Consider the following 114,234-nt stretch of genomic DNA (forward strand, 5'->3'; position numbering starts at 1 on the left):
CCAGGCCCGTCCCGACATGCGTCCCGGGGTTGGTGCCGGAACCAGGAGCCGGCGTCCCCGTGCCGGCCCCGTCGTCATCGTCGTCGTCGTCACAGCCGCAATCGTCGTCATCATCGTCGTCATCGCCATCGTCGATAACGGGCATCTCCCCGGTGAAGGTGATCGAGTGGCTGCCATTCGACAGGGTCGTCGTGCCGTCGCCATTATCGGTCGCTTCGTAGTCTGCCAGCGTCGCGCCGTCCGGCAGCTCGATCACGTCCTGGGCCCGCAGCGAGCCAATGATCGTGTCGTTACCGCCGTTCGACCTGAAGACGATGCGGTGCGCCGAGTTCAGCGCCGAGATGTCGACCGTATCGTTGCCGCTCGTGCCGTCGATCGTGATGGTGTTCAGGTTGAGGCTGGTCTGGGTAAAATCGCCGAAGACTTCGATCGTATCGCCGCCTATGGTGGTGCCTGGAGGCGGTGTGGACGCCCCGCTGATCACGATCTCCTCGATCTCGGTCAGTTCTGCGATGATCGTCGCCGCCCCTGCCCCGACGCTTCGGGTGATCACGATCTCGGCTGTTCCGGTATAGCCGATTCCGCCTGCACCGGCCGCGGCGGCGCGGGTATAGACGCGGAATGTCTCGGCGCCAGCCGCCCCGGAGATCGAGAAGGTATCGCCCGCGGAGCCTTCGGTCCCGCCATTGACGACATCGCGACCATCGCCCGCCGCCCAGGCGATGGTATCGTCGCCCGCCCCGGCATGGATGGCGTCGTTTCCGGCGCCACCGATGATCGTGTCATTGCCGGCAAAGCCGAACAGGAGCTGAGCGCCCGTCCCGCCGAGGAGGGCTCCGTCGGCACCGTTCGTGCCCGCAACGACCTGGGTGTAGGTCGTCCCGCCGAACGAGAAACGCTCGACACCGGTGATCGTGTCGGTGCCCTCGGCCGCGCCCGTCACCACGATCCGGCCGGCCCCATCCAGCGCGATGTCGTAGTCGGTGATCGGACCAGTATAGACCGCGACATCGGCCGTGCCGTCGCCGCCGTCGAGCGTGTCGTTGCCCGCGCCGCCAGTCAGGGTGTCGTTACCCAATCCACCATTGAGGATGTCGTTGCCGGCTCCGCCAGAGAGCACGTCATTGGCCGCGCCACCGTCGATCGTGTCATTGCCGTCACCGCCATCGACGATATCGGCACCAGCCCCGGCATTGATGATGTCGTTGCCGGCCAGCCCGTTGATCGTGTCATTGCCGCCGCGGCCATTGAGCAGGTTGGCTTCGGCGGTACCGTCGATGATCTCCACCGCCGCGCCATTGGTGTTGCTGCCGACCTTTGCCGTTACATTGGACACGGCGAACTCGGAGAAGCCGCGTTGATCGACATAGCTCACGATGCTCCGGATCAGCTGGCCCGTCAGGGCAGCCGTGACGGTCAGGCTGGCGGATATCGCGCCAAAGATCGTGTTCCAGGTGACGCCGCCATCTGTCGAGGACTGCCATCCGTAGCTGAAGGTGCCGAGGCCGTCGGCGTCGCTGAGGCCCGAGGTGTCCGCGGTCAGTACGTTCCCGGCGCCCGTGGTCGTCAGGGCCCCGGTCGGCAGGCGATTGAGGCTGACGGTCTGGTCCGCGAACTCCAGCGCCTCGATGTTGAAGAGCCGGTCGGTTCCGTCCGACTGACGTGCCCGTCCCGTGGTCGGGTCGATCACTGCCGCGGATTGCGTGACATGCGTGACGGTGACGCTGCCATCCTCATTGCGGCTGATCAGGTAATTGGCCGCGACGTCCCAGTAGGCCGCCGTATCGACGTCGTTCGCCTGGTTCCCGTCGAGAATCTCGCGAACGATGTTGAGCTGGTTTGGGATGATCTCACGGGAGAGCATCAATTCGGGCAGAGTCCGTCCGTTCCAATGCGCAACCGACGGGTCCGCATTGGTGATCGTGTCGGACAGCGTATCCACCGTCGCGAGTTCATTGCCCTCGTCATCCCGGATGCTGATCCGCACGTTCAGCCAGGCGTCGCCGTCGATGATATCATTGCCGGCCTTGCCTTCGATCAGGTCACTGCCGCCGCCACCCAGCAGGATGTCGGAGGCATCGGAGGTGTCCATGATGATGGTTTCGGTCTTGCCGGCAACGGTCACGGTCGTCGGGGTGAGATGTGCGACCAGCCGCTCCAGCCCGCTGATCAGGGCAAGGTTCTTCGCGAGCAGCGCGCTCGAGTAGGAGTCGAGCGGAGCGCCGGGGTCGACCTGCGTCGCATTGCCGTTTTCGTCGAAGGCCCCCATCACCACTTCGCGGCCGGTGAGCGTGTCGTTGTATTTCCAGCCCGACAGGCCCTCCACCAGATCGAACCGGTCGCGCAGGATATTGTCCTGCTGGTTCTGGAAGATCGTCATGCCCATGTCGGAAACGGCGGCTTCCTCGTGCCCCTTGTGGGTCGCCCAGTCGAACCCAGCCATGCCGTTGTTGCGCTCGACGCCCTCGCCCTGGATCATGATGTCGTCGCCTGACTCGGCGTCGTAATCATTGTCGTTGCTGCGGCCGTTGAGCACGTCATGGCCGATGATGGTCGAATTGAAGAACAGTTCGGAATTCTCGCCGGCAAGGGTGTCGAAGCTGTCCCCGCCCTCGATCCAGTCGTCGCCCTCGTTGCCGGCCAGGAAACTGCCTCCTGTCCCGCCGCGGATGAAGTCGTTGCCTTCGCCACCCGAGACGGTCTTGCCCTCGGTGCCGCCATAGATGAAGTCGCTGCCGTCGCCGCCGAAGATCAGGTCGAGGCCGTTGCCGGGCGTGATGACGTCATGACCTTCGTCGCCATGGATGACATCGGCTGCACCGATATCCGTGCCGCTGTCGGTGAGGATGTCGTTGCCGGCTCCGCCGTGCAGATGGTCGACGCCATAGCCGCCCTCGAGACGGTCATCGCCCGCCCCGCCCCAGAGCGTGTCGTCACCCTCGCCACCAATCAGGATGTCGTTCCCGGTCGTGCCGCCGAGGACGACGTGATCGACGCCCGTGTAGCGCAGATAATTGCTGTCGGCCCCGGTTGTCGCGGGGTTGTCGCGGATGACCATCGGACTGATGGCCTGCAGCACCAGGTTGGTATGGGTCGGGTCCGCCTTGCCGTTGAGGCCCAGCCCCGTGATCTGCTTGGTCGGGTCCATCTCGAGGATGTAAGTGGCCGTCTGGAAGGCTGCGCCGTTGATATGCGGCGCTCCGTTGTCACCCGCGTCGGTGTTGCGCATCAGGAGCTGCGCAAAGGAATCCGCCTCCAGTTCGTTCAGAAGGTTCAGGCCCTGGGTACGGCTGAGATAGTAGAACCTGTCGCCGGCCTGCAATTGCTCCATCTGGTATTCGAAGACATAGGTGAAGCTTGATCCCAGCATGGCGCCGAAGGCCATCTTCTTCTCGGCGAGCCCGCCGATCCAGAAATCGACCGCGTCGAGTCCGGTGATCGTGGCGCCATTGGCGGCATTCGCCCAGGCGCCTGTTCCGTTCAGGAACGCGATGCGATCGGTCGGCGCGTTGGCTCCGCCCATGACCAGCAGGGTCGCGGCATCGCGCTTCTGTTCGAGCGTCAGATTGCCGAGCAAGGAGGAATGCGTGCCGTAAGCTGCGATGAAGTTGATCAGCGAGGCCGGGTTCTTCATCGACAGCGCGAAGTCGTACCAGCTCTCGTAAGGCTTCACGCGGCTGTCCTGCGTGTCCTCATAGAACTGGCGGCGGGCCTCGTTGAGCGAGGGAATGCCGGTATCGCGAGCCCGCGCGATGTTGAGCGCCCCAAGATCGAGGGGCAAGCCGACGAGATTGTTGCGCAGCGCATCGGTGATGTGCTCGTCGATCTCGTTGCCGACCTGGCGAGTCATGCCGGTCAGGATCGCTGCGGCGGCAGCCTCGGCTGTCGTGCCGGCTGCATTGAAGGCAATCGGATTCAGGAAGGCATCGAACAGCGCGATATCCGACTCGACGGGATTGCCGTTCGCGTCGAGCTTGACCATGTCGATCGTGTCGGTGAGCATCGAATGCCCGAAGCGATAGACGACATGGGCGAATTCGGCGACGATCCCGGCATCGATCACCGTGGTGTTGGAGAACACGAACGGATCGACGTCCGGCGTAACGGCACGCGCGAACTCCTCGAAGACGAGGTGCTGATAGACCATCTCGGTCGAGAACCGGCCGGCCTGGAAGAGACGCTCGCCATCCCAGACCAGTGCGTCGAGCTCAGCCTGCGATGTCGGCATCGCCGTGACATCGGTCAGTAGCCACTCATTCAGGAAGGCAACGCTTGCCCCCTCGCCTGTCAGCAGCTGCGTCTTGATCTGCTCGATGCGCTGATTGTGCTCGTGGTGGAAGGTGTGGTGGACCGAGGTCAGGCCGATATTCTCGTTCCCGCGACCGTCGCCGACGATGTAGTGGGCATTGAGCAGTTCGTCGTCATAGGTTGTCGCAATCCCGAACTGGTTGAGCGCGATCTGGTTTCCAGCAATGTTGTCATCGTCGGCAACGACGAGGACGGGTGCGGTTGTCGGGTTTCGGTCATGATCGACCAGGCCACCCGGCACCGCAGTGTGGGCGATATCATTCAGGAAGGCGCGGCCGGCGGACATGGCGCCCGATGCCGCGGCCAGTGCGCCCGGATCGCCCTCTACCGGCCCCCCGCTCGTGACCAGTTGCGGAAAGCCGTCGGCTCCGCGAATGAACTCGCCATAGAGGTCGGTCAGGATCGCCGGAACGCGCAGGACGTCGGCATCGGTCAGCAGGATGCCGAGTTTGAGCGCCGCCTGCTCCTTGACCTCTGCCCAGGTCGGAGGACCGCCATTCGCCCCCTCCAGCATCTTCCCGGTAGCAACCGGCTTGCCATCCAGCAGATCGTATTCCCGCAGAAAGACCTGGTGGGACGGATTCGAGGTATAGACCTGGTTCAGGTCGATCCACGGCGTCGTCTCGTTGTTGTGTTCACGCACGTCATCCGCAGTGCCCAGCACACCGTCGGCGCCAGGCTGGTTTTGCGCGCGCGTCAGCACCATGAAGTTGGTCGGGCTGCCGGCGACGTAAAGCGGATCGTCGGGCTGGAGCGGGATATAGACCGTGCCGCTGCCGCCCTTGCTGACCAGATCAAGCCCGTGATCGAAGAACTGGCCGAACAGCGTGAAGAACCCGTTGAACGGAGCGGTGTCACCCAGATCGGGCGCGACATTCGGGATTAGGACCGTGTCGCCTTCCATCGTGACACCAAGCGCGTCCGTCATGGTGGTGTAAGCGGCCTGCTTCTGCTGCACCTCGGCCTGTAGGGTCGCGGCTGCGACGCCGATGGCAGCCGCCGCAGCGGTGGCATTGCCTACAGCCGTGGCAAGGCTTGTCTGTGCGGCTGCGAGTGCGGCCAGAGCCGGCCCGGTGTCACCTCCCTCAGCGACAGCCAGATCGAAAGCTGCCTGGGCCTGGGCGACCTGGCCTTGCGCCGGTCCGATAGCGCGTTGCGCAAGCGCAAGATTGGCGTTCGCTTGCGCGAGGCCGCGGTCGGCCGCTTCCCATTGCTCATAGGCCAGCACGGCAGCCTCGTAGACAGCCTCGTGCGCCTGCAGGAAGAGATAGGGATCCTCGTGCCCAAGATTGGTCAATGCGGAAATGATCGTTGCCGGGTTGCCGATCGTCTGATCGGAAATCAGGTTCGAGATCACGCGCGGCTGGGAATCATAGACGTTCCCAGAGGTCTGCAGGTAGCTCGTCGGCGAGCCGTTGGGCGCGTTCCCGGCCGTGCGAAAGACCGGATCGAGCAGGCGCGGCATCGTCTGGTCGGACGACCCGACCCATTCCCTGCCGGGAATGATGTTGTTGTAGCTGCCGTCGACCGTGCGCAGGCCGTAGGGCACCAGCGGATTATCGACCAGCTCCGTCAAGGGCGTCCCGGCCGTGTGGGCCTCGGCGATCTTGATCTGCTTCAGGATGAACTCAAGGTCGTGCGTATTGAGCTTCATGATACCCTCGCTCCGCCCATGGTGCTGCGTTGAGACCCAAGAACTGTGTCTGGTGCACCGAGCGTTTGTCGCGGAGCCGCACAAAGGACTCTCATAGCCCTTGCGTACGACATGCTCGACGATCCGCCCGATTACGTTTCGTTAAACAAGAGGATCGCCGGGCCGCGTGCTGATTTGAAGAAGACAAGGTCTGCCAATGTTCGGGGACCTACGTGCGTGGCGTCGCGACGACCTTTGAACCGACGCTGGCACGTCTGGGGGCGAGCTTCCCTACTATACCTTCGACCAGTTTCGGCGCGGGACTGGTGACCCTAGCCGTTTAGCTGGGTTCGGTTGCAATACTGATGGCCCGCGCGACCATATGCTGATTTCACAGTCATCAGTTTGCGTTAATCTGTGCGCGGGAAGTCGACGGGCGATATGCTGAAGCAGGTTCAGGAATTCGAGAGCGGTGACGCGATCACGGAGGTGCCGTTGCGGCATTCGCCCGCCGTGAAAGCTGCGCCACGACGCGCGACCCTGTCAGTGCAGTTTCTGATTGCCGGCGGCCTCGTCATGCAGGTCGCCATGATCGTGGCCGGCTATCTGATTACCGAGCTGGTTTCGCGGGAGGCGATCAGGAGCAAGGCGATCTCGACCGCCCTGTTCATGCAGAATCTGGTCGGCCCAACTGTTCAGGAGCTTGCCACATCCCAGACCTTGTCGGCCGGGGCTATCGCGCGGCTTGACCAGTTGTTCGCCGACGAGGCCGTGAAGCGCCGCTTTCCCTATTTCGAAGTCTGGACGCCGGGTGGGGTCGTGGCGTACTCCAACACCCCCCAGATCATCGGCCATCAATTCGAGCCCCCGAGCGGCTTGTTGCGGGCCCTTACGGGCGAGATCACCGCCGACCATGCCGACCCACGCGCTGGCGAGCATGTGATCCGGGGCATCAGGACCCGCAATCTCGAAATCTACAGCCCGATCCGGCAGGAGGGTTCTTCCCGTATCATCGCCGTGGCCGAAATCAACGAGCGGGCCGAGCCCTTCCGGGGGGAACTTGCAGCGCTCAGACGGAGCAGCTGGCTGGTCGTGGCTGCGGTTACGGCAGCGATCATGCTCGCCCTGTTCGGCATCGTCCATCGCGGCAGCCGGACCATCGAGACGCAAAGGAAGGCTCTGGAAAGGCGTGTCGAGGAAACCGAACAGCTGCTGCTCGAGAACCGCCAGCTGTCCGACCGCGTACAGCGCGCCTCGGCTCGTGTAGCGGAGTTGAACGAGCAGTTCATCCGCGGGATCGGCGCCGATCTCCATGACGGCCCGGCCCAGTTGATCAGCTTCTCGATCCTGAAGATCGAGGACGTGCGCAACGCCGGAGGCAAGGCCACGCGCGACCGCTCCTTGCTGACCATGCAGTCGGCGCTCGACGAGGCGATGCGCGAGATCAGGAGCATCTCCAAGGGGCTTGTCCTTCCGGAGATCGCCGACCTGCCCCTCCATACCGTCATCGAGCGCGCCGTCCGGGCGCATGAGGCGCGCACGCGAACCCGCGTGGCGCTCGCCACTGTCGAGCTGCCGCAGCCCGTGTCGCATGCCGTCAGGATCTGCGCCTTCCGTTTCGTCCAGGAGGGGCTCAACAATGCCTATCGCCATGGCGGGGCAACGGGACAGGACGTGCGGAGCTGGATGGACGGATCCCTCCTGAACCTCTCGGTGACCGACAGCGGAGGCGACACCCCTTCTGTGGAGAAGGCCCTCCCCGGAGAGGGCATTGGGCTCTACGGCCTGCAGGAGCGGGTCGAGAGCCTCGGCGGAACATTGACGAATCGCCGCCTCCGTGAAGGCGGCAACCTGCTCAAGATGACCTTGGACCTCAGCGGAGGGCTGCTCGTTGCGTGAACGAAAATCCATCATCGTCGTGGATGATCACGCGATCTTCCGCGCAGGTCTGGTTCAGATCTTTTCGGCAAGCGGTGACCTGGAGGTGGTCGGCGAAGGGGCGTCAGCGGATGAGGCCGTCGCCCTTGTCGGAAAGCTCGCCCCGCAGATCGCCCTGCTCGATGTGTCGATGCCTGGCGGAGGAATTGCCGCGGCGCGACGGATTCACCAGGCGTGGCCGCAGGTGAAAGTGGTCATGCTGACGGTATCGGAGGAAGAAGACGTCGTGCTGCAGGCCCTGGACGCCGGCGCGTCGGGCTATGCCTTGAAGGGCGTCCCCGCCGTGGATCTGATCGCGATCGTCAGGGCGATTACAGGAGGCGAATCCTATGTACCTCCCAACATGGCCGTGCGCCTGCTGAGCGCGATGCGAGGGCAGCAGGAGGTCGATCCCGTGCTCGCCAGGATCGGTGCCCTTTCAGCGAAGGAAAACCGCACGCTGCGCCTGCTCGGGCGTGGCTTCAGCAACCGCGAGATTGCCGAAGCGACCGGGGTGCAAATCCAGACCACGAAGTTTCACGTCTCCAATATTCTCGCAAAGCTCGGCCTCAAGAGCCGGGTCGAAGCCGCGCTGATCGCGCAAAAACACCTTCAGGATTAGCGCCATCGGCGACCTCATCTTCGCGGATCAGCTCGAGCCGCTCTCTCCCGCGAAGATGAGGTCGCCGGCCGGGCCGTCGATGAGCTGCGGCAGCAATGCCTTCCATGCGTCGATGAGTTCGCGGTAGTAGCCCGGGTCAGGACGCAGCACCGTCTGGACGCCCATGCCGCGCACCAGACAAAGCGTCAGGTTGAGGATGATGCGCGCTTGCTGCGGCGGCCGCCTCTGCGGGGCGCAGAACTCCGACCATATGCCGTCGAGCGCTTCGTGGAAGCGCTTCACCACCGGAACCATCCGTTCACGCAGCTCCGGATCGTTGCGGGCCTCGGTGATCATCTCCAGCGAGAGATAGAAGAACCGACCCGAGAAAAGCTGCCACAGGAACTCGACGAAGCCCTCAAGCGAGATCTTGCCGCCCTGAACCTCGTTGGCCACGGCCTTGATCTGCCGCGTGCCGTCCTCCAGCAGTTCCTCCATGGCGGCGAGCACGATGTCGGCCCGCGCCGCAAAGTGATGCAGCAGAGCACCGCGCGAGACATTGGCCCGGGCAGCAATCTCCTGCGTGGTGGCGGCGTGATAGCCCACCTCGAAGATCTCATCGAGTGCCGACTGGATCAGCCGCTCGCGCGTCATGATGCTGCGCATCTGCTGTTGCCGCGCCGCCTTGTTCACCTTCCCCTCCATCCGGCTCCGACCGACAGCTCTCGCGGTCCTGTAGGTCTCGCTGCTTCGGGAGTCACAAAAACAATCTTGCTTGTTTTTTTAACGCAATCAAGGATGGCGTTGACAGCATGTCAGCAAGCAGGGAGAGCCGCGATGAGCGACGATTACCAAAACCGCAGTTATGGTGAGATCCCGGTCGGGTTCGGCAGGAAGCCGGGCATTGTCGTGGTCGATTTCCAGAAGGGCTTTACCGATCCACAGTATCCCCTGGGCGGTGCGCCGCTGGTCATGCGCGCCCTCGAGAACACCGCGACGCTGCTCGATGTCGCGCGCCGCTACAATGTGCCGGTCGCCAACTGCAACACCGCCTATATGAACGAGCGGGAAATGCCCTACTGGAAGATTACGGCCGTGCGCGAGACCTTCCTGCACGATCATCCGAGCGTGGCCCATGATCCGCGCATCTATGATGCGTCCTATGATCTGACCGTGTGCAAGAAAGGACCGTCGATCTTCTTCAATACGGGCGTCAGCGATTATTTCACCAAGGAACGCGTCGATACCGTGATCGTCACCGGCTGCAACACCAGCGGCTGCATCCGCGCGACCTCGATCGATTCCTTCAGCTACCGCTACCGCACCATCGTGCCCGAAGACTGCGTCGGGGATATCGAGGAGCAGCCGCACAAGGACAATCTGCGCGATCTCGGCCGCCGCTATGTCGACGTGTCGGATCTGAAGACCGTGCTGGCCCACCTGGACGAATGGCACCGCCAGAACGCCGCCTGACGCCGAACCAGAGGCAGGCGCGCTGCTCCTGCTTCAGCCGTCGACCGTCAGGCTCATGCCGTCGTAGGCGACATCGATGCCCGGCGGCAACCGCTTGGACAGGCTCTCATAGTCCAGGTCGATATGGAGGTTGGTCAGCACAGCGCGTCTGGGGGCGAGTTCGGCGATTGCCTCCAGCGCCTGCGACAGGCTGAAATGACTCGGGTGCGGCGTCTCGCGCAAGCAGTCGAGGATCAGCACGTCCAGGCCTGCGAGCGCGGTCTTGGCCTCGGCCGGCATCATGCTGACATCCGGCACATAGCCGAGATCGGCGAAGCGGAAACCGAGAGCCTCGTAACCCGGCCCGTGCTCCAGGACGATTGGGTGCGCACAAATACCGCCCCCCATCCCCTCGATCGTCAGCGGTTCGCCTGCCTGCATGGAATGCATCTCGAGGATCGGCGGGTAGAGGCTGCCCGGCGGCGTCTCAAAAATGTAGCCGAAGCGGGTCTGCAAGGTCGTAGCCGTCACAGGGTCGGCATAGACAGGAATCCGCTTGCGCATGTGCAGCACCAGCGCCCGCATGTCGTCGATTCCATGGGTATGGTCGGCGTGATCGTGAGTGAAGAGCACCGCGTCGAGATGCTTGACGTCGGCATCGATCAACTGCTCGCGCAGATCCGGCGTGGTATCGACGATCAGGCTGGTCGTTCCGTTGCCCCCGTTGCGCTCGACCAGGATCGAGCAGCGCCGCCGCCGGTTCTTCGGGTTCTTCGGATCGCAGGCGCCCCAGCCCGACCCCGGCCGTGGCACGCCTCCGGAAGAACCGCAGCCGAGGATCGTGATCGTCAGGGCCATCGTTGGGCGTGCTGCTCAGGCGACTTGCGCCACAGGCGCAGCGTGATCCATCTTCCAGTAGCAGCGCCGCGCATTCTCCGTCGTGACGCGCGAGATCTCGTCGAAGGAGACCCCCTTCACGTCGGCGAGAGTCTTTGCTGTTTCGACGACATAAGACGGTTCGTTGCGCTTTCCTCTGAACGGGACCGGGGCGAGATAGGGCGCATCGGTCTCGACCAGAAGCCGATCGATCGGGACATCGCGCGCAATCCGGCGCAGGTCCTCGGAGGTCTTGAAGGTCAAGATTCCGGAAAAAGACACGTAGAGCCCAAGCTCGACGCCGACCCGTGCCAGTTCCGGGCCTGCCGTGAAGCAGTGCAGGATGGCAGGGAAAGCGCCCTTCTCCGTCTCTTCGCGCAGGATCGCGATCATGTCCTCGTCAGCCTGACGAGCGTGGATGACCAGCGGCAGCCTTGTCATGCGCGCTGCGGCGATATGGGTGCGCAGCCCCTGAGCCTGCGCATCGCGCGGGCTCTTGTCATAGTGATAGTCGAGCCCGGCCTCGCCAATCGCGACACAGCGCGGGTGCTCCGCCAGCTGGGCAAGCTGGTCGGCCGTGACGTCCAGTTCTTCATGCGCACCGTGCGGATGCGTGCCCACCGTGCACCAGACCGAGGCGAAGCGCTCGGCGATGCCGGCATAGGTCGCAAAGCGCGAAACCCGCGTCGAGATCGTCACCATCCGCGAGACCCCGGCCGCCTCGGCCCGCGCGACATAGGCCGCGAGATCCTCGGCGAAATCCGGAAAGTCGAGATGGCAATGGGTATCGATCAACATCAGGCCACCTGCCCTGCATCGGGCTCGATATAGCGCGGGAAGATCGCGCTCGGCGCAGGCAGAACGGTGCCGCTTGCCAGACGCCCGGCTTCGCCCAGGCTCGCGAAGCTGCGGGCGTCCGCACCGACCGCAAGCAGGTCGAGCAGCTTGCCGGCTGCGCTCGGGATCACCGGTTGCGTCAAAATCCCGACCTGGCGCAGCACTTCCGCCGTGACATAGAGCACGGTGTCGCGCCTGGCTGGATCGGATTTGCTCAGCCGCCAGGGTTCGTTGGCCGCGAAATAGCGGTTTGCCTCCGCCACCAGCGCCCAGATTTCCGCCAGCACGACGTGCAGGGCAAAATCCTGCATCGCTGCCCGCGCCTTGGCGAGCGCACCATCGGCGAGCGCCAGCATGGCCACATCACCCTCGTTCAATGCGCCCTGCACCGGCACCTTGGCTTCGCAGTTCTTTGCGATCATCGAGAGCGAACGCTGCGCCAGATTGCCGAGATCATTGGCGAGATCGGCGTTGATGCGCCCGATGATGGCCTCGTGGCTGTAGTTGCCGTCCTGGCCGAAAGAAACCTCGCGCAGGAAGAAATAGCGCAGCTGGTCGACGCCGTAGGTCTCGGCGAGGCCGAAGGGATCGACGACATTGCCGAGCGACTTCGACATCTTCTCGCCCTTGGAGAGCAGGAAGCCATGGCCGAAGACGCGCTTCGGCAGTGGCAGCCCGGCCGACATCAGGAAAGCCGGCCAGTAAACCGTATGAAAGCGCACGATGTCCTTGCCGATGATGTGCACATCGGCGGGCCAATAGTGCCAGCGCGGATTGTTCTCGTCGGGGAAGCCGCAGCCGGTGACGTAATTGTTGAGCGCGTCGACCCAGACATACATCACGTGCTTCGGATCACCGGGGACCGGCAGGCCCCAGTCGAAGGTGGTGCGGCTGATCGAAAGATCCTCGAGCCCGCCCTTCACAAAGCTGACGATCTCGTTCTTGCGCGTCGCCGGCGAGATGAAATCCGGTACGTCCTCGTAGAGCTTCAGCAGCCGGTCCTGAAAGGATTTCAGGCGGAAGAAATAGCTTTCTTCCTCGACCCATTCGACCGGAGTGCCCTGCCCGCCCAGCCGCGTGCCATCCGGCAGGAGGGTGGTTTCCTCCTCGCCGTAGAAGGCCTCGTCGCGCACGGAGTACCAGCCGGAATATTTGGCGAGGTAGATGTCGCCGGCCTGCTCCATGCGCCGCCAGAGCTCATGGGTCGAAGGCAGATGATCCGGGTCGGTCGTGCGGATGAACCGGTCAAAGGAACAGCCGAGCGTCTGTTCCATCTCCTGGAAGCGCTGGGCCACCTGATCGACATAGGATTTCGCGTCGAGCCCGTTCTGCCCGGCGGTGCGCTGCACCTTCTGGCCGTGCTCATCGGTGCCGGTCATGGCGAAGACGTCATAGCCGTCCAGCCGCTTGAAGCGCGCGATCGCGTCCGAGGCCACCATCTCATAAGCGTGCCCGATATGGGGCGGGCCATTCGTGTAGTGAATGGCGGTGGTCAGATAGAATTTCGGGGCCTGGGCCATCGTTCAGTCCGGACGGTTCGCTTTCAAGCTGCGCGCGACCGGCGAACAGCCTCCGACAGATCATGAAACATAGAGATCACGAGCGGCCGGCGGTCGAGATTGTAGGTTTCCACCTCGCGGGCCGCGCGACCCAGCTTTTCCCATACCTCCGCCAGCGGTGCAAGGCGGGCCGCGCCGGCATGGGCATGCGCGTGGAGATGTGCGGCGAGCCAGCTCTGGATGGTGTCGATCATGATGGCGAAATCACTCTCGCCGGCGCGGCCTGCGACATCCTCCGCCAGCGCCAGCAGCGCGGTGAGATCGACGCCCGGCAAGGCATCGAGACGCGCCCTGACGGCCTCGACCAGCGCCAGCGTCTCCGGAGAGACATAGGTCAGGGCACGCCGCACGGAACCGTCCGCGAGTGATGCGGCGCGCATCAACGCGGAGGCGTCGAACGGCGACCCCATGCGTTCGAGCGCCAGCCGGCCGGCTTCGGCGACCGCGCCTTCATCCAGCGCATCGAATGTCAGCAGCCGACAGCGCGAGCGAATGGTCGGCAGAGCCCGCCCGGGCGCATGGGCGACGATCAGGAACAGGGCGCGTGGCGGCGGCTCCTCGAGCAGTTTCAACAGCGCATTGGCGCTGGAGCGATCCATGTCCTCGGCACTGTCGACGATGCAGACACGCCAGCCGCCTTCGGCCGCGCTTGCCCCGAATCGGTCGATGACGCGGCGCACGGAATCGACCGGGATATTGCTGGTCACGCCCTTGCCGTCCGGCTTCACCGTCCGCCGCAGCAGATGCAGGTCGGGATGCGACTGAGCCATCACGCGTCGCGTCGCCGGATCCTCTTCCGGCATCGCCAGGCTCTCTACCGAGCCGGCGCGCACCAGAGGATCACCCGACGCCAGCAGGAAGCGCGCTGCACGATAGGCAAAGCTCGCCTTGCCGATTCCCTCGGGGCCGCCGAGAAGCCAGGCATGATGCAGGCGTTCCGAGCGCAGCGCATCCAGGAAGCTCCGCTCCTGCCGCACATGCCCGACAAGCGCCAACGTCTCGCGCGGATGCGGCGCATTGGGAAGGCGGTCCGGTTCGTTGCTGCTCTCGCGCATCAGGCGTCCTGGTTCAGCTGCAGGCGTTCACGCACAACCGCCCAGGCGGCCTGAGCCAGTTCCTCGGGAGAAAGCGTCGCGTCAAGCACCGAGCAGCGCTCCGGCTCGGCTTCGGCAATGGCGAGATAGGCGGCGCGCAACTTGCGATGAAAGGTGAGCGCCTCGCCCTCGAAGCGGTCCTTGCCTTCGCCGGGCGCTCGCCGCCGGGAGGCGCGAGCGAGGCCGACCCTGGGGTCAAGATCGAGGATCAGCGTCAGATCCGGCGTCAGCCCGTCGATGGTGACGCGTTCCAACTCCGCCAGCAGATTGGGATCGATGCGCCCAAGCGTGCCTTGGTAGACCCGCGTCGAATCGATGAAGCGGTCGCAAATCACCCAGTCGCCATGTGCAAGCGCCGGCCGGATGCGCCGGTCGATATGGTCGATCCGGGCGGCCGAGAACATCAGCGCTTCGACAAAGGGGCCATGATGTTTCACCCGGCCGGACAGAATGGCTTCCCGAATGGCTTCTGCCTTGGGCGAACCACCGGGTTCGCGCGTCAGCTCCGAACGAATGCCCGCCGCCTCGAGCCGGGCGGCGAGCGCGCGCGCCAGGGTCGACTTGCCAGCCCCTTCGCCGCCTTCGAGTGTGATGAAACGTCCTGTTGTCATGCCACGCGCCGCCGCTCAGGTCCTGCCGAGCGCCTTGCGCACCCAGCCGGTGGCGGCCTCCATCAGCGCATCGAGCGCGCGGCTGTGCAGGCTGCCGGCTCCGACCGTCTCGGCCGCGTAGAGCGGAATGTCCAGCGTCTTCACATCGCCGCGGGTGACAAGGAGCCGCCCGACCTCGGCGCCCTCCTGGACAGGGACGATCAGCGGCCCACGATAGGTGATGCGCGCGCTCAACCGGTCACTGCTGCCGCGCGGCAGCAGCAGGCTGACCGGTCCCTTGGCCTTGAGCCCGACCCGACCCTTCGCTCCGCCATAGACGCTAGCCTCGCCGACGATCTCGCCATCGGCGAAGAGCTGTCGGGGCTCAAAGGAGCGGAAGCCCCATTCGAGCAGCTTGCGGGCTTCCTGGGCACGGTCGCGGGCGGTCTTCAGCCCGTTCACCACCACGATCAGCCGTTGCCCCCTCTGCACCGCCGAACCGACAAGGCCATAACCCGATTCATCGATATTGCCGGTCTTCAGGCCGTCTGCACCGATATCCATGGCCAGCAGCGGATTACGGTTCTGCTGTCTGATCTTGTTCCAGACAAACTCTCGCTGCCCGAAGAGCTTGTAGAGTTCCGGATAGGTCTTGATGATGTGGTCCGACAGGCGCGCCAACTCGCGGGCGGTGACCTTCTGCTCGGGGTCGCCCATGCCGGTCGCGTTGCGGAAGACCGACTTGGTCAGGCCGAGCGCACGCACCCGCTCGGTCATCAACCGCGCGAAATTCGCCTCATCCCCGGCGATGGCCTCGGCGAGCGCAATCGAGGCATCATTGCCGGACTGGACGATGACGCCCTGCAGGATGTCGGAGAGCTTGATGCGGCTGTTGACCAACGCGAACATGGTCGAGCCGCCCGAAATGCCGCCGCCCTTGCGCCAGGCGTTCTCGGAAATGCCAATTTCGCTATCGAGCGTGAGCCGGCCCTGAGCGATTTCCTGGAACGCCACGAGGGCCGTCGCGATCTTGGCGAGACTGGCCGGGACCATGAGTTCGTCGGCGGCTTTTTCGTAGAGGACCGCGCCGGTGGCCGAATCGAGCAGCAACGCATGCGGCGCGAGAGACTGGAAGCTCTGGGCCAGCAAAGGCGTCGCGGTTGCCAGAACAAAAAAGGCCGTCAGCACAGCGCGCGCGGTGGCCGCAAATCTCGTAGCGATCGGAGCGCGATGGCGGGGCGGGTTCATGCCCCGATCTGAAGCAGAGGCGGGCTCAGCCGGTCAAGCCCGATACATGTCAATTGCGCGATAACGGCCGCAATGCCTGCGGAACCAGATCCCGTGCCAACGGGGTCTTGCGCGCGAAACGCTCGGCCGCATCGCGCTCGGGAGCGGCGAACAGGCTGGCGGTGCGCAGTGCTGGCGGCCGTGGCGGCAGGACGGCCGGGCGGAGCAGAACTGGGGTCGCAGCATTGGCGATGGTGTCGAGGTCAAATGGCCGGTTCGGCGGCAGCGGCGCGCCCCGGACCGGGACGCCGGCACTCGACGAGGTCGAAACCAGCGTTGCGGCGACAGGCGTGCCGGGCGCGATGGTGCGGACGGGCTGCGGCACATAGGCCTGCACGACCGGCTGCGGAGCCACCGGAGCCGCGGCAACAGGCTGGCGAGCCTGCTCGTCGCGCGGATCCTGGAGATCTGCGCTCGCCGTCCGGTTGGCGGCAACCGGGGCGTTGCTCGCGACCATCGTCGGCGCGCTGGTGCCGGGAATCGAGGCCGGCATGCCATCGGTTCGCAGGGTTGCGAGCAGAAGCTGGTCGTCGGAGCCGCCAAGCGAGGCCTGGCCGAGATATTCGAGCTTGATGCGAGCGGTGCCGAGGTGGCGGAAGGCCAGCGCGTCGGCCGTCTTCTGCGACACGTCCATGACGCGGCTGCCATGGTAAGGACCGCGATCATTGACGCGCACGATGATCGAGCGGTTGTTCAGGAGATTGGTCACGCGGGCATAAGCCGGCAGCGGCATCGTGGGATGCGCGGCGCTGATGCCGTCGCGGTCATAAATCTCGCCATTGGCAGTGCGCCGGCCATGGAAGGCCTCGCCATACCAGGACGCGGTGCCGACGGCGGTGTAGCCGACCGGCTTCTCATAAGGCGTATAGCGCTTGCCTGCGACGGAATAGGACTTGCCGACGAGCTCGCGGCCGCCACCCTTCGGCACAGGCTGGCCCTCTGCGATAACCCGGGGGCTGGCGGGGCCGTATTTCGAGGACGGGAACGCGCCGATCTCCTTCGACTTGCGGCGCGCAACCTGATCGTTGGCGCAATTGGCAAGGAGAAGGCCGGCAAGCGCTACACAGCCAAGTCGCGCAGCACGAAGAGCAAGGGAAGAGGAAGCTCTGTCCGAGTCGGTTACCACATGGGCCAATGCCGGAGCCGGAGAGCTTGCGCCTCGCATCATGGTAATCGTCCGTCGCTGCGCCGAAAGCCATCGCCCGGCCAAGCCGCATCCTGCGGCGAAGCCGAAGTTTTCGGTCAATCCTGTAAAGGGATCGTTAAGCGGGCGAATCGCCGAGCGCGAATGCCCCGATCCGGCATCTAGAGTGCCTTTGGGCGGGCCAAAGGTGTCCGAAATGCGGCAATTGTCAACCCGCGACCATTCCACCGCCATTTTTCAGACAGGCGTTGCCACAATGCAACGCCATTACTCGGCTGATTTCGGTAGCGGTTTTCTGCTGGGAATGGGCCTTCCGGTGGCCGCCAACCGTCAAGACGGTCTTGAAGCAGGCCTCCGCCAAATCCGGCGCGCGGCCCACAGTCCAGAGCAGCGCCCTGCCCACCTGCCCGGCCTCATTCCGACTCACATGCACGTGGCGGGACAATCCAGGCATGGCAAAGTGGAAGCCGCCTCGGCTCTGCGTCATCGCACTTGCAAAAACGCCTCGCACCCGGCAATGACAGGCCAGCCGGAAGGGTGGCCGAGTGGTTTAAGGCAGCGGTCTTGAAAACCGCCGTGGGTGCAAGCCCACCGTGGGTTCGAATCCCACCCCTTCCGCCAGAAATTCCACCGATCAAATTTCGCTGAATTATCAATATGATAAGAAGGCGGAAAATTGAAGTGGACCCAGAAAGCCCCCAAGGATGGACCCAGATTTGGACCCATCTAGCGCTCAGGAGTTCGACTCAGTGCGTCGCCAGACCAGCGCCGTCGCGCATATCGCCGCTGCCATGCTGGCTTTCGCGCTCCCCGCAGCGGCGCAATCTGTGCCCGTCGAGAAGCTGCAAGCGCTCTACCTGAGTCGGCTGGATGCGTGGGTCGTCTCCCGAGACGTCAAAACGGTTCAGGCGGAGGTCGTCGAGAACTGTGGCAAGATGATGTATCTGCGAGACCCTTCTCTTGGCAGCGCGACGACCAGCGACCTTAAAGAGGCGCTCGACATGCGTATCGACGTCTGCACGAAGATCACCGTCCATCGCGTAGAGCCCCAGCCTGAGTTCTCTAACCCGGCGATCAACAAGATCGTGTGCGGAGACATGCCTAAGAGCGAGCCGGTGATCGGCGTTCTGTGCGCCAAGGCGGGCGTGAAGGGCTGAGCAAGAAAAACTGGGGAGGCCCCGGCGCTAAGCGGGACGGACTATCTGTGCGCCGCCAGTTCCGCCGTAAGGTGATGTGATGACAGAGAAGCCAAAGCTGCTCCGGGATGGCCCGGCTACCGAGTTTAAGGTCATCCCCAACACGGCGCACGATCTAGAGGAGATGAAGCGCATCGACGCAGCGATGGCGCCCGTCTATGAACTGTTGAGGCACTTCCAGCGGGAGCGCGACCACCAGCCCTTCACTTCCCAAGCGCCTTGCCCCATTTGCGGTGGAACGGTCACCTACCAATACCGGGCACCGCTGGTGGGCGGCATGAAGTGCGACACCCCCGGCTGCATCCGTATCGCCTTGTGACGCCTCGGCCCCGAGAAAAAACAGGGGGAGGCTCCAGTTGAAGTCTCCCCCTGAGGGTCCGCTAGAACGCCCTCTCAGGCGCCTCGCGACGTGGTCGCCTGTCGTACTCGGGAAGGTCCCGCCCGGAGGTGATCCGAACGGGACCTTTTGGGAAAGCGTCAGTTGCCCCGGACGATGTCGCGATAGCGGCCACCAGGGGGGACGGCTTCCGGCGCATCGGCCTCCGTCGTTACGCCGTTCTTGATTGTGTCCACGGCACCCCAGAACGTGCCCTTGACGAAGTCAGCGACGGGATCACCTTTCGCTTCGTTAGCCTTGCGGCGCTCGACGATGCCGGGCTCTGGGAGCGGAGTGACCTGAATGACAGGTAGCTGTCGGGTGTCTCTGCCGGGGTCTGCCGGACCATTGAGACGCTTCTGCACCTCCTCCTGCTTCTCTGCGATGACCCTGCGCTTGGCATCTTCACGGGCCGTCTTGATCTTCATCAAGGTGTCGATGGTCACGATACGGTCGTTGGCGTCGTCGAGGATGCCGCCAGTATGGGTGTTGCGAAGTACCCACGCGCCGGTTCCCTCTACAGCGGGTTCGAGGGTGATGTCGCCCGCGTCGAGAAACTCACGCTTACCGTGCTTCCTGACGTATTCGTCGATGTGGGTCTTGGCCAAATCGGCAAAGTCAGGCGGCAGGGCGCGATCAGAGACGTCGATGTAATGGCCGTTGATTTGCTGATGAGTCCGCTTGTACTCGTCTGTGGCCCGTTTGATTGCGTCCTTAGACGACAGGCCAGCCCCCGCGAAGACGAACGACCGCTTGTGGATAGCCTGCAGGATGTGGCCCTTGTTGGTGGCCCCCCTGAACTCGCGGTCAACGGACTCAAGCAGCTCCTGACGAGTCCCCTCGCCCAGCAGCTCGCGGAACTTCACGGGGTCCTTGCTCATCGTAGTGAACTGGAGAGCGGCCTTGGACGGGTCCATGCCGACTTCTTGCACCATGACGCGCATGGTCTCCCACCGCTCACGCTCGTCCTTCGACAGGTGCGAGTTCAGCAGCGCGGGAGCCCTCGTGTAGAGTTCCGTGTAGCGGTTGTATCCCTCAACGAACGCGGCAGGCAGCTTGTCGCCCGAGGTGGTCACCGCCGAGACGGTCTTGATCCCGGCAGACATCGTCGACTTCCACTCGGGGTGGACCATGCCGTTCTGACGGACAGCGGGCAGTTCGCGGGCAAAGCGCTGCTCAGGGGTCTCCCGGTTCCGCGCCGCCACCTTGTCGCTGACCTCCAGCCACTGTTCGGTAGCCTTCTCCTTGTTCTTCTCGGCGCTGATCTCCTCGATCTCGCCGTTCTCCTTAGCCTGGATGGTGGGGCCGAGGCGGTGGAGATTGCCGTCGTTGACGGCTGCGAGGCGGGCATCCCGGTTGCGGATGTCGCCGCGGTCAGCTGCCTCGCGGTTGGACTGGTCACGGAACAGCTTCTGCTGCTCGTTCAGGCGCTTCTCGATCTCGGCGTTGCTTCTGGCTTTGAGTGCGAGGGCACGTTCGTCCGACATCAGGCCGGGGCGCTCTTTGACCAGTCGATCCACCTCGGCGGCGTCAAGAGTCCCATCACGGGAGGCTCTATCAAGCCGGTCCATGGTCTCGTAACCACCTTCGCGGTTCTTCTCGCGGCGCTTGCTGTCGGCCAGTTCAAGGAGCTTGGTGGCCTTCAGGCCGTGCTCGCGGTTGCCGAGAAGGCTGATGCCGTTGGCCCCCTTCGATTTGACAAGGGCAGTGACGAAGTCAACGTCCCCCTGCTCGGCGTAGCGCATGGCGATGTTGAGGACTTCACCCTCCTGCCACGAGGCATCGCGACCAGCCAGCAGCTTGTTGCCGGTGATCTCTCCCCGCACCAGCGAAACGATATCGTCGGCGTTCTTTCCCTCTGCCTTGCCGTTGGCGATGGTGCGCTCGATAAGGGCAAGCGCGCCCTGTGAAACCTGCTCGTCAGCCTTCTGAACGTTGTGCTTGAGCTGGCCGTTGCGGATGCCGTCCATGCCCGGCCGGACCAGCCTGAGGTACTCGTTGACGAAGCGACTGCCGGTGCCCCCGTGTTCCTTCATGCGGCCTTCAACACGCGACCGCAGGAACTCTTCGACGTCCACGCCGTCCTTCGGCCCGGTCGCCCATTCCTCTTGCCAGCGGGTGACGTCGTCCTGGGCCATCTTGGCGGCGAACAGTTCCTGCCCCTTCTCCTCGCGGAGTGAGGTGGCCAGTTCGCCGGTCGGATTGTCGCGCAGCTCCTTGCGGGCATCTTCAGCGCTGTGCGTCGCCAGCCACGCGTTCGAGGCGGCATGCTTGTCCTTCTGCTCGCCCTTCATGACCTCCCCGAAGCCCAGCAGGGCCGAGTTCAGGGGAGCCAGAGCGGCCATGAGGCGCTCGGCGTCGTTGTCCTTGGGGAGTGCGCCGGGGCGGGTATAGGTCTCGATAGGGGACGCGGCGGGCCGCAGCTTGGGCATCCGAGGGACGCCGTCAGACTGCAAGCCTACGCGGCCGGTGTTGCGCTCAAGGTCGGGCTTCTCCTGAAGACCGCCACGGAGGCCGGGTACAAGTGCCATGTTGAATTCCTGTGTTTAGACGGTTCGCCTCTGCGAAGGCGGCCTGTGGTGTTGAGGACAATGGAAAGCCCCGCCCGGAGGTGGTCCGAACGGGGCAACTCCGAGTGATTGATGGGGCGGGTTAGCTGCTGAACTTCTTGTAGGTGGACACCGAGTTGAGGCCGGCTGCCGCGATGCGGAGCCCGGCATCGGCGAAGCTGGGCTTCTGGCCGGTGGGCACCGCGTTGACCCGGTCCTTGTACTGGTAGCCCAGCCCCTTCTTCTCCTGCTGGAGTTGGGTGATGGTCCAGTCGGTGTTCTGGTCGACGCGGTCGTTGTGGCGCGCCTGTCGCCCCGAGAAGTCCCTTAGGAGCTGGTCGACGGACAGCCCGGAGATGCCAGCCTCGCCTGCCGCCACGCGGGCCGTAGCGCGGGCCTTGTTGGCGTCGAGGGCCACATCGAACTTCTCGGCCGAAGCCGCCTCCTGCTCCTGCGTTTGCCGGACGGAGATGTCGTTGTTCTTGTCCTCGAAGGCCTTGCGGGCATTGTCCTTGTTGATGTTGTAGGCGAGCGTCTGGTTCTTCGCTGCCATGTTCTGCTGCTGGTAGCCGATGACGGCCGAGGTCGCCGACACAGCGAAGCTCGCAGCCGTCAGAATTGTGGCCAATTCACACATGCTGAAGCCTTGCGAATTCGAGAAAGGGCCTGCGCTCCTTGCCCCACTGGGCATGCCGACGCAGGAAGCTGTAGCCGAGCCAGCGGAGCCACCCGATATGGACCGCGTTGCGCTCGTCTACACAGTTCATGAGGACCGGGAAGTCCCGATGGAACTCGGTGGTCATGGTCTTCGACAGGCGCAGGAAGGACATTCGGTTGTCCTTCACGGCGTCCGTACCGAGGAGCCACACGCTGCCCACAAGGGGCTCTGGCATCGGCGCAACGCCAAACATACATACCGGTTTGCCCTCCTGATTATCCGCAACAAGCGGACGGAGCGAGGCATTGAAGCCGAGTGTGAGCGCTTGGGCAGGGGTCATCTCAGAAGCCGAGACGATTTCCTCAACATCGGCCAAGCGCATGCGCGCAGCAATGTAGGCGATGTCTTCCGGCTTGGCCGGTCGGATTGAGAGCGTGTTCACGCCCTTTTGGCGAGGAGTTGGTTGCATTCTGACTGGGGCTTTCGAGGCGTTCGCTCGGCTTGCGAGCGAGGGATTGAGGACAATGGAAAGCCCCGCCCGGAGGTGATCCGAACGGGGCATTAGGATGGGGATTAGGTGGACGGCTGTAAGTTCGCGAATGCGTGCTTCAGGCTCTGGCGTGCCCGATGGACCGTGCCGATGGGCTTGCCCTTAACGACAGCGAGGTTGTGCCGGGTGAGGTTCAGAGGATCGCCGTCGAGGAAGGCCGTGCGCTCACGGCGTCCACATCTCTTGATGAGTAAGGCCACCGCGACGTGGCGATTGGTGAAAGGGCATAGGAGCTTGACGTTGCCGCCCGTCGCCCCCACTGCCCACTCATCGGCGGACGGGTAGCCGAGGGTCAAAAGGGCGTCGTAATCGTCAGCGTCTAGCCGCACGCGTGCAGCATCTTCGGTTTGCATGAGGTGGCTCTTCTGAAACGGAAAAGGCCCCCGAGAGGTGATCTCCCGAGGGCCTCGCTGAGGTTGAGTGGGGCCTGACCCGACTTTGGCTGTGGGGGCGTCAGCCGCGCGAGAGCTTCACCAGCCCCTGCCTCACGGCTGCCGCGTAGGACATCGTGCCGATGCCCGGCAGGTCGAGCACGACTTGACCATCGACCTTGCGGACCGTGACGCCCGTGTCGGACGTGGCCTCCATGATGTCAGCGGGCGTCGAACTCTCCCGGCTGGCGAGGTACTTGCTGACCAGCTTGGCGTAGGCCTTCGGGTTCCGATCCATGACGTGCTGGCTCATGGCATCCCTGAACTCTCCCCGATGGTGCTGTTCAGCCCACTCAACGAAGGCGTCAGGGTCAGTCACGCCACTGGTGCGGAAGGCCTTGGCAGCCTGCGCTGCGAAAGCGTCCTGTACCTTGGCGAGGTCTGTCTGGAGCATCTGCGGGCTGACGCCGGCAGCGTCTGCCATGGCGCGCAGGGTGTCGTTCGAGACCGCACCCTTGGCGATGACGTCCGTCATGGCGCGGATTTGAGCGCCTTCGGGCGTACCGTGCACGATGGTCTCGAAGAGGTTCTCCGCGCGGTGGTCGTCGAAGGCCGTCTCGTTGCCGGTATAGTCCGGCTGAACCTGCGCCTTCGGCGTCTCTGCGGTGCCCTTTCCTCCTCCAGCCTCCTTCGCGGCAAGTCCGGTGTCCCTGAAGTCGCCCTCCTTCCCGGCAAGGTAGCCGAGACGAAGAGCCACCTTCACAGTTGTGGGTGACCCGTTGATGGTCACGAGGTCGTTCATTCCCAGTTCGGCTGAGGAGCGCTGGAAGCCCGACTGCGTACGTCCCGTGGCGAGCACGTCCACGTTGGTCGGGTCCAAGTGGCCGTCGATGGATGGGCCATGGCTAACCGGGGGTGCGGTGATAGCCGACACATCCGGTCCAACGGCAATCTTCGGGGAGAAGCTGAAGGGGTTGCGGCTGGGAGCGGGCTCGCGGGTGGCATTGGCAGCGGCGCGGACGGCAGCTTCCCGCTGCTCGAAAACGGCAACGCCGTCGATGAGGTCTGACATGGTGGTGTCCTTGGAGAAAGGGGAAATGAGGAGCTGCCGCGATCAGCGGGCGAGATAGTCGTAAGTGGCGCTACGCGAGGCTGCCTCGGCGGCTTTGGTGTAGACCAGCTCGGCCACCGCCTTCTCGAAGGCAGCCTCGGCCTGAGCCTCAAGAGCCCGGACGTGGGAGGAGAGCTTGGGCCGTGCGGGGTCGTTCTGGCCGCACTTGGAAAGGGCTTCGTTGGCCACTGCCACGGCTCGCGTAGCCTCGGCGTAGGCGGCGTTGGCGGTAGCGAGGTCGGCGGGCGTCAGGGAAGCGCGGATGTGTTCGACGGACATGGCTGGTTCTTTCGTTTCGGGAAATGAGAAAGCCCCGCCCGGAGGTGATCCGAACGGGGCTGTGATGGGGATTGCTGGAGTCTGGAGACCGGTACAGCCGAGGCTGGCGGGGTTCAGCTAGTGGTAGTGCTGCCAAAGGAGGGGCGCTTCCTGTACCGCTCCAGGAGGATGTAGAACTGCCCCCGCGAGCCCACCCACAACTCGACACAACCAGGGCCGCGCGAGGCATCGATTGGGCGTCCGTTGCGGGGCTTTGTGATGCCGTTCAACTCGATGTCAACGGTGCCAAGGAAGGGGATGTCGAGGGCGTAGGTACGCATAGCGGGGGCCTGCTTCAGTCGAGCGATCAGCGGGGAGTTGCTGAACGGCGTGGTGGATACGCGGCAGCGGAGTCCTCGCCAATGCGGCCAAACGACTCCTTGCCTCGGTGAGAAATCACGACTAAGCTTCTGAAATACCTACCCTTTATCGCGTCAATCACACTTGTGGGTAGGTTCTCGGCTTGGCTCGCTGATCGACCCAGAAGCTGGAGCGACCACGGATCGGGGGAAGATTGGCCGGCTTGTCTGGGACATCGCGAACGGCTTCAGTGTCCACCGCGCTCCGTTGGGCAGCTCGGTATCTGCGCATTCGCTCCCGCCTTGTTTTAGGCAAGGGGAGGATACCGTCTCGGAATACCTCCGGGTACTGGCGGGGCGTGAAGGGTTCGCTTTCGACTCCCGTGTCGGCGTTGCGGACCACGAGAGCGGCGTTTGGGGACAATCCCCCCAGCCTCAGCACCGATAGCGACGTGGTGAGGGCCTGCCGGCCGGTGAATAGGGTCGTGCCATTCAGAGAAACGGAATAATCGCCCTGGCCTGCTGACCGGACGACGAGGACAACGGGTGGCGTCATAGGCCCTCCTGCGATGAGCGGGGATAGGGGACGAGCAACGGGGCAAGGCCCAGTTCAGGTCATTTTTCGGCGTGTAAATGTCTTGGGTAATATACTCGGGTCAATCAGCGTCATGCGTCAGCACGACCATTCGGGATAGCTTCTCGGTGACTGATAGTTCTTCAAGGGGCTCTTGCATCTTCCGCTTCCGGTAAGCCGTCTCTGAGGCCCGTTGATTGGCGTACCGCGTCACCAGAGCGGGCGAGACCTCCAAGGCCTTCGCCACCACATTGAGCTTGATGTCTGGGAAGTGATCTAAGACCCAACGGACTTCACCAGATGTCCCCAGGGGTTCGCGCCGGCCTGCCTCAAATGCAGACAGGGCTTCCCTGACGGTGGCGACCAAGTCGGAACTAGCTGCTTCGGCCTCGTAGTCCGTGACGGTCTCCGACCAGACCGAGGAAATTATCCCCTGCCCCTTCGGGCTGATGACGTCGAAGGCATGACCTGAGCGGGTGAAGTCGTGTCGGAGGCCGATGCCTTGGTCGACCAACTGCCGAGAAAGGCGGTAGCTTCTGCCCTCCCGCCCCAGCACGCCCATGTGGTGGAGGATTGCCCTGACCTTCCGGGGGCCCATGCCGTAGCGCTGGCCCAGCTCGGTCACCGTAATCCAGTCCCCCGGGCTCTGGGTCGTCAGATGACCTGTTCCCCGGTCGAGCACCTCTTGATGATATTCCATTCAGCAGGGCTCCAGAAATGATGAAGCCCGCACGAGGCGGGCACTAAGGGCGAGTGACGTTGTCGGAGAAGTGGTTAGCGGCAGCGCTTTGCTTTCGAGGTCTTCCGGCCTCCGGGTCCGTAGCTCCGTCCACGCCCCAGCATGGCGAAAGCATCGGAACGTGCGCCTCGCTCCTCGTCGTTGATGGCCGCAAGGCGGGCCTCTAGCCTGTCCTGCACCGCGCCCAGCTCGGCCGCCGCAGCATCGTCCACCGGGGCAAGCCGCCCGGCCACGACCATGTCGAATATCTCGGCAATGGACACCGCGAGGCTGTTGGCCCGCTTCGTCCCGGCCTTGGCGATGATGAATGCAGCCTGCGGTCTCGTGAGATGGTACTCGGTGACGGCGCGTTGGGCGCCCTTACCGACAACGATCATCACGCCATGTTGGCGCAATGATCCCATCGCCTCCAGCAGTGGCTGATGTCTCTTGATCAGCTTGCGGATGTCGGTGAGACGCTCGTAGCCGAGCGCACTGGCGAGCTTAAGGTCAGGAATAGTGGGCTCGCTCATCGCGAGCGGCAAGGGCAGTAAGGTTGCCGGTGAGGTGCTCATGGGCGGCTCCTATGAGGCCGCGTTGGGCGGATGAGGTTTTCCCGGCGAAGGTTCAGGCTGTCGCCGTCTTGGTATCGAACGGCACCGCTCTCGATGCCGAGGACGACCCGAGCAATCATGACGTTCAGGTTCGTTGCCGGGTCTTTGGCTCGGACGTAGTGATGACCGTTGCCGCTGGAGTTGAGGAACCACGAGGCGTTGCCTATGGCGGTCAAGACGCGCTCGTAGTCGGAGAGATAAAGGACGGCATGGGTCTGCGCCTTGGCGAACTGAACGCGCACCAAGGGGAGCCCACGGATGTCCTCCGCGAGTTCGATTAGGTTCATGTCTGGGGCCGATTGAGGGGGCCGGGTGGTCCGGCTGATTTCGAGGGGCGCCAAGTACAAGAGCGCCAAAAGAAAGATACCCGGTCACAACCGGGCGCTTCCTTTCCTAGTGTGGGTGGTAATTGCTTGGAGAGCCTCAGAGCCGCGCCAGCAGCCCCTTCACCGTCTCCTGCCCCCGAGCCGTGAGCGTCAGGATGTTGACTCTGCGGTCCTCGAAGTCCTCGCGAGATGTGATGAGGCCCAGCCCTCCACGGTCCGACAGGCGGTCCACGATGCGTGCCGCTGTGGACTGCGTCAGGGGCACGTACTTGGGCAGCTCCCGCTGGTAGATGCTCGGCTTGCTAGCGACTCGCAGGAGGACGAGGGCCGCGTTTATCTGCATGGCCTCATCGACCTCCGTCAGTGCCTCAAGGAACTGGATAGCTCGGTGCAGCGCGGGCGTGGGCAAGGTCGGCGTCCTGTAGGCAAAGGCGGGATCACCCAGTTGTGGGAAAAACCCAGCCTCGCCGTCCAATGACAAAAATGACTCGATCAGGTCTGACCGAGTCACGGCGTTGATGAATGCCGTTGTTGTCAATGCGTCGTCCGCAGTCCGAGAAGTGCGGAGAAGCTGGCGCGCGCCGCCTTGTTGAGCCGACCTTGCTCAAAGGCACTGGCCATCTCCTCGAACAAGTCCAGCTCAAGCCGCTGCCGCTCGACGCGCGAGCGAAGATCGTTGGCGAAGCTGCGGCCACCAGGAACGGCCTCGATGCGATCAATCATGTTCTCCGCGTCGTCCTGCTCCTCGCGGCCGGCTTCGATCATGGCGCGCATCTCGGCGACCGTGAGGCGGCCCGCTGCCGCAATTTCCGCCTGACGGATGTCGAGGTTGTCGTATGTCGTGTTCGTCATGGCTTGGCCCTTGTGTGGCAAGCGGGAGCGCCTGCCTTTGCTAGTGTGGGTGATTACCTGGCGTCACTTTGCGCGCAAGCACTTGATCCAAAAGGAAAAGGCCCGCCTTTCGGGCGAGCCCCGCAGAGAGCAAACTGTCGGCCAGTCACGCTGCCGAGGCAGCCCCGTCCGTGGCCTTCAGGATGCGATGCACTGACCCCTTCCCAATGCCCAGCCGCTTGGCGATGTCGCCCATGCTGGCACCCGTCGCGGCCAGCTCGCGCACCTCGTCGGACTTCGCCCTAGCTGTCGGTGCTCGGCCCTTGTAACGCCCCTCGGCTTTGGCCTTGGCGATGCCCTCGCGCTGCCGCTCCAGCATCATGTCCCGCTCGAACTCGGCCACGCTGCCCAGGACGTTCAGCATCAGCTTCCCGTTCGGTGTTGTCGTATCGATGCCCGCACCGACGATGCGCAGTTCTACGCCCTTCGCCTTGAGCTGCTCCACGATTGCCGAGAGGTGCAGCACCGAACGCGCTAGCCGGTCGATCTTCGTCACTGTGAAGACGTCCCCGCTCCGCATGAATTCCAGCACCTCGTCGAGTCTGGGGCGCGGCCCGACTGCGCTGGTTTGCTCGGTGACGATCTTCTCACATCCCAACGCCTTGAGGTCACGGACCTGAGCAGCCAAGCCGGCTTCCTGTTCGAGGGTCGAAGCGCGGGCGTAACCGATGAGCATGGCCGAGGGCTCCGTTCCAAAAGGTCTTAAACGGATGAGTCCTATCGTTCCGAAAGTCAATACCCTATTTCTATGGAACGACCTGGGAGCGGATTGGAACGTTCAGTATGGGCTTGACCTGTGGAACGGGATGGGGCTGGTCGCCTGTGGATAGCCGGCCGTCATCCGATTGCCTGAACGCGAGACGCGGTAGTGTAGCGGCCGACCTTGTCCGCCCCTGTTGAGAGGCTACCACGTTGGACCCGTTCTGGATTTATTTCGCCAGTTTCATCGCGCTGCTGGCATGCCTACCTGTTGCGGATTGGTGCAGAGGCCGGCGCTACGGCCGCGCCGTCTTGCCGGTTCTCGTGGTCGGGCTGCTGGCAGCCGTGGTGCTCTTCACCAAGGGCGTCTCGATGGCTTCCGACTGGACGGTGTTTTCTGTCGATACGAGCGGTCTTCACAACCCGAAAGCCCGGTTGGTCGGTAGCCTGCTTCCATACTGGCCGTACGTTGTCATGGCCTACAGCGGCTTCCTCGGGTTCTGCATCATGGTAGTGCTGAAGCGAGGGCTGAAGAGCCGCCGAAGCGTCACGCGCTGACTGGCGAAAAGCGGTCCCCAACGCTTCACGGAAGCGGGCGGCACGGGGGGAAGTCGCGCCGGCTCATTTATCGATAGGCGCTCAGATTTTTTCACCGGAACCAAGCGCTTTCTGCGGCCCTCCTCGGGCACGATCAATCGCTAGCACGATTTGGGCGGATAACTTCTTGGGGAGCGTTGCCGAAGCAATCGAACTGTGGCGTCTTGCTCGAAAATCGGAGCTAGCGCATGGATGGGCAGTGGATCGGTCGGTTCAACGGATCATCTTCCGGTGTATTTGTCGCTGACCTAGACGACCACAAGACCCACGTCGAAGGGCATGCCTTCCTATTTCAGGACGACCCGAGTATCCCCAATACCGTTGCCTTCGTCAGGACCGACAGCAAGGCTCCAAAGCAGTCGTTGACTGTTCAACCGACGGCCGTGGACCCGGACGGTTTACCAATTCCGCCAGAGATCCTAGCTCAACGCTACCCGGACGCAGTGTTTCCAGCGACTGCTTTGGTGCGGCTAGAGCTTGGGAACCGTGAACTGCGCGTACAATGGACGACGCCAGTCGAAACTTTCGGCGAAGCAACCTGCAAAGCCAGCTTGGCTGATCGGCCATCTGCGCTGAAGGCGGAGCCCAACATCACGACTTGGGTGAAATTTCGCCAGTATGTCGTGAAGCTGCCCGCCTATAAGTATGTCTTCCGAGGCCAGCCATCTCGTTGGCGACTACGCACGGCGTTTCATCGAACGCACCGTAAGGACTTGGTTCGCTTTACCCACCGCGACATAAGTGAATTACATCGCGTTCTATCTGCGCGAACCAGGCATTACTTCCATCTTGGAGACTCAGTGCAGAATGGGGCCTTTTGGCACCTCGCCCAGCATCACGGATATCCTACGCCACTCCTCGATTGGTCAGCATCCCCATTCGTTGCTGCCTATTTCGCATTTAGACCCGACGCATATCGGCCGCTGAACCAAGAATATGTCCGCATTTTTATGTTTGACGCTGAAGCATGGACGAATAGCTGCTCCCAGTACCGTCGAACTTCGGGCATCCGGCCTCACTTCTCTCTGCTTGACGCGGTAACCGTAGGCAATGAGCGGGCACTGCCCCAGCAAGCCAAGTCGTTCCTGACGAACGTCGATGATATCGAGGGCTACCTGAAGGACGTCGAAGAGGCGCACAACGTGCAATATCTGAGAGCTTTTGACCTCCCCTACAAAGAGCGGCTCGATGTCCTGAACGAACTCACGTTGATGGGCGTCACGCCGGGATCGCTGTTCCCCGGTCTCGACGGAGCATGCCAAGAGCTGAGGGCTCGATATTTCGGCTACAGCGGCTGACTCGGACGTGTTCTGGGCCGGGCCGGTGCTCGCTAGCCATAGGCCGGCAGCCTCACGGCCACCACACACGCCCGCTTGGCCTCCCCGGAAGCATCGCCCGCGTACCGGCTCATGGTCAGCCCCAGCGGCAGCTTAATGCCCTCTAGGCTCGCATTCTCGACAGCGTGTCCTACCACTTCTGCAATCGTCCAGACGCTGTAGCCCTTGGCCCCCTTGTCCAGCTCATCGGCGGCTTTGCGCACGAACCAGCGCCGGAAGGAGTGGAAGTCGATGTTGCTCTGCCTCTGGCCCGGCAACGGCCTCTCGTCCACCTTCAAGCGGCGGCGTTCGCGGGTGAAGACCTGAGAGACGGGAGCGCCCCTGCCCCGCTTCGAGTCGGCATCCTGTTCCGGCAGCTCATGGAACAGATAGTCGCCGGGCTTCTTGCCCTTGATGCGGGTCGTGACGATGTCCGCAAGGTCAGGGTGAATGGGCACCGTGCGGCGGAAGCCGGCAGCGGTCTTCGAGTGGGAGATGGTGAAGCCCTCCTTCCCGACGTCTGAAACCCTCAAGCCGGCTATTTCATCGACCCGCATGCCCGTCAGTGCGGCGATCTTGCAGAACTCCGGCAGCACAGTCGCAACCGAGCCCTTGAGGACCACAGGGCCGCGCCCTACGCCAGCCAGCAGAGTCTTCACCTCGTCGTCAGTGAAGGGGCGCTTATCGGCACTCTGTGGCCCTTCAAGAAGATCGGCTTCCGAGCGGACGGCGCGCTTCTCGATGCTCTGGCCGGTCCACGGGTTTTCTACCTGCCCCCAGCGCTTGACGAGATAGGTCCAATAAGACGCGAGGCACGAAATGGCGCGGTTCGCGCTCTTGCGGTGCATGTTCGTGACGATCATCCTGTCGTGGATGAATTCACCGGCTATCCGCTTCGTCACCGCCTCAACCGTCACGCTGTAGCTCTTCGCCTCCAACCAGTCGGCCAGCCACCCAACGTGGCGGCTGATGTCGTCGGAGTAGCCCTTGGCGAAGCGCTTCTCCCGGTAGAACGGTTGCAAGGCGAGCTTCAGAGGCGTCTGCTGGCCAGCCGCTACCGCAACGAAGGACTGGGCCACGGCCTGCCCCGCTGCCTGCCTGACGGCATCCACACGGGCGTCCAGCGCGTAGATGGCGTCCCCGTTGTCATCATTGGCCACGGCCTCGCGCCAGCTCATGGCCTCTTCGGTGAAGTCCTGAAGGATGACGGGCAGCTTCCCCTTCGGGTTCTTGATGCGGCCCCGAAGGCGCTTGATGACGTCGACCTTCTCCCGCTCGGCCTCCAGGGGGTCCGCGGTGGTCAGCACCTCGCGGAGCTTCGCGGCCCCTACCGCACCCCTTCGGCTGGGCGGCACGGTTACAGATACGCGGATGCTGCTGCCGTGCCATTCGAGGTTCTTGCCGAGCTTCTTGAGGCGTGGTTTGCGGGCCATGGGTTGACGTTTCCCGGAGCAATGTGGACCCACAAATGAGTCAAAAAAGCCCCCAACGCAAGTCCTTCTAGATCAGCGACTTAGGACTTATCAACGGCTTAGCCTCCGGGTGGAATATCGTCCCACCCCTTCCGCCAGATGTTTTGCAGTAAGCGCACGATGTTTCTCTTGTCTCAGAAACCATCTCGGCACGTACCCTCATCTCCGTCCAACGCACCGAGGTTCGTCGTGAGACGTGGTCTTGTCGGGCTCTACCGTCGCTGCGCGCCCGTGAAGCGCGAAGTTGCGCTGCGTAGTCGTCTGCACCCAGGACCGATCTCGCGATCGACGGGGCTGCACTGAAGCTCCGCTCTCTCGTCCAGGGAACGCTCGGAAAAAGAGCAAAAGATCGGCCCGCGCAATTGGTCTATGGACAGGCCCGGTTTGCCACCATCGCCGGCGATAGACCTTGCAGCCTGTCGATCCTCCCCCGGCCATTTCGTCATACTGAGTCTGGCCCGTCCGAGACGGGGCGCTCCGAACCCTCCAGCGACCGCCGCCACGCGAAGCGCAGGATCACGCCCAGCGATGCCGCGAGAGGTATCGCCAACAGCACGCCGATGAAGCCGAACAGCCATCCAAAGGCGAACAGCGCAAACATCATCCAGACCGGGTTGAGGTTGACGCGACGGCCAATGAGATGCGGCGACAGCACATAGTCGGCGAGCATTTCTCCCACGATGAAGATGCTCCCCACAACAGCGACCGGCACCCAATTCGGCCAGAACTGGGCCATCGCAACGCAGGCCGCCACGAAGAACCCGGTGGCAGCGCCGAAATAGGGAACAAAACTGATGAGGCCGGCAGTGATCCCTATCAGAATGGCGTGGTTGAGCCCGGTCATCTTCAGGGCCGTCGCATAAAGCACGACCAGAACGAGACAAATGACGATCTGGCCGCGCACGAAGCCGGCGATCGTATCGTGGATTTCACGCCCAAGCGCCCGAGCATCGTCGCGATACGCCGGGACAAACCAGCCATCGACCGTCGCCAGCATGCGTTGCCAGTCAATGGCGAGATAGATGGCAATGATCGGCGTCACCACGAGCAGCGAGAGAAGGGAGACCAGGGCTAGCCCGCTCGACCATAACGAGCGAAGGAAGCCATCGAGCCAGTTGCTGCCCATCGTCTTGGCGAGATCGGCGGAGGATTGCTCGATATGGAGTTCGCCACCCATGACAGTGTGCAGCCAGGGGCGGCTCGCATCGGTCACGAGCGACTGGAGCCGTGTAAAGTAGCGGGGAAACTCCTCAACGAAAAACCTGAGTTCGCCAATGATCGCCGGCAGCATCACCAGGAGAAAGGCAATGAGACCGGCAACCAGCGGCAGGAAGACGGCCAGGGCTGCAAGGGAACGATTCATCCCGAACCGCTCCAATCTGTCGACCACCGGAACGATGAGATAGGCGAGCAAGGCACCCACCACAAACGGCAGCAGGATCTCGCGCAACAGCACCAGCACGACCAAGGCGACCACAGAGATCGCAATCCAGAACCTGGCTGGCTGCGCGATCCTCATCGACGTTCTGCGCACATGCGATCTCGAGCTCAATTGCAGGCTTCACTGCCCCCGGAGCATCGATCATCGAGCCCTGCGGAAGGCAGCAAGAATACAGGTTCAGTCCTTTATCAAACTGGCGAAGGCGATCTCACCATCGGTCATGTAATGGTTGACCTTTCCGGTCTGCAAACGCGAACCGGATGGGTGCAAGACGACGTCACCGATCACCTGCTTGGCCCTCAACTCGGCGACTATGTAGTTGCGCTCCGCATTCGTGTCGGAATCGGTCGCATGGGTCACCTGGAACGTCAGTCGGGTCAGTGACAGCCCGGTATCTCGGGTCCCCGCGCCGACCCATAATACAGGCTGGTCGGTCGCTGGTTTATCCGTATTCAGCCAAAAACTCGCTGCGGTCATATCGTCCCCGGAATGAGCGAGGCTCAGCGCCCAGAAGCGGATGTGATGGCGCTTGCGCGGGCTGTTGTCGATGGGCTCCTGGAAGCCGATGTCCTGCCTTCGTCCAAAGAGATAGAGGGTGCTGAAAGGAGCGGTGGGATAGGTCGAGTTGAGCAGAAAGGCTCGTATCATTCGCCAGGAGCTGGCGATCCCCAGGCGATCAGCCGTCGACCAGCCCGCTGCTGCAAATGCATCGCGGAGCTGTTGAAGAGTACCGATGAGGACGAGGTTTACAGGATCGCCGGGCAAACCATCTCCGGTGATCGTGTATCGGGGGATCAATCTGCGGTGAAGAACCTTCAGGCTCATTCGAACCACGTTTGGCAGAATGACATAAGCAGCCAAACCGTAGGTCAGACTCGCCGCCAGGATCCAAGGCAGTCTGTGGTCCGCCGTATCGAAGACGACGAAGACGATCAGCCACACGCTGACGACGCCCAGGCAGAGAACGAGGAAACGTTGAAAAAGGCGCGCAAGCAAGCTCAACGTTCTTTGTCCCGTCTGATGCTGAGTGAAGTCGTCGTCGCAGGTTGTCGCGAGGATTTTGACATCCGAACGCACCCACACGGGTGGCAGTGCTGTTGGCGGCCCTCAGATCGCGGGTCCAGTTGGAAGGCTATACTAGTGTATGCTTGGCATTGGCGCTACGGTCGCAGGCCGGCGTACCAAAATGGACAAGCTGCAGAAGCGGCTCAATGCCCGCCAGAGGTCGAGAGAACGTTCACGACCAGGACACCGGCCACGATCAGGCCCATTCCGATCACCGCCCAAAGATCGAGCTTCTGGCCGAACACAAGCCACCCCACCGCCGAGATCAGGACGATGCCTGCGCCCGACCAGACGGCATAGGCGATCCCGACAGGCATGCTCTTCAAGGTGAGCGACAGGAAGTAGAACGCGACGCCATATCCAACCGCAACGACGGCCGTGGGCCCGAATTTCGAAAAACCCTGCGACGCTTTGAGGGCCGAGGTGGCAATGACCTCAGCGACGATGGCAACAGCTAGAGTGAGATAGGCGTTCATGCTCCGCCTAAACATCCTTGTGTGACACTCTCAAGGCTCTTGATCGAAGGGAGGTCCGCAGCAGGCTCACGCCATGGCGCTGGCGCCAGCCTTTCTGCCTAGCGCACCTTCAAGCCCAGTTCCGCGAGCAGCTGGCCGGCCTGCTGGCGAGAGATCGTGGCGCCGCGAAAGAGGGTGGCGTCAACCAGCCTCAATCCGCCCAGATCAGCGCCGCGAAGATCGGCCCCCTCGAAGCGAGAGCCATTCAGTGCCGCGTCCGTCAGACTGCAATCCTCGAAGACCGCATCCCTGAAATCGCATTTCCTCAGGTCCGATTGGCTGAAATCGATCTTCCTGAGCGTGGTCTTGCGGAAGCTGAACGAAGGCAGCTTCGCGCTGACGAGAAGGACCTCTTCAAACCGGCAATTCAATGCTCTGGCTTCGGACAAATCGACGCCAGTCAACTTGCAGCCAGCAAAGGAAGCCGAGACCAGCGTCGTCCGGCGCAGGATGGCGTTGTTGAAATCGCCGGATTGAACGCAGCCATCCGATAGATCGGCCCCCATGAAATCAGCGAAGGCCGCTCGACAGCCGAGCCATTGCACCCGCTCGAGCCTCGTACCTCTGAGCTTGGCGCGCTTGAGGCTGCACCGCTCAAAACTCCACCCCGACAGATCGAGCCCTGAAAGATCCGCCTCATCCAGATCGCACGCGATCACATGGTGAGGCCTGCGCAATTCCGAGAGAGCTGCCAGATCGGCTCGCTGCAGGGTCCGATCGGCGACGGTCTGAAGGGGATCATCGGGCATGCGCTCCCCTAGCAACTGACTGGCAGATGATCAATTAACGACCTTCGCGCAGTGGCACTCTGCCGATCTCGGAAGGCCGCCAACCAGGGGCCCCGGTTGGCACCGACGAGCGCCCAGCTACATGATCCTGCGACGTCGATTGTTTACCCAGGGCAGTAGACGACGGCGACCGCGAACCGGGCGGCCTCTGTAGTCGGATCATTGTGAACCTCGTACCAACGGCCATCCTGTTCCTGTTCGCAGCAACCTTCGGCGCCGTCTGGCTGTTCGAGCGCCGAAGCTGGTACCTGCTCCATTTCGCACAGGGGTTCTTGGCCTTCGGCATCGGGATGCTCGTTCAGACAACGCGCATACCGGCCGATTTCGGCCTTAACACGATGCTGTACGGCGTCCTCTATGTCTTCGGCACGCTGGTTTTCGTGACGGGCGTCATGGCGCGCTCCGCTCGGCGGCCGCCGCGCTGGTTCCACGTCATCTGGTTCGCAGGGATCATCGGGGCGCTCGGCTATTTCTTCTATGTCGACCGAAACCTGGTTGCGCGCGTCCACGTCGTGAGCTTCGGCCTCGGTGGCATCATCGCCTCCGCCTCCTGGATCATGAGATCGCTTGCGCGAGGAGGCGCCACAGACCGGGTGATATTCTGGCTGGTCCTGGTGTTGGCCTGCATTTTTTCCTGCGCACATTGTTGTCTGCCGAGTTGGCTGCGGCAACATCCGCGTCTGCGTTCATGCAGTCGGGGTCCTGGATCTGGGTGCAGTTCAGCGCCTCGGTGTTCGGGGTCGGGTTGGGCCTTGGGCTGCTCCTGGCCGCAGGTGTGGACGTGACTGCCCGGCTGCCAACGAGCGCGATAGCGATCCGCTCACGGGCGCCTTGAACCGGCGCGGCCTGCGAAGCCGGTTTCAATCCCTGAGCGCGGCGCGTCATCCCTTGGCAATCAGCGTCGTCGCTTGCGATATCGATCATTTCAAGAGCATCAAAGACGCCTATGGCCACGCGGCAGGCGATGCCGTGCTGGTCACGATCGCCGCCACCATCCGGAGCGCAGTTCGCGTCAATGATGCCGCCGGTCGCATCGGTGGCGAGGAGTTCGTCATCCTGCTCAAGGATACGACGGCAGAGCAATCCTTCCATTTCGCGGAGCGCCTGCGCGGCGATATCGCGAGGATCTCGTTTCCCAAGCTGGCGCCCGATCGGAAGGTGACCTGCAGTTTCGAGATTACCGAGCTTCGCCGCGGCGAGACGCTCGCACACGCGATCGGCCGCGCCGATCAGGCCCTCTATGCCGCGAAGAATGCAGGACGGAACCGCACGCGCGTGGCCGCGACCCTGGCGCCGCCCGATGATCTAACCTTCTGCGTTTGCATCGGCTGTCCCGAAAACCGCAATCCACTTTTCGGGCCGATGCTTTAGCTGTCATTGCTGGCGTTGAGTTCGTCCAGCTCAAGCCCGTCCTTGTCGTTAGGATCCGGCAACAGCCCCTGCCCGGTCGCCCAGCGGGCCACAATCTCGGCGACGGCCTCTTCCCGCGATCGACGTGACTGGATTTCGCGCAAATATCGATCGAGCGCGGTCAGTTCGGCGGCACTCAGATGGATGGTCAAGGGCGTCCTCGGCTCGACTGCAGGCATGGCATACTCCCGTCCGCTCTCGCAACGGAATGCTCGCCTGGCGGCGGCAATCCGACAATCGAAGCATGACAGGATCACGGGGCGCGGCAAGGCTTCGCAGCCCGGCAGGCTCAGGTGAAAGGCACGTTGCCCTGTTCCAGGCGCCCATGCACTACACGCATGGCGATGTCCCGTGGCGAAAGAGAGGAATTTTCCGAACAAAATCCGGTTTCCGACGTTTTCCCCTCAAGCCGCACTCGCGGTTTCTGGATGGAGGAAGCGATGTTCAAGCACTCAATCGCGCTGACGGCGGTCGGAGCTGTCATGCTTGCGACGACCGCGATGGCGCAGACCAGTGCGCCCCCGTCGAACGCCCCCTCGACAGCTCCTTCGGCGCCGGCACCCGCTGTGGAGCGCGCCAAGCCGCCTGAGAACAATCTCGCGGGCCAGGGCAAGTGGCGTGCGTCCAAGGTGATGGGTGTCGATATCTACGGCCCCGACAAGAAGAAGGTTGGTGATGTGACGGAAGTTCTGTTCGACAAGACAGGCAAGGTCGAGATGGTGACCGTCGGCGTCGGCGGCTTCCTCGGTATCGGTTCGAAGGATGTTGCGATTCCCTTCGAACAGGTGACGTGGAGCGACGAACCGATGGTGGCTCCGGCTCCGCCTCCTGCTCCCGCCCCGTCCGGCGGTAGCGGCAGCATGGGCGGCACGGCCTCGGCTCCGCCAGCAGCAGCGCCTGCCCCGCGTGGTCCGATGATGTACCCGGACCACGGCGTCATCAACATGACGAAGGAGCAACTGACGGAAGCTCCGGCCGTGACCTATGCCAGCCGCTGACTGACATCCCGGCCCGCCCGACCGGCGGGCCGGTCATCTCTGGTGTTCCGCGTCGGCTAGATCGCGCTGCGTTTGGACGAAATCGTCCAAACGCAGAAAACGTGATCGACTCTCATAGTTTAGTGCATGCTCTATGCGAAAAACCGTTGCCAGCATGCTCTAGCCGAAGCTACCCGCCTTGTTGAGCAGGCAATTCGGACAGAGCGGGCAGGATCGCTTCGGGCAGGTCATCGGCGATCAAGCCGCGTCCGAGCCGTTCCGCCGCCTTGCCATGGAGCCAAACGGCGGCGCAGGCGGCTTGGAAGGCTGGCATGCCCTGAGCCAGCAGGCCTGCTATCAGACCCGCCAAGACATCGCCGGAACCAGCCGTCGCCAAGGCCGGGCTGCCGGTCATGTTGATCGCGGCTCTTCCATCTGGCTCGGCGATGATGCTGTCCGGCCCCTTCAGGACGACGACCGCACCGGTTGCCGCCGAAGCGCGGCGCGCTCGTTCGAGCTTGGATGGAGCGGTCATCACGTCCGCAGACGAGGCAAAAAGGCGCTCGAATTCCCCTTCGTGCGGCGTGAGTACGCAAGCTGCCCCACGCCGCTTGGTCCAGGTCCCGATCGAGACAGACGTGGTTTCTGCCGCCAGCAAGGTAAGCGCGTCCGCATCGAACACCGCCGGAACGTTCGAGCGTAGCGCGGCCAGGACGGCTTCGCGAGCGGTTGCGTCAAGACCGAGTGCTGGCCCGGCGAGGACCGCGCCGAGCCGCTTCTCGGCCAGTAGGTTTTCGATATCGGCTGCCGAGCCGACCCCGCGCTGGATCAGCGCATCCGGGCCGCGGGCGGCATGAGCGGCAAGCGCTTCGGGCCGGCACGCAATCGTCACCAGGCCGGCGCCGATGCGCAGCGCCGCCCGCGCTCCGAGCCTGGGCGCGCCGACACCCGCAAGCCCGCCAGCCAGGACGAGCACCGCGCCACGCTTGTACTTATGGGTATCGACCGCATGGTTCGGCCACTCGGAGCGCCATAGCGGGGGAGCGTTGCAAAAGGTTCGCGCCTCCAGGGCGCCGTCGCCAAACGCCGCCTCCGCTGTGATGCCGATATCGGCGAGCGTCACCACGCCGCATAATCCGCGTCCGGGATGGAGCAGATGCCCGGGCTTGAGGCGAAAGAAGGTGACCGTCTCATCGGCTTCTATGACCGGACCATCAGCGCGTCCCGTCTCTCCCGAAAGGCCGCTGGGGACATCGACGGCGATCACCGAGGCTTCCGAGGCGTTGACGCGATGCGCCAGGGCAGCGACCTCGCCGATCAGGGGCCGATCGAGGCCTGCACCGAAAAGGGCGTCGACCACGACCGCTGCCCGCTCCGGAGCGGTGGAGGAAATCGGCATGACCTCCCCGGTCCAGGCCCGCGCCATCGCGCGGGCATCGCCCTTCATGGCGGCGCGATCGACGGACAAAGCCAGTGTCACCGCGAAACCGCGCTCGCGGAGGAGACGGGCTGCGACAAATCCGTCGCCGCCATTATTGCCAGGGCCACAGAGCACCAGAATGGCCTGTCCAGGCCGGGCCCGCCGGCTGACGGCATCGGCGACCGCCCTGCCCGCCCGCTCCATCAGGACCAGCCCCGTCGTTCCGGCAGCAATCGCAGCCTTGTCGGCGCGTGCCATCTCGTCGGGCGTCAACAGCGCAAGGGAGATCTCGTCGGGGGTGCTCATCCCATGATCATCGGGAAGCAAGGCGCTCATCGCAAGATGAGGGTGCAGATCTCGTTTGGCTATCGATTGATCAACTGCATAAATTATGGGCGGAATATCGCCTCATCATGAGGCGATACCTGCCATGCTACCTCATGGCGAGGCACACGCGCCGATGCTATGAGCACATTCGGCGAGTGTTCGTCTGCCACGACGGAACGCTGAGCCGGCCACCGAGACATCGGGAAAGGCCGATTTTCAGCGCATCGACGATTGGACCGGCAGGCAGTATCGAGGAACGGACGAATATCCGTTTCCAACCACGCGCAAGGGAGGCCGGTCGGCGCATGAAGAAGATCGAAGCGATCATCAAGCCCTTCAAGCTGGATGAGGTGAAGGAGGCGCTGCAGGAAGTCGGACTGCAGGGCATCACTGTGCTCGAAGCCAAGGGATTCGGCCGCCAGAAGGGCCATACCGAGCTCTATCGCGGCGCCGAATACGTCGTCGACTTCCTGCCGAAGGTGAAGATCGAGATCGTGCTGGCGGACGAGATGGTCGAGAGCGCGATCGAAGCCATCAAGAAGGCCGCCCAGACCGGCCGGATCGGCGATGGCAAGATTTTTGTATCGACGGTGGAGGGGGCGATCCGCATCCGTACCGGAGAGACCGGCGCGGACGCGATCTGAGGGCTTCATTCCCGAACCCGTGAAATCGGCGTCCGCCGGGCGAATACCCGCGGATCGATGAATGTTGAGAAACTGCTTTCAAGAGGAATGCTGAGATGAAGAGCGCCAAGGACGTCCTCAAGGCGATCAAGGACAACGACGTCAAGTATGTCGACTTCCGCTTTACCGACCCGCGCGGCAAGTGGCAGCACGTCACCTTCGACATCACCATGATCGACGAGGACATCTTCGCCGAAGGCACGATGTTCGACGGTTCGTCGATTGCCGGCTGGAAGGCGATCAACGAGTCCGACATGCTTCTGATGCCTGATCCGACGACGGCGGTGATGGATCCGTTCTTCTCGGCCGCGACGATGGTGATCACCTGCGACGTCCTCGAGCCCGCGACCGGCGAGCCCTATAACCGCGACCCACGCGGCATCGCCAAGAAGGCCGAGGCCTATCTCAAGTCGACCGGTATCGGCGACACGGTCTATGTCGGCCCGGAAGCTGAATTCTTTGTCTTCGACGACGTCAAGATCTCGGCTGAGCCCTACAATACCGGCTTCAAGCTCGATAACGTCGAGCTGCCGATCAACGGCATGACCGACTACGAAGGCGGCAATCTCGGCCACCGCATCGCCACCAAGGGCGGTTACTTCCCCGTCCCGCCGCAGGATTCGGCGCAGGACATGCGCGGCGAGATGCTGGCAGCCATGGCGGCGATGGGCGCCAAGGTCGAGAAGCACCACCACGAGGTCGCCTCGGCCCAGCACGAGCTCGGCCTGAAGTTCGACACGCTGACCCACATGGCCGACACCATGCAGGTCTACAAGTACGCGATCCACAACGTGGCGCAGAGCTACGGCAAGACCGCGACCTTCATGCCGAAGCCGATCTATGGCGACAACGGCTCGGGCATGCACGTCCACCAGTCGATCTGGAAGGCCGGCAAGCCGATCATGGCCGGCAACAAATATGCCGACCTGTCGCAGGAGTGCCTCTGGTACATCGGCGGCATCATCAAGCACGCCAAGGCGCTGAACGCCTTCACCAACCCGTCGACGAACTCCTACAAGCGTCTCGTTCCGGGCTATGAGGCTCCGGTGCTGCTGGCCTATTCGGCCCGTAACCGCTCGGCCTCCTGCCGTATTCCGTGGACGACCTCGCCGAAGGCCAAGCGCGTCGAGGTTCGCTTCCCCGATCCGATGGCGAACCCCTATCTCGCCTTTGCCGCGCTGCTGATGGCCGGCCTCGACGGCATCGTGAACAAGATCGATCCCGGCCCGGCGATGGACAAGGATCTCTACGACCTGCCGCCGCGCGAGCTGAAGAAGATCCCGACCGTCTGCGGTTCGCTGCGCGAGGCGCTGGAGGCGCTGAAGAAGGACAACGCCTTCCTCAAGGCCGGCGGCGTCTTCAACGACGACTTCATCGAGAGCTATATCGAGCTCAAGATGCAGGATGTGGCGCGCTTCGAAATGACGCCGCACCCGGTCGAGTTCGCGATGTACTATTCCTACTGAGAGCTCTGCGCCGGAATCTTCCCGGCGCAGCTGCCTTCCTCCCGACCGCGACGGTTCGTGGTCCACCTGAAACGCCGGGGCGGTGACGCCCCGGCTTTTTTGCTGGTCTCCTTCTGCGAGCAATACATCGTGTGAGCCGGGAGGCCGCCGCTCAGGAGCAACGCACCGTCGGTCACGGCTGGAAAGGCGATTGGAGGACCGTGTCCGCGGGACGCTGAAGTGCGGGTGCGTCTATTCGCGGCGGAGAATGTCCAGCCAGGAATTCGAACGAGTGGCCAGGACGTTGTAGCCGCGCCTGCGGTTCACCTTCATCGCGGCCATCGCCGCCAGCGGATCGGCCGCCTCGCGGAAGCGGTGTCCATCGTAGACGAATATGGGGATGCCGAGCGTCTGCGAAACGAACCGCGTATTGGCGTGCCCATCATCCGAGCCTTGCTCTTCATAGATCAGCAATGTGTCACGTCGCAGCATTTCGCTTGCTCCGCGTAACGCCGCCTCCTCGACGCCTTCGACATCGAGCTTCAGGACGAAACGTTTGCTCCCGTCGAACCAAGGCCTTCGCAACATCAATCCATCGAGCGAGACGCAAGCAACCGTCTCTGCATCTGGCGCCGCCTTGGCCGTGTCGACGATGGCCAGACCTTCATGTGTCGGACCGCCCAAAGTCACAAAACCACCATCAGTCTCGGCGACGGCCGCATGTACGGCCTCGAACCGTTTCTGATTGATTGCCGCATTGGCCGTCAATTCGATGAAGTTGCGGCCCGACGCTTCGATGGCGATGGCTCGATGTCTGCCTAGTGCCGCGCCCGATACCAGAACCGACCAATAGCCAAAGTTCGCACCGCAATCGACGAAGGCGTAGTCCTCTGCGCGTATCATGCGGAAGAGTGCAATCATCTCAGGCTCATACACGACACTAGGTGCCAGCAAACGGCTCCAGTAGGCATCGCCGAACGGAAACCTGAATCGGCTGTCGGGGTCGATCTCCAGAACGATATGGCGCTCGGGCGCGGCACGGCGGAGTAGCGAAGCTATCCGGCCGTAACCCTTGAAATGTGTCGGTTCAAGGAGTTGCGACGAAATCCGCAAGCCAGAGAGTGCCAGGCGTTCGATTGCCGAAATCCCGTCCGGAGCAGGTCGCCCCGCGTGCAACACGATATCCGACATGGGTCACCCTTGAATATGTCGGGGATGCCGCTGCGACATCCGAACCGCTCCGTCAAACCATAGTCGCCGGCAATCTTACGATGTCGTGAAGCAAGAGCCGCAACGGCGGGCGGAACAAACCGGCATGCTCACGCAAGGTTAGTAAAGCCATGTCATAGCCCTGCGATCCGTCAATCTCGCACAGCCCAGCAGCACGCATGCCTCTCTCCGGTTCATCACTCAAGCCCTCCGTCGTGATCTTCGGCTCGGCCCGCCCTGTCACCTGCGCCGTCATGGATTACGCGCAGCGGCTCGGCGAAGCGATCAACGCGCAGCGACCCGCCTTCGTCGCCTTGCAGATGATCGAACCCGACCAGCCGCGACGCTTCATCGACGCTATCGTCGACGTGCTGCGCGCCGGACAGATCGCGCATTTTCAGATGCCGACCGAGGGGTGGGGCAACAGCGTGCTGCCAGGCTCGGCCCTGATGGCGGCCCGACTTGCCACGCGCAAGGGACGCATCGCCGTGACCTTGCATGAATGGGCCTCGATCAACCGACTTCGCTACCTCTCGATGATCCCCGACATCCTCGCGACCGACAGCTTCATCTTCGTGTCCCAACAGCAGCGCGAGAGCTTCCTCGGCACGCCACTCGTCGGAGACCGCAAAAAGCAGGCGGCGCCGGTCATCCCGATCGGCCCGAACATCATGCCGGCGCGGATCGATCCGGAGCGGGTGGTCGAGGAGCGAGCGAAGACACGCGGCAACGGCACGACGCGGGCCGATATCGTGATCGGCTATTTCGGAGTGCTCTATGCGAGCAAGCGTCCGGACATGCTGCTGCGCGTCGTCAAGACACTGCATGAGCGCGGCACCAGAGCGCGGCTCCTGGTCTGTGGCGATTTCCTCTGGGACAAGCCCAGGGATCGCGAGGCCTTCCTTGCACTTGCGCGCGAGCTCGGCATCATCGACTGGCTCGACTTTCGCGGTCGCATCGACGACGAGGGCGAACTGATGGCGACGCTTTCAGCGGCCGATGTCTTCCTGCTGCCCTTCACCGACGGCATCAGCACACGTCGCGGCAGCTTCCAGGCCGTCAGCCAGCTCGCGATCCCCCTGGTCTCGACCGAAGCCGAGCGCCGGGACGAGTTTGACCTGTCACCGTCGCTGAAGGCCAAGATCGACAGCCCCGCAACCGTGCTTTGCCCGGTCGATGCAGCACCTGATAAATTCGCCGACGCCATCGTCACCGCCCATCTTCACAAGGCGGACGCGATCGCGGTCGATCTTTCCGCATCATGGGATGAGGCGGCGCAGGCCCATCTCGCCTTCTACGACCAGATGATCGCCAGTAGCCGGCGCTGATAGCAGACAGAGACCAGACTCAGCCCGCGTTTACGCCCCGCCGGGCGCCTTACGTCTCAGCGCAGGGCGAGAGCAACCAAGCCGATCACAGCGATGGAAGCAGCAAGCCACCACAGTTTGCGGGACTGGCCGATATCGGTGGCGCGCGACCGGGCCAGGAAGGCCATGTCCTCGTAACCAAAGGCTTCACCGGCAAGGCGCGCGGTGCGCTCGAGCCCGGCCATCTTCACCCCTGGAACCGACGAACGCGCGACCACGACAGCCTCCCATTTTCCCAATATTCCGGCAGCTGGCAGCCATTCGCAAGCTGACGAATCTCGACCCGGTCACTCTCGTTCGTGCCGGGTTAATGCGACATGAACCATGCGCTTCGCCAACGCATGGCATGCTCGCGTGACACAGCTGCGACACTCTCGCGATTGAGGCTTCCGGTGCACAGCAAGAGGCAGTGCGATGATTCTCCTGCTTGTTCGGAGCGATGTTCGATATATGTCTGGGGACCAATCGCTGCAGCTGGCTGGAGTGCCGGCCCTGGCGATGTCCCGAATGCGCTATCCTAAGAGCGCTGCGAATCAGGTGATCGGCGGAAGAAATGGCGGAGAATGGCGATCTTTTCGGTGAGGGCAGCGGCGGGCAGCCGCAGCGGGCGCCCGAGCCATCGCCGGTCAAGCGTGACACGGCGGCCCCGAGCAAGCCTCCGCAGCAATCGGCCTCGCCTTCCGTACCGCGCAACGGAACCTTGTCCGAGGCCGGATATACGGCGTCCGCAATCGAAGTCCTCGAGGGGCTCGAGCCGGTGCGCCGGCGGCCAGGCATGTATATCGGCGGCACCGATGAGCGCGCGCTGCATCATCTCTTCGCCGAGGTGATCGACAACGCGATGGACGAGGCCGTCGCCGGCCACGCCACCTTCATCGACGTCGAATTATTCGAGGACGGCTCGCTCGCGGTCACCGATAATGGCCGCGGTATCCCCGTCGATCCGCATCCGAAATTCCCCGACAAGTCGGCGCTCGAAGTCATCATGACAACGCTGCATGCCGGCGGAAAATTCGACTCCAAGGCCTATGAGACCTCCGGCGGCCTGCACGGTGTCGGCGTTTCCGTCGTCAATGCCCTGTCGGACCGGCTCGAGGTCGAGGTCGCGCGCGGCCAGATGCTCTATCGCCAGGTCTTTTCGCGCGGGGCGCCGCAGGGGCCGTTGGAAACTGTCGGGCGCGTCGCCAACCGGCGTGGCACGAAGGTGCGTTTCCATCCCGACGCGCAGATTTTCGGCGAGGGCGCCCATTTTTCCCCTGCCCGCCTGTTCCGGATGGCACGCTCGAAGGCCTATCTCTTCGGTGGCGTGGAGATCCGCTGGCGCTGTGCGCCCGCGCTGCTGAAGCCAGAGGGCGATGTCGCGGCGGAGGCTGTCTTCCGCTTTCCCGGAGGCTTGCGCGACTATCTCGGCCGCGAGATCGAGGGCAAGGATCTGGTCGCCGAGCCGATCTTCTCCGGTAAGATCACAAAGGATGGCGGCCACGGCTCGCTGGAATGGGCCGTGGCGTGGCTGGCAACCGGCGAGGACGGCTTCAGCTCGTCCTACTGCAACACCATTCCGACGCCCGAAGGCGGCACGCATGAGCAGGGCTTGCGCGTCGCTCTGCTGCGCGGCCTGCGTGACCATGCCGAGCGTATCGGACAGTCGAAGCGCATGGCGCAGGTGACCTCCGACGACGTCATGGCGACCTGTGCCGCGATGCTGTCGGTCTTCATTCGCGAGCCCGAGTTCCAGGGCCAGACCAAGGACAAGCTCGCGACGCTGGAGGCCGCGCGCATCGTCGAGAACGCGGTGCGCGATGCCTTCGACCACTGGCTCGCCGCCGCGCCGCAGCAGGCACTGAAGCTGCTCGACTGGTCGGTCGACCGGGCCGAGGAGCGCCAGCGCCGCCGGCTGGAGAAGGAGGTTTCGCGCAAGACCGCGACGCGCAAGCTCCGGCTGCCGGGAAAGCTCGCCGATTGCAGCAGCGCCGGCGCTGCAGGTTCCGAACTTTTCATCGTCGAGGGCGATTCCGCCGGCGGGTCAGCCAAGCAGGCGCGCAACCGCGCGACGCAGGCGATCCTGCCGCTGCGCGGCAAGATCCTCAACGTCGCCAACGCGACCCGCGAGAAGCTGAACCAGAACCAGCAGCTTGCCGACTTGATCCTGGCGCTCGGCTGCGGCATCGGCAGCCAGTTCCGCGAGGATGACCTGCGCTACGAGAAGGTCATCGTCATGACGGACGCCGACGTCGACGGCGCCCATATCGCCTCGCTGCTGGTCACCTTCTTCTGGCGCCAGACGCCGCGCCTGATCGAGAAGGGCCATCTCTATCTCGCCGTGCCGCCGCTCTATCGGCTCCAGCATGGCGGCAAGAGCGTCTATGCCCGCAACGACGCGCATAAGGACGAGCTGATCGCGACCGTGTTCAAGGGCAAGAAGCCGGAGATCAGCCGATTCAAGGGCCTGGGCGAGATGATGCCGGCCCAGCTCAAGGAGACCACGATGGACCCGGCCAAGCGCATCCTGCTCAAGGTCATGGTCGACCATGAGGCGCGGGACGAGACCACCGATACCGTTGAGCGGCTGATGGGCAACAAACCGGAAGCCCGCTTCACCTTCATCCAGGAACGCGCGGCCTTTGCCGGCGAACTGATCGACCTGTGAGGCGGGGGCGCGGCATTCGGGCACGCGCTACCCTCGCATTTTTGTCGGTGAGGCCGTCAAAGTCGGCGGGCTGTCAGCCGGGGGCGCCATCGGCATCTTGCCGGCATGTCGAACCGCAGTCGCCCGCACCCAAACACACCGCATGATGACGCCGATGCCAGGACAGCCCCCCATGCTCAGCCATGGCCGATGATCGCATGGGGCAGCCTGCTTCCCCTTCACCTCGACGCCACGAACTGGTTTCACCCAACTGGGACGACATCGCGATCTTCCACTCCATCGCCCTCGGTGGGACGCTGGCCGTGGCAGCGGTCGCGCTCGGGCTGAGCGAGGCGACCGTGGCCCGTCGCCTCAAGAGTCTCGAGGCGCAACTCGGCCTGCCACTGTTCAGGCGCATGGCAAACCGGCTGGTTCTCACCGAGATTGGCGCAACTCTAGCCGGCGATGCCGGTGAGGTCGCCAATGCGGTCGAGCGTTTCACCAACCGGACGCGTGCGGCGCGCTCCGCCGATGACGCGCCTGTCCGTGTGACTGCCACGACCTCGATCAGCCTGTTCCTGACCATGCATGCGACGACGATCTCAGCTCAGGCGGGCGGCGTGGAGATTGGTATCATCAGCACGCGAGACCGGCTCGACCTGGCCCGCGGGGATGCCGATATCGCGATCCGGATGCGCCGCCCGCCGCAGGAGAACGGCTATTTCAGCCAGAAGATCGGGCGGCTGGTGCAGGCGCTGTATGTGCGCCGCGATGTCGACCCTCTGACGGCGCCCATCATTTCGGTCAGCCGCGACGTCTCCTCCCGGATCGAGGAGCACATTCTGAACTGGGCCAATGGGCGCCCGATCGCGGCCCGCGTCGGAGATTCAGCCGCGCGCTATGAGAGCATCCGCTCGGCGGGGGCCGTTTCAATGGCGCCTTGCTTCATGGGCGATTTCGACGAGGCATTGATCCGCCTCGCCCCGCCGCCGGACGAGACTGCCGACGAGATCTTCCTCGTTTCACACGAGGTCTCGCGACAGCGGCCCGCGGTGATCGCCGTGCTGCGGGCTCTTCAGGCGCTCTTTCGTGCAAACCGGAGGCGATTGAATGGCATTCCGACGACCCCGGCAAGCATTCGCTAACCAAGCTTTTACTGGCTGGCGCGCAAGATGCATCACGGGGCCGCATTGCGCCCCGACGATGCGGAGCGCCCCATGCGGGTCATCAAACTCTTCTTGAAGAACGAGCGCGGCAGCATGGTCGCGGATGTTGCCAAGGCCGGTGCGGCGATCGCCTTCCTTTCGGTCATCGCCGTCAATTTCGTGTCCACTCAGACGGCGCAGCATCTCGACACAGAACGCCTGGGCCAGGTCGCGTCCGCGGCCTCCAAGGGCCAGATGATCGACCCGCTCGTGACCGGTTCGATCCGCAAGAGCGCAAACGAAACCAGGCTCGACCCCTGCACTGCTCCGCGCTGATCGTCAGGCGAGCCAGCTCAGCAGCGCCTTTGTGACCGCTTGCGGTGCCTCCAAAGTCGAAAGGTGGCCGCAGGCCGGAATCGTCAGCAGCTGCGCATTGCCGCCGATCCCGTCGGCGATCTCCCGGGCTTCCGCAACGGGCGTGATCTGATCTTCCGCTCCCACCAAAACCAGGGTCGGCACAGAGATGGCGGCAAGGCCCGGCCGGGAGTCCGGCCGCCCCATGATCGCTCGTTGCTGGCGAATAAACCCTTCTGCGCCAATATTTTCTGCCATTTTCCGCACGTCGAGCCGCAGTGCGTCATCAGTCAAGCGTTCCGGCGCCACCAGCTTTTGCCAGAGCAACGTCGTGACATTGTCGAAAGCCCCTTTCTCGGCGAGGGCTATCATTTGTTCACGCGGCGCGTTGGTTTCCGGCGTCGCCGGCTTCGCGCTGGTGTCGAGGAGGGCCAGCCGCGTCACGCGCTCCGGCGCCTGGCGCAGGATTTCAAAGGCGACATAGCCACCCATCGATAAACCGCAGAGTGCAAACCGCTCCGGAGCCGCCTCCAGCAGCCGGGCCGTGATGGCAGCCAGGCCATCGTCGCGGGCATGATCGGCGACGAGGACCGGCCGCCCTGGGGCGAGTGCCGGCCATTGCGGTCCATAGAGCGCCGCGGTGCAGCTCAACCCCGGAATCATCACAAGCGGCTCGTTCATGGCGATCATACCTTCCGTTCTTGCCTAGTTTGTTGACTTTCCCGCGTTATTTCTGCATTGGACAGGGGTCCGAAGGCGCGCAGGAAAGAGAAGTCGCGCCACCGTCGCGGTTGATAGGTCGTCCCGCCACGTGTCACCGACCCTGAAGAAGCGCAACTCTCGATGTCTTTTGCCGAACTCGGCCTCAGCGATAAAGTTCTGACGGCGGTTACATCCGCAGGCTATTCTACGCCTACCCCTATCCAGGCTCAGGCCATTCCCCATGTGCTCGCGCGCCGCGATGTCCTCGGCATTGCACAGACGGGCACAGGCAAGACCGCCGCCTTCACCCTGCCGATGCTCACCATTCTGGAGAATGGCCGGGCCAGGGCGCGGATGCCGCGCACTCTGATCCTGGAGCCGACCCGCGAGCTCGCAGCTCAGGTCGAGGAGAATTTCTCGCGCTACGGCGTCAACCAGAAGCTCTCGGTTGCGCTGTTGATCGGCGGCGTTTCCTTCGGCGATCAGGACGCCAAGATCACCCGCGGTGTTGACGTGCTGATCGCCACGCCCGGGCGCCTGCTCGATCATGTCGAGCGCGGCAAGTTGCTGCTGACCGGCGTCGAATTGCTTGTCATCGATGAGGCGGACCGAATGCTCGACATGGGCTTCATTCCCGACATCGAGCGGGTCTGCAAGCTTGTGCCTTTCACGAGGCAGACGCTGTTCTTCACGGCGACGATGCCGCCGGAGATCACACGGATCAGCGAGCAGTTCCTGCATAACCCGGTGCGCATCGAGGCTTCGCGCCCCGCGACGGCGGCCACGACCATCACCCAGCGTCTGATCGCCTCGCATTCGCAGGACTATGAGAAGCGCGACACACTGCGCAAGCTGATCCGCGACGCCAAGGACCTGCAGAACGCGATTGTCTTCTGCAACCGCAAGCGCGATGTAGCGACACTCCATAAGTCACTGCAGAAACATGGCTTTCCGGCCGTCGCGCTGCATGGCGACATGGACCAATATGCACGCATGGCGGCACTGGAATCCTTCCGCACCGGCGAGAATCCAATCCTGGTGGCGAGCGACGTCGCTGCGCGAGGGCTGGATATCCCGGCCGTCAGCCACGTCTTCAATTTCGACGTTCCGACCCATGCCGAGGACTATATCCACCGCATCGGCCGCACCGGCCGGGCCGGCCGGCTCGGCGCGGCCTTCACGATCGTGACCCGCCACGACGACAAGCTTGTCGCCGCCGTTGAGAAGCTCACCGGCCTGGCGATCGCCTGGGAAGGCCCCGGCCTCAATGACCTGCCTCCCGGCGAACCGCGCGACGAGCGTCGCAGCCGCCGTGACGACAAGCGTTCGCCGCGTGGTGGTCGCGGGCGTCCCGTGCGGTCACCGCGCGAGGAAGCCGCGCCGTCGGAACAGCCAGCGGTCGTGGAAGCTGCCGATCGCGTTCCTCACGACGCCCGCCGCCGTGGCGAGGACCGGCCGACCAAGACCCGCATTCGCCATGACAGCGAGCAGCCTGTGCCAGTGCATTCGCGCCCGCATGACCGGCGCCGGGACGAGGATGATCGCGAGCCCAAGGTCAAGGGGCTGGGCGATCACGTTCCGGCCTTCCTGCTGCGGCCGGTCAAGGTCGGCTGACACGGCTGCATCAACGGTATCTTAACACCGTTCCTCCAATCTTACGGAGTGGCTAGGGCTTCCCGCAGCCATCCTGCGGGGCGCGATTGCCGCCGTCATGACGGACAGAATGTCCCGCTTCGATTCATGATCGAGCCCGAGATGGCCGGTGTGGCCAGCGGGATCGGCTCCGGTCGGGCGATGACGATGAGCGAACAGACGCAGTCCTCCCAGTACACGTCCGACCTCCCCGACCGTGTCGTTACGGCCATGCGTCAACATGGCTCTCCCGGCTATCCCCGCGCTTTCGAGGTCTGGTACGCACATCTGAGCGGCGAGATGCCCGCGCTCAGCATGGCGATGAGCGCCATCATCACCGGTAGCGAGGGCCAGGTCGGCGCCGCCGATATCGATAGCCTCTATGATCGTTTCATCAGCACCGAACGGCTCGCGCGCCAGGCCGAACGCACCAGCCTGCAGGTGCTCGGCGAAATCGACAGCCTGATGTCACTGGTCGATCGCGCGCTGGATTCGAGCGAACGCTATCACGGCCGCCTCAGCGCGATGTCCGACGAAGTCCCGCCGATGACCGACCGGCAGCGCTTGCGCGAATGGGTCGAAGCGCTGGTCATGTCGACCCGCGAAGAGGTGGTCCGCAAGACCCAGCTCGAGTCGCAATTGAAGGACAGCTCCAACGAGATCCGCCATCTTCGCGAGGCGCTGGAAACGACGCGGGCCGAAGCGTTGACCGATCCGCTGACCGGACTCGCCAATCGGCGGCACTTCGAGGAGATGCTGCAGAAATCGATCGACCAGGCGACCCTGCAGCGCGACCCCTTTGCGCTGGTCATGGCCGATATCGACTTCTTCAAGACCTTCAACGACGCACACGGCCATCTGACCGGCGATCAGGTGCTGCGTCTTGTCGCCCGCACCATGAAGGACAAGTTCAAGGAGAAGGCGGTAATCTCGCGCTTCGGCGGCGAGGAGTTTGCGATCATCCTGCCGGAGGCCGATATCGTCGCGGGCAAGTTTGGCGCCGAGACGGTGCGCCAGGCGCTCCTCACCCGCGAGTTGATCAAGCGCTCGACCAACGAGAATCTCGGTCGCATCACCATTTCGCTGGGGGTTTCGGTCTATCGTCGCGGCGACACGGCCGGTTCACTGGTCGACCGAGCCGACCAGGCCTTGATGCAGGCCAAGCGTGACGGCCGCAACCGCACCATCACAGAAGAGGCGCTGGACACGACAAGCCGCGTCGCCTGACCGGCTGCTTCCCCGGGAATCAGGAGCCGGTGAGCGCGGTCTCGGCGCGCGGCTTGATCTCGACCGATTCGCCACAGCCACAGGCCGAAACCTGGTTCGGGTTGTTGAAGACGAAGGTCGAGGAGAACCGGTCGCTCCGGAAATCCAGCTCCGTACCGAGCAGGAAGAGCACAGCCTTGGCATCGACGACCACGGTCGCATCCTTCTCGGTGACGACCTCGTCGCCCTTGTGCGCCTCGCGCGCGACCTCGAAGGTGTACTCCATCCCGGCGCAGCCGCCCTTCTTGACGCCGACACGAAGGCCGAGCGCCGGCGCGTCGGGATTGTCGAGCGCCGATTGCGCCATGATCTCGCGGATACGCGTCGCAGCGGCGTCGGTCAGCGACACCACCTTCAGGCCCGGAATCGAAAACATCCTCGTCCCTCCTCGATCGGGTTCAAGGCCCGATGAAACAGGATTGCAAATCCAACATAAGGATCGGTAAGCGCAACGTCGAGGTGTTGCGGCGCAACGGCGCCATTTCATTGCGTGCATTGCATGACTGGCCGGGGCATGCACTGTGGCGCTCTCACCAGAAGCGGCTCGAACACACATGACCTATCGCCTGCATCGCCCGGAATCGCTCCATGCCCTCGTCCGCGAGATGGTCACAAGGGCCGGCTGGACGGAGGCGCAGGCGCAGGAGACGGCCCACCATCTCGTGCTCGCCAATCTGAGCGGCCATGACAGCCATGGCGTCGGCATGATCCCGCTCTATTTCACCTCGCTAGCTGACGGGAACCTGAAGCCGGATGCGGCGCCCGTCACGAAACTCGACGGCGCTCCCTTTCTGATCATCGACGGCCAAGTCGCACTCGGGCAGCCCACCGCGCGTGAAGCGGTCGAGCGGGCAGCCAAGATGGCGCAGGATGGTGGCGTTGCCATCGTCAATCTGCTGGATGCGCACCATATCGGCCGCATCGGCCATTATGCCGAGATCGCTGCGGAAGCGGGCCTGATCTCCTTCTTCTGGGTGAATGTCGCTGGTCGCCCGCCGATCGTCGCGCCCTATGCCGCAAAAGAAGCGCGTTTCGGCACCAATCCGCACGCCATCGGCATTCCCGTGCCTGATGGCGAGCCGATCATCCTGGATTTCGCCACCAGCCGCATGGCGCATGGCAAAGCTCGCGTCGCGCTGAACAAGGGCGTTCAGGTGCCGCCAGGCTACATCCTCGATGGCGAAGGCAAGCCAACGACCGATCCTGCCCATGTCTTTCAGCACGCCATTCCGGACCTGCCGCTCGGCGCGCTGCTGCCCTTTGGCGACCACAAGGGCGCCGGCCTCTCGCTGATCGCCGAACTGCTCTCGGCCGGACTGATGGGCGCTGCCCGTATCGACGAAAAGCCCCAGAAGAGCTGGATCATCAATTCGCTGTTCGGTGTTCTGATCGACCCGTCGCGGCTGGAGCCCGATGCGGCGCTGCGCAGGAGCCGGACCGAGAGCTATCTCGCTTTTGTTCGCGCAGCCAAGCCGCAGGACCCGGCCGATCCCGTGCTGGCGCCCGGCGACAAGGAGCGTGCAATCCGTGCCGAGCGCGGCCGCGCGGGCATTCCCCTTGATGATGAGACCTGGTCGCAGATCAAGGCCGCGGCGGCCCGTTATGGGATCGACGCAGAGCAGTTCTGAGCTCTCTTACTCGCAATGGGAGCGCGAAGGCGCCAATGATACTGGATGACTACAACGCGTTCTGCGCCACGCTGCCGGCGACGAGCCATGTCGTGCAGTGGGGCGGCGCCCATGTCTGGAAGGTCGGCGGCAAGGTCTTTGCCATTGCCGGTTGGAGCGGCGGCAAGCCACTGGCGGTCACGTTCAAATGTTCGGAGATGGCCTACGCCATCCTCCAGGAACAGCCCGGTCTGCGGCCTGCCCCCTATCTCGCCTCACGCGGGATGACCTGGATCCAGCGGCAATCCGATGAGAGCATGCCAGACGACGCGCTCCGGGACTATCTCCGCGAAAGCCACCGTCTGATTGCACTCAAACTGACAAAGGCGCTGCGCCGGCAATTGGGGCTGGCTGGCTAAAGCATCGGCCCGAAAAGTGGAATGCGGTTTTCGGGCCGATGCAAACATAGAAGGTTAGATCATCGGGCCGGATACGATATCCGGTCCGATGATCTAAAGCTGCGCCTCGCCGCGCAACACCGGCACGCATCCACCCCCGACGGTGGCGCGGATGCCATCCCCGGTGCGCCGCGCCGTCAATTGCAACAGACTTCGGCGCCCCATCTCGACGCCTTGCGTGAGTTCGAAGCGCGCGCTCTCGCCACCTTCGAGCGATAGCAGCAGCGCTGCCAGAGTGGCACTTGCCGAACCCGTTGCCGGGTCCTCCCATGTGCCGGCCAATGGCGCAAACATGCGGGCGCGGATGCTCTCCCCATCACGCACGTAGAGGAAGAGCGACAGTCGCTTCTCCAGCTCCGGATGCGCCGCCTCAAGCGCCCGGAACGCTGCAAGATCGGGAACGGCTCGCGACAGAGCCTCGGCTTTCACTTCCGCCAGCACGAAGCGCACGCCGACCGAGGCCTGCAGCGGCTGGTGCGCCGCGACCACAACATCCGAAGGGGCCAGACCGGCACAGGCGGCAATGCCGGCAACGGGCAGGGAAATGTCTGTGGAGAGTGGCTGCGGCGCTGCGATGGTAGCGCCCGTCACAGCGCCATTGGCGTCGCGCTCAACCTTCACCTCGACGAGGCCCGCGATCTCCTCGAAGAGCAGCACGCCATCCCGGTCGCGGCCATGCCGCGCCAGCACGCAGGCCGTGCCCACGTTGGGATGGCCCGCAAAGGGCATTTCAGCGGTGCGGTGAAAGATGCGGACACGTGCCGTGTGAGCCGGATCGTCGGGCGGAAGCACAAAGGTCGTCTCGCTGAGATTCATCTCTGCGGCCAGGGACTGCATCTGCGCGTCCGACATGCCGCGCGCATCGGTGAAGACGGCCAGGGGGTTTCCACCAAAGCGACGGTCGGTGAAGACATCGACGGTTTCGAAGGGATAGGACGGCATGGCGGCTCCGATCGGCGCTGAAACCCGGTAGTTGAGACGGATTCCTCTTGCCATGAATTAGGAACTTGGCAAAGTGACAAAATGAATGCGGCAGACTTGTTCCGCGCGCTCGCCAATGAGCGCCGCCTCCAGATCCTGGATTGGCTGAAGGATCCGCGCGCGCATTTTCCGCCACAGGTCGACGGAGATCTGGTCGAGGATGGGGTTTGCGGGGTCTTCATCGCCGAGAAGCTCGGCATCAGTCAGCCGACATTGAGCGAACACATGAAGATCCTGGTGCAGGCTGGGCTGGTGACGCCGAAGCGGATCAGGCAATGGACATTCTACCGACGCAATGAGGAGCGCATCCGTGCTGCCAAAGCAGCCATGCTCGCCGAGCTATAGATCATCGCTCCTTCGTGACAGGGTCGTAGCTTAGGCTCCAGCCATCGCCCTGCAGCCAGGTCCGCACAGAGGATTTCTCGTCGCCACGCCTCAGGCTGCTCACGAACTCAGCATCTCCGCCGCCGAACGCCGTCCAAAGGGCCGCCTGCTCGGCCGGCGTTCCGGCCAGGGCACCTTCAGCGCAAACGAAGGATACCATTCCCAGCCAGGAGACACTGAAGCCCTCGCCCTGCGGTTCAACCAGATAGCCCGCACCGCGAAAGGACTGTCGCCCTCTCCTCCCCCTTGCATCGACCGGCCCGGGCACGCCAAGCGGGAAGATCAGCCGGCCGCCGGGCGTGAGGCGATCGAGCCATGCCTCGGCCGGGCGCGCGGCGGCGAAATTGACGTAGATGCAATCAACCGGCTCGTACGGCCATTCGGCCCCGTCGCCCTTGACGACCGTGACCGAGGGCTGGTCCGCCAGATTGTCGGCGGCACGCTCGGCCAAGGTCGGATCGTACTCGACTGCGAGCACCTGTCCTGTAGGGCCGACAAGCTGTGCCAGGATTGCCGTATAATATCCGGTTCCAGCGCCGATATGGAGGACACGCTCGCCCGGGCGCGGCCCGAGCGCGTTCAGCCAATGGGCATGCAGGCTTGGGCTGCCGTTGTTGACGCCGCGCTCCGGCGCCAATGCAATCAAGACATCCTGATAGACGACGGTCGGATCGCTGGATGTCAGGACCGCATAGCCGCCGCCGCGCGACATGTGCCATGGCGGCGGGCCGATGAAGCGCTCGCGAGCGACTGCCGCAAAGGCGTTCTCAAGAGCAGGATTGTCGGCGATGCCGACGCTGGCGAGCATCTGCCGGGCATAGGCGCGCCGTACGATGGCAAGCTCTCGGTCATTCGCCCTGCGCTGTCCCGGCACGGAAGCCCGCCTGCCCTGTCACCACATGTCGAGCGCGACTCGGGCCTCGTCGGACATCCGGGACTGGTCCCAGGGCGGATCGAAGGTCATGTTCACCGTCACCAAGGCAACGCCGGGCACAGCGCTCACCGCGTTCTCGACCCAGCCGGGCATCTCGCCGGCAACCGGGCAACCTGGCGCGGTCAGCGTCATGTCGATCGCGACCTGGCGGTCATCGGCGATATCGACCCGGTAGATCAGGCCGAGCTCATAGATGTCGGCCGGAATTTCCGGATCGTAGACCGTCTTCAGCGCCGCAACGATATCGTCGGTGAGACGATCGATCTCCTCCGGCGGCAGGCCCGAGCTCGCTCCCATGCTGGGGGCGTTCGGCTTCAGCTCTTCGGTGGCGCTCTCACTCATCACAACAATCCCGTTCAGGCGAAAAGGCTCTCGGCCTTCCGCAACGACTCGACCAGATGGTCGACCTCCTCCAGCGTATTGTAGAGGCCGAAGGAAGCCCGGCAGGTCGACGTCACTCCATATCGGGCCAGAAGCGGCATCGCGCAATGGGTACCCGCCCTGACTGCGACACCCGCGCGGTCAATCACGGTCGCGACGTCATGCGCATGCGCGCCCTTCATCTCGAAGGAAACGATGGCCCCCTTGTTCGCAGCCCTGCCAAATATCCGGATCGAGTTCATCTCGCCAAGCCGCTGCATGGCGTAGCTGGTGAGCTTGGCCTCGTGGGCGGCGATGTTCTCGCGCCCCAGCGCCATCATGTAGTCGAGCGCGGCGCCAAGCCCCACGGCCTCGACGATCGCCGGCGTACCCGCCTCGAACCGATGCGGAGGGTCGTTATATGTGATCGCGTCCTCGCTGACGGTGACGATCATCTCGCCGCCACCCTCATAGGGGGGCAGCTTTTCCAGCCATTCACGCTTGCCCCAGAGGACGCCGGAGCCGGTCGGTCCATAGGTCTTGTGGCCGGTAAAGCAGTAGAAATCACAGCCGAGGGTCTGCACGTCGACCGGCAGGTGCACCGCACTCTGACTGCCGTCCACCACCAGTGGAATCCGATAGGCCTGGCAAATGGCAGCAACCTCAGCGATCGGAACGATCGTGCCGATCGCATTCGACATATGGGTCAGTGCCACGATCTTGGTGCGTGGCGAGATCAGCTTCTCGAATTCCTCGATGAGGAAATTACCGTCATCGTCGATCGGCGCCCATTTGATCACCGCGCCATGCCGCTCGCGCCAATAATGCCAGGGGACGATGTTGGAATGGTGCTCGAGGATCGAGAGAATGATCTCGTCGCCTTCCTGGATGCCGAGATGGCGGCCAAGAGACGAGGCGACGAGATTCAGCGCGCCGGTCGAGGACCGCGTGAAGATGATCTCTTCGAGATGGGCGGCATTGATGAAGCGGCGCGCGCTCTCGCGCGCCGCTTCATAGGCCTCCGTCGAAGCGTTGGCGAGGTAGTGCAGGCCGCGATGGACATTGGCATAGTCCTCGCGCATCAGCCGGCTCATCGCATCGATGACGACATTTGGCTTCTGCGCCGAGGCCGCATTGTCGAGATACACCAGCGGCTTGCCATAGACCTCCCGACTCAGGATCGGGAAATCCCGGCGGATGGCAGCAACGTCATAAGGCTTCACCGGCGCATTCATGGTCAGGCCTTTCCGGGATTGCTTGGCCTGTCGGCGACGAGCGCGCCGGCATGGCCCCAGTCCTCGCGCTCGATCTCCTGAATCACGATATGGGTGTTCTCCGGGTTCTTGCCGAGCACGCGGACAAGGGTCTGCGTGAACTCCTTAACGATCTCGGCCTTCTGCTCGCGGGTTGCGCCCTTGGTGATCTGGAGATTGACGTAAGGCATCAGGCCGCGTTCTCCGCCGTGTGCTTGCGGTTCGCGAGCCAGCCTTCGACTTCGCCCATGATCAGGTCGCGCAGCGCCTCGTCGGCAACGAACTCGACCGCCTCGCCGGCAAATGCCTGAAGGACCAGCGCCTCGGCCTGAGGTCGCGGCAGGCCGCGTGCCATCAGATAGAAGAGCTGCTCACCGTCGATCTGCGCCACGGTGGCGCCATGGCCGCAGACCACGTCGTCGGCGAAGATCTCGAGCTCGGGCTTGTTGAACATGGTCGCACCGTCATTCAGGAGCAGTGCGTTGCTCTTCATGCTGCCGTCAGTCTTCTGCGCATGCTGGCGCACGATGACCTTGCCCTGGAAGACGCCGGTGCCTTCGCCGCCGATGATCGACTTGAACAGCTCGCGGCTGGTGCCATGAGGGACCTCATGGTCGACCACAAGCGTGACGTCGGAATGCTCCTGGCCGCCGAGCAGGTTGACGCCGCGCAATCCGACTTCGGTATGCTCACCGGCATAGCGCACGAAATGTTGCTGGCGGACCGTCCCCGCATTGCAGATCAGCGCGAAGGAGTCGAACCTGGCATGGGCACCAACGGTCGCGAGCAGGCTCAGAACCTGCACGGTCTCGGCCGGCTGGCGCGTCACCAGCCGGATGTGCTGGATCTCGCTCTCGTCGCCGGCCTCGAAGACGATCGCCGTGTTGATCTGCGCAGCCTTCGGCCCGGTGCTCTCGCTGATCTCGACGATAGAGCCCTTGACGCCCTTGCCGGCAAGTACGACCGAGCGGCCGAAGATCGCCTGCTCCTCTTCGCCGGAGGCGAGCGAGATGATGGCGATCGGCGCGGCGAGTTCGGTGCCTTCCGCGATCTCGACCAGGACACCGTCACGCATCAGTGCAGTGTTGAGCATCAGGCCGGTATCGTCTTCGGCGACGCCGGGGCCGGAGAGGATCCGCGTCAAATCCTCGCGCGGCGAAACCAGCGCATCAGCCAAAGCATAAACCGTGACACCCTCGGGCAATGCATCCAGGCCCGAAAGTTCGGGATTGAAGGCGCCGTCGATCAGGACGAGCTTGAGGCCGCCCAGTTTGAGGGTGGAAAGGCGGTCACGCACAGCCTGATTCGCCGCTTTGCCGCCGGCGAGAGGCTTCGCCTCGCGCAGTATCATGCGCAGATCCGTATAGCGCCAGGCTTCGAGCCGGCGATGCGGCAGGCCCTTGGTCTCAAAGCCGGCAAAGGCATCTTCGCGCAGCTTGCGAACCGGCCCGGCTCCCGGCAGCTCAGCCTTCACATTGGCGAACTGCTGGGCGAGAACCTGCTCGGCCGCGGTCTTCAGCGGGGTGACGATGGCCATCAGGCGGCCTCCCCATAGGACGCATATCCGCTCTTCTCGAGTTCCAGGGCCAGTTCCTTGCCGCCGGTGCGGACGATGCGGCCCTTGGCCATGACATGCACGGTGTCCGGCACGATATGATCGAGCAGGCGCTGGTAGTGGGTGATCACCAGGAAACCGCGGTTCTTGTCGCGCAGGGCGTTGACGCCCTCGGCGACAATGCGCAGCGCATCGATGTCGAGGCCGGAATCGGTCTCGTCAAGGATGCACATGGACGGCGTGAGCAGCGCCATCTGCAGGATTTCCATGCGCTTCTTCTCTCCGCCGGAGAAGCCGACATTGAGCGGGCGGCGCAGCATTTCGCGATTGATACTAAGGCCATCCGCCGCGGCGTTGACGCGCTTGATGAAGTCGGGAGTGAGCAGCTCGTCCTCACCGCGAGCCTTGCGCTGCGCGTTCATCGCCGCCTTCAGGAAGGTCATGGTGGCAACGCCGGGGATCTCCAGCGGATACTGGAAGGCCAGGAAGATGCCGGCGGCGGCGCGGGCATCGGCCTCCATCTCCAGCACGTTCTCGCCATTCAGCAGGATCTCGCCGTCGAGGACTTCATAGTCCTCCTTGCCGGCGATGACATAAGACAGGGTCGACTTGCCGGAGCCGTTCGGCCCCATGATGGCAGCGACTTCGCCGTCATTCACGGTGAGGTTCAGGCCGTTCAGGATCTGGGTGTCCTCGTCGGCGATCTTGACGGTCAGGTTGCGAATTTCGAGCATTGGTCAGAGTTCCGGTTTCTGCCGCGTCGCGCTCGGTCTTGTGCCAAGCATCCGCAGCTGGTGTCTGTTCAAGAAGGGCGTGGCTGGTCTGGCATGCCAGACCATGATGTCGCCTAGCCGACGGAGCCTTCGAGCGAGATGGTGATGAGCTTCTGCGCCTCGACGGCGAACTCCATCGGGAGCTGCTGCAGCACCTCCTTGACGAAGCCGTTGACGATCAGCGCCACCGCCTCTTCCTCGGAAAGGCCGCGCTGCTGGCAATAGAAGAGTTGGTCCTCTCCGATCTTCGACGTCGTCGCCTCGTGCTCGAAGATCGCGGTGGCCGTCTTGGCCTCGATATAGGGGATCGTGTGCGCGCCGCACTGGTCGCCGATCAGCAGCGAATCGCAGTTGGTGAAGTTGCGCGCGCCCGTCGCCTTGCGATGCGCCGAGACCATGCCGCGATAGGTCGAGTCCGACTTTCCGGCTGCGATGCCCTTGGCGATGATCTTCGAGGTGGTGTTGCGGCCGAGATGGATCATCTTGGTGCCGCTATCGACCTGCTGCATGCCGTTCGACACGGCGATCGAGTAGAACTCGCCACGCGAGCCGTCACCGCGCAGGATGCAGGACGGGTATTTCCAGGTGATGGCGGACCCGGTCTCGACCTGCGTCCACGAGATCTTCGAGTTCTTGCCGCGGCAATCGCCGCGCTTGGTAACGAAGTTGTAGATGCCGCCCTTGCCCTCGGCATCGCCGGGGAACCAGTTCTGCACGGTCGAGTACTTGATCTCGGCATTATCGAGCGCGATCAGCTCGACCACCGCCGCATGGAGCTGGTTCTCGTCGCGCTTCGGCGCCGTGCAGCCTTCGAGATAGCTCACATAGGAGCCCTCCTCGGCGATGATCAGCGTGCGCTCGAACTGGCCGGTGTTCTGCTCGTTGATGCGGAAATAGGTCGACAGCTCCATCGGGCAGCGCACGCCCTTGGGGATGTAGACGAAAGAGCCATCGGTGAAGACCGCGCTGTTCAACGTGGCGAAGTAGTTGTCGGTCACCGGCACGACGGTGGCGAGGTACTTCCTTACGAGCTCGGGATGCTCCTGGATCGCCTCGGAGATCGAGCAGAAGATCACACCGGCCTCGGCCAGCTCCTTCTTGAAGGTGGTGACAACCGAAACGGAATCGAAGACAGCATCGACCGCGACGCGGTTCTCCGGCGCGACGCCGGCGAGAATTTCCTGCTCGCGCAGCGGAATGCCGAGCTTCTTGTAGGTCTCCAGGATCGCCGGATCGACCTCATCGAGCGACTTCGGCTGCGCGCCCATCTTCGGCGCGGCGTAGTAGTAGATGTCCTGATAATTGATCGGCGGGTAGTTGACGCGCGACCAGGTCGGCTCCGTCATCGTCTTCCAGCGCCGGAAGGCATCGAGCCGCCATTCCAGCATCCATGCCGGCTCGTTCTTGCGCGCCGAGATGTAGCGGACCGTGTCTTCGGTCAGCCCCTTGGCGGGCTTCTCGACTTCGAGCTCGGTGACGAAGCCGTATTTGTATTCGGTCACGTCAATCAACTTGACCTGATCAATGGTCTCCTGGACCGCTGCCATATTCAGTCTCCAGTCGCGGGTTCAAGGCCCGCCGGTTCTTTCAAGATAGTCGCCGGAACAGTCAGGCCGCCGCCTGCCTCTCCCGACCGGTTTTCGCGGCAAGCGCCTTCGCGTATGCCGCAAGGAAATCAGCAATGTCGGCCTCGGAAGTGGTCCATCCCAGGCTCGCCCGCAAGGCCCCCGCACTCATGACAGGGTCGACGCCCATGGCATCCAGGACATGCGAGCGCTTGACCTTGCCCGAGGAGCAGGCCGAGCCGGACGAGAGCGCTATGCCAGCGAGATCCAGCATGATCAACGCCGTTTCCGCCTTGATCCCCGGCGTCGCGAAGGCGCTGGTATTCGGCAGACGCGGAGCAGCGCGACCGAATAGGACCGTCTCCGGTGCGAGAGCGAGGATTCCAGCTTCCAGCGTGCTGCGGAGGTTCGAAAGCCTGGCCGCCTCGGTCGCGAGTGCCTTGCCGGCGATCTCGGCAGCAACGCCGAAGCCGACGATGCCGGGAACGTTTTCGGTACCCGCGCGCCAGCCACGCTCCTGCCCGCCTCCGCGAACCGGCTTGTCGGCGAGTTCGTAGGTCCCGCTGCGGAGGACGATCGCGCCAACCCCCTTCGGACCACCGATCTTGTGTGCAGACAGCGCCAGAACATCCGCGCCCAGTGCGTTGATATCGACGGGAATCTTGCCGGCAGCCTGAACCGCGTCGCAGTGCAGCAGCGCGCCGTAGCGCCTGGCAATGACCGCTGCTTCGGCAATCGACTGGATGACGCCGGTTTCGTTATTCGCAAGATGCAGCGACACCAGCGCCCGCGCGCCGGGCTGCTCGCTGGCCAATCTCTGCAGTCGCGTCTCGAGCCAGGCCAGATCGGCGAGGCCGGCCGCGTCAACCGGAATGGTTTCCGCCGCGCCTCCTGCGAAGCGATGACCGTCGCGGACGCAGGCATGCTCGGTCGCGCCATAGAGAAGAAGCGAGCCCGGCATACGCACGCAATCGCGCCCGCCACTGCATTCCATCAGCGCCGGCGAAAGCACCGTCGCATTGGCCTCCGTGCCGCCGCTGGTGAAAACGACATTGGCCGGTCTGGCGGCGCAAAGCTGCGCGACCTGCTCCCGTGCCTTCTCGACAGCCGCCCGCGCCAGCCTGCCCTCAGTGTGGACGGAGGATGGATTGCCCGGCATGCGCAGCGCGGCCAACATCGCCTCCGCCACCTCCGGACGAACCGGCGTTGTGGCGTTGTGGTCGAGATAGCTGCGGGCTGACCCGGTCACGTTTGCGAAGCTCCGATCCAGCATCGGCCACGCCGGCACGAAATGCTTGAAATTGCACCCCTGCGCCGTGCTATAGCCGCCCATCCAACCGGCCGTGTTCCGGGACCGCAGGTTCGCCAAAACGGCAAACCGCTCGTTTGTTCCGGTCTTGTTCACGGCTGTTAGAACTATTCTAAGCGCTTGATGTAGGGCGCGAGCGGTAGGTCCGTCAAGGGCAGCAGGACATTTTGGACGGCAGTTTGCCGCCGATTTGCCGGTTGCGCGCGGCTCTGCCCCAACAAAAGGCGAGTGTGATATGCCCGAGGTGATTTTCAACGGACCGGCCGGACGGATCGAAGGTCGCTACCAGCCCGCCAAGAAGAAGGGCGCTCCGCTCGCCATCATCCTGCACCCGCACCCCCAGTTCGGCGGCACGATGAACAACCAGATCGTCTACAACCTGTTCTACACTTTCGTGAACCGGGGCTTTTCGGCGCTGCGCTTCAACTTCCGCGGCGTCGGCCGCAGCCAGGGCCATTTCGACCATGGCGCCGGTGAACTGTCGGACGCTGCTGCTGCACTGGACTGGATGCAGGCGCTGAACCCCGAGGCCAAGAGCTGCTGGATCACCGGCGTCTCCTTCGGTGCCTGGATCGGCATGCAGCTTCTGATGCGCCGCCCGGAGATCGAGGGCTTCATGTCGATCGCCGCGATGGCGAACCGCTATGATTTCTCCTTCCTGGCCCCCTGCCCGTCCTCCGGACTGTTCGTGCACGGTTCTGAAGACCGGGTGGCGCCCGTCAAGGAAGTCATGGCCGTGATCGAGAAGGTGAAGACCCAGAAGGGCATCCAGATCGAACACGCCGTCGTCGAGGGCGCCAACCACTTCTTCGATGGTCGCGTCGACCAGCTGATGGAGGCGGTCAGCGCCTATCTCGACCGCAAGGTCGGCCCCGAAATCAGCAAGGCCGAACAGGAACAGGTCTGAATTCAGCCCTCATCCTGAAGTGCCACGAAGCGGCTTCCCGAAGGACGACCCAGTACGCGCTGGAGACATCCTTCGGGGCGCGATCCGCGGTTGCTCCCCAAGGATGAGGTCGCATCATGCAAACGAGCTTTCGCCATGACGACTTTCAAATCCGATCTTCTGCGCGTTCTCTCCGAGCGCGGCTATGTTCATCAGATCTCCGATCCGGAAGGGCTTGATGCGGCTGCGCTGAAGGGGCCGATCAGCGCCTATATCGGCTTCGACGCCACCGCGACGTCTCTGCATGCGGGCTCGCTGATCCAGATCATGATGCTGCACTGGATGCAGGAGACCGGTCACAAGCCAATCGCCCTGATGGGCGGCGGCACTTCGATGGTGGGTGATCCGTCCTTCAAGGACGAGGCGCGCAAGCTGCTGACGGTCGAAGACATCGAGCGCAACCTGACGGGTATCCGCAAGGTTTTTGCCCGCTATCTCGACTTCGATGGCGCGGCGAGCATGATGAACAATGCCGACTGGCTGCTCGGGCTCAACTATCTCGAGTTCCTGCGCGATGTCGGCCGGCACTTCTCGGTCAACCGCATGCTATCCTTCGACAGCGTGAAGATGCGGCTCGACCGCGAGCAGTCGCTGTCCTTCCTCGAATTCAACTACATGATCCTGCAGGCCTATGACTTCGTGGAGCTGAACAAGCGCACGGGCTGCGTGCTGCAGATGGGCGGCTCCGACCAATGGGGCAATATCGTCAACGGCATCGACCTCGGCCACCGCATGGCGAATGTGCAGCTCTACGCGCTGACTTCGCCACTGCTGACGACGGCCTCGGGCGGCAAGATGGGCAAGACCGCCAATGGCGCTGTCTGGCTCAATGCCGATCTGATGAGCCCCTATGAGTTCTGGCAGTTCTGGCGCAATACCGAGGACGCCGATGTCGAGCGCTTCCTGAAGCTCTACACCAAGCTCCCGATGGACGAGATCGCTCGTCTGGCCGCCCTCGGAGGTTCCGAGATCAACGACGCCAAGAAGGTGCTCGCGACCGAAGCCACCGCATTGCTGCACGGCCGCGAAGCTGCGGAGGCGGCTGCCGAGACGGCGCGCCGGACCTTTGAGGAGGGTACGCTCGCAGAGGACCTGCCAAGCGTCGGAATTTCGCAGGCCGCTCTCGACGCAGGCCTCGGCGTCCTGACCGCCTTCGTCACAGCCGGCCTCGTGCCCTCGACCGGCGAAGCCCGCCGGCAGGTCAAGTCCGGCGGCCTTCGCGTCAATGACGAGGTCGTCACCGATGAGCGCGCAGCGCTCGGTGCGGGCCATCTCTCGCCAGAGGGCGTGATCAAGCTCTCCTTCGGCCGCAAGAAGCACGTCCTGTTGCGGCCGGAATAGGCGCCCTCAAGCCTCAGCGCTGGGCCTGGCTCGGTGCTGGGACCGGTGGTCTGGCGGGGCGCTCCAGAGGGGCGCCCCCGAGCGGATCAATGAAACGACGCAGGATGCCGGGCGCAATCGCCGAAAGCGGATTGATCGACATGGTCGGCGCGCTGGCAGATCCCATTATCCGGAAATTCAGGGCGAACAGGCCGCCATACTGGCCTCCACCAAGGATCATCCCGACAACCGGGACCTGTGCGAAGGCATTGTTGAAGGCATAGCTCGGCACGAAGGTGCCGCCGATATCGACCTTGTCGCGGCCGTAATCGACATTCCCCTGAAGGGTGAACCCAATCTGCTGGCCCCAGATCACCATGTCCGAGACATCCAGGCGGCTGGCAGAACGGGTGAACTCTGCCCGCAGCTTGGTGAAGGCGACCTCGCTGGCATCGATGCGGCCGCCCGCCCCACCAACGCGATCACCGGACAGGGCCGTCACCGCCTGCTCTCCGAGGACCCGCCGCAACGCCGGCTCGTCGCGCACGACGAAATTGCGGAAGAGCAGCTCTCCGCTTTGGCGCGTGTCGCCCGGGCCCAGCGTCAGCACCAGATCGCCGCCGTGAGCCCGGCGGTAGAAGTCAAAGAAGCGCAGCACCGAGCCGCCATTCTCCGACTGCAGGACAAGTGTGCCGGCGCCTTCGCCTTGGCGGGTCTGCCTTGCGGACACGCTCGACCGGCCGATGCGACCGTCGAAGCTCAGCGAGCGCAGGTCGCCATTGCGCTTCGAGAACTTCAGCACGCCGTTGCCGATCGCCTCGTTGTTGAAGCCGGTCAGGATCGGCACATCGAGATCGACATCGACGTCGTTGCTGCGCGCTGCGCTCTTGTCGCCTCGCGCCGTCGGAGCCGCCCCAACCTGCAGGTCACGAACGAAGGGCCGCACATCGGCAACCTGCCCACGGATGACCAGCTTCGTCACGGCGCCGTCGCGCTTGGCCTCGAGCTTGAGGTTGTCACCGGGGGAGATCCGGAACTGGGAGAGAGAGGCTCCTTCAAATCCGCTCTGCTTGTTGAGCTCGATCTTGCCACGAATCAGGACCGGCGACGCATCGAGCGTGAAGTCGTCGAGATCGGGCCCCTCGGTATCGGCGATGTAATTGAAGGTGGCCCGCCCTGCCCGCCCGGCAGGCTTGGTGAAGCCAGGAATTATCCCGTCGATCGCAACCTTGGTCAGATCGAGTTCGACGCGCGGTGCGGCATCCGCGCCCTTGCCGAGCTGCTTCGACACCTTGACCTGCACGGGACCGTTGACGCCGAGTTCCGGCCCGAAGCCGCGCTTCTGGCGGGCGGCGTTGTCCAGCGCGAAGGCGAGGGTCGCTTCGCCCTGTCCTTTCGCGTTCTGACGAATCTCGATCTGCGCACGCTCGCCGCCGACGCGGCCTTCGCCCCGGATCGAAAGGCCGCTTCTGTCGAAACCAACCGCGAAATTGGCGCCTTCGAGCTTCTCGGTGCCGAGCAATGTATCGGAGGCAATGTTGGAGAGCGTGCCGGAGCTCTGGACCACGACGTCGGAAGGCTGGATTTCGTCGGCCATCGGCAAGGAGATGACGGTCTTCAGGTCACTACTGCCACGGATCAACGCCGGATCGCCCGCTCCGGGATTGAATTCCTTGAGCGCCGGAAAGGTGAAGAGTGCGGCAACCGCATCAGCCGGCCCGATGGAGCGGAAGCCGATCTTGGCTTGAGGACGCGGTGCCCAGGTATCGCGTATGGCAAAGCTGCCTTCGCTCAACGCGAGCTTGCGGCCATCACCCAGGTCGGCGGTTGCCTTTGGGATGCTGAGCTGGACCGTGCGGCCGGTCGCGGTTCCATTGACCGCACCATCGATCAGCGGCGGCAGTCCAGGCCCCGGCAGGTAGCGCACATTCGTCGCGTCCACCGTTACGAGCAGCGCCTTGTCGGGCATGCCCGCACCTTGCAGCATTCTGGCGTGGTCTTCTGCCGGCAGGTCGACCTTCACATCCACCGAAGCAAGGCGGCCCGCGGCCACTTCACGGGTCAGCGAAGCGTGCAGCTGGGGCGAAGTCCACCCCGGCCAGACAGCAAGGGCGGCCCGCGCATCCGAATCCGTCGCCCTGACCCAGAACTGCTGAGTGGGAGAATCGCCTCGCTTCTGCACAAGCCCGGTCATGTCGACCGCAATCAGAGGACCGCGTAGTGAGAAATTCTCGATACGGACCTCCCCGGCTGAGCTGTCGAGGACGATACCGCTCTGAATGCTATCGATGGCGACTGCCGGATCCGAGCCGATTCCCGATATCTGCCCCTTTGCGTCCAGCCCGACGCGCCAGACGCCGTTCTCTCCACGCAAGCTGCCGGAACCGCGCAGCAATGTCGGGCCGGCCTTGAACTCCGCGGAGGTCACACGGAAATCAGCAAGCCCCGTTCCGCTCTCCAGCTCGACATGCGCGGCATCGACCGAGATCGGCGCGACCGGGCTGTCGCGAAAGGTGATCGTGCCGGGAAGGATGTCGAAGCGCGCCGACATCTTGCTTTGACCGCCCGGTCGGTGAGCCAGGGAGATCTTGCCCTTCATCGGCAGCCCGTCGATGGCGACGCTCGACGTGCCCACGGCGAGAGCAACGGCCTCGGCGGGCTCGAAGCGAACGACATCGATCTCCGCCCGCTGCGTTCCATCCGGATCGGCCGACAGGTCGACAGCGAGCTCCTTCCAGCGCGAGCCGGTCCGGCCCTTCATGGTGAGACGGCTGACGCCGTTGCCGACACGCGACAGCTTGATGTCGACATCCTCGAGGCTGGTCTTCTGTCGGCCATCGGGATCGACCAGTGCCAGCCTCGCTCCGCGCATGCCTGCCGTTTCGAGCGCCCCGAGAAGACCGTCTCCGGCAGCAACCGTCGCGACCGCCTCCATGATGTTGGTGAAGACCTTCCAATGGCTGGCATCTGGAATCGCGGGCGGCTGCACCACGGGTTCGGGGGGCGCCGCATCCGCATTCACGATCAATGTGCCATCATGATTCACGCCGAGGCGCATATTGACGCCACGCAGGTCGACCGACACCAGCCGGATTTCTCCACGCAGCAGTGCCAGTGGCACATAGCCGAGCACGGCTTCCGGCGCACGGAAGGCTGCACCGCTGCGATGGCGGAACGAAACCTGCCTAACCCTGAGTTGGGAATGTCCGTCGATCCGACTGAGCTCGGCGCTGCCGGCCTCGACCTGCCAGTCGGGGCCGAGCCGCTCTGCAATAGCCGCCGAGATTCGGCCCTCGAGGCCCGAGAGCGGAATCATCCCGGTGACCAGCAGCGCTCCGGCCGCACCCGCCAACGTCACCAGTGCGACGGCCACAGCCACCACGATCGTGACAAGCCCAGCCTTCGCGCGCCGTGCGACAGCAGCGACCTCATCGCAGGTCGTGCTTTCGGCCGCCGCAACCTGCGGCGGCTCCTGACCGACCTTGTCGTTACTCTCGTTCACCAAGGACTTTCGCGTTCTGAAAAGGGCCGAAATGCGACTTCGGTCCGGCTTCACCAGATTCTATGAGTCTTCGCCGGCCTGAATGACCGTAGGCGGGTTACACGGATGTTGCGGCCAGACTAACCGATTCGGCTTCTGCTCCACCCAGGCTGGCTGGCGCATGAACGGGCGGCATACCCTGCCCATCGATTCTTTGCGCTCCTTGCAGCGCGATCGCGACAAAAGGAAGGCAATTCATGGGCTTGCAAGTGGGCGATCTCGCGCCAGCATTCACATTGCCCAGGGACGGCGGCGGCACGGTTTCGCTCGCGGACCTCAAGGGGCGCAAGGTCGTGCTCTACGCCTATCCGAAGGACGATACCGAGAGCTGCACAAAGGAAGCGATTGCCTTCAACGCCTTGCATGCCGAGTTTGCTGCGGCTGGGGCCGATATCATCGGAATCTCTCCCGATCCGATCAAGCGTCACGATCGCTTCAAGCAGAAATATGCCCTCGCCTTCCCCCTTGTCGCAGATGAAGCTCGCGGAGTGCTCGAGAACTACGGCATCTGGGTCGAGAAGAGCATGTATGGCCGCAAGTATATGGGGGTGGAGCGAACCACCTATCTGATCGGCCAAGACGGGCGCATCGCCCGGATCTGGCCGAAGGTGAAGGTCACGGGCCATGCCGAGGAGGTCCTGGCGGCCGTCCGGGCGATGTGACAGCCGCGGCAGAATGCTGAGCCGGCGCCAGCGATTTGCAAAGGATTAACCCTAACAAGGTCTACTCGCATCATCGGCAGCGTTACATCCGGTTTTGCGTATGACTCATCCCACCTCGCCTGGTCCGGCCCTTCCCGTCACGGGGCTGGCCTCGCACAAGAGCTACACGATCCGCCGTTCGACGGCCTTCGCGGGCCTCTCGCTTCTGGCCCTTACGACTGCCTGGGGTGGTGTGACCGGCTGGTACATCCTCAGCAAGGACGACATCGCGGCGCGGTTGATCGCCCGCGAGACCGCCCGGCAATATGCCTATGAAGACAGGATCGCGGCGTTGCGCGCCGATATCGACCGGCTCGCCAGCCGCGCCCTGCTCGATCAGGATGGCGTCGAGGCGCGTGTCGACGAACTGGCCACCCGTCAGGCCGAACTGGAGAGCAAGCAGGCCCTGGTGGCCGCCGTCACCGAAACGCTGCAGGCCGGCGGCATTGCATCTCCTGCGAAGGTTCCGCTGCGTTCGCGCCTGATCAAGGCGGAGGAGCCGATCCGTGCCTCCAGCGTCTCAAGCTTCGCGCCGATCACCTCGAGCAAGCCGATGCCGGCTCCCGACGTTCCCGGGCTCCGCAGCTCGGAAGAGCGCAAGAGCGTTCCCTGGCAATCGGGGGAGGCGGAGGAAGCTCCGCAACCGCCCGCGCAACGCGTCGCTGAATCGCTGACCAGGCTCGACCAATCGCTGTCCGAGACAGCCACTGCTCAGCTCGCCGCGCTGCGCCATATGGACCAATCGCTCGCCGAATCTCAAAAAACGCTGCGCGGTGCGCTGGCGGAAACCGGACTCGACACCGACAAGCTTGCCGCTTCGACGACGGTCGCCAAGGGCGTCGGCGGCCCCTTCGTCCCCTTCAAGGTGGATGCATCCGCCGGTCCCTTCGAGGCCACATTGAGCGCTCTGCAACCGCGCATATCGGCAGTGAATCGGCTGCGCGGTCTTGTTGAGCAGTTGCCCCTTCGCAAGCCGATGCAGGGCGAGGTCGACATGACATCGAACTATGGCTATCGCGTCGACCCTTTCACCCGCGGCCCGGCGATGCATACCGGTATCGACTTCCGCGCGGAAACTGGCACGCCGATCCGCGCCACTGCGCCCGGCAAGGTTGTCTCGGCTGAATATACCGGCGGCTACGGAAACATGGTCGAGATCGAACATGCTGGCGGCATCACCACGCGCTATGCTCACATGTCTGCAATCAGCGTTTCGGCCGGACAATTGGTGACGAGCGGTACCGTGGTCGGCAAGGTCGGCACCACCGGGCGCTCGACCGGTCCGCATCTGCATTACGAAACCCGGATCGACGGCGAGCCAATCGACCCGACGCGCTTTGTCCGCGCCGGCAGCAAGCTCGCGAACCAGCTCTAGGATCTGTGGACACTTATCTGATCCATAGGATCGTCGCGGCGATTGTGACGACGGCGAGGTAGTGTCTGGCCGTCTTTTCGAAGCGCGTCGCGACGCGACGAAACTGCTTGAGTTTCGAGAAGCAGCACTCGATCAGGTGGCGCTGTGCGTAGAGGTGCTTGTCGAGGGGATATTTGCGGGCTCTCGAAGGGTTGTTTGGGATGACGGCCAAGGCGCCCTTTTCTGCGATCTCTCGACGCAGGGGATCGGCATCATAGGCGGCGTCGGCCATGACGACTTTGGCGGGCAAGCCGTCGATCAGGGCGTGAGCCTGCGGGCAATCTCCGCGTTGGCCGGCGGTCAGGGTGAAGCGCACCGGGCAGCCAAGACCTCTGACGGCCATATGGATTTTGGTGCTCAGGCCACCGCGAGAGCGGCCAAGGGCCTGATCTTCAGACCCCCTTTTTTAGCGCCCGAAGCGTGCTGGTGAGCGCGGATGATCGTGGAATCGACGATCAGATACTCGAAGTCCGGATCGTCCGACATCGCCGCGAAGATGCGCCACCAGACACCCTTGTGGCTCCAGCGGCTGAAGCGACGGAAAACGCTGTTCCAGTCGCCGAAAACCTCTGGCAGATCGCGCCAAGGCGAGCCAGTTCGCACGATCCACAAGACCGCTTCCACGAACATCCGGTTGTTGCGACCAGACGAACCGCGCGTCCTCTCATCACCGATGATGTGGGGCGAGATCCGCTCCCATTGATCGTCCCGAAGAATCAGGCGGTCCAGAACGCCCATGGCTGCCTCCAAAAGACAGCCTTGAATCACGCATCAGCGCCCGTGGGAATCCCAAGAGTCCACGGCTCCTAGAAGGTCATCGTCGCCGCGTTGATGACCCCCGCCGCAAGCGAGGCGGCACCGAGGAACAGCGCGGCGGCCAGCTCCCCGGCAGCGATTCGCGCCGACAGGTTGGGCAGCACGAGCCTGACCAGGAAATAAACCAGCAACTGCACCACGAGGGCGACGATGCCCCAGACCACGAGGTCGATGATCGTCGTTGCGTGGACCACGGCGCTCGACAGCGGCAGGGCGAAACCCGTGAGGCTGAGCCCCAGCGAGAGTGCAGCAGCTACGTTGTTGCGGCGGATCAGGCCGAATTCATTATGCGAGGTCGCAAGGGTATAGATCAGCAGATAGATGGCAACGAGCCCAAGCGACGCCGAAAAGAAAAGCGCAAAATCCGGCAATCGCGCCAAAGCCTGGCCGAGCATCGTCATCCCCCGAGTGATTCTTTGAGCGATCCTGCGCTTCAGTTCGCCTCGAACGCAACCGTGCAGCCCATGGCGTTGCTAGCCGGTACGACGATGCGACTACCGATCTGCCGCCACTCCACCCCAGCCGCGTCCAGATCACCACGCAGCGCATCGAGATCCTTCACCGCGACCGCGAATCCGATGAAATGCGGATCATTTCTCCCCTCCTCGACCCCAAAGAGCTGGTAGGCGGCATGCGGCGTCAGAATATCGACGCGACCGCGCGGAAGGGTTGCGCTGATGCCGAGCGAATTGGATTTCAGACTGCGCTCGCCAGTGAAGGCCGATAGGAAAACGTGGTGGTCGGTCGGATTCTCCGCAACCATGACGGCGGCGGCCAGCGCCTGCACGCCGTTCGGATGCTGCTGGAAGGTCGGGTTCCAGAAATTCTGCGGCTCGTGCTGCTGGCAGACGAAGAAGCCGCAAGCTGGTGCCAACGCGTTGCGGGCAAAGGCCAGCGAGAAGGCAACGCGGACCTCGTTCCCATCGGGACTGCGCGCCTGTCGCTCAAAGAAAAACGGCTCGTAATCGCCGATTCCGGCTGCTTCGAAGGCCTGCGCATCGGCCTTCGCATCGCGGCTTTCGAGAACCAGCATCGACAGGCCTTCTGCCCGAGCGAGCTGATCGCGCACAAAGCCTCCGAAGGAGAAGCGACGATGGGCATGGGGTGGAATTGCCTCGGAGTCGCCGATCGTGATCAGTTCGAGGAAGGCCCCCGGAAACTGCACGATGCGGTTCTCCGTGCCCCAGGGATGTCGATTGCGGGCGCCCACCCTGAAGCCCATCTTCGCATAGAGTTCGCCGGCAGCATCGAGGTCACGCACGCCGATGACGAGGTGGTCGAGGCCACGTGGCTGATTGGGCTGGGACATGTCGTGAATCGCCGTTGCTCAGGCCGCGCGTTGCGGTCTCAGGCGCCGGCTGTAGCAAGCTTTGCGGGAGCGGTCACGGCTCGATGTAATGCGGCACGAAGCGCGACGTGTTCTTGGTGATCGGCGTCACATCCTCGCGGATACATAGTCCGCAGGGTTGCGAGGCAACGAGCCAGGAACCCAGCACGGCATGGTAACCGGCAAAAGAGGCGAGCGGCGCAGCGTCCTGAAGGATGAAGCCCTCCGCCCCATAGGGGCCGTCATCGCTGTCCAGCACCGTTCCCCGTTCGATCAGCGCGATGTTGGCACCCTCGCGCGAGTACAGCGGCTTGCGGACATAGCGTGGACTGAGCTCCGCGCAACGCGGGTCGCCCTCGAAGAAGGCAGGCAGCAGATTCGGGTGGCGGGGCTCCATCTGCCAGAGGCAGGCAAGCAGGCCCTTGTTGGAGAGAAGCGCTTTCCAGGGCGGCTCGATGAACTGGCAGCGTGAGCCAGCCAGAGCCTGCGCGTAGCTCTCTCGGAAGAGCCACTCCCACGGATAGAGCTTGAACAGCGTCTCGATCGGCAGGTTGGCTCCGTCGCAGAACCGTCCGTCGGCAAGCAGTCCGATCTCCTCGATGAAGGTGAAACGCGCGTCGAGACCGGCCTGGACCGCGCAATCCTTGAGATAGTCGACGGTGCCCTTGTCCTCGTTGCTGTTCTGGACGCAAGTCAGATGCAGCTGATAGGGCGACGGCTCGCGCAGGGCCGCAAAGGCCCCGATCAATCGTTCGTGCAGCGAATTGAACTGATCGCTACCGGGCGGGAGGGCACCCCGTGCCATGGCCTGCTCGAGCCAGTCCCATTGCACGACGCTCGATTCGAACAGCGCAGTCGGCGTATCGGCGTTATATTCCAGCAGCTTGGCCGGCCCGCTGCCGTCATAGGCCAGATCGAGCCGACCATAGAGGTTGCGGTCGCCGCGCTGCCAGCTGTCGCGGATCAGAGGCCAGTGCATGGGCGGGATGGCGAGCCGGGTCAGGATTTCTTCTTCGGCGATCGCGCGTTCGACAAAGGCAAAACAAAGCTGTTCGATCTCGCCTGTCGGCGCTTCGATATCGCGCTCGATCTCCTCCAGCGTGAAGACGTAGGCGGCGCTCTCGTCCCAGTAGGCCTCGCCGTCGAGGGTGTGGAAGGCGAAGCCCAGACGCTCGACCTGCGCCTGCCAATCCCGACGTGGTGCCAGTGCAACCCGCCGCATCTCAGGACGAAGAGGAGGAACTGTAGGACCGGGAGGTCGAGCCGAAGCCGCCGCGAGAGGCGGCGCTCGGCATGCTCGCGACGCCGCTCGACGATACGTTGCGCGCGACGAGTGCCTGTCCCGAGGCTGTCGAATAGGCGCGCGAACTTCCGCCTCTGCCGCCTCCTCCGGACGACGAAGACCGGGCCTGCTGACATTCCTCAGCCAGACTGCCGGGCGGGCAGGCCTGACGCGTCGGCGGCAGGAGCGGCTGGGCTGAACCGCCGCCCTGCGCGAAGCTGCGCGCGAGCATGATTCCGGCAAGCGCCGGAATAACGACCTGCGCGCCATTCCAGACCGCGCTCTGACAGGAACCGGAGCCGTACTCGGCTTCGCATGCGCCGGCGCTCGTGAACTTCTTCGCGTCGCGGAGTTGATTTGCGGAGGCTTCGTTGAAACGCTGCTCACATTGGCTGCCGGAGATTTGCCCGGCTGCGCGACAATCGGCGAGCGAGTTGTAGACGAGCGTATCCTCCACTTCGTCCTCCGAGCGCGGCCACGCGATCGCGACCAGCACCACACCCACCGCGGCCAATCCGATCTGCGAGGAGCGCTTCATGACCCCCTCCCCTCAAACCGTCATGCTGGCGGCTGCCAGCGTGCCGCTGATCACCGCGATCACCGCCAGCATTGCGGCAGACGGGAGGCGATCTTCCTGGATCTTCTTCGAGAGATCAGGGATCAGGGCGCGGGCAAGCCCGTAGGCCGCGAACTGGATCAGCATCGCGGCAAGCGCCCAGAGCACGCAGTCGGGAATGCTGTTCGCCTGGGCGATTGCCCTTTCGAGCGGGATCGAGAAACCAGCGAGATTGCCGCCTAGCGCTATCGCGGCGGAGAGATTCCCTGCCCGGATCAGTGCGATTTCGTCATGCGCGGTCAACCGCATGTAGATGAGAGCGAAACCCGTGATCAGCGCTGATCCGACCACAAAATATAGCAAAAACGCCGGTAAACCGGCCATCGAGACCGCCATATCGCTCCCCCCGACTCGTGAAGCGACTATAGTCCGCCGGCGGCGCTGCACCAGCGGCTTGTCGGAAGTATCGCGGCACGTGATCAGGCGGGCAGCTCGCACCGCCCGGCTTGGATCAAACCAGGCGGCTCTGCACCACCGCCGCCTCGACGAAGCTGGCGAAAAGCGGGTGAGGCTCGAATGGCCGCGACTTCAGTTCGGGATGATACTGCACGCCGATGAACCAGGGATGGTCGGGATACTCGACCGTCTCGGGTAGAAGGCCGTCCGGCGAAACACCACAGAACTTCAGGCCATTCGCCTCAAGCCGCTCACGATAGCCCATATTGACTTCGTAGCGGTGGCGGTGGCGCTCGGAAATCTCGGTCGAGCCGTAGATTTCGGCTATCTTTGAGCCGGGGGTGAGCTTCGAGGCGTAGGCGCCGAGCCGCATCGTGCCGCCCAGATCGCCACCGGCCGCACGCATCTCGAGATCGTTGCCGCGCATCCATTCGGTCATCAGGCCGACGACAGGCTCGTCGGTGGGGCCGAACTCGGTCGAATTGGCCTTCTTGATATGAGCGAGCGAACGGGCGGCCTCGATTACCGCCATCTGCATGCCGAAGCAGATGCCGAAATAGGGAACCTTGCGCTGCCGGGCGAAGGTCGCAGCCTTGATCTTGCCCTCGGCGCCGCGATGTCCGAAGCCGCCGGGAACCAGGATGCCATGGACATGCTCCAGGAAGGGAGCCGGATCTTCCTTCTCGAAGACCTCCGATTCGATCCAGTCGAGATTGACCTTGACCCGGTTGGCGATGCCGCCATGCATCAGGGCCTCGATGAGGGACTTATAGGCGTCCTTCATGCCGGTGTACTTGCCGACGATGGCGATCGTGACTTCGCCCTCGGGATTCTTCACGCGCTCGGAAATGCGCCGCCAATTGCTCAGATCGGGCGCTTCGCCGGCGTCCAGGCCGAACGCCGCCAGGACCTCGGTGTCGAGCCCTTCGGCGTGATAGGACAGCGGCACGTCATAGATCGAAGCAACGTCCCGGGCCTCAATCACCGCGGTTTCCCGGACATTGCAGAACAGAGCGAGCTTGCGGCGTTCCTCGCGCGGGATTTCGCGGTCGGTGCGGCAGAGCAGGATATCGGCCTGGATGCCGATCGACCGCAGCTCGGCAACCGAATGCTGGGTCGGCTTCGTCTTTAGCTCCCCGGCCGTCGGGATATAGGGCAGCAGCGTGAGATGCGTGAAGATGCACTGCCCGCGCGGCAATTGCTGGCTGATCTGGCGAATGGATTCGAGGAAGGGCAGGCTCTCGATATCGCCCACCGTCCCGCCGATCTCGACCAGCGTGAAGTCGTAGTCTTCGTTGCCGGCGAGGACAAACTCCTTGATGGCGTTGGTGACGTGCGGAACGACCTGGATCGTCGCTCCGAGATAGTCACCACGGCGCTCCTTGGTCAGGATGTCCATATAGATGCGGCCGGTGGTGATGTTGTCACCCTTGTTGCAGGGCCTGCCGGTGAAGCGCTCGTAATGCCCGAGATCGAGATCGGTCTCGGCTCCGTCATCGGTGACGAAGACCTCGCCATGCTGATACGGGCTCATCGTGCCCGGATCGACATTCAGATAGGGATCAAGCTTGCGCAGGCGGACCGTATAGCCCCGTGCCTGCAGGAGAGCTGCGAGAGCTGCCGCCGCGAGGCCTTTGCCAAGCGAGGATACCACGCCGCCGGTGATGAAAACGTACCGCGTCATGGGAGATCACCTTTAACGCCAGGGTTCCGATTCGCTAAGCGCGCCGTTGCAGACCCGCCTTGCTGTTTACGCTTGTCCACAACAGAGAAGAGCCGGCCTTCCGCCAGCTCTCCCCCAAAAGAGAAGGGCCGGTTTCCCGGCAGCTCTTCTCCAAAAGAGAAGGGCCGGTTTCCCGGCCCCTGCCCCGTCCTCATCACTGCTGCGGCGCTGCCGGCGGCGTCGGCGGTTGCGAGCCGCCCTGATTCTGCATCTGGCGCAGCTGGTCGAGCACGCCGCCTCCGGCGTTGGGAGCGCTTGGACCGGTCGGCGCCGCGGGAGCAGTCGTTCCCGGCGCGCCATCGATGATCGAGCGCTGCGTCCGCCCCTGAGTGGCCATGATCGCCAGCGCGATCGAGGTCAGGAAGAAGAGCCCGGCCAGGATCGCCGTCGCGCGGGTCAGGGCATTGGCTTGGCCGCGGCCCGTCATGAAGCCGCCGGCACCACCGCCACCGCCCGAACCCATGCCCAGGCCGCCGCCTTCGGAACGCTGCAGCAGGACCACGCCGACGAGCGCGATCACGATGATCAGATGGATGACGATGAGAACGTTCTGCATGATCCCACGAAATAGGTATGACGCGGGCTGCCACAAGGTGCCCCGCGCCGCATGTCCGCCGATTGCGGGCTCGGCGGCGCACATAGCACGCAGATGCCGGGTGCACCACCCGGCAATTGCGTCATTCGTGCAATGCCCCCGCCAGCTCGGCGACAAGGATCAGCGGCAGGCGCGCGCGATGCCGAGGAAATCCTCGGCCTTGAGGCTGGCGCCGCCGACGAGCGCACCGTCGACATGGGGAACATTCATCAGTTCGGCCGCGTTGGACGGCTTGACCGATCCGCCATAGAGCAACCGCACACCAGCGGCCGCGGCCTTGCCAAGCATCTTGCCGAGTTCGATCCGGATCGCCTCGTGCATCTCGGCCACGTCGGCAACGGTCGGGGTCAGACCTGTGCCGATGGCCCATACCGGCTCGTAGGCGATGACGAGGGTCGAGAGCGTCGACGCATCGGGAACCGAGCCGCGAAGCTGTTTCCTGACCACGGCAAGCGCCTTGCCGGCTGCGCGCTCGGCCTGCATCTCGCCCACGCAGACGACCGGGACGAGCAGCGACCGCTGCGCCGCCTCGGCCTTGGCCTTGACGACGACGTTGGTCTCGCCGTGGAGGGTGCGACGCTCGGAATGACCGACGATGGCATAGCCGGCCCCGGCATCGGCCAGCATGGCGGCAGAAACCTCTCCGGTGAAGGCGCCACTTTCCTGCTCACTGCAATCCTGGCCGCCCGTGGCGATCCGCGAGCCGGTCAAGACGCCCGTCATGGTGAAGAGCAGCGTCGCTGGCGGGCAGATGGCGAGATCGACCGCGTGCTTCAGTTCCCGGTCATAGCCCCTGGCTACCTCGGTTGCGATGGCAAGCTCGGCCTTGAGCCCGTTCATCTTCCAATTGCCCGCCACCAACGGCTTGATGCTGCGCGTCACCTTGATCCTCCTGATTTCTCGCCTGGGGGGCTCCTAGCAATGCCCGCAACGCGCCGCAATCGGTCGGCAAGAGCACGGTGAAGATTGCCCGCGGCGTGATCGGTTCCTATAAGCAGCGCCGAAACGACGCGAAGGCTCGCGCCGCTGACACGCGGCCGGAGAGGGAAAGAACCACCAAATGATGATGCATCGCATCCGCATGGCGGGGCAGAGCTTCCTTGGCAAGCTCATCATCACCATCATGTTCGGCTTCCTGATCCTGTCGTTCGCGATCTGGGGCATCGGCGACATTTTCCAGGGCTACGGGCGAAATTCCGTCGCCAAGGTCGGGAAGACCGAGATCGGCCTCGAGCAGATGCGCGTGGCCTATCAGAACGAAGTCCAGAACCTGACACGCCAGCAGCGCCGCTCGATCACGCCCGAAATGGCGCGCGCGCTTGGTCTCGACCGTCAGGTGCTCTCGCGCCTCGTTACCGAGGCCGTGCTCGACCAGACCGCGAGCCGGATGCGGCTTGCCGTGTCCGACGAGACCATCCGCAACCTGATTTTCCAGGACCCGGTCTTCCGGGATGCCTCCGGCAACTTCTCGCCGGCACGCTTCAACGAATTGCTGCGCTCGAACGGGCTCAACGAACAGAATTATGTGCGCGAGCAGCGGGCCACGATCCTGCGCCAGCAGATCGCCGAGATGGTGGTCGGCGGCGTGACCGCTCCGGTCGCGCTGCAGGAACTCGGACATCGCCTGCGCAACGAGCGACGCGCGGTGACATTCTCCAGGCTGCCGCCGGCTGCCGCCGGTGAGATCGCGGCACCGACCGAGGCCCAGCTCAAGGGCTATTTCGACGAACGCAAGGCGAGCTTCCGTGCTCCCGAGCTCCGCAGCGCCAACATATTGACGATCTCGGCCGAGGCGCTGGCCGACCCGAGCAAGATCACCGACGAAGAGGCCAAGGCCCGCTACGAGCAGGTCAAGGCGCAGCGCTTTGGCTCGCCCGAGAAGCGCACGATCCAGCAGATCACCTTCCCGAATCCCGAGGAGGCGCAGGCTGCCAAGGCGAAGATCGATGCCGGCGAGGCGTTCGAGGCGATCGCCGCGGCGCGCAATGTCGCCGAGAAGGACCTGACGCTCGGCACCTTCACGCGCAATCAGGTTTTCGATCCGGCTGTGCGCGAGGCCGCGTTCGCGCTTGCCCAGGGAGCCGTCAGCGCGCCGGTCGCAAGCGCCTTCGGCGCTGTGCTGCTCCGCGTCCCGACGATCGAGCTCGAGCGGGTGCGCCCGTTCGAGGAAGTAGCCGATGAGGTGCGCAAGGACGTTGCGACCAGCAGGGCCACCAGCCAGCTCACGGACCTGCATGACCGGATCGAGGACCAGCGGGCTGCCGCCAAGCCGCTTGCCGAGATCGCGCGCGAGTTCAACCTGCCCCTGCTGACGGTCGGCCCGGTCGATGCCAGCCTGGGCAAGCCGGACGGCACGCAGGTGCAGCCCCTGCCTGGCGGCGACGCCACGCTTCCCGCAATCTTCCGCTCGGATATCGGCGTCGACAACGAGGCCATTCGCCTGCCGCGCGACACGGGCTATGTCTGGTTCGATGTGACCAAGATCGAACCCTCGCGCGAGCGGACCTTTGACGAGGTCAAGGCCGAGGTCGAGCGTCAGTGGCGGGCAGACGAAGTCGCCAGCAAGCTCTCCGCCAAGGCTCGCGAACTCGTGCAGCGTCTCGATTCCGGCGAGGCCTTCGATGCCGTGGCCGCCTCGGCCAGCCTGGTTGTCGAGCAGGCGGCGGATCTGGGCCGGCAGGACCAGAAGCCGCAGCTGCCAGCCAATGTCGTCAGCCTGATCTTCGGAACGCCCGTCGGCAAGGGCAACTCGGCCCTGGGCGCCGGCGACAACGGGCGCGTGCTCTTCAAGGTCGTTTCCGCGACCGTGCCGCCCTATGCCCGCACGACGCAGGAGGCGGAGAATTTTGCCCGCCTGCTCGGTTCCAGCGTCAGCGAGGATATCCTCGCGCAGTATGTCGCGAAACTGCAGAGCAATCTCGGCGTCACGGTCAACGAGACGGCCTTCCGGAATGCCACCGGCGGCGCGCAGAACTGATGTCTGCGCCCTCCGATCTCTCCTCCTTTGCGGAGGCGTATGACGCGGGAGTGCCACAGCTCCTGCGGCGGATCCTGGTCGGTGATTGCGAGACGCCCGTCGCCGCCTTCATGAAGCTGAGGCACGCCACTCTCGGCCCGAGCTTCCTGCTCGAATCAGTCGAGGGCGGCGCCGTACGCGGGCGTTACTCGATGATCGGGATCGAGCCGGACGTGATCTGGCGCTGCCATCGCGGCGCGGCTTCGCTCTGCCGGCCGGCATTGGGCGAGGCCTTCGTCGCCGATCCGCGCCCCGCCTTCGAGAGCCTGCGGGCTCTGCTCGCCGAGAGCGCCATCCCCGACGAGGATGGCCTGCCCCCGATGGCAGCCGGTGTCTTCGGCTATCTCGGCTACGACATGGTGCGGCTGATGGAGCGCCTGCCGCAGCCAAAGGACACCGGGACCGGCGTCCCCGACGCGATCCTGACTCGCCCTACCCTGATGGTGGTGTTTGATACCGTGCGCGACGAGATCCATCTCGTGACGCCGGTCCGCCTGCAACCGGGCGTTGCCGCACGTGTCGCCCACGAGCGGGCGCTGGAGCGGCTCGACCGGGTCACTGATATTCTCGAGGGCCCTCTCCCACCGGAAGCCGACATCGATATTGCTGCGCTGCCGCAGCCCGACATCGTTTCCAACACGACCGAGGCGGAGTTTCACGCCATGGTGGCCAGGGCGCAGGATTACATCCGCGCCGGCGATATCTTCCAGGTCGTGCTGTCGCAGCGTTTCGAGGCGCCCTTTGCCCTGCCCTCCTTTGCGCTCTACCGGGCATTGCGGCGCGTCAACCCGGCGCCGTTCCTGTGCTATCTCGACTTCGCAGAGTTTCAGATCGTCTGCTCGAGCCCCGAGATCCTGGTGCGGCTGCGCGACGATACCGTCACCATCCGGCCGATCGCCGGCACGCGGCGGCGCGGCGCGACGATCGAAGAGGATGCGGCGCTCGCCGAGGAACTGCTGGCCGACCCCAAGGAACGAGCCGAGCATCTGATGCTGCTCGATCTTGGTCGCAATGACGTCGGCCGCGTTGCGCGGATCGGCTCGGTCAAGGTCACGGATTCCTTCTTCATCGAGCGTTACAGCCAGGTCATGCACATCGTTTCCAATGTCGAGGGAGCGATCGACCCGCAGCATGATGCGCTGGCCGCGCTCTCCGCGGGCTTTCCGGCCGGCACCGTTTCCGGGGCGCCGAAGGTGCGTGCCATGGAGATCATCGATGAGATGGAACATGACGCACGCGGCGCCTATGGCGGCTGCATCGGCTATTTCGGCGCCAATGGCGAGATGGATACCTGCATCGTGCTCCGCACCGCCGTGGTGAAGGACGGCCGCATGCATGTCCAGGCCGGCGCCGGCATCGTCTATGATTCGAATCCGGCCTCCGAGCAGCTCGAGTGCATCAACAAGGCCAAGGCCCTGTTCAAGGCGGCTGAGGAAGCGATCCGTTTCGCGGCACGCGCCGGCCGGGGGCAATAGTGGCCCTGCTGGAGCCCAGGGGCGGCGAGGCCGGTACGGTCGTCGAAATCCTGCGGGTCTTCAGCCATGCGAGCACGCGCCCCTGCTTGGTTCGGACGACGGACGGCAGGCTGTATGTGCTGAAGCTCGCCGGCGCCGGGCCAGGGCCTCGCGGCCTGCTGATCGAGTATCTCGCCCTGCGCTTCGCCAAGCTGCTCGGCGCGCCGGTCCCGGACGCCAAGCCTCTGCTGCTGCCGCATGGCTTTCCCTGGATGGTCGGCACCGACGAATTCGACGAGATGATCCAGCGTAGCTTTGGCTGGAATCTCGGTGTCGGCTTCATCCCGGATACCGAGCCGGTCGCAGCCGTGGACCTTGGCCTCGATGATACGGCAAGTCTCCTGACGATCGCGGAGGCGGATTGCTTCCTGCACAATGTCGACCGGCCGCGCTCGAATCCGAATCTCCTGCGCGGGGTGTGTGGAAAGCTGCACGCGATCGATTTCGACGCCTGTCTCTATTTCGACAGGGCGCTGGCCGGTCGCCTGCCCGCCAGCTTCACGCTTCCAGGCACACATCTTCTGGAAGGCACTATGACGCGCATCGAAGGCAAGACACTCGATCCCGACCTGCCGGCTTCCTGGCTGGCGGAAGTGCCGCCGGCGTGGATCGATGCCGCGGGGCGCGAGGTCTCGGCCATCGCCAACGCGCTTGCAACCTATGTCCGGCACTGGAACGCCACGTGCCCTGACCGGACGCATACGGGCTGACGATCAGCGCGCGGCCAGCGTCGGCGAGAGCGGCGGCTGCGTCTCCCAGGCCTTGCCGCTGCGACCCTGCTCGTAGCCGAGCTGGAACAGGGCCTTCATATACTCCGTGTCGAATTCGGTGCGCTGGTTGCCCTGAAAGCTCTCGGGAATGGTGGTGAAGGCGAAGCGCGCATGCATTCGCTTCGCCATCTCCGAGATTGCTGCGATGTTGGCGAGCGCCTGGTATTTCACCAGCGTCGAGATCGAGCGTGTGGCCAGTCCCGCCACGGTCTGGGTGCTGGCCTTGTATTCCGGCTTCAGCTTGCCGTTGCGAATGACATAGAGCGCGAGACTGCGTTCCTGACCGAGATTACGGCGGGCAGCACCGTTGAGATCGAGGCCCGGTGGGGCGAAGAAGATCTGCGAGGTGACGCCGCCGTCGACGTGAAGCTCGTCGAAGACCTTGCCATTGCTCTCGACATTGAGGCGCACGGCCGGGAAGACCGCCGGTATGGCCGCTGAAGCAAGCAGGATGTCGACGAAAAGCTTCTGTCGGCCCGGTTGCTGACTCGCGGCGATGCTGCCCACGTCCCAGATCACCGGCCGCTGTGCATCGAGATTGGTGGACTGGACCAGCAAGCGGCGCCCCTTGCGATGCTCGGCGGCGATTTCATCGAGCAGTTGCTGGGTGGCATAGCGTTCGATCAGGCGGCGCAGCGGCGTCGTGTCGTAGAGGGATTCGCCAACCAGTCCGAGGACCCCTTTGCTGCGAAAGAGCTCGTCATCGCCGTATCGCGTATAGATCTCCTCCAGGGCGCCGTCATAGCGCGAGCCGAGGAACGCAAAGGGCGCGGCGAGCGAGCCGGTGCTGACCCCGGTGACAACCTCGAACTGAGGCCTGTCGCCGCGCGCACTCCAGCCTTTCAGGAAACCCGCGCCATAGGCCCCCTCTCCGCTTCCGCCCGAAATCGCGAGGAATGTTGCCGCCGCCTGGCATTTTACGCAGCCTGAAGCAGCGATCTGCCGGTACTGAATATCGAGATATTTGCTTGTTGCGGGGACGACCGCATCACCCCAGAAGCGGATCGTGCCAAAGCCGACAACCTCGGCTGTCGACAGGCCTTCGGCGGGGAGAGCTTGCGGACGTTCCCCGGAATTGCATGCAGCCAGGCCGAGCAGCGCCGAGGCCAGCAGCACATGCCTGGTCGCCTTGGCCCGACGCATCATCGCATGCTCCACACACCGAACGCTCCCCGCAAGATTGCGCGGTCTCATCACGACCATCTTGTCGCGAGCGCGCCCGCGAGCGCAATCGCGATGGAGCCACGCTCCGACAATAACTTGACCACTTGCCCCCCGAACGGGCATGACCACCTTGCCATCATCGCGACCGGAGATCTCGTTAGCGGCAATGCGTATCCTGCTGATCGACAACTACGACAGTTTCACCTGGAACCTGGTCCACCTGATCGGCGGGCTTGGGGCGGAGGTCGAGGTTCGCCGCAACGACGCCCTTACCGCTGAAGAGGCGCTGGGCGGAGGGCATGATGCGATCGTATTGTCGCCGGGGCCCTGCACTCCCAATGAGGCCGGCATCTGCCTTGAGCTCGTGCGCCGGGGGGCCGACAGGAAGCCGATCTTTGGTGTCTGCCTTGGCCTGCAGACCATCGGGCAGGCCTTTGGTGGCGAGATCGTGCGCGCGCCGCTGCCGATGCACGGCAAGATCTCGACCATCAGCCATCACGCTCGCGGCCTCTTTCACGGCGTCAACGGGCCGATCCAGGCAACGCGCTACCACTCCCTCATCGTGGCACGCGAAAGCTGCCCGACAGAGCTCGAGATCGAAGCCGCGACGGAAGACGGGCAAATCATGGCGCTCTCACACCGCTCCTTGCCGGTGCATGGTGTGCAGTTTCATCCCGAGAGCATCGCCTCGGAACATGGTGCGACGATCCTGCGCAATTTCCTGGGCCTGGCGGAACGATGGTCGCAGACACAGGACCGCGCCGCACTTTCCGAAACAGCCTGACTTCGAAGAACCCATGGACGATTTCAAACCCTTCATCGCCAAGGTGGCGACCGGCGCATCGCTCTCCCGCGAGGAAGCGCGCGATGCCTTTGACACCATCCTGTCCGGCGAGGTCACCAATGCGCAGGCAGCCGCCTTCCTGATGGCGCTGCGCGTCCGTGGCGAGACCGTCGAGGAGATCGCCGGTGCGGTCAGCGCGATGCGCGGCAAGATGCTGCCGGTGAAAGCACCGGCCAGCGCGATCGACATCGTCGGAACCGGCGGCGATGCTTCGGGCTCCTATAATGTCTCGACGCTGGCCGCGATCATCACCGCCGCCTGCGGCGTGCCGGTCGCCAAGCACGGCAATCGCGCCGCCTCGTCGCGCTCCGGAGCGGCCGACGTGCTCACCGCGCTCGGCGTCAAGGTGGGGCTCGAGCCCGCGGGCACGGAGCGTTGCATCGCCGAGGCTGGCGTCGGCTTCATGTTCGCACCGACCCATCACGCCTCGATGCGGCATGTCGCGCCGGTGCGCACCGAACTCGGAACGCGCACCATCTTCAACCTGCTCGGGCCGCTCTCCAATCCGGCCGGAGTCAAGAAGCAGCTCGTCGGCGCCTTCTCCGAGACCTGGCTCGAGCCGATGGTGCGCGTGCTCTCTGCGCTCGGCTCCGAACGGATCTGGGCTGTGAACGGTTCTGACGGCCTTGACGAGATCACCACCACCGGGCCGACCCGCGTCATCGCGCTCGACAAGGGCAAGATCGAGAGTTTCTCGATCAGCCCGGACGATGTCGGCCTGGCCCGTGCAAAGCCCGAGGATCTGCGTGGCGGTGAACCGGCGCAGAATGCCGAGGCGCTCCGCGCCGTTCTCGACGGCAAGAAGACGCCCTTCCGCGATATCGCCGCCTTCAATGCCGCAGCCGCGCTCGTCGTGGCCGGCGAGGCCGGCGACCTGCGCGATGGCCTCGCCCGCGCGACCTCGGCGATCGACAGCGGCAAAGCCAAGGCGACGCTGACGGCGCTGATCGCCAGCTCGAACGCGTGAGGCCGTCATGACCGACATTCTCTCCCGCATCGAGACCTATAAGCGCCAGGAGATCGCCGCAGCCAAGGCGGCGGTTCCCCCGGCAGAGATCGAGCGACGCGCCCTGGCCGCGGGGCCCGTGCGCAGCTTGACGGCTGCGCTTGCCGCGAAACACGCAGCCGGCAAGCCTGCATTGATCGCCGAAATCAAGAAGGCGAGCCCGTCCAAGGGGCTGATCCGCGCCGATTTCGACCCGCCGTCGCTGGCCCGTGCTTATGCCGAAGGCGGCGCGGCCTGCCTTTCCGTGCTGACCGATGCGCCCTCTTTCCAGGGACAGCCGGAGTTCCTGCAGCAGGCGCGCGCGGCAAGCGGCCTGCCTGCCCTGCGCAAGGATTTCCTCTACGACCCCTATCAGGTCTTCGAGGCTCGCGCCTGGGGGGCCGACTGTATCCTGATCATCATGGCTGGCGTCGATGATGAGACAGCCCGCACACTGAACGAGACGGCAAAGTCACTCGGCATCGACGTGCTGGTCGAGGTTCATAACGAAGCCGAGCTCGATCGTGCACTCGAGCTCGACGGCCACCTGCTTGGCATCAACAATCGCGACCTGCGCAGCTTTGCCGTAGACCTCGCCGTCACCGAACGACTGGCACCGCGCGTGCCCGCCGACCGCATCATCGTTGGCGAGAGCGGTATTTTCAGCCATGCCGACATCGCACGGTTGCAGCGCGCCGGCGTCAACACCTTCCTCGTCGGCGAGAGCCTGATGCGACAAGACGATGTCGCCGCTGCGACCCGCGATCTCCTGACCGGTTCTGCGCGTAGCGCAGCATGAGCAAACTCAGCCATCTCGACGCCAGCGGCCAGGCCCATATGGTCGATGTCGGCGACAAGGAGGAGACCTCGCGCGTTGCCGTCGCCGAGGGCTTTGTCGTCATGCAGCCCGCGACCCTGGCGATCGTGCGCGATGGCGACGCCAAGAAGGGCGATGTGCTTGGCACAGCGCGCCTGGCCGGAATCATGGCCGCCAAGCGCACGCATGAACTGATCCCGCTCTGTCACCCTCTGCTGATCAGCAAGATCAGCGTCGACCTCACCCTGGACGAGGCATTGCCTGGGGTGCGCGTGAGCGCAGAGGTCAAGATGAAGGGGCAGACCGGCGTCGAGATGGAGGCGTTGACCGCCGTCGGCGTCGCCTGTCTCACGGTCTACGATATGGTCAAGGCGGTCGACCGGGCGATGCGGATCGAGGGCATCAGGCTCGTCCATAAGTCCGGCGGAAAATCCGGCACCTTTGATCTTCCGGAAACGGTGCGATGAGCCTCACGCCCGTTCCCGTCGCCCTGAAGGCGCTGATCGACAGCGTTCCGGCTCCGACACCATCCGAACCCCTGCCGCTGGCCCATTGCGCAGGGCGCGTGCTCGCTGCCGATCTGCAGGCGCTTCGGACTCAGCCCCCCTTCGCCAACTCCGCAATGGACGGATACGCAGTTCGCGCGGACGATCTTGCGCCGGCAAATGAATTACGGGTCATCGGGGAATCGGCTGCCGGGCGTTCCTTCTCAGGGATGGTCCGCTCCAACGAGGCGGTCCGCATCTTCACGGGCGCTCCGGTTCCGGACGGCGCCGACACGATCCTGATCCAGGAGAATGCCGACGGCGTCGGCAGCACGACGATTCGCGTGCGCGAGGGCGCCGAGCGCGGCAAGTTCGTTCGTCAGGCGGGATTGGACTTTCGCGAGGGCGAGGTGCTGCTTCTTGCCGGCAGCCGGCTCGACAGTGCGAGCCTCGGCCTCGCTGCGGCAATGGGCCACCCCACACTCGCCGTCCGTCGCAAGCCACTGGTCGCCATCCTCGCGACCGGCGACGAACTGGTCCAGCCGGGCGAGCCGGTCGGGCCCGACCAGATCGTCGCGTCCAACAGTTTTGCGCTCGCCGCGCTGGTCGAGCAGACCGGCGGCATAGCGCTCGATCTCGGGATCGCCCGCGATGATCATGCCGACCTGGCCGACAAGATTGGCCGGGCACGCAAGGCTGACGCCGATGTTCTGATCACGCTGGGGGGAGCCTCGGTGGGCGAACACGACCTCGTCCAGGCAGCGCTGATCGGGCAAGGCATGGCGCTCGGTTTCTGGAAGATCGCCATGCGGCCGGGCAAGCCGATGATGATGGGCCGCCTCGGCCGCATGGTTGCTCTCGGCCTGCCCGGGAACCCCGTCGCCTCCATCGTCTGCGGGCATCTCTTCGTCGTGCCGCTGCTCAGGGCCCTGCTCGGTGTGCCGGAACCGGAACGCGAGCTCAGCGAACCTGCGATCGTCGGAAGAGATTTGCCGGCAAATGATGAGCGGCGGGACTATATGAGATCCCAACTGACCCTCACCCCTGAGGGTTGGCTGGCAACGCCGTTCGCCAAGCAGGATTCGTCGATGCTGGCCACTCTTGCCCGCGCAGACGCGCTACTGATCCGTGAGGCTTTTGCTGTGCCGGCAAATAAAGGTGACGGCTGCCGGATTCTCCGCCTGCGTTGAGCGTGCTTGCGGAACACAACGCGAACCTGTATGGTGTTCGTGCTTTGTTTCGATTCCGTGCAAAGGGCGCCGGCGGGGACCATGCTGACACGCAAACAGTTCGAACTGCTTCGTTTCATCCAGGAACGCCTGCGCGAGACAGGGGTGCCGCCCTCCTTTGACGAGATGAAGGACGCGCTCGATCTGCGCTCCAAGTCCGGTATCCATCGCCTGATCATGGCGCTGGAGGAGCGCGGCTTCATTCGCCGCCTTCCGAACCGAGCTCGAGCGCTCGAGATCATTAAGCTGCCCGAGGGTGCGGGTGGCCCTCAGGCGACGCGCGGACGGTTCAGTCCTTCGGTCGTCCAGGGTGGCCTTGGCAAGGTCCGGCCGATCGCGCCGCCACCGGAAGAGGATGTGCGCTCCACAGTCGCGATTCCGGTCATGGGGCGGATTGCCGCCGGTACACCGATTTCCGCCATCCAAAACCGCAGCCATAGTGTGGCGCTGCCTGCCGACATGCTTGGCCCCGGCGAACATTTTGCTCTCGAGGTTCGCGGCGACTCGATGGTGGAAGCCGGTATTCTCGACGGTGATACGGTGGTGATCAAACGTCAGGACACGGCCAATACCGGCGATATTGTCGTGGCGCTGATCGATGACGAAGAGGCGACGCTGAAGCGACTGCGCAAGCGCGGCTCCTCGATCGCTCTCGAAGCCGCCAATCCTGCCTATGAAACAAGGGTGCTCGGACCCGACCGTGTCAAGATTCAGGGCCGCCTGGTCAACCTGATGCGGCGCTACTGAAGCGGCTCGAGATCTTCCACTGCCACAGGCGGCAGTGCCGGCGAAGGTTCCGGCTGAGTGGTGGCAGACCGCACCCGCTTGCGGCTCCAGGGGCGGTCAACGCCATCCTGCTCGGATAGATGGGTGCGCCAGCCGCCATTGTGGCTGACAAGGGCCGTCGCGCCATCGCGCGCCAATGCCAGGCGGTCAATCAACCGTGCTGCGCAAGGGGCGGTCCAGGGGATCGGCGTGATGACGAGATCGGCGCGCCGGCAGTCCTCGACGATGGCCAGGCGATCTCGTGCATAGGCGACGCTCCGTCCATCCTTGCTGCGGACGACGCAACCCAGCGTGTCGCAGGCTGCGCCGTCCCGCAGGCTGTTGTCGTCAGGCCGGCGATTATCGCCATCTGCGTTCAGCCATTGTTGCAGCACGAAGCGGCTCGGTTGACCGGCCAGGGTCATGCGATTGTCGACGCCGCGGACCAGGATGCCGGAACCATCGCGTTCAATCAGGATATCGGGCCTCTCGGGTTTTGCCGCCACGAGCAGTCCCGCGACCAGGGGGACGGCTGCCAGGAAGCGCAGCGGTGTCGTCCAGAGGGTGATCCAGAGAAGCGCGGCGGCAAAGCATGCGAGCGCCGCCGTCCCGAACGCAGGAATGATCACCGCGGAGTGATCGAAACCCGCAACCCAGCGCGCCAACTGCAGCACATAGTCCGAAGCGGCTCCCATCAGCGCCCAAGCCAGCCAATCCAAGCCGAAGGGATAGGCGAGCACGCCGAAGACTGCGGCAGGCATGACGATCAGTGAAACGAAGGGCAAGGCGAGCGCATTGCCGAGCAGGCCGAAGGGGTTGAAGGTCTGGAAGTGATAGGCACCGAAAGGCGCGGTTGCTACCGTCGCCAGCAGGGTCGTGACCGTGAGCCCGACCACCGCGATCCAGATCGGCCGTAGCGGCCAAGGCAGGTTCGCTGGCGCTTCGGTATGGCCGCGATCCTCCCAGCGCTCGGCGAAGGCGATCAGTGCCGCGACAGCACCAAAGGACATCTGGAAGCTCGGACCGAGCAGCGCGTCAGGCTCGCGCAGCAGAACGATCATCGCGGCAAGAGCCAGGTTGCGCATGCTGAGCGCCGGGCGATCGACGAGGATCGCACCGAGCATGACCAACGTCATGATCAGCGAGCGCACCGTCGCGACCTCGGCTCCCGAGAAGATGCAATAGGCCGTGGCGCCGAGCATCGCGGCAAGAGCGGCGAGCTTCTTCACCGGCCAGCGCAATGCCAGCGTTTGCGACAGCGCCAGCAGGCCACGGACCAGGCCGAAGATCGTACCGGCGGCCAGCACCATGTGAAGGCCGGAGATCGAGATGATATGGTAGATGCCGGCCGCGCGCAGATCGATATTGGTGGCCTCTGTGATGAGGCCTCGCTTGCCGGTGACCAGCGACGCCGCCATCGCGCCGGCCTGCCCTCCCCCGATTCCGGCGATGCGCTCCGTCAGGGCATTGCGCGCCCGGTCGACCATCGCGCGAATCTGAAGCTCGAGCGGCGGCTGCGAGGGCGGTGGGGCGAGCGTGATCTTTCCGGGAATGGTACCGACCGCGCCAAGTCCTCGGAAGAAGGCGTCGCGCCCGAAATCGTAGCCACCCGGGCGCACTGGACCGGGCGGCGGCAGGAGGCGCGCGACAGCGGCAATATGATCACCCGGCGAAACCGAGCCACCCCTGACATTGACGCGAACCCGCTGCGGCAGGCGCTCAGGCTCCACCCCGGCAATGCCGGTCACCAGGATCACAAGGCGTGCGCCGACATCACGTGTCTCGACCGATTCGACAAAGCCGGTGAGCTGTCCCACGCGTGTCCGATCGAGCATCGGTGCTGCGATCGTCGCCGTGCGCCAGGCCGCGGCACCGAATCCAGCGAAAATGGCAGCAAGGGCGACGCAAACCAGCATGACCGAGCGCCGCGGGCGCGACAGCGCAGCCATCACAGCGGAGATGCCAAAGCCGGAGAGCGGGACCCAGGGGGATGGCTCGCGGTCAGCCGCGAAATAGAGCAGGATACCGGCTCCCATCAGCACCGGCAGCCAGAGAAACAGCCGCCTGCGTCCGGCCTCGATCGCGATCGCGCCCACGAGACGCGTGCGCCATTCGGCGAGAAGCAATCGAATGGCAGCGTCCTGAAACCGCATCTTCGGTATGCGGAGTGGTACGGCGCGAACACGCGCACCGCGAAGCCGGCTCGAGTCTGGCGGCGCCTCGGGCATAGGCCGTTCCTCCGGCAGCCATCCGGATGCGATCTTGCGCTTAACGTCGGCCCCATCAGCATGTTACAGGGGCCGCGTCGGTTGTCATGTCCCATCGACGTCTCGTTCCTCTGCCGCTCTGTCGGCCTCATTTTCCGTCCTGCCGGAGCCTGCCTTTCATGAGTGATGCGGTCGTTACGCGCTTCGCGCCGTCTCCAACCGGATTCCTGCATATCGGCGGCGCGCGTACCGCGCTGTTCAACTGGCTTTATGCCCGTCGCCATGGCGGCAAGATGCTGCTGCGCATCGAGGACACCGACCGCGAACGCTCGACCGAGCCGGCCATCGCGGCGATTCTCGACGGTCTGTCCTGGCTCGGCCTCGATTGGGACGGCGAGACCGTCTACCAGTTCGCCCGTGCGGCCCGGCATCGCGAGGTCGCCGAGCAGATGCTCGCGGCGGGCAAGGCCTATTATTGCTATGCGACGCCCCAGGAACTCGAGGAGATGCGCGAAAAGGCGCGCGCTGAGGGCCGTCCCATGCGCTATGACGGACGCTGGCGCGACCGCGATCCGGCGACCGCTCCGGCGGGCGTGAAGCCGGTCATCCGCCTGCGCGCGCCGCAGACCGGCGAGACTGTGGTCGAGGACGAGGTGCAGGGCCGCGTCGTCTGGCAGAACGAGAATCTCGACGACCTCGTGCTGCTGCGCTCCGACGGCAACCCGACCTATATGCTCGCTGTCGTCGTGGACGACCATGACATGGCGGTGACCCATGTCATCCGTGGTGACGACCATCTCACCAACGCCGCCCGTCAGACCCAGATCTACCAGGCGATGGGCTGGCGGGTGCCAAGCATGTCGCATATCCCGCTGATCCACGGGGCGGACGGCGCGAAGCTCTCCAAACGTCATGGCGCGCTTGGCGTCGATGCCTATCGCTCCATGGGCTATCTGCCGGTGGCCCTGCGCAACTACCTGCTCCGTCTCGGCTGGAGCCATGGCGACCAGGAAATCTTCTCGACGCAGGAGATGGTCTCGCTGTTCAATCTTTCCTCGATCGGCCGCTCGCCGGCTCGCTTCGACTACGCCAAGCTGGAGAGCCTGAACGGGCTCTACATGCGTCAGGCCAATGATCGTGACCTGCTCGATGCACTAAAGGGGATCCTCCCAGAAATCGGCCCCGCGCACGGCCTCGGTCCGGAGCTCGATCCGACTCTCGAAGCCAAGCTGCTTGCAGCGATGCCGGGACTGAAGGAGCGTGCCAAGACACTGATCGAGCTGCTCGACAGCGCCTCCTATCTCTTCGCCAAGCGTCCGCTCGCCCTCGATCAAAAGGCGGCGACGCTGCTGGACGATGGCGCACGCCAGCGCATGCCCGACCTGGCAGAGAAGCTTGCCGCAGTGAACGACTGGGCGCCGGCACCACTCGAGGCCGCGGTCCGCTCCTTCGCCGAGGAGCAGGCACTCAAGCTTGGACAGGTGGCGCAGCCGCTGCGGGCCGCCCTCACCGGGCGCAGCCAGTCGCCCGGTCTGTTCGATGTGATGGCGGTGCTCGGCCGCGAGGAAACGCTCGCTCGCCTAGGCGATCAAACGTGATCAAAGGCGGGGCAGCCCCGCCTTTGTGATTGGTTGAACCCCTGGGGCAAATGGGCTAGTGACGCCGCATATGCCGGGGGCGTCCGAAGCGGCGCCCCGGTATGAATATTGCTTTAATATCAGTCGGATGTACCTTCCCGTGCCAGCAATCCCGTCACATGGCCGTTACGCAGAGCCACTCGGGGGATGATTGCCGCTCCGGTATCCTTTCGTGCCGGCTCGGATGGAACGAAGATTGATCAGCAGCGAGCCTGAAAGGATCGGTATCGATGAGCGGAACCAACAGCCAGCTGAGTGTGGGCGGCAAGACCGTCGACCTGACGGTCAAGACCGGATCGATCGGCCCTTCCGTCATCGATATCAGCAAGCTCTACGCACAAACCGGGATGTTCACCTATGATCCCGGCTTCACCTCGACCGCGAGCTGCGAGTCGGAGATCACCTATATCGACGGCGACGAGGGCGTTCTGCTCCATCGTGGCTACCCGATCGAGCAGCTTGCCGAGCATGGCGACTTTCTCGAAACCTGCTATCTCCTGCTTTACGGCGATCTGCCGACGGCGGCACAGAAGGCGGATTTCGACTACCGCGTGACGCGCCACACCATGGTGCACGAGCAGATGGCCCGCTTCTTCCAGGGCTTCCGCCGCGACGCGCATCCGATGGCGGTGCTGGTGGCCTCGGTCGGCGCGATGTCGGCCTTCTATCACGACTCGACCGACATCTCGGACCCGCAGCAGCGCATGATCGCGTCGATGCGGATGATCGCCAAGCTGCCGACGCTGGCCGCGATGGCCTACAAGTACACGATCGGCCAGCCTTTCGTGTATCCGCTGAACTCGCTGGACTACACCTCGAATTTCCTGCGCATGTGCTTCGCGGTGCCGGCAGAGGAGTACAAGGTCAATCCGGTGCTGTCGCGCGCGCTTGACCGCATCTTCATCCTGCACGCCGACCATGAGCAGAACGCCTCGACCTCTACGGTGCGTCTCGCCGGTTCCTCGGGCGCCAATCCCTTCGCCTGCATCGCAGCCGGCATCGCCTGCCTCTGGGGCCCCGCGCATGGCGGCGCCAACGAGGCAGCCCTCAAGATGCTTGAGGAGATCGGCTCGGTCGACAACATCCCGAAATACATCGCCAAGGCGAAGGACAAGAACGATCCGTTCCGCCTGATGGGTTTCGGGCACCGCGTCTACAAGAACTACGATCCGCGCGCCAAGATCATGCAGAAGACGTCGCATGAAGTGCTGAACGAGCTCGGCATCAAGGACGACCCGCTGCTCGACGTCGCGATCGAGCTCGAGCGCATCGCGCTCAGCGACAGCTACTTCATCGAGAAGAAGCTCTATCCGAACATCGACTTCTATTCGGGCATCACCCTGAAGGCGATGGGCTTCCCAACCTCGATGTTCACCGCGCTCTTCGCTCTCGCCCGCACCGTCGGCTGGATCGCGCAGTGGAAGGAAATGATCGAGGATCCGTCCCAGCGGATCGGCCGCCCGCGCCAGCTCTATACCGGCTCGCCGAAGCGCGATTACACGCCGATCGGCCGCCGCTGAGAACGACCTGACACAGCCTTCATGACGAAGGTCGAACCCCACCGGATTTAACAATCCGGTGGGGTTTATCATATGGTGCGCCGCCATAATCTGCCGTCCGCAGAGCAATGATGGGAAACGCCAGATGGACCGCCTCATGACACCGAACCGCCGCGCTTTCATGGCTGGGGCCGGGGCATCCGCCCTCGTGGCCGGCAGCTTGCCCGCGCGGGCCCAGAACTTCCCGACCCGGCCGATCATGCTCGTCGTGCCCTTCGCCGCCGGCGGCTCGACAGATATCGTCGCCCGCCTCGTCGGGGCGAAGATGGCGGAGTCGCTCGGCCAGCAAGTGGTGATCGAGAACCGCGCCGGCGCAGGCGGCAATGTCGGCTCGACCGCGGTCGCCCGCGCTGCACCCGACGGCTACACGATCCTGATGGGCACGATCTCGACCCATGCCCTCAATCCCGCGATCCTCAAGGTGGTGACATTCGATCCGGTCAAGGATTTCACGCCGATCTCCCTGCTGGCCGTCGTGCCCAATGTCATGGTCGTGCATCCGAGCTTTCCGGCCAAGACGGTCCAGGAGGTCATCAGGGTCCTGAAGGACAATCCCGGCAAGTACTCCTACGCCTCATCAGGTGTGGGCACGCCACTGCATCTTTCGGGAGAGCTCTTCAAGTCGCTCGGCGGCGTGAGCATGAACCACGTCCCCTATCGCGGCGCCGGTCCGGCACTCAACGATGTCGTGGCGGGCGCTGTGCCGATCATGTTCGATAACCTGCCCTCCTCCGCGCAGTTCATTCGCAGCGGCCAGCTCCGTGCAATCGGCGTCACCACGAAGGAGCGCGTGCCATCATTCCCGGAGATACCGACCATCGCCGAAGGTGGTCTTGCCGGCTACGAAACCTATACGTGGAACGCATTGTTCGGTCCGGCCAATATGCCAAGGGCGGTCGTTGAACGCCTCAACACCGAGGCCAACAAGGCCCTGACCGACCCCAATGTGAAGCAACGCCTGAACGATGTCAGCGCCGTCATCGTCGGCTCGACGCCCGAGGCCCTGGGTGAACACGTCAAGGTCGAATTCGCGAAATGGGGGCCCATCGCCAAGGCATCCGGTGCGGCGCTCGAATGAGTGCTGCACCGAGCTGATCAGGCCGCCAGCAGCCCCAGAGCGGCATGGACCGCGTTCTCGGCCGGGCTCGCTCCGGCCGATTTCATGATGCGCTCGACATCAGCGAATCCGGCAAGCTGGGCGCTGCGCGCAGGGCCGTCGCCCAGGACCGCCAGCAAGGCTGCACTGAGTACTTCGGGCGAAGCATCATCCTGGATGAACTCGGGAACGATGCGCGCGCCGACAACCAGATTGGGCAGGATCACCGTCGACAGCTTGATCAGCCTGCGCGCCAGCATCGCTTCCCAGGCCGCGCCGCGATAGGCTGCGACCAGTGGCACCTGTGCCAGGGCAAGTTCGAGTGTCACTGTCCCGGAGGCCGCGAGTGCTGCGCGCGCTGTGCGAAAAGCTGCGAGCTTGGCGTCTTCGCCATCGACGAGATGTGGCTTCACCGGCCAGGTCGAGGCAGCCTCTTCAATCATGCCGCGAAGATGCGGCACGGCCGGCAGCACAAAGCGCGCGCCGGGTACCTTGTCCGCGATCAGTGAGACCGTCTCGCCGAAAGCCGGCATGAGGTGGTTGATTTCCGAACGACGGCTGCCGGGGAGGACGAGGATGCTGGGCGTTGAGGGGTCGTTGCGCCGCGCCTGCTCCTCGTCGTTTGGCCGCAACTCGGCGAGCCGCTCGATCAAGGGGTGACCGACATAGATCGTCTTCGGGCCTCCCAGCCTTTCGAGCGCGGCCGGCTCGAAGGGCAGCAGCGCCAGGATGCGATCGACATGGGGCGCCATCCTGCGGGCGCGGCCCGAACGCCAGGCCCAGACGCTGGGGCAAACCCAATGCGCAATCGGAATCCCTGGCGATGCCCGCCGAACCTTTTGCGCGACACGCAGCGAGAAATCCGGGCTGTCGATGGTGAGCAGCAGATCAGGCGCGAAGGCAACGACGCCTTTGGCGCCATCGGACATGCGCCGGAGCAGCAGGGGTAGTCTCGCCAAGACCGGACCAAACCCCATCACCGCGATATCGGATTGGGGAAAGAGCGGCTGCAGCCCCTGCGCGATCAGGCTCTCGCCGCCGACACCCACGATCTCGAGAGGGCGATCACCCAACCGCTGCCGCAGGGCGGTGAGAAAACGTAGCGCCAGAGCGTCGCCAGACGCCTCGCCCGCAATGATGGCGAGCCGGAAGGGCCGGCTCACGCGACGCCCTCGACGAACAGGCCAAGCTCGTCGGCCAGTGCGCCAAGCCGGGCGCTGTCTCCGACAAGCACGTTGCCGGCGCGTAGCGCGATGCCGGAGAGTCCGGCCCTGGCCGCGTTCCGCAGGGTTTCAGGTCCGACGGCCGGCATGTCGACGCGCAGGTCCTGGCCATCCTTGGGGGCCTTGACCAGAACGCCATCGCCCTTGTCGATCTTGAGGCGCCCTGCGCTGACAAGATCGGCGACGCGCCTGATCATGGCATCGGTGCCCTCCGCAGCCTCAATCGCTACGATACGGTGATCCGCAACGATCGCGGCCTGACCGACATCGAAGGGCGACAAAGCCGCCAGCAAGGAGAAGCCATGTTCGATGCCATCGCGCGCCACCGCGGAGGCGCTGCGGCGCCCCAGTGGACCGAGCGGCGCGGTCAAGCCCGGAGCGATCTCGGCTGGACCGTGAACGCGAAAACCCCGCCCCTCGAAGAACTGGACCACGCCCTTGAGCAAATGATCGTCTCCGCCGCGAAAGGCGCGAGCGAAGTGAGGCAGGTACTTCAGCGTCGAAGGCTCAGGCATCAGCGAGCCAAAGCTCGGCCGCGGCAACGCGCCGATCATGACGATGTCGACGATCCCGCGTCGCTTGAGTTCGTCGAGCAGTCGCCCGAGCTGCCCCAGGCGATAGACACGCGAGGATTCAGGGTCGAAATCGCTCGGGTTGGCTGCGCCGTCGATCGCCGCGATGTAGAGCTGGTGCCCTCGCGCCGTCGCCAGACGGGCCAGGTGCGGCGGGTATTCGCCGCCTCCGGCGATGATGGCGAGAGGAAAGGCGCCAGTCGCTGCGTCGCTGCCCGTGCTCACCGGTCGGGCGCGTTGACGTCGCGCGGAATGCAGATGGCGCGGTCGCTGCCCGAGCGGATGAAATCGAGGATCTCGAGCATCAGCGGGTGCGAGGCAAATTCCGCCGCCACATCCTCGACACGCTCGGCCAGGGTGCCTTCATCGGCAAAGAGCAGGCGATAGGCGCGACGCAGCTCATGAATCTGCTCGCGCGAGAAACCACGCCGCTTCAGCCCGACCAGATTGAGCCCGGCCAGATGCGCAGGATTATCCCGCACCATGCCGAAGGGTATGACATCATTCATCACGCCAGCGCCGCCGCCGATGAACGCATGCTCCCCGATGCGTACGAATTGATGGAGCCCGGTCCCGCCACTGACGATGACATAGTCGCCAACCTTGACATGGCCGGCGCTCATCACGTTGTTCGAAAAGATGACGTTGTTGCCGATCTCGTTGTCGTGCGCGACATGCGAATTGGCAAGGAACAGGCAGCGATCGCCGACGACGGTCTTCATGCCGCCGCCTTCGGTGCCCGGATTCATGGTCACGCCTTCGCGGATCATGCAATCCGCGCCAATCGTCAGCGTCGACGGCTCGCCGTGATATTTGAGGTCCTGCGGCGGATGGCCGATGGAGGCGAAGGGGTAGATTCTGGTACGCGGTCCGATCGTGGTTCGGCCAGCGATCGCGGCATGGCTGACCAGTTCCACACCGTCCCCGAGAACGACATTGGGGCCGACCGTGCAGAATGGACCGATAACGACCCCCTCGCCCAGCTGCGCAGCCGGATCGACGACCGACATCGGATGGATAGTCGCACTCATGTAAGATCTGTCCTGATTTCGACGGAAGGCGGCGGGCTTACGCCACCATCGCGGAGATCTCGGCCTCGGCGACGAGCACGCCGTCGACCTTCGCCTCACCGCGGTAGAACCAGATATTGCGCTTGCGCGCGACCTTGGTGAGGTGAAAACGCAAGGTATCGCCCGGCACGACCGGCTTGCGGAACTTGGCCTTGTCGATCGTGGTGAAGAGGACGGACTGCACCGCTTCCTCATCGATGCCGCGCGCGCTGACGACAAGCACGCCGGCGGTCTGCGCCATGGCCTCGATCATCAACACGCCTGGAAAGACCGGACGGCCCGGAAAATGACCGGTGAACTGGGGCTCGTTGGCGGTGACGTTCTTGATGCCAATGCCAGACTCGTCGCCATTCATCTCGATGACACGGTCGACGAGAAGAAACGGATAGCGGTGGGGAATGCAGGCCATGATCTTCTGAATATCGGCCACACCCAGCGATGTCGTCGCGTCGGTCATGCTCTCCCGTCTCCCGCGCAGGCCTGCCGGCTTCGCCCGCAAAGTTGTATCGTTTAAACCGATGCCGGAACAGGACCTTACGGCTGGTGCCGAGGTCCTGTCAGCTTCTATGCCCGTTTGCCGGAAATCGTACCGAACGATCAAGCGAATTCGACACAAGGCCCCGTTCTTCGTACGCCCTGCGACGGCTGCCCCGCGCTCTCGTGTATCGTCAGCTCTCCGAACCACCCGAGGTCTTGCCGCGCTTTGCGACAAGAGATTTGAGGAGCGCTGTTTCGCGCGCCCAGCTGAGAGCCGGCTGCGCGGGAGAGCCGCCATAGCGCGCGCCTCGAGGGATGTCGCCCGTGACGCCGCTTTGGGCGGCAACCTGTGCGCCCATCCCGACCGTCAGATGGCCGGCCAGGCCAACCTGGCCACCAAGTACGACGAAATCTTCCAAGGTCGAAGAGCCGGCAATGCCGACCTGCGAAACGATCACGCAATGGCGGCCGATGACGCAGTTATGACCGATCTGAACAAGATTATCGATCTTGGTGCCTTCACCGATGACGGTATCGCGGCTGGCGCCCCGGTCGATGCAGCTATTGGCGCCGATCTCGACATCATCCTGGATGATGACCCGCCCGATCTGCGGCACTTTCATATGGCCCTTGGGGCTCATGGCGAAACCAAAACCGTCCTGGCCGATCCGGACACCCGGGTGAATGATGACCCGGTTTCCGACCAAGGCCGATTGCAAGGTGCTGCCGGCACCGATCGCACAATCACGCCCGATGCGGACCTGGGGTCCGATCACGGCATGCGAGGCGATCACGGAACCAGCGCCGATCTCGGCGCCGGGACCGACCACGGCGCCCGGATCGATCGTGACGTTATCCTCGATCCTTGCCGTGGCGTGGACGAAAGCCCCCGGCGCGACGCCTTGCGAGCCGAATACCGAGCGAGGCTTGAGTGCTTCGGGATAGAAGCGCGCCATGATCCTGGCAAAGGCATGGTAGGGCGCGGGCGAGACGAGTGCGACGGTGCCCGTGGGAACGCGGGCGGCAAAGCGAGAAGAGACGAGGCACAGCCCCGCCGACGTCGCCGCCAGCGCATCCGTATATTTGGGGTTGTCCATATAGGCGATGTCGCCGGGCCCGGCGGCCTCGAGCGCGGCCGCTCCGGTAACGAGCCGCGTGGACTCCACCCCATCGGGAAGAGCAACCCCTGAAATGGCAGCGACCTCGCCGTAGCTTAGCGAGGTCGCGATCGGGAAGAATTGAGGATCTGACATGCAATGGGTCCGTGCGGGGCGTTGCCGCCCCGCCGCGTCAGAAGCGAGTGCCGCCGGAGAAGCGGAAGGCCTGCAGGCGGTCGCCGCCATAGCGGACACCGGTCGTCGGGTCGCGCACGCCATCATCCTTGGTGAGGGCATAGGCATAGTCGAACCGGATAGGCCCGAGCGGCGACTGCCAGAGCAAGCTTACACCGACCGAAGACCGGAGAACGTTCTTGTCGCGTACGCAGGCCACGTTGCTCTGGTAGATGGACGTGCTCGGGACGGCGAACTGCCGGGGATCGGATCCGACCGGGCAAACCCCTGTCGTCGTCGGGATCGCGCTGGTGATCACCTTCGAGCCGCCATCATAATCGAACAGCGTACCGGCATCGGCAAAGATCGCGCCGCGTAAGCCAAGGTCACGCGGCAGACCCCAAATCGGGAACTGAACTTCGACCGAGCCACCGAAATAGGTCGAGCCGCCGAGAGCGTTGGCCGTCGGGTCGTTCAGCACGTCGCGCGGACCAATGCCGGACGGGGCGAAGCCACGCACCAGGCTCGGGCCGAGGAAATAGTGATCGACCATGCGCAGGGTACCCTCCGTCGCCTGGACGTGACCGCCCTGGACCCGGAGGAAGCCGACGACATCGTCGTAGATCTCGCGGTAGTAGCGAGCATCCGCCGCGACGCGAAGGAACTTCGAGTCACCGCCGAGACCGGCGAATTCCGGCTTCAATTCGGCAATGAAGCCGTTGCGCGGCGTCTGGTAATTATCAAGCGAGTTGTAATTCAGCGTCACGCCCGCCAGGGAGGTCAGCGTCGTGCCACGCGCTTCCTTGACCGCGAGTGTCGCTTCGCCGTTGGTCAAGCAGTTGAAGGACTGCGTTGCTGCGAACCCCGAAGCCGGAGTTCCGGGTGTGATCCCGTCGATCGGGAACGAGCAGTCATTATACGGCCGGGTCGTCGTATTCGGGATCTTGATCTCGGTCGTATAGAGCGAGTAGCGCGGCGTGATCGAAAACTCTTCCGTGATCGGGAAGGTGAAACGCAGCTGACCGCCGGTCACGCGGCTTTCATAGCGACCAATATTGTAGTTGTCGTTGTACTTCGAGAACAGGTCGATACCGGCAGCGATACGGCGACCGAGGAAATAGGGCTCGGTGAACGAGAAATCGATGCCCTGGGTCCGCTGACCGAGCGTACCGGCAATCTTCACGAATTGGCCGCGGCCGAGGAAGTTGGATTCCGACAGCGACACCTCGCCGATGACACCGTCAGACGTCGAGTAACCGCCCGCGATCGAGAAGGAGCCTGTGGCCTTGTCCTCGACGTCGATGTTCATGACGACCCGGTCAGGTGCGCTGCCCGGCTCGTTGGTGATGCGAACCTTGTTGAAGAAGCCGAGATTGTTCAGGCGCCGTTCGGCGCGATCAACCATCACCTTGTTGTAGGCATCGCCCTCGCCCAGGTCGAGCTCGCGGCGGACCACATAGTCGCGGGTACGCGTGTTGCCACGCACATTGATGCGCTCGACATAGACCCGCGGACCTTCTTCCACGACATAGGTAATGCCGATCAGGCGGCCAGCTGCATCGCGGTCACCGCGCGGGCGAACCTGCGCAAATGGATGGCCACGGCGCGACACCTCGGTCGTGAGGCTGACGAGCGACTTCTCGACCGCCTCGGCATTGTAGGTATCGCCAGCCGATGTCGCGAGGAGCCTTTGCATTGTCGCCGAGTCGATATCGCTGAGCTGCGAATCGACCGCGACATTGCCAACCTTGTATTGCGGCCCTTCATCGATCGTGACGTCAATGACCCAGCCACCCTTGGCATCATCGAAGCGAGCGTCGCTCGCAACGACGCGGAAGTCGGCATAGCCGTTCTTCAGGTAGAAGCGACGAACCAGATCGAGATCGGACGCGATACGGTCGGGATCATAGACGTCGGAGGTCTTGATGAAGCTGAGGAAGTTCGATTCCGTCGAGCTCATCAACCCGCGCAGGCGCGATGCCGAATAGGCGCCGTTACCCGCGAAATTGATTTCCTTGATGCCGGTCTTGCCGCTCTCGGCGATGGTAAAGACCACGTCCGAACGGCCGTTGGGCAACGGCGCGATGCGGCCGGAGATCGTTGCGGTGCCGTACCCGGCCCGGCGATAGACCTCCCTCAGGCGCTGCACGTCGGAGTCGATCAACGTCTGGCTCAGAGGGCCACGCGCTTTCGATTCGACCTGCTGCAGCAGAACCTCGCTCTTGAGGCGCTTGTTGCCTTCGAAAGCGACGCGATTGATCGTGTCGTTCTCGTGAACCGAGATTACGGTCTGATTGCCGCGACGGCTAACCTGCACGTTCGAAAACAATCCGGTCGCCATCAGGCTCTGCCGAACCTCCTGCGGACCACCCTGCCCTGCATAGGACCGAATGGTCTCCGCATCGACGCGGCGGTTGCCTTGGACAATCACGGCCTGCGCAAAAACAACGCCACCGCTAACGGCCAACATAAAGGCCGAAAGTCCGACTGATCGAGAGAGCCGCATTTTGAAAGACCGGCTCTTTGGGGTCGACGTCATCGGGTCGCCTATTCCATTTAGTAGGTCACCACCCCAACCGGGGACACCTGCCTTTGGGCAGGTGCGTGGCGACATTGCAGACCAATCGCTTCTACAAAGTTTCCGACGAGGTGCAAACGAACATTGTCGTTAACAAATTATTTTTAACCGCGTCGTTGCCAGGAGGCCACGCGCCTTGAGCAAAGAGCCCGATTCGACGCAATTTTCGCGGCTATCGGCAATGAATCTTGCCGCAGGTCATTATTGCCAGCCGGCGTCAAAGAAGTGAGCGGACGTGGATGATGTCATTCCAGGTCACGAAAAGCATCAGCATCAACACCAGCCCAAATCCGACCCGAAAGCCGATTTCCTGGGCGCGCTCGCTCAAGGGGCGGCCGCGCAAGGCTTCGATCGCATAGAACATCAGATGTCCGCCATCGAGCATCGGAACCGGCAACAGGTTCATCAGGCCGATCGAGACCGAAAGAATCGCCGCAAGATTGATCAGCGCGAGCAGGCCTCCATTGGAAGCGACCATCCCGGAAACCTGAGCGATGCGGATCGGCCCCGAAAGCTGGTCCGTCGATTCACGCCCGGTGACCAACTTGGACAGGTAGTCATAAGTCCGGTCGACCACGAACCAGGTCTCGGTGAAACCAACCATTACGGATTCACCCAGGCTGAAATGCTGGGTCGTCCAGTCCTCGGCGCGGCGGGAGGCCTGGACCCCGATCATGCCGACGCGCTGCTTGCCGAGGGCCGTCGACGTTTCGACGAGATCAGGCGTGATCGGCAGCGTCAGCATGCTGCCTGCGCGATCGACCGTCATCGAAAGGGTCTCGTTCGGACGCGTCGAGACCGCTCTCTGCATGTCGCCGAAGCTGCGGATCTGCTTGCCGTCGATCGTCAGGACGATATCTCCGGCGAGCAGGCCTGCGCGCTCAGCCGCTTTGCCCGCAATCACCTGTTCGACCCGCGGCGTCAGGATCGGGCGGCCGAAGGCGTACACGGTTCCTGCAAAGATGAGGATGGCCAGCAGGAAATTGGCGATGGGTCCAGCCGCGACGATTGCCACCCGTTCGCCGACCGACTGAGCCGGGAAAGAACGCGCGCGCTGTTCCGCCGTCATGCGCTCGACTTCAGCGCTGTCGGCCGCAGAACTCGAGGGATCGGCATCGCCAGAGAATTTTACATAGCCGCCAAGCGGGATCAGCGCAAAGCGCCAGCGCGTGCCGTGCTTGTCAACGAAGCCGAAAATCTCGCGGCCGAAGCCGATGGAGAACACTTTCACGTCGACGCCGCACCAGCGGCCGACAAGGAAGTGTCCGAGCTCGTGCACGAATACAACGATGGTCAGGACAAACAGGAACGGCACCAGATAGCCGAGCAGGAAGCTGCCCGAGTTCCAGACGGTCGCTGCAATATCCATAAAATTCTCCCGATCCCTGCCCCTTACGTGACAGTGAAGGTGCCCTTCGACAAGAGGAGGCGGGCGCGGTTTCTCGCCTCATGGTCAATGGCAAGGGCAGCCTCAATATCGACCGGCGCCGCGATGCTGCCACCGAACCCGCTACAGACGGCATCGACGAGAGCCGGGATGCCGGGAAAGCCGATACGTCCGCCAAGAAAAGCCTCGACCGCGACTTCATTGGCGGCATTGAGGATGGCCGGCACCGCGCCTCCGATCTCCAACGCTGCCATCGCAAGAGCAAGCGCCGGAAAGCGGGCAAGATCAGGGCGTTCGAAGGCCAGCGGCGCGGTCGTCACGAGATCGACGAAGCGCGTGGCCGGCGCATCGAGCCGGCCATCGACGCCGAGACAATGCGCGGCAGCAACCCGCATATCCGGAACTGCCATGCCTGCACTGACCGAGCCATCGCGGAAGGTGACGAGGCCATGCACGATCTGCTGGGGATGCACCAGAACATCGAGCTGATCATGGTTCAGGCCGAACAGGAAACAGGCCTCGATCAGCTCGAGGCCCTTGTTCATCATGCTGGCGGAGTCGATCGTGATCTTGGCGCCCATTGCGTAATTAGGGTGGGCCAGAGCCTGCTCCGGTTTGGCCGCCGCAATTCGTTCGGCCGACCAGGTGCGAAACGGACCACCCGATGCCGTCAGCGTCATCGATCGGATCGCTGAGATCGGCTCGGCTCCAAGCGCCTGGAAGAGAGCATTATGTTCCGAATCCAGTGGAAGGATGCGCGCGCCCGCTGCCCTGGCCTGCGCCATTACGGCAGCCCCGGCGCAAACCAGGCTCTCCTTGTTGGCGAGCGCAATCACGCGGCCGGGCGTCAAGGCTGCAAAGGTCGCTTCCAGACCGGCAGCTCCCGATATGGCGCTGACCACAATGTCGCTCGGCATCGCGACGGCATCGAGAACGGCCTGCCGCCCAGCCCCGCTGCCGATACCGCTGCCAGCCAGGGCCTGCGCCAGGGCGTCGCCTCCGGCGTCGTCGGCCAGAGCGGCAAAGCGCGCACCTGTCTCGAGCGCAACCTGGGCAAGGGCCGCGGCGTCCCGGCCGCCAACCACGACATCGATCTTCAGGCGATCAGGATTCTCCGAGACGACGTCGCGCGTCGATCGGCCAATGGAGCCCGTGGCCCCAAGAAGAGTGACGAGACGGCGCATGACGTCGTCAGAACTCCAGGTGCGCCAGGAACAGTGCGGCACCGACAAGGACCAAGACGGCCCAGTAGCCATCAAGCCGATCGAAAAAGCCACCATGGCCGGGGATCAGCTTGCTTGAATCCTTGGTGCCAAAGCGGCGCTTTACGGCCGATTCAAACAGATCGCCGGCTTGGCTCACGATCGAGGCCAAAAGCGAGGCGGCGATCACAAAGGCTGGACCAGCGGCTGCCGCCGCTCCCGGGGTCAACGCCCAGACGGCGTAGCCACCGAGCGCGCCGGCAGCGGTTCCGCCGAGTGCGCCGGACCAGGTCTTTTTCGGGCTGATCGCGGGCATCAGCTTCGGCCCACCAAGAGCACGACCCGTAAAATAGGCGGCAATATCGGTCAGCCAGCAGACTGCGAAGGTCCAGATGATCACGGCAAACCCGAAGTCCGGGAGTGCGCGCAGCGCCGGCGTGATCAGGGCAAAGGCGAGCGCGTAGGCGACGCCGCAGGCTTCCAGCCAGCTCCGCCTTTCGAGAACCGGGGTCAGGAGCGCCCCAAAGAGGGCCGCGAAGGCCGAAACACCGGCGAGCGCCACTGGGCTGATCGGGGCGAAGCCGAGCGCCAGGCCGGCAATCGTCACGCCAATGCCTGCGGGCACCGCATTCCGGCGGCTCACGATCGCGAGCCATTCATAGGCCACCAACCCGGCAGCAAGCGCCCAGATGAGTCTGAACGGCCAGCCTCCGACAAATGTGACGGCGATAATGCCCGCAGCCAGCACCAGCGCGGATGCGATACGCAGCTTCAATTCGCTCGGGCCGGCAGCCGGGCTGCCGGAAGGTTGGTCGCTCACGCTACGCCCACATTGCGGCCGGATGGTTCCGACACGCCGCCGAACCGGCGCTCTCGGCGGCGATACTCGGCCAGCGCTTCTTCCAGTGCCGCGCGGTCGAAATCCGGCCAGAGTATCGGGGTGAAGACGAACTCTGCATAGGCGGCCTGCCAAAGCAGGAAGTTCGAGATCCGGGTCTCACCTGACGTGCGGATGACGAGCTCGGGGTCAGGCAGATCCGCGGTATCGAGCCGCGCAGACATGCTGCTCTCATCAATGGCGGTTGCGTCGATACGGCCAGCCGCAACATCCGAGGCCAGTTGGCGTGTCGCTCGGATGATCTCGTCGCGCGAGCCATAGTTGAAGGCCACAACAAGCGTCATTCCCGTGTTGTTGCGCGTGGTCGCCTCGGCGTGCTCGACCAGACGGCGCAGATCCGGCGCCAGATCGCTCCTGCCTCCAATGACACGGACCCGTACACCAGCCGCGCCGAGTTCGGTCAGATCCTTCTCGATGAAATGCTTGAGCAGCGTCATCAGGAACGACACTTCGGCAGCAGGCCGGCGCCAGTTCTCCGTCGAGAAACTGTAGACGGTCAAAATCTCGATGCCGAGATCGCTGGCGTTCCTAACGGTACGGCGCAAGGCTTCCAGCCCGCGCCGATGCCCCTCATGTCGCGGCAGGCCGCGCAACTGGGCCCAGCGCCCGTTGCCGTCCATGATCACTGCGACATGGGAGGGCCCTGCAGCCTGGACACCCGGACGCTGGCCTGCTGACATTCTCGTGCCTCTTTCGGCGTTGCGGCCCGGACCATTGCCGGCGGCTCAAACCCGCCGGGCGACAGGATCAGACGTGCAGGATTTCCTTTTCCTTCGCCGCCAGTGCCTGATCGATCTCGGCAATATGCTGGTCTGTGACCTTCTGGACCTGATCCGACTCGCGCGTCACGTCATCCTTGGTCAGATGGCCGTCCTTCTCGAGCTTCTTGATCACGTCGATCCCGTCGCGGCGGACATGGCGCACTGCGATCTTGGATTCCTCGGCATATTTATGAGCGACCTTGACCATCTCCTTGCGGCGCTGCTCGTTCAGTTCCGGAATCCGGATGCGCAGCACCTGCCCTTCGGTCTGCGGGTTGAGGCCGAGATCGGATTCGCGGATCGCCTTCTCGACGGCCTGAACCATGCTGCGGTCCCAGACCTGGACACTGAGCAGGCGCGCCTCAGGCACGCTGACAGTGGCAAGTTGGGTCAATGGCGTACGCGCACCATACGCCTCGACCTGGATCGGATCGAGAACGTTGGCGGAGGCGCGGCCGGTGCGCAGGGAGGCGAGATCGCTCCTGAAGGATTGCACCGCGCCTTGCATCCGACGCTTCACGTCGGCGAGGTCGAATGTCGTCTGGGCCATTTTAGTCAAGACCTTGCAGATAATCGAAAACCGGCGCGACCATGGCCGCGGCCCCGCTCAGGGTCAAGGATTTCATGTTCCAACAGCACCCTCCCGGCGCAATCTGCAAGGGAAAAACCGCCGCATGCAGGCGGGGCATGGGGCCGGACGTTCCAGGACGGTGGCAAGATCAGGCGTCGCTTCCTAGCTTGAAGGCCGAGTCTCGGCCGCAACGTCACGGGCCGGGCTGGATCGATCCTTGAGGAGCAGCCACGTGCCCCGTCTGAACCGCATCATCGAAACTGCGCTCTATGTCGACGATCTCGATCGCGCGCAGGCGTTCTACGAGACGAAGCTCGGGTTGAAGCCGATGCTGAAGACCCGGACTCTGTTCGCCTACGATGTCGGCGGAGCGAGCGTCCTTCTGCTCTTCCTTCGGGGGCAAGCTCTCCTCACCCAATCATCAGCCAAGGGCAATATTCCACCGCATGACGGCAGTGGCCCGTTGCATATCTGCTTCGCGATCGACACGAGCGAACTCGCGGCCTGGGAAGAACGGCTGCAGCAGCATGGAATCGATATTGAGGGCCGGATGAGCTGGGATCGCGGCGGAAACAGCGTCTACTTCCGTGATCCCGACGGCCATCTGCTGGAGTTGATGACGCCGGGGATCTGGCCGAACTACTGAGTCTGGTAGCCGCGAGGGGCTGGCAGTCAGGGCGTCACATAGGTTGCCCTGCCCTCACCGCGCAGAACGGCCGCGAGCGCGCCCGTTTCAGCGATCGAGAACACGACAATGGTCAGCCCGGCATCGCGCGCCAGCGCAAAGGCTGCCGTGTCCATCACCTTGAGATCATGCCTGATCGCCTCGGCATGGGTCAGGCTCTCATAGCGCTTGGCGTTCGGATCCTTCTTCGGATCGGCGGTATAGACGCCGTCGACCTGCGTCGCCTTCAGCAATTGCTGACAGTCGAGCTCGGCCGCGCGAAGGGCCGCCCCGGTATCGGTGGTGAAATAGGGATTGCCCGTGCCGCCGCCGAGGATAACGACCTTGCCATGGCTGAGATGATCGAGCGCGCGACGGCGTGCATAGCTCTCGCAGAGCGAGGGCATCGGCACCGCCGACATGGCGCGGGCGGGAGCGCCGGCGATCTCGATGGCATGTTCGAGCGCGAGCGCGTTCATCACTGTGCCGAGCATACCGATCGAGTCGGCGCTCGGCCGATCGAGGCCCTTGTTCAAGCCCTGGACGCCGCGAAAGAAATTGCCGCCGCCGACGACGATCGCAATCTCGACGCCTTCATGCGCGGCCTTCGCGATATCGGCTGCGAGCGCAGTCAGCGTCGCGCCGTCGAGGCCAGATCCTGCTTTCCCGGCAAGGGCTTCACCGGAGAGCTTCACAAGAACGCGTTTGGGTCTCACCGGCTTTCTCCATGGCTGGGACGGCGCGATTCGGCACCAACATCGTCTTCTTACAAAAAAGGCCGCGCAGAGCGCGGCCTTTTTCAGATCCTATCAACCGGCTTCTCAGCCGGTCGTGCCGCCGGCCGCGGCGACTTCGGCGGCGAAATCGGTCTCTTCCTTCTCGATGCCCTCACCGAGCGCGAAGCGAGCGAAGCCCGTCAGCTTGACCGGTGCACCGACCTTGCCCTCAGCTTCCTTCAGCACCTGGGCGACGGATTTCGAGCCGTCATGGATATAGGCCTGCTCGAGCAGGCAGTATTCCTTGGCGTAGCTCTTCAGGCCGCTCTCGGTGATCTTCTCGAGAACATTGGCGGGCTTGCCGGCATTCTTCTCGGCCAGGATCGCCTTCTCGCGCTCCAGGATCGCCGGATCGACCGAAGCGAGATCGAGCGCAACCGGATTGGTGGCGGCGACGTGCATGGCAAGCTGACGCCCGAGCGCTGCAAGTTCCTCGCCCTTGCCGGTTGTCTCGAGGCCGACGATGACGCCGATCTTGCCGAGGCCATCGGCAACCGAACCGTGGACGTACTGGCCGATGACGCCGGCGCTGACCTTGACCTCGGCGACACGGCGCAGGGTCATGTTCTCACCAATCGTGGCGATGGCATTAGCGATGGCGTCAGCGACGGTGCCGCCGCCCGGATAGTGATGGGCGAGCAATGCCTCGACGTCGCCGCCGCGCTCCAGCGAGACGTCGGCGATCGTGCGGGCCAGCGCCTGGAATTCAAGGTTGCGCGCAACGAAGTCGGTCTCGGAATTGACCTCGGCGACGACGCCGCGGTTCTCGGACACGGACACGGCGACCAGGCCTTCAGCGGCAACGCGGCCGGCCTTCTTGGCGGCCTTGGCCAGGCCCTTGGTGCGGAGCCAGTCGATGGCGGCCTCGATGTTGCCGTCGGTCGCGGCCAGCGCGGTCTTACAATCCATCATGCCCGCGCCAGTCTTGTCGCGGAGTTCCTTCACCATGCCGGCGGTGATCGCAGCCATCTGTCGTTCCTTGCTGTCATGTGCCGGGCCTGCGCAACGACGCTGGCGGCCAACGGCACGTCCTTCGATTTCAGAGCGCGCCATAGCGCGAAGGGAAAACGCCGACGCTCCGTGACCGGCCGCCGGCGTGACTTCATTCATGCACCGCGCATTGCTGCGCTGCCGAGGCGACGCGCCGATGACGCGCCGCCTTGAGCTTGCTCTCAGGCCTCGGCGAGATCGCGCGCCTGGGCAACCCAGCCGTCGCGCTCGATGCGGCCGCCGAGCTTCAGCTCAGCATCAACCTTGGCGACATCGGCCGGCGACATCACGGCAAACTGCCAGAAGTGGAACAGTCCGCCGTCGTTGAGCTTCTGAACCAGCTCCGGGCCCATGCCGGAGAGCTTCATGAAGTCGTCCGGTGCACCGCGCGGTGCGGTCAGCAGTTCGAAGGCCGGAGCTGCGTCTGCGGCAGGCTCGACGATCGCCGTCTCAACGATCGGCGCCTCGGCAGCGCCGAGGTCGATGCCATGGTCGCCCGAGGCACGCGAGATGCCGTCGATGGCCGAACGGGCGATCAGGTCGCAATAGAGCTGGATGGCGCGGCCGGCGTCGTCATTGGCCGGCACCGGGAAGGTGATGCCATCCGGATCCGAGTTCGAGTCGACGATAGCGGCGACCGGGATGCCGAGGCGCTGGGCCTCCTTGATCGCGAGCGCTTCCTTGTTGGTGTCGATCACGAAGATCATGTCGGGCGTGCCGCCCATGTCCTTGATGCCGCCGAGCGCCTTCTCGAGCTTGTCGCGCTCACGCGCCAGCATCAGGCGCTCCTTCTTTGTCAGGCCGGTGCTGCCGCCATTGAGGAGCTCGTCGACCTTGCGCAGGCGCTGGATCGAGGCCGAGATGGTCTTCCAGTTGGTCAGCATGCCGCCGAGCCAGCGGGAGTTGACGTAGTACTGAGCCGACCGCTTGGCGGCGTCTGCAATCGAGTCCTGCGCCTGGCGCTTGGTGCCGACGAACAGGACGCGGCCGCCGCGGGCCACGGTGTCGCTGACAGCCTGCAGGGCGCGCGAGAGCATCGGCACCGACTGCGACAGGTCGAGGATGTGGATGTTGTTGCGGGTGCCGTAGATATACGGCGACATCTTCGGGTTCCAGCGGTGAGCCTGGTGGCCGAAATGCGCGCCGGCCTCGAGCAACTGGCGCATGGAAAAGTCTGGCAGAGCCATGATTCGATCGTCCTTCCGGTTGAGCCTCTGGGGTGCGAATGAACAAGGCATGGACTGCCTCGTCACCGGAACGCCTCGGAAGTGAGGCGATGCTCCCCATGTGGGATGGCCTGCGCCTTACACGGGAAAGCCTGGCAACGCAAGGCTCGCACCGCAGTGGATCATCGGCGCTGTGGCTTTCCTTGCGCGCCAAGCCGCCAGGCCGCTTCGAGCGCACCGGCAAGTTCAGCCAGGCTGAGCCTGGAGAGATTGGCCGTTGTCCAACCCCGCTTGCCCCAGGCATTCGGCACAGGGTTGAAGGCGTCCGGAGCCATCATGCATCTGAACTCCTGCTCCTCGGGTAGGAAGCCGAAATTCGCGCTGCAACCGTCAGGAGCGAGAGTGACGTAGATTCGTGAGACCTTGAATGCGGCACGGTCGAAATGTGGAACCTCGACCGTGCCGTCCAGAGCCAATGCCAAACGGCGCAGATCATCTCCCGTCGCCATCGACCTCACCACCCAAGCAGGGACGGATTCAGCCGGAAGCCGAATTCGCTGGCCTCATCGAGCCCGGCGACCATAGCCCGAAACCGTCACCCAGGATGGCTATTTTGGCAGGGCTGCGCCCGCTTGCTTCACAACATCACCAATCTGCTTGCAGTAAGTCGCGGCCGATGCGTTTTGAGCCTTGGCTATGGTCTCGATGTCCTGAGTGATGCCCATCATGGCGATCGTACCCTTCTTGCCCTGCGCTTCGGCGGCATCGCCGCCGCTCTTGTCGGCAGGAGCCGGGATCAGGCCGAGCATCTTCTTCTGGATCTCGACGACATCAGCTCCGATGTGACCTTTCTCATTGCAGTAGGCCAGTATCCCGAGTTGATTGCGGCCCGATTGATAGGCGACCGCGAGTTGGTCGGCTTGGGTCTGCGCCAAGGCGCCTGGGCCGGCAGAGAGAACGGAAACCAGTGCGCCAAGCGCGCAAAAGGGCTTCAAAAGAAACGACATAACGGCTTTCCCTCAAGCAATGGACATCGGATCGATACATGCCCCGTTTCCCCAAGGTCGTGACTAACCTTGCAGGCAGGTCAAGACAATCGCGCAACGGTCATGGCAGGGAGCACGCAACCGGAGGTCGATCCGCAGCGCTTGAGCCCGCGCTCGACAGCGGCACGTCTCCCGATCGCTTCGCAAGGAACCGGACAACGTCCGGTCTTGCGGCAACTCAACTCAAGCGAGGCGTCACGGTGCTTTCACGGCTTCCGACGCGCGTGCAGACATGCTCGGCGCGCCTTGCCCCTGCAAGGTGACGATGTCGCGGTAGAGGGTGCGTGTGCTGACACGGAGCTCGTCAGCCAGCCGCCGGCCGCAGACCGGGCGACGATGGCGCCGCAGCAGTTGGATCAGATCAAGCAGGCGTTGCGAGCGCGACATCTGCTTGCGTCACATTGGTAACTCCTGCGGGGCGAACCGCCTAACCCCAAGCGCCGCCATGTCGGACCAGGCCTTTGCCAGGGAGCCATTGAGATCGATCGCGCGGCAAGCCTCCTCGACAACAAAGGTTTCCAGCCCGCTCCGAACGGCATCCTGCGCCGTCCAGTTGACGCAGAAATCGGTGGCGAGCCCGACGATGGCGACCCGCGAGATGCCGCGCTCCTTGAGGTAGCCACCCAATCCTGTGGGCGTCACACGGTCGGCCTCGAAAAAGCCGGAGTAGCTGTCGATTCCGGAGCGATAGCCCTTGCGGATGATGGCCTGCGCGTGGGGCAGGTCGAGGCCTGGATGAAACTCAGCGCCTCGCGTGCCCTGGATACAGTGATCAGGCCAAAGCACCTGATCGCCGTAGGCCATCGTCACACTCTCGAAATGGTTTCTGCCAGGATGGCGCGAGGCAAAGGAGGAGTGCCCTGCCGGATGCCAGTCCTGGGTCAGCACAACCGTTTGAAAGCGGCGGCCAAGCGCGTTGACCACAGGTATGATCTCATCTCCGCCAGGAACGGCAAGACAGCCGCCCAGGCAGAAATCGTTCTGCACATCGACGACAATCAGCGCTGTCATACTGCCCTCACCGCTTCTCAGCGCAATTCGACGCTGACCACGCCCGGCGCCGCCCGTACCGCGTTGGCAATCTGCTGGTTGACCGGGTAGCGGCCCGGCAGCTCGATCTCGACCTCCTGCGCGCCGTCATCGAGGATCATGATCACCGCGATCTTGCCTTCGGCGCGGACACCTTCGCGCGCGCGAATACGCTCCGCAATGCTGCCCAGTGCCCTGTCGTCGCGCAAGTAGACCAGCAGATCCTGCTTCTGGCGAGCGGCCAGATCATCGAGAACCTCGACATCCTCGATGCGTGGTCGAACATCCTCGCCATCGAGCACCG

At 63.9% G+C, this 114,234-nt stretch carries 109 protein-coding genes, 1 tRNA gene and 1 pseudogene (1 of these 111 only partly in view); 38 read left to right on the plus strand and 73 right to left on the minus strand.

What is annotated here, in order from left to right; all coding sequences use genetic code 11:
- Positions 1-5,962 (minus strand): peroxidase family protein (locus tag FG93_RS17230; RefSeq protein ID WP_052513886.1); only part of this gene is annotated, 5,962 nt, incomplete at its 3' end.
- A gap of 420 nt (positions 5,963-6,382) precedes the next feature.
- Between FG93_RS17230 and FG93_RS17235 the strand changes: the two genes are divergently transcribed.
- Both FG93_RS17235 and FG93_RS17240 read left to right on the plus strand, forming a co-directional pair.
- Positions 6,383-7,840: a sensor histidine kinase gene (locus tag FG93_RS17235; RefSeq protein WP_052513887.1), complete on the plus strand. Its 1,458-nt coding sequence runs from the start codon at positions 6,383-6,385 to the stop codon at positions 7,838-7,840.
- The gene (locus tag FG93_RS17240; protein ID WP_043236590.1) at positions 7,833-8,480 is read left to right on the plus strand and encodes a response regulator transcription factor; all 648 of its coding nucleotides are present in this window, start codon (positions 7,833-7,835) and stop codon (positions 8,478-8,480) included. The genes FG93_RS17235 and FG93_RS17240 overlap by 8 nt, the downstream gene beginning before the upstream one ends.
- Before the next feature lie 27 nt (positions 8,481-8,507).
- Here the strand turns inward: FG93_RS17240 and FG93_RS17245 are convergent, their stop codons facing one another.
- Positions 8,508-9,152, minus strand: a complete 645-nt coding sequence (locus FG93_RS17245) for a TetR/AcrR family transcriptional regulator (RefSeq protein ID WP_043236866.1) — start codon at positions 9,150-9,152, stop codon at positions 8,508-8,510.
- A 144-nt stretch (positions 9,153-9,296) separates the two neighbouring features.
- On the opposite strand from FG93_RS17245, the gene FG93_RS17250 reads away from it, so the two are divergent.
- Entirely contained in the window at positions 9,297-9,932 is a 636-nt protein-coding gene (locus FG93_RS17250) for an isochorismatase family protein (protein WP_043236592.1), read from the plus strand.
- Between the two features lie 33 nt (positions 9,933-9,965).
- Here FG93_RS17250 and FG93_RS17255 read toward each other — a convergent pair whose 3' ends face one another.
- The 7 genes from FG93_RS17255 to FG93_RS17285 are packed head-to-tail and all read right to left on the minus strand — an operon-like array spanning position 9,966 to position 17,322.
- Positions 9,966-10,769, minus strand: a complete 804-nt coding sequence (locus tag FG93_RS17255; protein ID WP_043236594.1) for an MBL fold metallo-hydrolase — start codon at positions 10,767-10,769, stop codon at positions 9,966-9,968.
- 15 nt (positions 10,770-10,784) lie between these two features.
- On the minus strand, positions 10,785-11,585 hold the full coding sequence (locus FG93_RS17260; RefSeq protein ID WP_043236596.1) for a TatD family hydrolase: 801 nt from the start codon (positions 11,583-11,585) through the stop codon (positions 10,785-10,787).
- Positions 11,585-13,144, minus strand: a complete 1,560-nt coding sequence (gene metG / locus FG93_RS17265; protein ID WP_043236597.1) for a methionine--tRNA ligase — start codon at positions 13,142-13,144, stop codon at positions 11,585-11,587. Before metG ends, FG93_RS17260 begins: the two co-directional genes overlap by 1 nt.
- 23 nt (positions 13,145-13,167) lie before the next feature.
- A complete protein-coding gene (locus tag FG93_RS17270; RefSeq protein WP_043236598.1) occupies positions 13,168-14,238 on the minus strand; it encodes a DNA polymerase III subunit delta' in 1,071 nt (356 codons plus the stop codon).
- Entirely contained in the window at positions 14,238-14,888 is a 651-nt protein-coding gene (tmk, locus tag FG93_RS17275; protein WP_043236600.1) for a dTMP kinase, read from the minus strand. The genes FG93_RS17270 and tmk overlap by 1 nt, the downstream gene beginning before the upstream one ends.
- A 15-nt stretch (positions 14,889-14,903) precedes the next feature.
- Positions 14,904-16,115, minus strand: a complete 1,212-nt coding sequence (locus tag FG93_RS17280) for a D-alanyl-D-alanine carboxypeptidase family protein (protein WP_052513888.1) — start codon at positions 16,113-16,115, stop codon at positions 14,904-14,906.
- Positions 16,116-16,164: 49 nt separating this feature from the next.
- On the minus strand, positions 16,165-17,322 hold the full coding sequence (locus FG93_RS17285) for a septal ring lytic transglycosylase RlpA family protein (protein ID WP_348270481.1): 1,158 nt from the start codon (positions 17,320-17,322) through the stop codon (positions 16,165-16,167).
- A 507-nt stretch (positions 17,323-17,829) separates the two neighbouring features.
- Between FG93_RS17285 and FG93_RS17295 the strand changes: the two genes are divergently transcribed.
- From FG93_RS17295 to FG93_RS17305, 3 genes are all read left to right on the plus strand, one after another.
- Positions 17,830-17,919: transfer RNA gene (locus FG93_RS17295), tRNA-Ser, on the plus strand.
- A gap of 128 nt (positions 17,920-18,047) precedes the next feature.
- A complete protein-coding gene (locus FG93_RS17300; protein ID WP_152579486.1) occupies positions 18,048-18,455 on the plus strand; it encodes a hypothetical protein in 408 nt (135 codons plus the stop codon).
- 79 nt (positions 18,456-18,534) lie between these two features.
- On the plus strand, positions 18,535-18,813 hold the full coding sequence (locus FG93_RS17305; RefSeq protein ID WP_043236605.1) for a hypothetical protein: 279 nt from the start codon (positions 18,535-18,537) through the stop codon (positions 18,811-18,813).
- A 158-nt stretch (positions 18,814-18,971) separates the two neighbouring features.
- Here the strand turns inward: FG93_RS17305 and FG93_RS17310 are convergent, their stop codons facing one another.
- From FG93_RS17310 to FG93_RS17370, 12 genes are all read right to left on the minus strand, one after another.
- Complete coding sequence (locus FG93_RS17310) at positions 18,972-21,401, minus strand: hypothetical protein (RefSeq protein ID WP_043236606.1); 2,430 nt, start codon at positions 21,399-21,401, stop codon at positions 18,972-18,974.
- Between the two features lie 121 nt (positions 21,402-21,522).
- Positions 21,523-22,047 carry a hypothetical protein gene (locus tag FG93_RS17315; protein ID WP_043236608.1) on the minus strand — a complete coding sequence of 175 codons (525 nt, stop codon included), beginning with the start codon at positions 22,045-22,047 and terminating at the stop codon, positions 21,523-21,525.
- 1 nt (position 22,048) lies between these two features.
- Positions 22,049-22,519, minus strand: a complete 471-nt coding sequence (locus FG93_RS17320) for a hypothetical protein (RefSeq protein WP_052513890.1) — start codon at positions 22,517-22,519, stop codon at positions 22,049-22,051.
- Between the two features lie 131 nt (positions 22,520-22,650).
- A complete protein-coding gene (locus FG93_RS17325) occupies positions 22,651-22,980 on the minus strand; it encodes a hypothetical protein (RefSeq protein WP_043236609.1) in 330 nt (109 codons plus the stop codon).
- Positions 22,981-23,080: 100 nt separating this feature from the next.
- Positions 23,081-24,070, minus strand: a complete 990-nt coding sequence (locus FG93_RS17330) for a hypothetical protein (protein WP_043236611.1) — start codon at positions 24,068-24,070, stop codon at positions 23,081-23,083.
- Between the two features lie 42 nt (positions 24,071-24,112).
- Positions 24,113-24,388 (minus strand): hypothetical protein, encoded by a 276-nt coding sequence (locus FG93_RS17335; RefSeq protein WP_043236613.1) that lies wholly within the window; start codon positions 24,386-24,388, stop codon positions 24,113-24,115.
- Positions 24,389-25,382: 994 nt separating this feature from the next.
- Positions 25,383-26,000 carry a hypothetical protein gene (locus tag FG93_RS17345; protein ID WP_052513891.1) on the minus strand — a complete coding sequence of 206 codons (618 nt, stop codon included), beginning with the start codon at positions 25,998-26,000 and terminating at the stop codon, positions 25,383-25,385.
- 74 nt (positions 26,001-26,074) lie between these two features.
- Entirely contained in the window at positions 26,075-26,593 is a 519-nt protein-coding gene (locus FG93_RS17350; RefSeq protein ID WP_043236616.1) for a hypothetical protein, read from the minus strand.
- Positions 26,590-26,919 (minus strand): hypothetical protein, encoded by a 330-nt coding sequence (locus FG93_RS17355; protein ID WP_152579487.1) that lies wholly within the window; start codon positions 26,917-26,919, stop codon positions 26,590-26,592. The genes FG93_RS17350 and FG93_RS17355 overlap by 4 nt, the downstream gene beginning before the upstream one ends.
- A gap of 136 nt (positions 26,920-27,055) precedes the next feature.
- Positions 27,056-27,496: a MarR family winged helix-turn-helix transcriptional regulator gene (locus FG93_RS17360; protein WP_043236619.1), complete on the minus strand. Its 441-nt coding sequence runs from the start codon at positions 27,494-27,496 to the stop codon at positions 27,056-27,058.
- On the minus strand, positions 27,493-27,810 hold the full coding sequence (locus FG93_RS17365) for a hypothetical protein (RefSeq protein ID WP_043236621.1): 318 nt from the start codon (positions 27,808-27,810) through the stop codon (positions 27,493-27,495). The genes FG93_RS17360 and FG93_RS17365 overlap by 4 nt, the downstream gene beginning before the upstream one ends.
- Before the next feature lie 145 nt (positions 27,811-27,955).
- Positions 27,956-28,525 (minus strand): recombinase family protein, encoded by a 570-nt coding sequence (locus tag FG93_RS17370; RefSeq protein ID WP_043236623.1) that lies wholly within the window; start codon positions 28,523-28,525, stop codon positions 27,956-27,958.
- A 236-nt stretch (positions 28,526-28,761) separates the two neighbouring features.
- Here FG93_RS17370 and FG93_RS17375 point away from each other — a divergent pair, with 236 nt between their 5' ends.
- On the plus strand, positions 28,762-29,106 hold the full coding sequence (locus FG93_RS17375; RefSeq protein WP_043236624.1) for a hypothetical protein: 345 nt from the start codon (positions 28,762-28,764) through the stop codon (positions 29,104-29,106).
- 227 nt (positions 29,107-29,333) lie between these two features.
- Complete coding sequence (locus tag FG93_RS31930; RefSeq protein WP_081881619.1) at positions 29,334-30,443, plus strand: FRG domain-containing protein; 1,110 nt, start codon at positions 29,334-29,336, stop codon at positions 30,441-30,443.
- A 32-nt stretch (positions 30,444-30,475) separates the two neighbouring features.
- On the opposite strand, the gene FG93_RS17385 is transcribed toward FG93_RS31930, so the two are convergent.
- From FG93_RS17385 to FG93_RS32465, 6 genes are all read right to left on the minus strand, one after another.
- The gene (locus tag FG93_RS17385) at positions 30,476-31,894 is read right to left on the minus strand and encodes a tyrosine-type recombinase/integrase (protein ID WP_043236626.1); all 1,419 of its coding nucleotides are present in this window, start codon (positions 31,892-31,894) and stop codon (positions 30,476-30,478) included.
- Between the two features lie 481 nt (positions 31,895-32,375).
- Positions 32,376-33,452: an AI-2E family transporter gene (locus FG93_RS17390; RefSeq protein ID WP_043236873.1), complete on the minus strand. Its 1,077-nt coding sequence runs from the start codon at positions 33,450-33,452 to the stop codon at positions 32,376-32,378.
- A gap of 99 nt (positions 33,453-33,551) precedes the next feature.
- Positions 33,552-34,376, minus strand: coding sequence for an LssY C-terminal domain-containing protein (locus FG93_RS17395; RefSeq protein ID WP_043236875.1), 825 nt, complete (start codon positions 34,374-34,376; stop codon positions 33,552-33,554).
- A gap of 206 nt (positions 34,377-34,582) precedes the next feature.
- Positions 34,583-34,915 (minus strand): SMR family transporter, encoded by a 333-nt coding sequence (locus tag FG93_RS17400; protein ID WP_043236628.1) that lies wholly within the window; start codon positions 34,913-34,915, stop codon positions 34,583-34,585.
- Between the two features lie 98 nt (positions 34,916-35,013).
- Entirely contained in the window at positions 35,014-35,703 is a 690-nt protein-coding gene (locus FG93_RS17405; protein WP_043236630.1) for a pentapeptide repeat-containing protein, read from the minus strand.
- 143 nt (positions 35,704-35,846) lie between these two features.
- Entirely contained in the window at positions 35,847-36,251 is a 405-nt protein-coding gene (locus tag FG93_RS32465) for a hypothetical protein (protein WP_152579488.1), read from the minus strand.
- A gap of 199 nt (positions 36,252-36,450) precedes the next feature.
- Here FG93_RS32465 and FG93_RS31270 point away from each other — a divergent pair, with 199 nt between their 5' ends.
- Positions 36,451-37,113: a GGDEF domain-containing protein gene (locus FG93_RS31270; protein ID WP_280114148.1), complete on the plus strand. Its 663-nt coding sequence runs from the start codon at positions 36,451-36,453 to the stop codon at positions 37,111-37,113.
- Here the strand turns inward: FG93_RS31270 and FG93_RS17415 are convergent.
- A complete protein-coding gene (locus tag FG93_RS17415) occupies positions 37,110-37,331 on the minus strand; it encodes a hypothetical protein (protein WP_043236632.1) in 222 nt (73 codons plus the stop codon). The two genes, FG93_RS31270 and FG93_RS17415, sit on opposite strands and share 4 nt — an antisense overlap.
- Before the next feature lie 261 nt (positions 37,332-37,592).
- On the opposite strand from FG93_RS17415, the gene FG93_RS17420 reads away from it, so the two are divergent.
- Positions 37,593-38,150 (plus strand): PRC-barrel domain-containing protein, encoded by a 558-nt coding sequence (locus tag FG93_RS17420; RefSeq protein ID WP_161783837.1) that lies wholly within the window; start codon positions 37,593-37,595, stop codon positions 38,148-38,150.
- A gap of 169 nt (positions 38,151-38,319) precedes the next feature.
- On the opposite strand, the gene FG93_RS17425 is transcribed toward FG93_RS17420, so the two are convergent.
- A complete protein-coding gene (locus tag FG93_RS17425) occupies positions 38,320-39,855 on the minus strand; it encodes a bifunctional ADP-dependent NAD(P)H-hydrate dehydratase/NAD(P)H-hydrate epimerase (protein ID WP_043236876.1) in 1,536 nt (511 codons plus the stop codon).
- 326 nt (positions 39,856-40,181) lie between these two features.
- On the opposite strand from FG93_RS17425, the gene FG93_RS17430 reads away from it, so the two are divergent.
- Both FG93_RS17430 and glnA read left to right on the plus strand, forming a co-directional pair.
- A complete protein-coding gene (locus FG93_RS17430; RefSeq protein ID WP_043236635.1) occupies positions 40,182-40,520 on the plus strand; it encodes a P-II family nitrogen regulator in 339 nt (112 codons plus the stop codon).
- 95 nt (positions 40,521-40,615) lie between these two features.
- On the plus strand, positions 40,616-42,025 hold the full coding sequence (glnA, locus tag FG93_RS17435) for a type I glutamate--ammonia ligase (RefSeq protein ID WP_043236638.1): 1,410 nt from the start codon (positions 40,616-40,618) through the stop codon (positions 42,023-42,025).
- A 231-nt stretch (positions 42,026-42,256) separates the two neighbouring features.
- On the opposite strand, the gene FG93_RS17440 is transcribed toward glnA, so the two are convergent.
- Positions 42,257-43,195 (minus strand): FkbM family methyltransferase, encoded by a 939-nt coding sequence (locus FG93_RS17440; protein ID WP_052513894.1) that lies wholly within the window; start codon positions 43,193-43,195, stop codon positions 42,257-42,259.
- A gap of 197 nt (positions 43,196-43,392) precedes the next feature.
- On the opposite strand from FG93_RS17440, the gene FG93_RS17450 reads away from it, so the two are divergent.
- Positions 43,393-44,541, plus strand: coding sequence for a glycosyltransferase (locus FG93_RS17450; protein WP_081881622.1), 1,149 nt, complete (start codon positions 43,393-43,395; stop codon positions 44,539-44,541).
- Positions 44,542-44,597: 56 nt separating this feature from the next.
- Here FG93_RS17450 and FG93_RS32470 read toward each other — a convergent pair whose 3' ends face one another.
- Positions 44,598-44,798: a hypothetical protein gene (locus tag FG93_RS32470; RefSeq protein ID WP_152579489.1), complete on the minus strand. Its 201-nt coding sequence runs from the start codon at positions 44,796-44,798 to the stop codon at positions 44,598-44,600.
- Between the two features lie 335 nt (positions 44,799-45,133).
- On the opposite strand from FG93_RS32470, the gene parE reads away from it, so the two are divergent.
- The 3 genes from parE (at position 45,134) to FG93_RS17465 (ending at position 48,687) form a co-directional block, all read left to right on the plus strand.
- Complete coding sequence (parE, locus tag FG93_RS17455) at positions 45,134-47,227, plus strand: DNA topoisomerase IV subunit B (RefSeq protein ID WP_043236642.1); 2,094 nt, start codon at positions 45,134-45,136, stop codon at positions 47,225-47,227.
- Between the two features lie 197 nt (positions 47,228-47,424).
- A complete protein-coding gene (locus FG93_RS17460) occupies positions 47,425-48,351 on the plus strand; it encodes a LysR family transcriptional regulator (protein ID WP_161783838.1) in 927 nt (308 codons plus the stop codon).
- A gap of 72 nt (positions 48,352-48,423) precedes the next feature.
- Positions 48,424-48,687, plus strand: coding sequence for a hypothetical protein (locus FG93_RS17465; RefSeq protein ID WP_152579490.1), 264 nt, complete (start codon positions 48,424-48,426; stop codon positions 48,685-48,687).
- Positions 48,688-48,690: 3 nt separating this feature from the next.
- On the opposite strand, the gene FG93_RS17470 is transcribed toward FG93_RS17465, so the two are convergent.
- Positions 48,691-49,395: an alpha/beta fold hydrolase gene (locus FG93_RS17470; RefSeq protein WP_348270482.1), complete on the minus strand. Its 705-nt coding sequence runs from the start codon at positions 49,393-49,395 to the stop codon at positions 48,691-48,693.
- Positions 49,396-49,548: 153 nt separating this feature from the next.
- Here FG93_RS17470 and FG93_RS17475 point away from each other — a divergent pair, with 153 nt between their 5' ends.
- Entirely contained in the window at positions 49,549-51,021 is a 1,473-nt protein-coding gene (locus FG93_RS17475; RefSeq protein ID WP_043236648.1) for a DEAD/DEAH box helicase, read from the plus strand.
- Between the two features lie 186 nt (positions 51,022-51,207).
- On the plus strand, positions 51,208-52,266 hold the full coding sequence (locus tag FG93_RS17480) for a GGDEF domain-containing protein (RefSeq protein ID WP_043236880.1): 1,059 nt from the start codon (positions 51,208-51,210) through the stop codon (positions 52,264-52,266).
- Positions 52,267-52,285: 19 nt separating this feature from the next.
- Here the strand turns inward: FG93_RS17480 and FG93_RS17485 are convergent, their stop codons facing one another.
- Complete coding sequence (locus FG93_RS17485) at positions 52,286-52,681, minus strand: iron-sulfur cluster assembly accessory protein (protein ID WP_043236649.1); 396 nt, start codon at positions 52,679-52,681, stop codon at positions 52,286-52,288.
- A 178-nt stretch (positions 52,682-52,859) separates the two neighbouring features.
- On the opposite strand from FG93_RS17485, the gene FG93_RS17490 reads away from it, so the two are divergent.
- Both FG93_RS17490 and FG93_RS17495 read left to right on the plus strand, forming a co-directional pair.
- On the plus strand, positions 52,860-53,933 hold the full coding sequence (locus FG93_RS17490; RefSeq protein WP_043236650.1) for a malate/lactate/ureidoglycolate dehydrogenase: 1,074 nt from the start codon (positions 52,860-52,862) through the stop codon (positions 53,931-53,933).
- A gap of 35 nt (positions 53,934-53,968) precedes the next feature.
- The gene (locus FG93_RS17495) at positions 53,969-54,331 is read left to right on the plus strand and encodes an MmcQ/YjbR family DNA-binding protein (protein WP_043236652.1); all 363 of its coding nucleotides are present in this window, start codon (positions 53,969-53,971) and stop codon (positions 54,329-54,331) included.
- A 93-nt stretch (positions 54,332-54,424) separates the two neighbouring features.
- Here the strand turns inward: FG93_RS17495 and FG93_RS17500 are convergent, their stop codons facing one another.
- Complete coding sequence (locus FG93_RS17500; protein WP_043236653.1) at positions 54,425-55,312, minus strand: PhzF family phenazine biosynthesis protein; 888 nt, start codon at positions 55,310-55,312, stop codon at positions 54,425-54,427.
- An 81-nt stretch (positions 55,313-55,393) separates the two neighbouring features.
- On the opposite strand from FG93_RS17500, the gene FG93_RS17505 reads away from it, so the two are divergent.
- Positions 55,394-55,696 carry a helix-turn-helix transcriptional regulator gene (locus FG93_RS17505; protein WP_043236655.1) on the plus strand — a complete coding sequence of 101 codons (303 nt, stop codon included), beginning with the start codon at positions 55,394-55,396 and terminating at the stop codon, positions 55,694-55,696.
- A gap of 1 nt (position 55,697) precedes the next feature.
- Here FG93_RS17505 and FG93_RS17510 read toward each other — a convergent pair whose 3' ends face one another.
- The 8 genes from FG93_RS17510 to FG93_RS17545 all read right to left on the minus strand — a co-directional run bounded on the left by FG93_RS17510 (position 55,698) and on the right by FG93_RS17545 (position 63,424).
- Positions 55,698-56,609, minus strand: coding sequence for a protein-L-isoaspartate O-methyltransferase (locus FG93_RS17510; RefSeq protein ID WP_043236657.1), 912 nt, complete (start codon positions 56,607-56,609; stop codon positions 55,698-55,700).
- A gap of 18 nt (positions 56,610-56,627) precedes the next feature.
- The gene (locus FG93_RS17515; RefSeq protein ID WP_043236658.1) at positions 56,628-57,011 is read right to left on the minus strand and encodes an SUF system Fe-S cluster assembly protein; all 384 of its coding nucleotides are present in this window, start codon (positions 57,009-57,011) and stop codon (positions 56,628-56,630) included.
- 14 nt (positions 57,012-57,025) lie between these two features.
- Positions 57,026-58,264, minus strand: a complete 1,239-nt coding sequence (locus tag FG93_RS17520) for a cysteine desulfurase (protein WP_043236660.1) — start codon at positions 58,262-58,264, stop codon at positions 57,026-57,028.
- A gap of 2 nt (positions 58,265-58,266) precedes the next feature.
- A complete protein-coding gene (locus tag FG93_RS17525) occupies positions 58,267-58,473 on the minus strand; it encodes a 4-oxalocrotonate tautomerase family protein (protein WP_043236661.1) in 207 nt (68 codons plus the stop codon).
- A complete protein-coding gene (locus tag FG93_RS17530; protein WP_043236664.1) occupies positions 58,473-59,819 on the minus strand; it encodes a SufD family Fe-S cluster assembly protein in 1,347 nt (448 codons plus the stop codon). The genes FG93_RS17525 and FG93_RS17530 overlap by 1 nt, the downstream gene beginning before the upstream one ends.
- Positions 59,819-60,571 (minus strand): Fe-S cluster assembly ATPase SufC, encoded by a 753-nt coding sequence (gene sufC, locus FG93_RS17535; protein WP_043236665.1) that lies wholly within the window; start codon positions 60,569-60,571, stop codon positions 59,819-59,821. Before sufC ends, FG93_RS17530 begins: the two co-directional genes overlap by 1 nt.
- Positions 60,572-60,684: 113 nt before the next feature.
- Positions 60,685-62,157 carry a Fe-S cluster assembly protein SufB gene (gene sufB, locus FG93_RS17540; protein ID WP_043236666.1) on the minus strand — a complete coding sequence of 491 codons (1,473 nt, stop codon included), beginning with the start codon at positions 62,155-62,157 and terminating at the stop codon, positions 60,685-60,687.
- Positions 62,158-62,218: 61 nt separating this feature from the next.
- Entirely contained in the window at positions 62,219-63,424 is a 1,206-nt protein-coding gene (locus FG93_RS17545; protein WP_152579491.1) for a cysteine desulfurase family protein, read from the minus strand.
- A gap of 295 nt (positions 63,425-63,719) precedes the next feature.
- Here FG93_RS17545 and FG93_RS17550 point away from each other — a divergent pair, with 295 nt between their 5' ends.
- Positions 63,720-64,391, plus strand: coding sequence for an alpha/beta hydrolase (locus FG93_RS17550; protein WP_043236668.1), 672 nt, complete (start codon positions 63,720-63,722; stop codon positions 64,389-64,391).
- A gap of 135 nt (positions 64,392-64,526) precedes the next feature.
- Positions 64,527-65,771, plus strand: coding sequence for a tyrosine--tRNA ligase (gene tyrS / locus FG93_RS17555; RefSeq protein WP_043236669.1), 1,245 nt, complete (start codon positions 64,527-64,529; stop codon positions 65,769-65,771).
- A gap of 13 nt (positions 65,772-65,784) precedes the next feature.
- Here the strand turns inward: tyrS and FG93_RS17560 are convergent, their stop codons facing one another.
- Entirely contained in the window at positions 65,785-69,252 is a 3,468-nt protein-coding gene (locus FG93_RS17560; RefSeq protein ID WP_152579492.1) for a hypothetical protein, read from the minus strand.
- 236 nt (positions 69,253-69,488) lie between these two features.
- On the opposite strand from FG93_RS17560, the gene FG93_RS17565 reads away from it, so the two are divergent.
- Complete coding sequence (locus FG93_RS17565; RefSeq protein ID WP_043236672.1) at positions 69,489-69,953, plus strand: peroxiredoxin; 465 nt, start codon at positions 69,489-69,491, stop codon at positions 69,951-69,953.
- Positions 69,954-70,053: 100 nt separating this feature from the next.
- Positions 70,054-71,367 carry a M23 family metallopeptidase gene (locus FG93_RS17570; RefSeq protein ID WP_052513896.1) on the plus strand — a complete coding sequence of 438 codons (1,314 nt, stop codon included), beginning with the start codon at positions 70,054-70,056 and terminating at the stop codon, positions 71,365-71,367.
- 13 nt (positions 71,368-71,380) lie between these two features.
- On the opposite strand, the gene FG93_RS31935 is transcribed toward FG93_RS17570, so the two are convergent.
- From FG93_RS31935 to tpiA, 9 genes are all read right to left on the minus strand, one after another.
- Positions 71,381-72,144, minus strand: a protein-coding gene (locus FG93_RS31935; RefSeq protein WP_152579493.1) for an IS5 family transposase whose coding sequence is annotated in 2 segments (ribosomal slippage) — positions 71,381-71,806 and positions 71,809-72,144 — 762 coding nt in all. Because the reading frame shifts where the segments join, the coding sequence is not laid out codon by codon here.
- A gap of 68 nt (positions 72,145-72,212) precedes the next feature.
- Entirely contained in the window at positions 72,213-72,617 is a 405-nt protein-coding gene (locus FG93_RS17585) for a DUF350 domain-containing protein (RefSeq protein ID WP_043236886.1), read from the minus strand.
- A gap of 38 nt (positions 72,618-72,655) precedes the next feature.
- Positions 72,656-73,531 (minus strand): VOC family protein, encoded by an 876-nt coding sequence (locus FG93_RS17590; protein WP_043236676.1) that lies wholly within the window; start codon positions 73,529-73,531, stop codon positions 72,656-72,658.
- Between the two features lie 73 nt (positions 73,532-73,604).
- Positions 73,605-74,771, minus strand: a complete 1,167-nt coding sequence (locus tag FG93_RS17595) for a glutathionylspermidine synthase family protein (protein ID WP_043236678.1) — start codon at positions 74,769-74,771, stop codon at positions 73,605-73,607.
- Between the two features lies 1 nt (position 74,772).
- A complete protein-coding gene (locus FG93_RS17600; RefSeq protein WP_043236679.1) occupies positions 74,773-75,369 on the minus strand; it encodes a DUF1190 domain-containing protein in 597 nt (198 codons plus the stop codon).
- A gap of 12 nt (positions 75,370-75,381) precedes the next feature.
- Positions 75,382-75,738, minus strand: a complete 357-nt coding sequence (locus tag FG93_RS17605) for a DUF350 domain-containing protein (RefSeq protein WP_210165828.1) — start codon at positions 75,736-75,738, stop codon at positions 75,382-75,384.
- Positions 75,739-75,898: 160 nt separating this feature from the next.
- Complete coding sequence (locus tag FG93_RS17610) at positions 75,899-77,527, minus strand: CTP synthase (RefSeq protein WP_043236681.1); 1,629 nt, start codon at positions 77,525-77,527, stop codon at positions 75,899-75,901.
- A 193-nt stretch (positions 77,528-77,720) separates the two neighbouring features.
- Positions 77,721-78,122 carry a preprotein translocase subunit SecG gene (gene secG, locus FG93_RS17615; RefSeq protein ID WP_043236683.1) on the minus strand — a complete coding sequence of 134 codons (402 nt, stop codon included), beginning with the start codon at positions 78,120-78,122 and terminating at the stop codon, positions 77,721-77,723.
- Between the two features lie 159 nt (positions 78,123-78,281).
- On the minus strand, positions 78,282-79,043 hold the full coding sequence (gene tpiA / locus FG93_RS17620) for a triose-phosphate isomerase (RefSeq protein WP_043236685.1): 762 nt from the start codon (positions 79,041-79,043) through the stop codon (positions 78,282-78,284).
- 178 nt (positions 79,044-79,221) lie between these two features.
- Here tpiA and FG93_RS17625 point away from each other — a divergent pair, with 178 nt between their 5' ends.
- The 3 genes from FG93_RS17625 to FG93_RS17635 are packed head-to-tail and all read left to right on the plus strand — an operon-like array spanning position 79,222 to position 83,401.
- The gene (locus tag FG93_RS17625) at positions 79,222-81,138 is read left to right on the plus strand and encodes a peptidylprolyl isomerase (protein WP_244448645.1); all 1,917 of its coding nucleotides are present in this window, start codon (positions 79,222-79,224) and stop codon (positions 81,136-81,138) included.
- Complete coding sequence (gene trpE, locus FG93_RS17630) at positions 81,138-82,652, plus strand: anthranilate synthase component I (protein ID WP_043236686.1); 1,515 nt, start codon at positions 81,138-81,140, stop codon at positions 82,650-82,652. The genes FG93_RS17625 and trpE overlap by 1 nt, the downstream gene beginning before the upstream one ends.
- Complete coding sequence (locus tag FG93_RS17635; protein ID WP_043236688.1) at positions 82,652-83,401, plus strand: HipA family kinase; 750 nt, start codon at positions 82,652-82,654, stop codon at positions 83,399-83,401. Before trpE ends, FG93_RS17635 begins: the two co-directional genes overlap by 1 nt.
- 3 nt (positions 83,402-83,404) lie before the next feature.
- Here FG93_RS17635 and FG93_RS17640 read toward each other — a convergent pair whose 3' ends face one another.
- On the minus strand, positions 83,405-84,607 hold the full coding sequence (locus FG93_RS17640) for a patatin-like phospholipase family protein (RefSeq protein ID WP_161783839.1): 1,203 nt from the start codon (positions 84,605-84,607) through the stop codon (positions 83,405-83,407).
- Positions 84,608-84,791: 184 nt separating this feature from the next.
- On the opposite strand from FG93_RS17640, the gene FG93_RS17645 reads away from it, so the two are divergent.
- From FG93_RS17645 to lexA, 6 genes are all read left to right on the plus strand, one after another.
- Entirely contained in the window at positions 84,792-85,409 is a 618-nt protein-coding gene (locus FG93_RS17645) for an aminodeoxychorismate/anthranilate synthase component II (RefSeq protein ID WP_043236690.1), read from the plus strand.
- 13 nt (positions 85,410-85,422) lie between these two features.
- Complete coding sequence (gene trpD / locus FG93_RS17650) at positions 85,423-86,436, plus strand: anthranilate phosphoribosyltransferase (protein WP_043236691.1); 1,014 nt, start codon at positions 85,423-85,425, stop codon at positions 86,434-86,436.
- Between the two features lie 7 nt (positions 86,437-86,443).
- A complete protein-coding gene (trpC, locus tag FG93_RS17655; RefSeq protein ID WP_043236693.1) occupies positions 86,444-87,253 on the plus strand; it encodes an indole-3-glycerol phosphate synthase TrpC in 810 nt (269 codons plus the stop codon).
- On the plus strand, positions 87,250-87,738 hold the full coding sequence (gene moaC / locus FG93_RS17660) for a cyclic pyranopterin monophosphate synthase MoaC (RefSeq protein ID WP_043236694.1): 489 nt from the start codon (positions 87,250-87,252) through the stop codon (positions 87,736-87,738). The genes trpC and moaC overlap by 4 nt, the downstream gene beginning before the upstream one ends.
- Positions 87,735-88,946 (plus strand): gephyrin-like molybdotransferase Glp, encoded by a 1,212-nt coding sequence (gene glp / locus FG93_RS17665; RefSeq protein ID WP_043236696.1) that lies wholly within the window; start codon positions 87,735-87,737, stop codon positions 88,944-88,946. The genes moaC and glp overlap by 4 nt, the downstream gene beginning before the upstream one ends.
- 81 nt (positions 88,947-89,027) lie before the next feature.
- Entirely contained in the window at positions 89,028-89,732 is a 705-nt protein-coding gene (gene lexA / locus FG93_RS17670; protein WP_043236890.1) for a transcriptional repressor LexA, read from the plus strand.
- On the opposite strand, the gene FG93_RS17675 is transcribed toward lexA, so the two are convergent.
- A complete protein-coding gene (locus FG93_RS17675) occupies positions 89,726-91,903 on the minus strand; it encodes a ComEC/Rec2 family competence protein (RefSeq protein WP_052513898.1) in 2,178 nt (725 codons plus the stop codon). The two genes, lexA and FG93_RS17675, sit on opposite strands and share 7 nt — an antisense overlap.
- Before the next feature lie 233 nt (positions 91,904-92,136).
- Here FG93_RS17675 and gltX point away from each other — a divergent pair, with 233 nt between their 5' ends.
- The 3 genes from gltX to FG93_RS17690 all read left to right on the plus strand — a co-directional run bounded on the left by gltX (position 92,137) and on the right by FG93_RS17690 (position 96,231).
- Complete coding sequence (gene gltX / locus FG93_RS17680; RefSeq protein ID WP_043236697.1) at positions 92,137-93,555, plus strand: glutamate--tRNA ligase; 1,419 nt, start codon at positions 92,137-92,139, stop codon at positions 93,553-93,555.
- A gap of 269 nt (positions 93,556-93,824) precedes the next feature.
- Positions 93,825-95,114, plus strand: a complete 1,290-nt coding sequence (gene gltA / locus FG93_RS17685; RefSeq protein ID WP_043236698.1) for a citrate synthase — start codon at positions 93,825-93,827, stop codon at positions 95,112-95,114.
- A 160-nt stretch (positions 95,115-95,274) separates the two neighbouring features.
- Positions 95,275-96,231: a tripartite tricarboxylate transporter substrate binding protein gene (locus tag FG93_RS17690; protein ID WP_244448649.1), complete on the plus strand. Its 957-nt coding sequence runs from the start codon at positions 95,275-95,277 to the stop codon at positions 96,229-96,231.
- 17 nt (positions 96,232-96,248) lie between these two features.
- Here FG93_RS17690 and lpxB read toward each other — a convergent pair whose 3' ends face one another.
- The 11 genes from lpxB to frr all read right to left on the minus strand — a co-directional run bounded on the left by lpxB (position 96,249) and on the right by frr (position 108,238).
- Complete coding sequence (lpxB, locus tag FG93_RS17695; protein WP_043236700.1) at positions 96,249-97,412, minus strand: lipid-A-disaccharide synthase; 1,164 nt, start codon at positions 97,410-97,412, stop codon at positions 96,249-96,251.
- Positions 97,409-98,269, minus strand: coding sequence for an LpxI family protein (locus FG93_RS17700; RefSeq protein ID WP_043236701.1), 861 nt, complete (start codon positions 98,267-98,269; stop codon positions 97,409-97,411). Before FG93_RS17700 ends, lpxB begins: the two co-directional genes overlap by 4 nt.
- Positions 98,266-99,075 carry an acyl-ACP--UDP-N-acetylglucosamine O-acyltransferase gene (lpxA, locus tag FG93_RS17705; protein WP_043236702.1) on the minus strand — a complete coding sequence of 270 codons (810 nt, stop codon included), beginning with the start codon at positions 99,073-99,075 and terminating at the stop codon, positions 98,266-98,268. Before lpxA ends, FG93_RS17700 begins: the two co-directional genes overlap by 4 nt.
- Before the next feature lie 37 nt (positions 99,076-99,112).
- A complete protein-coding gene (gene fabZ, locus FG93_RS17710; protein WP_043236894.1) occupies positions 99,113-99,571 on the minus strand; it encodes a 3-hydroxyacyl-ACP dehydratase FabZ in 459 nt (152 codons plus the stop codon).
- 211 nt (positions 99,572-99,782) lie between these two features.
- Positions 99,783-100,844 (minus strand): UDP-3-O-(3-hydroxymyristoyl)glucosamine N-acyltransferase, encoded by a 1,062-nt coding sequence (gene lpxD / locus FG93_RS17715; protein WP_043236704.1) that lies wholly within the window; start codon positions 100,842-100,844, stop codon positions 99,783-99,785.
- Positions 100,845-100,881: 37 nt separating this feature from the next.
- A complete protein-coding gene (gene bamA, locus FG93_RS17720; RefSeq protein ID WP_244448646.1) occupies positions 100,882-103,332 on the minus strand; it encodes an outer membrane protein assembly factor BamA in 2,451 nt (816 codons plus the stop codon).
- Positions 103,333-103,657: 325 nt separating this feature from the next.
- Positions 103,658-104,809 carry an RIP metalloprotease RseP gene (rseP, locus tag FG93_RS17725; RefSeq protein ID WP_043236706.1) on the minus strand — a complete coding sequence of 384 codons (1,152 nt, stop codon included), beginning with the start codon at positions 104,807-104,809 and terminating at the stop codon, positions 103,658-103,660.
- Between the two features lie 23 nt (positions 104,810-104,832).
- Positions 104,833-106,011, minus strand: a complete 1,179-nt coding sequence (dxr, locus tag FG93_RS17730; RefSeq protein WP_043236708.1) for a 1-deoxy-D-xylulose-5-phosphate reductoisomerase — start codon at positions 106,009-106,011, stop codon at positions 104,833-104,835.
- Between the two features lie 7 nt (positions 106,012-106,018).
- The gene (locus FG93_RS17735; RefSeq protein ID WP_043236709.1) at positions 106,019-106,849 is read right to left on the minus strand and encodes a phosphatidate cytidylyltransferase; all 831 of its coding nucleotides are present in this window, start codon (positions 106,847-106,849) and stop codon (positions 106,019-106,021) included.
- A complete protein-coding gene (locus FG93_RS17740) occupies positions 106,846-107,607 on the minus strand; it encodes an isoprenyl transferase (protein WP_043236711.1) in 762 nt (253 codons plus the stop codon). Before FG93_RS17740 ends, FG93_RS17735 begins: the two co-directional genes overlap by 4 nt.
- A 67-nt stretch (positions 107,608-107,674) precedes the next feature.
- Positions 107,675-108,238, minus strand: coding sequence for a ribosome recycling factor (gene frr / locus FG93_RS17745; protein ID WP_043236712.1), 564 nt, complete (start codon positions 108,236-108,238; stop codon positions 107,675-107,677).
- A gap of 253 nt (positions 108,239-108,491) precedes the next feature.
- Between frr and FG93_RS17750 the strand changes: the two genes are divergently transcribed.
- Positions 108,492-108,905, plus strand: a complete 414-nt coding sequence (locus FG93_RS17750) for a VOC family protein (RefSeq protein WP_043236714.1) — start codon at positions 108,492-108,494, stop codon at positions 108,903-108,905.
- 26 nt (positions 108,906-108,931) lie between these two features.
- Here FG93_RS17750 and pyrH read toward each other — a convergent pair whose 3' ends face one another.
- From pyrH to dnaE, 8 genes and pseudogenes are all read right to left on the minus strand, one after another.
- Complete coding sequence (gene pyrH / locus FG93_RS17755) at positions 108,932-109,639, minus strand: UMP kinase (RefSeq protein ID WP_043236715.1); 708 nt, start codon at positions 109,637-109,639, stop codon at positions 108,932-108,934.
- A 105-nt stretch (positions 109,640-109,744) separates the two neighbouring features.
- A complete protein-coding gene (gene tsf, locus FG93_RS17760) occupies positions 109,745-110,668 on the minus strand; it encodes a translation elongation factor Ts (RefSeq protein ID WP_043236717.1) in 924 nt (307 codons plus the stop codon).
- 203 nt (positions 110,669-110,871) lie between these two features.
- Positions 110,872-111,876 carry a 30S ribosomal protein S2 gene (locus FG93_RS17765; protein ID WP_043236718.1) on the minus strand — a complete coding sequence of 335 codons (1,005 nt, stop codon included), beginning with the start codon at positions 111,874-111,876 and terminating at the stop codon, positions 110,872-110,874.
- 161 nt (positions 111,877-112,037) lie between these two features.
- Entirely contained in the window at positions 112,038-112,364 is a 327-nt protein-coding gene (locus FG93_RS17770; protein WP_043236720.1) for an MmcQ/YjbR family DNA-binding protein, read from the minus strand.
- Between the two features lie 99 nt (positions 112,365-112,463).
- Entirely contained in the window at positions 112,464-112,862 is a 399-nt protein-coding gene (locus FG93_RS17775) for a pore-forming ESAT-6 family protein (protein WP_152579496.1), read from the minus strand.
- 276 nt (positions 112,863-113,138) lie between these two features.
- Positions 113,139-113,288 (minus strand): annotated as a pseudogene (locus FG93_RS17780) (HTH domain-containing protein); the annotation flags it as partial.
- Between the two features lie 9 nt (positions 113,289-113,297).
- Positions 113,298-113,912: a bifunctional nicotinamidase/pyrazinamidase gene (gene pncA / locus FG93_RS17785; RefSeq protein ID WP_043236724.1), complete on the minus strand. Its 615-nt coding sequence runs from the start codon at positions 113,910-113,912 to the stop codon at positions 113,298-113,300.
- A gap of 17 nt (positions 113,913-113,929) precedes the next feature.
- Positions 113,930-114,234: the 3' portion of a DNA polymerase III subunit alpha gene (dnaE, locus tag FG93_RS17790; RefSeq protein WP_043236725.1), read on the minus strand. It continues 3,169 nt past the right edge of the window; only the last 305 of its 3,474 coding nucleotides appear in the window; the start codon falls outside the window, past its right edge; it ends in the stop codon at positions 113,930-113,932.

This window comes from Allobosea sp. LC85, assembly GCF_000735605.1.
In the GTDB taxonomy this organism is placed as follows: domain Bacteria; phylum Pseudomonadota; class Alphaproteobacteria; order Rhizobiales; family Beijerinckiaceae; genus Allobosea.

Excerpts from the sequence above, each read along its gene's own strand:
- FG93_RS17235 (WP_052513887.1), top strand. The coding sequence starts at position 6,383 with ATGCTGAAGCAGGTTCAGGAATTCGAGAGCGGTGACGCGATCACGGAG.
- FG93_RS17250 (WP_043236592.1), top strand. The coding sequence starts at position 9,297 with ATGAGCGACGATTACCAAAACCGCAGTTATGGTGAGATCCCGGTCGGG.
- FG93_RS17255 (WP_043236594.1), bottom strand. The coding sequence starts at position 10,769 with ATGGCCCTGACGATCACGATCCTCGGCTGCGGTTCTTCCGGAGGCGTG.
- FG93_RS17260 (WP_043236596.1), bottom strand. The coding sequence starts at position 11,585 with ATGTTGATCGATACCCATTGCCATCTCGACTTTCCGGATTTCGCCGAG.
- metG (WP_043236597.1), bottom strand. The coding sequence starts at position 13,144 with ATGGCCCAGGCCCCGAAATTCTATCTGACCACCGCCATTCACTACACG.
- FG93_RS17270 (WP_043236598.1), bottom strand. The coding sequence starts at position 14,238 with ATGCGCGAGAGCAGCAACGAACCGGACCGCCTTCCCAATGCGCCGCAT.
- tmk (WP_043236600.1), bottom strand. The coding sequence starts at position 14,888 with ATGACAACAGGACGTTTCATCACACTCGAAGGCGGCGAAGGGGCTGGC.
- FG93_RS17280 (WP_052513888.1), bottom strand. The coding sequence starts at position 16,115 with ATGAACCCGCCCCGCCATCGCGCTCCGATCGCTACGAGATTTGCGGCC.
- FG93_RS17285 (WP_348270481.1), bottom strand. The coding sequence starts at position 17,322 with ATGATGCGAGGCGCAAGCTCTCCGGCTCCGGCATTGGCCCATGTGGTA.
- FG93_RS17305 (WP_043236605.1), top strand. The coding sequence starts at position 18,535 with ATGACAGAGAAGCCAAAGCTGCTCCGGGATGGCCCGGCTACCGAGTTT.
- FG93_RS17310 (WP_043236606.1), bottom strand. The coding sequence starts at position 21,401 with ATGGCACTTGTACCCGGCCTCCGTGGCGGTCTTCAGGAGAAGCCCGAC.
- FG93_RS17325 (WP_043236609.1), bottom strand. The coding sequence starts at position 22,980 with ATGCAAACCGAAGATGCTGCACGCGTGCGGCTAGACGCTGACGATTAC.
- FG93_RS17330 (WP_043236611.1), bottom strand. The coding sequence starts at position 24,070 with ATGTCAGACCTCATCGACGGCGTTGCCGTTTTCGAGCAGCGGGAAGCT.
- FG93_RS17335 (WP_043236613.1), bottom strand. The coding sequence starts at position 24,388 with ATGTCCGTCGAACACATCCGCGCTTCCCTGACGCCCGCCGACCTCGCT.
- FG93_RS17345 (WP_052513891.1), bottom strand. The coding sequence starts at position 26,000 with ATGGAATATCATCAAGAGGTGCTCGACCGGGGAACAGGTCATCTGACG.
- FG93_RS17350 (WP_043236616.1), bottom strand. The coding sequence starts at position 26,593 with ATGAGCACCTCACCGGCAACCTTACTGCCCTTGCCGCTCGCGATGAGC.
- FG93_RS17355 (WP_152579487.1), bottom strand. The coding sequence starts at position 26,919 with ATGAACCTAATCGAACTCGCGGAGGACATCCGTGGGCTCCCCTTGGTG.
- FG93_RS17365 (WP_043236621.1), bottom strand. The coding sequence starts at position 27,810 with ATGACGAACACGACATACGACAACCTCGACATCCGTCAGGCGGAAATT.
- FG93_RS17370 (WP_043236623.1), bottom strand. The coding sequence starts at position 28,525 with ATGCTCATCGGTTACGCCCGCGCTTCGACCCTCGAACAGGAAGCCGGC.
- FG93_RS31930 (WP_081881619.1), top strand. The coding sequence starts at position 29,334 with ATGGATGGGCAGTGGATCGGTCGGTTCAACGGATCATCTTCCGGTGTA.
- FG93_RS17385 (WP_043236626.1), bottom strand. The coding sequence starts at position 31,894 with ATGGCCCGCAAACCACGCCTCAAGAAGCTCGGCAAGAACCTCGAATGG.
- FG93_RS17390 (WP_043236873.1), bottom strand. The coding sequence starts at position 33,452 with ATGAGGATCGCGCAGCCAGCCAGGTTCTGGATTGCGATCTCTGTGGTC.
- FG93_RS17400 (WP_043236628.1), bottom strand. The coding sequence starts at position 34,915 with ATGAACGCCTATCTCACTCTAGCTGTTGCCATCGTCGCTGAGGTCATT.
- FG93_RS17405 (WP_043236630.1), bottom strand. The coding sequence starts at position 35,703 with ATGCCCGATGATCCCCTTCAGACCGTCGCCGATCGGACCCTGCAGCGA.
- FG93_RS17415 (WP_043236632.1), bottom strand. The coding sequence starts at position 37,331 with ATGCCTGCAGTCGAGCCGAGGACGCCCTTGACCATCCATCTGAGTGCC.
- FG93_RS17420 (WP_161783837.1), top strand. The coding sequence starts at position 37,593 with ATGTTCAAGCACTCAATCGCGCTGACGGCGGTCGGAGCTGTCATGCTT.
- FG93_RS17425 (WP_043236876.1), bottom strand. The coding sequence starts at position 39,855 with ATGAGCACCCCCGACGAGATCTCCCTTGCGCTGTTGACGCCCGACGAG.
- FG93_RS17430 (WP_043236635.1), top strand. The coding sequence starts at position 40,182 with ATGAAGAAGATCGAAGCGATCATCAAGCCCTTCAAGCTGGATGAGGTG.
- glnA (WP_043236638.1), top strand. The coding sequence starts at position 40,616 with ATGAAGAGCGCCAAGGACGTCCTCAAGGCGATCAAGGACAACGACGTC.
- FG93_RS17440 (WP_052513894.1), bottom strand. The coding sequence starts at position 43,195 with ATGTCGGATATCGTGTTGCACGCGGGGCGACCTGCTCCGGACGGGATT.
- FG93_RS17450 (WP_081881622.1), top strand. The coding sequence starts at position 43,393 with ATGCCTCTCTCCGGTTCATCACTCAAGCCCTCCGTCGTGATCTTCGGC.
- parE (WP_043236642.1), top strand. The coding sequence starts at position 45,134 with ATGGCGGAGAATGGCGATCTTTTCGGTGAGGGCAGCGGCGGGCAGCCG.
- FG93_RS17460 (WP_161783838.1), top strand. The coding sequence starts at position 47,425 with ATGGGGCAGCCTGCTTCCCCTTCACCTCGACGCCACGAACTGGTTTCA.
- FG93_RS17465 (WP_152579490.1), top strand. The coding sequence starts at position 48,424 with ATGCGGGTCATCAAACTCTTCTTGAAGAACGAGCGCGGCAGCATGGTC.
- FG93_RS17470 (WP_348270482.1), bottom strand. The coding sequence starts at position 49,395 with ATGATCGCCATGAACGAGCCGCTTGTGATGATTCCGGGGTTGAGCTGC.
- FG93_RS17475 (WP_043236648.1), top strand. The coding sequence starts at position 49,549 with ATGTCTTTTGCCGAACTCGGCCTCAGCGATAAAGTTCTGACGGCGGTT.
- FG93_RS17480 (WP_043236880.1), top strand. The coding sequence starts at position 51,208 with ATGAGCGAACAGACGCAGTCCTCCCAGTACACGTCCGACCTCCCCGAC.
- FG93_RS17485 (WP_043236649.1), bottom strand. The coding sequence starts at position 52,681 with ATGTTTTCGATTCCGGGCCTGAAGGTGGTGTCGCTGACCGACGCCGCT.
- FG93_RS17490 (WP_043236650.1), top strand. The coding sequence starts at position 52,860 with ATGACCTATCGCCTGCATCGCCCGGAATCGCTCCATGCCCTCGTCCGC.
- FG93_RS17495 (WP_043236652.1), top strand. The coding sequence starts at position 53,969 with ATGATACTGGATGACTACAACGCGTTCTGCGCCACGCTGCCGGCGACG.
- FG93_RS17500 (WP_043236653.1), bottom strand. The coding sequence starts at position 55,312 with ATGCCGTCCTATCCCTTCGAAACCGTCGATGTCTTCACCGACCGTCGC.
- FG93_RS17505 (WP_043236655.1), top strand. The coding sequence starts at position 55,394 with ATGAATGCGGCAGACTTGTTCCGCGCGCTCGCCAATGAGCGCCGCCTC.
- FG93_RS17515 (WP_043236658.1), bottom strand. The coding sequence starts at position 57,011 with ATGAGTGAGAGCGCCACCGAAGAGCTGAAGCCGAACGCCCCCAGCATG.
- FG93_RS17520 (WP_043236660.1), bottom strand. The coding sequence starts at position 58,264 with ATGAATGCGCCGGTGAAGCCTTATGACGTTGCTGCCATCCGCCGGGAT.
- FG93_RS17525 (WP_043236661.1), bottom strand. The coding sequence starts at position 58,473 with ATGCCTTACGTCAATCTCCAGATCACCAAGGGCGCAACCCGCGAGCAG.
- FG93_RS17530 (WP_043236664.1), bottom strand. The coding sequence starts at position 59,819 with ATGGCCATCGTCACCCCGCTGAAGACCGCGGCCGAGCAGGTTCTCGCC.
- sufC (WP_043236665.1), bottom strand. The coding sequence starts at position 60,571 with ATGCTCGAAATTCGCAACCTGACCGTCAAGATCGCCGACGAGGACACC.
- sufB (WP_043236666.1), bottom strand. The coding sequence starts at position 62,157 with ATGGCAGCGGTCCAGGAGACCATTGATCAGGTCAAGTTGATTGACGTG.
- FG93_RS17550 (WP_043236668.1), top strand. The coding sequence starts at position 63,720 with ATGCCCGAGGTGATTTTCAACGGACCGGCCGGACGGATCGAAGGTCGC.
- tyrS (WP_043236669.1), top strand. The coding sequence starts at position 64,527 with ATGACGACTTTCAAATCCGATCTTCTGCGCGTTCTCTCCGAGCGCGGC.
- FG93_RS17565 (WP_043236672.1), top strand. The coding sequence starts at position 69,489 with ATGGGCTTGCAAGTGGGCGATCTCGCGCCAGCATTCACATTGCCCAGG.
- FG93_RS17570 (WP_052513896.1), top strand. The coding sequence starts at position 70,054 with ATGACTCATCCCACCTCGCCTGGTCCGGCCCTTCCCGTCACGGGGCTG.
- FG93_RS17585 (WP_043236886.1), bottom strand. The coding sequence starts at position 72,617 with ATGCTCGGCCAGGCTTTGGCGCGATTGCCGGATTTTGCGCTTTTCTTT.
- FG93_RS17590 (WP_043236676.1), bottom strand. The coding sequence starts at position 73,531 with ATGTCCCAGCCCAATCAGCCACGTGGCCTCGACCACCTCGTCATCGGC.
- FG93_RS17595 (WP_043236678.1), bottom strand. The coding sequence starts at position 74,771 with ATGCGGCGGGTTGCACTGGCACCACGTCGGGATTGGCAGGCGCAGGTC.
- FG93_RS17600 (WP_043236679.1), bottom strand. The coding sequence starts at position 75,369 with ATGAAGCGCTCCTCGCAGATCGGATTGGCCGCGGTGGGTGTGGTGCTG.
- FG93_RS17610 (WP_043236681.1), bottom strand. The coding sequence starts at position 77,527 with ATGACGCGGTACGTTTTCATCACCGGCGGCGTGGTATCCTCGCTTGGC.
- secG (WP_043236683.1), bottom strand. The coding sequence starts at position 78,122 with ATGCAGAACGTTCTCATCGTCATCCATCTGATCATCGTGATCGCGCTC.
- FG93_RS17625 (WP_244448645.1), top strand. The coding sequence starts at position 79,222 with ATGATGATGCATCGCATCCGCATGGCGGGGCAGAGCTTCCTTGGCAAG.
- trpE (WP_043236686.1), top strand. The coding sequence starts at position 81,138 with ATGTCTGCGCCCTCCGATCTCTCCTCCTTTGCGGAGGCGTATGACGCG.
- FG93_RS17640 (WP_161783839.1), bottom strand. The coding sequence starts at position 84,607 with ATGATGCGTCGGGCCAAGGCGACCAGGCATGTGCTGCTGGCCTCGGCG.
- FG93_RS17645 (WP_043236690.1), top strand. The coding sequence starts at position 84,792 with ATGCGTATCCTGCTGATCGACAACTACGACAGTTTCACCTGGAACCTG.
- trpD (WP_043236691.1), top strand. The coding sequence starts at position 85,423 with ATGGACGATTTCAAACCCTTCATCGCCAAGGTGGCGACCGGCGCATCG.
- trpC (WP_043236693.1), top strand. The coding sequence starts at position 86,444 with ATGACCGACATTCTCTCCCGCATCGAGACCTATAAGCGCCAGGAGATC.
- moaC (WP_043236694.1), top strand. The coding sequence starts at position 87,250 with ATGAGCAAACTCAGCCATCTCGACGCCAGCGGCCAGGCCCATATGGTC.
- glp (WP_043236696.1), top strand. The coding sequence starts at position 87,735 with ATGAGCCTCACGCCCGTTCCCGTCGCCCTGAAGGCGCTGATCGACAGC.
- lexA (WP_043236890.1), top strand. The coding sequence starts at position 89,028 with ATGCTGACACGCAAACAGTTCGAACTGCTTCGTTTCATCCAGGAACGC.
- FG93_RS17675 (WP_052513898.1), bottom strand. The coding sequence starts at position 91,903 with ATGCGGTTTCAGGACGCTGCCATTCGATTGCTTCTCGCCGAATGGCGC.
- gltX (WP_043236697.1), top strand. The coding sequence starts at position 92,137 with ATGAGTGATGCGGTCGTTACGCGCTTCGCGCCGTCTCCAACCGGATTC.
- gltA (WP_043236698.1), top strand. The coding sequence starts at position 93,825 with ATGAGCGGAACCAACAGCCAGCTGAGTGTGGGCGGCAAGACCGTCGAC.
- FG93_RS17690 (WP_244448649.1), top strand. The coding sequence starts at position 95,275 with ATGGCTGGGGCCGGGGCATCCGCCCTCGTGGCCGGCAGCTTGCCCGCG.
- lpxA (WP_043236702.1), bottom strand. The coding sequence starts at position 99,075 with ATGAGTGCGACTATCCATCCGATGTCGGTCGTCGATCCGGCTGCGCAG.
- fabZ (WP_043236894.1), bottom strand. The coding sequence starts at position 99,571 with ATGACCGACGCGACGACATCGCTGGGTGTGGCCGATATTCAGAAGATC.
- lpxD (WP_043236704.1), bottom strand. The coding sequence starts at position 100,844 with ATGTCAGATCCTCAATTCTTCCCGATCGCGACCTCGCTAAGCTACGGC.
- bamA (WP_244448646.1), bottom strand. The coding sequence starts at position 103,332 with ATGTTGGCCGTTAGCGGTGGCGTTGTTTTTGCGCAGGCCGTGATTGTC.
- rseP (WP_043236706.1), bottom strand. The coding sequence starts at position 104,809 with ATGGATATTGCAGCGACCGTCTGGAACTCGGGCAGCTTCCTGCTCGGC.
- dxr (WP_043236708.1), bottom strand. The coding sequence starts at position 106,011 with ATGCGCCGTCTCGTCACTCTTCTTGGGGCCACGGGCTCCATTGGCCGA.
- FG93_RS17740 (WP_043236711.1), bottom strand. The coding sequence starts at position 107,607 with ATGTCAGCAGGCCAGCGTCCGGGTGTCCAGGCTGCAGGGCCCTCCCAT.
- frr (WP_043236712.1), bottom strand. The coding sequence starts at position 108,238 with ATGGCCCAGACGACATTCGACCTCGCCGACGTGAAGCGTCGGATGCAA.
- tsf (WP_043236717.1), bottom strand. The coding sequence starts at position 110,668 with ATGGCTGCGATCACCGCCGGCATGGTGAAGGAACTCCGCGACAAGACT.
- FG93_RS17765 (WP_043236718.1), bottom strand. The coding sequence starts at position 111,876 with ATGGCTCTGCCAGACTTTTCCATGCGCCAGTTGCTCGAGGCCGGCGCG.
- FG93_RS17770 (WP_043236720.1), bottom strand. The coding sequence starts at position 112,364 with ATGGCGACGGGAGATGATCTGCGCCGTTTGGCATTGGCTCTGGACGGC.
- FG93_RS17775 (WP_152579496.1), bottom strand. The coding sequence starts at position 112,862 with ATGTCGTTTCTTTTGAAGCCCTTTTGCGCGCTTGGCGCACTGGTTTCC.
- pncA (WP_043236724.1), bottom strand. The coding sequence starts at position 113,912 with ATGACAGCGCTGATTGTCGTCGATGTGCAGAACGATTTCTGCCTGGGC.